The sequence below is a fragment of the Pararhizobium sp. O133 genome (assembly GCF_051669845.1).
In the GTDB taxonomy this organism is placed as follows: domain Bacteria; phylum Pseudomonadota; class Alphaproteobacteria; order Rhizobiales; family Rhizobiaceae; genus Pararhizobium.
Window position 1 is genome coordinate 2,913,233 of record NZ_CP196426.1, and the last position, 115,343, is coordinate 3,028,575.

At 60.3% G+C, this 115,343-nt stretch carries 97 protein-coding genes and 6 tRNA genes (2 of these 103 running past the window's edge); 32 read left to right on the top strand and 71 right to left on the bottom strand.

The genetic code is table 11. From position 1 onward, the window contains the following. Positions 1–200 carry the 5' end (the start) of a hypothetical protein gene (locus tag ACST81_RS13935; RefSeq protein WP_438748563.1) on the bottom strand. It extends 850 nt beyond the left edge of the window, so the window shows 200 of its 1,050 coding nt (coding positions 1–200); its start codon is at positions 198–200; its stop codon lies off the left edge, out of view. 174 nt (positions 201–374) lie between these two features. Here ACST81_RS13935 and hspQ point away from each other — a divergent pair, with 174 nt between their 5' ends. Further along, complete coding sequence (gene hspQ / locus ACST81_RS13940) at positions 375–704, top strand: heat shock protein HspQ (RefSeq protein WP_438753561.1); 330 nt, start codon at positions 375–377, stop codon at positions 702–704. A 175-nt stretch (positions 705–879) separates the two neighbouring features. Here the strand turns inward: hspQ and ACST81_RS13945 are convergent, their stop codons facing one another. Beyond that, positions 880–1,509, bottom strand: a complete 630-nt coding sequence (locus tag ACST81_RS13945) for an invasion associated locus B family protein (RefSeq protein ID WP_438748566.1) — start codon at positions 1,507–1,509, stop codon at positions 880–882. Between the two features lie 282 nt (positions 1,510–1,791). Between ACST81_RS13945 and ACST81_RS13950 the strand changes: the two genes are divergently transcribed. Both ACST81_RS13950 and ACST81_RS13955 read left to right on the top strand, forming a co-directional pair. Then, positions 1,792–3,597 carry an extracellular solute-binding protein gene (locus tag ACST81_RS13950; protein ID WP_438753563.1) on the top strand — a complete coding sequence of 602 codons (1,806 nt, stop codon included), beginning with the start codon at positions 1,792–1,794 and terminating at the stop codon, positions 3,595–3,597. Positions 3,598–3,697: 100 nt separating this feature from the next. Then, positions 3,698–4,363: a DsbA family oxidoreductase gene (locus ACST81_RS13955; RefSeq protein WP_438748568.1), complete on the top strand. Its 666-nt coding sequence runs from the start codon at positions 3,698–3,700 to the stop codon at positions 4,361–4,363. 55 nt (positions 4,364–4,418) lie between these two features. Here the strand turns inward: ACST81_RS13955 and mfd are convergent, their stop codons facing one another. Then, on the bottom strand, positions 4,419–7,925 hold the full coding sequence (gene mfd / locus ACST81_RS13960; protein ID WP_438748570.1) for a transcription-repair coupling factor: 3,507 nt from the start codon (positions 7,923–7,925) through the stop codon (positions 4,419–4,421). Next, positions 7,922–8,239 (bottom strand): succinate dehydrogenase assembly factor 2, encoded by a 318-nt coding sequence (locus ACST81_RS13965; RefSeq protein WP_438748572.1) that lies wholly within the window; start codon positions 8,237–8,239, stop codon positions 7,922–7,924. The genes mfd and ACST81_RS13965 overlap by 4 nt, the downstream gene beginning before the upstream one ends. 118 nt (positions 8,240–8,357) lie before the next feature. On the opposite strand from ACST81_RS13965, the gene recG reads away from it, so the two are divergent. Beyond that, on the top strand, positions 8,358–10,499 hold the full coding sequence (gene recG, locus ACST81_RS13970) for an ATP-dependent DNA helicase RecG (protein WP_438748575.1): 2,142 nt from the start codon (positions 8,358–8,360) through the stop codon (positions 10,497–10,499). Here recG and ACST81_RS13975 read toward each other — a convergent pair. The 4 genes from ACST81_RS13975 to glmU all read right to left on the bottom strand — a co-directional run bounded on the left by ACST81_RS13975 (position 10,486) and on the right by glmU (position 15,063). Then, positions 10,486–11,199: a DUF502 domain-containing protein gene (locus tag ACST81_RS13975; protein WP_438748577.1), complete on the bottom strand. Its 714-nt coding sequence runs from the start codon at positions 11,197–11,199 to the stop codon at positions 10,486–10,488. The genes recG and ACST81_RS13975 overlap by 14 nt on opposite strands. 12 nt (positions 11,200–11,211) lie before the next feature. Further along, positions 11,212–11,715 (bottom strand): GNAT family N-acetyltransferase, encoded by a 504-nt coding sequence (locus tag ACST81_RS13980; RefSeq protein WP_438748580.1) that lies wholly within the window; start codon positions 11,713–11,715, stop codon positions 11,212–11,214. Continuing rightward, positions 11,712–13,538 (bottom strand): glutamine--fructose-6-phosphate transaminase (isomerizing), encoded by a 1,827-nt coding sequence (gene glmS / locus ACST81_RS13985; protein WP_438748583.1) that lies wholly within the window; start codon positions 13,536–13,538, stop codon positions 11,712–11,714. Before glmS ends, ACST81_RS13980 begins: the two co-directional genes overlap by 4 nt. Before the next feature lie 166 nt (positions 13,539–13,704). Continuing rightward, on the bottom strand, positions 13,705–15,063 hold the full coding sequence (glmU, locus tag ACST81_RS13990; protein WP_438748586.1) for a bifunctional UDP-N-acetylglucosamine diphosphorylase/glucosamine-1-phosphate N-acetyltransferase GlmU: 1,359 nt from the start codon (positions 15,061–15,063) through the stop codon (positions 13,705–13,707). A 192-nt stretch (positions 15,064–15,255) separates the two neighbouring features. On the opposite strand from glmU, the gene ACST81_RS13995 reads away from it, so the two are divergent. Further along, positions 15,256–17,001 carry a hypothetical protein gene (locus ACST81_RS13995; RefSeq protein WP_438748589.1) on the top strand — a complete coding sequence of 582 codons (1,746 nt, stop codon included), beginning with the start codon at positions 15,256–15,258 and terminating at the stop codon, positions 16,999–17,001. Between the two features lies 1 nt (position 17,002). Here ACST81_RS13995 and ACST81_RS14000 read toward each other — a convergent pair whose 3' ends face one another. Next, positions 17,003–18,649: a Na/Pi cotransporter family protein gene (locus ACST81_RS14000; RefSeq protein WP_438748592.1), complete on the bottom strand. Its 1,647-nt coding sequence runs from the start codon at positions 18,647–18,649 to the stop codon at positions 17,003–17,005. A gap of 377 nt (positions 18,650–19,026) precedes the next feature. Here ACST81_RS14000 and ACST81_RS14005 point away from each other — a divergent pair, with 377 nt between their 5' ends. The 6 genes from ACST81_RS14005 (at position 19,027) to ACST81_RS14030 (ending at position 24,734) form a co-directional block, all read left to right on the top strand. Then, positions 19,027–20,922: a SurA N-terminal domain-containing protein gene (locus ACST81_RS14005; RefSeq protein WP_438748594.1), complete on the top strand. Its 1,896-nt coding sequence runs from the start codon at positions 19,027–19,029 to the stop codon at positions 20,920–20,922. Positions 20,923–20,941: 19 nt separating this feature from the next. Then, the gene (gene trpD / locus ACST81_RS14010) at positions 20,942–21,955 is read left to right on the top strand and encodes an anthranilate phosphoribosyltransferase (protein WP_438748597.1); all 1,014 of its coding nucleotides are present in this window, start codon (positions 20,942–20,944) and stop codon (positions 21,953–21,955) included. Positions 21,956–21,966: 11 nt separating this feature from the next. Then, positions 21,967–22,782: an indole-3-glycerol phosphate synthase TrpC gene (gene trpC / locus ACST81_RS14015; RefSeq protein ID WP_438748599.1), complete on the top strand. Its 816-nt coding sequence runs from the start codon at positions 21,967–21,969 to the stop codon at positions 22,780–22,782. Further along, positions 22,782–23,279, top strand: a complete 498-nt coding sequence (gene moaC, locus ACST81_RS14020; RefSeq protein WP_438748602.1) for a cyclic pyranopterin monophosphate synthase MoaC — start codon at positions 22,782–22,784, stop codon at positions 23,277–23,279. Before trpC ends, moaC begins: the two co-directional genes overlap by 1 nt. Continuing rightward, positions 23,279–24,502: a molybdopterin molybdotransferase MoeA gene (locus ACST81_RS14025; RefSeq protein ID WP_438748604.1), complete on the top strand. Its 1,224-nt coding sequence runs from the start codon at positions 23,279–23,281 to the stop codon at positions 24,500–24,502. The genes moaC and ACST81_RS14025 overlap by 1 nt, the downstream gene beginning before the upstream one ends. Before the next feature lie 85 nt (positions 24,503–24,587). Continuing rightward, positions 24,588–24,734 carry a hypothetical protein gene (locus tag ACST81_RS14030; RefSeq protein WP_438748606.1) on the top strand — a complete coding sequence of 49 codons (147 nt, stop codon included), beginning with the start codon at positions 24,588–24,590 and terminating at the stop codon, positions 24,732–24,734. A 168-nt stretch (positions 24,735–24,902) separates the two neighbouring features. On the opposite strand, the gene ACST81_RS14035 is transcribed toward ACST81_RS14030, so the two are convergent. The 12 genes from ACST81_RS14035 to pcsA all read right to left on the bottom strand — a co-directional run bounded on the left by ACST81_RS14035 (position 24,903) and on the right by pcsA (position 38,481). After that, the gene (locus ACST81_RS14035) at positions 24,903–26,180 is read right to left on the bottom strand and encodes a hemolysin family protein (protein WP_438748607.1); all 1,278 of its coding nucleotides are present in this window, start codon (positions 26,178–26,180) and stop codon (positions 24,903–24,905) included. Between the two features lie 187 nt (positions 26,181–26,367). Further along, entirely contained in the window at positions 26,368–27,120 is a 753-nt protein-coding gene (locus tag ACST81_RS14040; protein WP_438753565.1) for a FadR/GntR family transcriptional regulator, read from the bottom strand. 24 nt (positions 27,121–27,144) lie between these two features. Then, positions 27,145–28,113: a galactofuranose ABC transporter, permease protein YjfF gene (yjfF, locus tag ACST81_RS14045; protein ID WP_438748609.1), complete on the bottom strand. Its 969-nt coding sequence runs from the start codon at positions 28,111–28,113 to the stop codon at positions 27,145–27,147. Next, complete coding sequence (locus tag ACST81_RS14050) at positions 28,110–29,135, bottom strand: ABC transporter permease (protein ID WP_438748612.1); 1,026 nt, start codon at positions 29,133–29,135, stop codon at positions 28,110–28,112. Before ACST81_RS14050 ends, yjfF begins: the two co-directional genes overlap by 4 nt. Beyond that, positions 29,132–30,655: a galactofuranose ABC transporter, ATP-binding protein YtfR gene (ytfR, locus tag ACST81_RS14055; RefSeq protein WP_438748615.1), complete on the bottom strand. Its 1,524-nt coding sequence runs from the start codon at positions 30,653–30,655 to the stop codon at positions 29,132–29,134. Before ytfR ends, ACST81_RS14050 begins: the two co-directional genes overlap by 4 nt. A 238-nt stretch (positions 30,656–30,893) precedes the next feature. After that, positions 30,894–31,856: a galactofuranose ABC transporter, galactofuranose-binding protein YtfQ gene (gene ytfQ / locus ACST81_RS14060; RefSeq protein WP_325463150.1), complete on the bottom strand. Its 963-nt coding sequence runs from the start codon at positions 31,854–31,856 to the stop codon at positions 30,894–30,896. 169 nt (positions 31,857–32,025) lie between these two features. Continuing rightward, positions 32,026–33,096 (bottom strand): BMP family ABC transporter substrate-binding protein, encoded by a 1,071-nt coding sequence (locus ACST81_RS14065; protein WP_438748618.1) that lies wholly within the window; start codon positions 33,094–33,096, stop codon positions 32,026–32,028. Positions 33,097–33,137: 41 nt separating this feature from the next. Continuing rightward, the gene (locus ACST81_RS14070; protein WP_438748620.1) at positions 33,138–34,058 is read right to left on the bottom strand and encodes an ABC transporter permease; all 921 of its coding nucleotides are present in this window, start codon (positions 34,056–34,058) and stop codon (positions 33,138–33,140) included. Beyond that, complete coding sequence (locus ACST81_RS14075; protein WP_438748623.1) at positions 34,058–35,152, bottom strand: ABC transporter permease; 1,095 nt, start codon at positions 35,150–35,152, stop codon at positions 34,058–34,060. The genes ACST81_RS14070 and ACST81_RS14075 overlap by 1 nt, the downstream gene beginning before the upstream one ends. Further along, positions 35,142–36,716 carry an ABC transporter ATP-binding protein gene (locus tag ACST81_RS14080; RefSeq protein ID WP_438748625.1) on the bottom strand — a complete coding sequence of 525 codons (1,575 nt, stop codon included), beginning with the start codon at positions 36,714–36,716 and terminating at the stop codon, positions 35,142–35,144. The genes ACST81_RS14075 and ACST81_RS14080 overlap by 11 nt, the downstream gene beginning before the upstream one ends. Before the next feature lie 52 nt (positions 36,717–36,768). After that, on the bottom strand, positions 36,769–37,746 hold the full coding sequence (locus ACST81_RS14085) for a quinone oxidoreductase family protein (protein ID WP_438748627.1): 978 nt from the start codon (positions 37,744–37,746) through the stop codon (positions 36,769–36,771). A 9-nt stretch (positions 37,747–37,755) separates the two neighbouring features. Beyond that, a complete protein-coding gene (gene pcsA / locus ACST81_RS14090; RefSeq protein WP_438748630.1) occupies positions 37,756–38,481 on the bottom strand; it encodes a phosphatidylcholine synthase in 726 nt (241 codons plus the stop codon). A 282-nt stretch (positions 38,482–38,763) separates the two neighbouring features. Between pcsA and ACST81_RS14095 the strand changes: the two genes are divergently transcribed. After that, entirely contained in the window at positions 38,764–39,966 is a 1,203-nt protein-coding gene (locus ACST81_RS14095) for a UbiH/UbiF family hydroxylase (protein WP_438748632.1), read from the top strand. On the opposite strand, the gene ACST81_RS14100 is transcribed toward ACST81_RS14095, so the two are convergent. Then, positions 39,934–40,911, bottom strand: coding sequence for an AEC family transporter (locus tag ACST81_RS14100; RefSeq protein WP_438748634.1), 978 nt, complete (start codon positions 40,909–40,911; stop codon positions 39,934–39,936). The genes ACST81_RS14095 and ACST81_RS14100 overlap by 33 nt on opposite strands. Before the next feature lie 31 nt (positions 40,912–40,942). Then, on the bottom strand, positions 40,943–41,692 hold the full coding sequence (locus ACST81_RS14105; RefSeq protein WP_438748636.1) for a cytochrome c biogenesis CcdA family protein: 750 nt from the start codon (positions 41,690–41,692) through the stop codon (positions 40,943–40,945). Positions 41,693–41,883: 191 nt separating this feature from the next. Between ACST81_RS14105 and ACST81_RS14110 the strand changes: the two genes are divergently transcribed. From ACST81_RS14110 to ACST81_RS14120, 3 genes are all read left to right on the top strand, one after another. After that, a tRNA-Lys gene (locus tag ACST81_RS14110) sits at positions 41,884–41,959 on the top strand. Positions 41,960–42,261: 302 nt separating this feature from the next. Further along, positions 42,262–43,278, top strand: coding sequence for a GSCFA domain-containing protein (locus tag ACST81_RS14115; protein ID WP_438748638.1), 1,017 nt, complete (start codon positions 42,262–42,264; stop codon positions 43,276–43,278). Positions 43,279–43,301: 23 nt separating this feature from the next. Beyond that, positions 43,302–44,507: a phytanoyl-CoA dioxygenase family protein gene (locus ACST81_RS14120; protein WP_438748639.1), complete on the top strand. Its 1,206-nt coding sequence runs from the start codon at positions 43,302–43,304 to the stop codon at positions 44,505–44,507. A gap of 100 nt (positions 44,508–44,607) precedes the next feature. Here ACST81_RS14120 and ACST81_RS14125 read toward each other — a convergent pair whose 3' ends face one another. The 3 genes from ACST81_RS14125 to ACST81_RS14135 all read right to left on the bottom strand — a co-directional run bounded on the left by ACST81_RS14125 (position 44,608) and on the right by ACST81_RS14135 (position 47,266). Further along, complete coding sequence (locus tag ACST81_RS14125) at positions 44,608–45,381, bottom strand: ABC transporter permease (RefSeq protein WP_438748640.1); 774 nt, start codon at positions 45,379–45,381, stop codon at positions 44,608–44,610. Positions 45,382–45,573: 192 nt separating this feature from the next. Then, positions 45,574–46,551, bottom strand: a complete 978-nt coding sequence (locus tag ACST81_RS14130) for a GlxA family transcriptional regulator (protein ID WP_438748642.1) — start codon at positions 46,549–46,551, stop codon at positions 45,574–45,576. 178 nt (positions 46,552–46,729) lie between these two features. Then, positions 46,730–47,266 carry an MgtC/SapB family protein gene (locus ACST81_RS14135; RefSeq protein WP_438748644.1) on the bottom strand — a complete coding sequence of 179 codons (537 nt, stop codon included), beginning with the start codon at positions 47,264–47,266 and terminating at the stop codon, positions 46,730–46,732. Positions 47,267–47,485: 219 nt separating this feature from the next. Here ACST81_RS14135 and ACST81_RS14140 point away from each other — a divergent pair, with 219 nt between their 5' ends. After that, positions 47,486–47,632 (top strand): hypothetical protein, encoded by a 147-nt coding sequence (locus ACST81_RS14140; RefSeq protein ID WP_438748645.1) that lies wholly within the window; start codon positions 47,486–47,488, stop codon positions 47,630–47,632. A 25-nt stretch (positions 47,633–47,657) separates the two neighbouring features. Here ACST81_RS14140 and ACST81_RS14145 read toward each other — a convergent pair. The 5 genes from ACST81_RS14145 to ACST81_RS14165 all read right to left on the bottom strand — a co-directional run bounded on the left by ACST81_RS14145 (position 47,658) and on the right by ACST81_RS14165 (position 49,536). Further along, a tRNA-Arg gene (locus ACST81_RS14145) sits at positions 47,658–47,734 on the bottom strand. Between the two features lie 41 nt (positions 47,735–47,775). Further along, positions 47,776–48,081, bottom strand: a complete 306-nt coding sequence (locus ACST81_RS14150) for an ETC complex I subunit (RefSeq protein WP_325463163.1) — start codon at positions 48,079–48,081, stop codon at positions 47,776–47,778. Positions 48,082–48,301: 220 nt separating this feature from the next. Continuing rightward, positions 48,302–48,378 (bottom strand) — tRNA-Pro (locus ACST81_RS14155). A gap of 85 nt (positions 48,379–48,463) precedes the next feature. Beyond that, positions 48,464–48,958, bottom strand: a complete 495-nt coding sequence (locus ACST81_RS14160) for a DUF192 domain-containing protein (RefSeq protein WP_438748646.1) — start codon at positions 48,956–48,958, stop codon at positions 48,464–48,466. After that, the gene (locus ACST81_RS14165) at positions 48,958–49,536 is read right to left on the bottom strand and encodes a cold-shock protein (protein ID WP_325463133.1); all 579 of its coding nucleotides are present in this window, start codon (positions 49,534–49,536) and stop codon (positions 48,958–48,960) included. The genes ACST81_RS14160 and ACST81_RS14165 overlap by 1 nt, the downstream gene beginning before the upstream one ends. 196 nt (positions 49,537–49,732) lie before the next feature. On the opposite strand from ACST81_RS14165, the gene ACST81_RS14170 reads away from it, so the two are divergent. The 4 genes from ACST81_RS14170 (at position 49,733) to ACST81_RS14185 (ending at position 52,424) form a co-directional block, all read left to right on the top strand. Continuing rightward, positions 49,733–50,173 (top strand): VOC family protein, encoded by a 441-nt coding sequence (locus tag ACST81_RS14170; RefSeq protein ID WP_438748648.1) that lies wholly within the window; start codon positions 49,733–49,735, stop codon positions 50,171–50,173. A 473-nt stretch (positions 50,174–50,646) separates the two neighbouring features. Then, positions 50,647–51,948 (top strand): D-Ala-D-Ala carboxypeptidase family metallohydrolase, encoded by a 1,302-nt coding sequence (locus tag ACST81_RS14175; RefSeq protein ID WP_438748649.1) that lies wholly within the window; start codon positions 50,647–50,649, stop codon positions 51,946–51,948. 138 nt (positions 51,949–52,086) lie between these two features. After that, positions 52,087–52,161: transfer RNA gene (locus ACST81_RS14180), tRNA-Glu, on the top strand. 188 nt (positions 52,162–52,349) lie between these two features. Beyond that, positions 52,350–52,424, top strand: a tRNA-Glu gene (locus ACST81_RS14185). Between the two features lie 57 nt (positions 52,425–52,481). On the opposite strand, the gene recJ is transcribed toward ACST81_RS14185, so the two are convergent. From recJ to ACST81_RS14205, 4 genes are all read right to left on the bottom strand, one after another. Then, positions 52,482–54,284: a single-stranded-DNA-specific exonuclease RecJ gene (gene recJ, locus ACST81_RS14190; protein WP_438748651.1), complete on the bottom strand. Its 1,803-nt coding sequence runs from the start codon at positions 54,282–54,284 to the stop codon at positions 52,482–52,484. A 126-nt stretch (positions 54,285–54,410) separates the two neighbouring features. Beyond that, a complete protein-coding gene (locus tag ACST81_RS14195; RefSeq protein ID WP_438748653.1) occupies positions 54,411–55,733 on the bottom strand; it encodes a homoserine dehydrogenase in 1,323 nt (440 codons plus the stop codon). A 79-nt stretch (positions 55,734–55,812) separates the two neighbouring features. Further along, complete coding sequence (locus ACST81_RS14200; RefSeq protein WP_438748654.1) at positions 55,813–57,030, bottom strand: LL-diaminopimelate aminotransferase; 1,218 nt, start codon at positions 57,028–57,030, stop codon at positions 55,813–55,815. A gap of 125 nt (positions 57,031–57,155) precedes the next feature. Further along, complete coding sequence (locus ACST81_RS14205; protein WP_438748655.1) at positions 57,156–57,494, bottom strand: SHOCT domain-containing protein; 339 nt, start codon at positions 57,492–57,494, stop codon at positions 57,156–57,158. Between the two features lie 173 nt (positions 57,495–57,667). Here ACST81_RS14205 and phaC point away from each other — a divergent pair, with 173 nt between their 5' ends. Genes phaC through radC form a run of 4 tightly spaced genes read left to right on the top strand, consistent with a single transcriptional unit; the run spans position 57,668 to position 61,921 of the window. Next, on the top strand, positions 57,668–59,521 hold the full coding sequence (phaC, locus tag ACST81_RS14210; protein WP_438748656.1) for a poly(3-hydroxyalkanoate) polymerase subunit PhaC: 1,854 nt from the start codon (positions 57,668–57,670) through the stop codon (positions 59,519–59,521). 24 nt (positions 59,522–59,545) lie between these two features. Beyond that, positions 59,546–60,265 carry a DNA/RNA nuclease SfsA gene (sfsA, locus tag ACST81_RS14215; RefSeq protein WP_438748658.1) on the top strand — a complete coding sequence of 240 codons (720 nt, stop codon included), beginning with the start codon at positions 59,546–59,548 and terminating at the stop codon, positions 60,263–60,265. A gap of 28 nt (positions 60,266–60,293) precedes the next feature. Beyond that, positions 60,294–61,121 (top strand): type I methionyl aminopeptidase, encoded by an 828-nt coding sequence (gene map, locus ACST81_RS14220; protein WP_438748659.1) that lies wholly within the window; start codon positions 60,294–60,296, stop codon positions 61,119–61,121. An 8-nt stretch (positions 61,122–61,129) separates the two neighbouring features. Beyond that, a complete protein-coding gene (radC, locus tag ACST81_RS14225; RefSeq protein ID WP_438748661.1) occupies positions 61,130–61,921 on the top strand; it encodes a RadC family protein in 792 nt (263 codons plus the stop codon). Between the two features lie 12 nt (positions 61,922–61,933). Here the strand turns inward: radC and ACST81_RS14230 are convergent, their stop codons facing one another. Then, positions 61,934–62,998: a magnesium and cobalt transport protein CorA gene (locus tag ACST81_RS14230; RefSeq protein WP_438748662.1), complete on the bottom strand. Its 1,065-nt coding sequence runs from the start codon at positions 62,996–62,998 to the stop codon at positions 61,934–61,936. A gap of 242 nt (positions 62,999–63,240) precedes the next feature. Here ACST81_RS14230 and sthA point away from each other — a divergent pair, with 242 nt between their 5' ends. Beyond that, on the top strand, positions 63,241–64,647 hold the full coding sequence (gene sthA, locus ACST81_RS14235) for a Si-specific NAD(P)(+) transhydrogenase (protein WP_438748663.1): 1,407 nt from the start codon (positions 63,241–63,243) through the stop codon (positions 64,645–64,647). 169 nt (positions 64,648–64,816) lie between these two features. On the opposite strand, the gene ACST81_RS14240 is transcribed toward sthA, so the two are convergent. Next, positions 64,817–64,981, bottom strand: coding sequence for a hypothetical protein (locus ACST81_RS14240; protein ID WP_438748665.1), 165 nt, complete (start codon positions 64,979–64,981; stop codon positions 64,817–64,819). A 627-nt stretch (positions 64,982–65,608) separates the two neighbouring features. Between ACST81_RS14240 and ACST81_RS14245 the strand changes: the two genes are divergently transcribed. Next, a complete protein-coding gene (locus ACST81_RS14245) occupies positions 65,609–68,692 on the top strand; it encodes a M10 family metallopeptidase C-terminal domain-containing protein (RefSeq protein ID WP_438748667.1) in 3,084 nt (1,027 codons plus the stop codon). Between the two features lie 117 nt (positions 68,693–68,809). On the opposite strand, the gene tig is transcribed toward ACST81_RS14245, so the two are convergent. From tig to ACST81_RS14265, 4 genes are all read right to left on the bottom strand, one after another. After that, positions 68,810–70,282, bottom strand: coding sequence for a trigger factor (gene tig, locus ACST81_RS14250; RefSeq protein WP_438748668.1), 1,473 nt, complete (start codon positions 70,280–70,282; stop codon positions 68,810–68,812). Positions 70,283–70,455: 173 nt separating this feature from the next. Then, positions 70,456–70,540: transfer RNA gene (locus ACST81_RS14255), tRNA-Leu, on the bottom strand. Between the two features lie 189 nt (positions 70,541–70,729). Next, positions 70,730–71,311 (bottom strand): GDYXXLXY domain-containing protein, encoded by a 582-nt coding sequence (locus tag ACST81_RS14260; protein WP_438748670.1) that lies wholly within the window; start codon positions 71,309–71,311, stop codon positions 70,730–70,732. A gap of 1 nt (position 71,312) precedes the next feature. Then, on the bottom strand, positions 71,313–72,419 hold the full coding sequence (locus ACST81_RS14265) for a DUF2157 domain-containing protein (protein ID WP_438748671.1): 1,107 nt from the start codon (positions 72,417–72,419) through the stop codon (positions 71,313–71,315). A gap of 1,018 nt (positions 72,420–73,437) precedes the next feature. Between ACST81_RS14265 and ACST81_RS14270 the strand changes: the two genes are divergently transcribed. The 3 genes from ACST81_RS14270 to trmFO all read left to right on the top strand — a co-directional run bounded on the left by ACST81_RS14270 (position 73,438) and on the right by trmFO (position 75,771). After that, positions 73,438–73,581, top strand: a complete 144-nt coding sequence (locus tag ACST81_RS14270; protein ID WP_325465865.1) for a DUF1127 domain-containing protein — start codon at positions 73,438–73,440, stop codon at positions 73,579–73,581. Between the two features lie 485 nt (positions 73,582–74,066). Further along, positions 74,067–74,210, top strand: a complete 144-nt coding sequence (locus ACST81_RS14275; protein ID WP_068955543.1) for a DUF1127 domain-containing protein — start codon at positions 74,067–74,069, stop codon at positions 74,208–74,210. A 148-nt stretch (positions 74,211–74,358) separates the two neighbouring features. Continuing rightward, positions 74,359–75,771, top strand: coding sequence for a methylenetetrahydrofolate--tRNA-(uracil(54)-C(5))-methyltransferase (FADH(2)-oxidizing) TrmFO (gene trmFO, locus ACST81_RS14280; RefSeq protein WP_438748673.1), 1,413 nt, complete (start codon positions 74,359–74,361; stop codon positions 75,769–75,771). 7 nt (positions 75,772–75,778) lie between these two features. On the opposite strand, the gene ACST81_RS14285 is transcribed toward trmFO, so the two are convergent. From ACST81_RS14285 to yajC, 5 genes are all read right to left on the bottom strand, one after another. Next, complete coding sequence (locus ACST81_RS14285) at positions 75,779–76,219, bottom strand: hypothetical protein (RefSeq protein WP_438748675.1); 441 nt, start codon at positions 76,217–76,219, stop codon at positions 75,779–75,781. 129 nt (positions 76,220–76,348) lie between these two features. Beyond that, a complete protein-coding gene (locus ACST81_RS14290) occupies positions 76,349–77,224 on the bottom strand; it encodes a phytoene/squalene synthase family protein (RefSeq protein ID WP_438748677.1) in 876 nt (291 codons plus the stop codon). A gap of 4 nt (positions 77,225–77,228) precedes the next feature. Next, positions 77,229–77,621 carry an Mth938-like domain-containing protein gene (locus tag ACST81_RS14295; RefSeq protein WP_438748678.1) on the bottom strand — a complete coding sequence of 131 codons (393 nt, stop codon included), beginning with the start codon at positions 77,619–77,621 and terminating at the stop codon, positions 77,229–77,231. Then, positions 77,618–80,161 (bottom strand): protein translocase subunit SecDF, encoded by a 2,544-nt coding sequence (gene secDF / locus ACST81_RS14300; RefSeq protein ID WP_438748680.1) that lies wholly within the window; start codon positions 80,159–80,161, stop codon positions 77,618–77,620. Before secDF ends, ACST81_RS14295 begins: the two co-directional genes overlap by 4 nt. Positions 80,162–80,220: 59 nt before the next feature. Further along, entirely contained in the window at positions 80,221–80,559 is a 339-nt protein-coding gene (gene yajC / locus ACST81_RS14305) for a preprotein translocase subunit YajC (protein WP_438748681.1), read from the bottom strand. A gap of 245 nt (positions 80,560–80,804) precedes the next feature. Between yajC and ACST81_RS14310 the strand changes: the two genes are divergently transcribed. After that, positions 80,805–81,677: an ATP-binding protein gene (locus tag ACST81_RS14310; RefSeq protein WP_438748683.1), complete on the top strand. Its 873-nt coding sequence runs from the start codon at positions 80,805–80,807 to the stop codon at positions 81,675–81,677. A 75-nt stretch (positions 81,678–81,752) separates the two neighbouring features. On the opposite strand, the gene ACST81_RS14315 is transcribed toward ACST81_RS14310, so the two are convergent. From ACST81_RS14315 to ACST81_RS14385, 15 genes are all read right to left on the bottom strand, one after another. After that, positions 81,753–83,285 carry a peptidoglycan DD-metalloendopeptidase family protein gene (locus ACST81_RS14315; protein ID WP_438748685.1) on the bottom strand — a complete coding sequence of 511 codons (1,533 nt, stop codon included), beginning with the start codon at positions 83,283–83,285 and terminating at the stop codon, positions 81,753–81,755. A gap of 280 nt (positions 83,286–83,565) precedes the next feature. After that, positions 83,566–84,222: a biotin biosynthesis protein BioC gene (locus ACST81_RS14320; RefSeq protein ID WP_438748687.1), complete on the bottom strand. Its 657-nt coding sequence runs from the start codon at positions 84,220–84,222 to the stop codon at positions 83,566–83,568. A gap of 232 nt (positions 84,223–84,454) precedes the next feature. Beyond that, complete coding sequence (locus ACST81_RS14325; protein WP_438748688.1) at positions 84,455–85,186, bottom strand: class I SAM-dependent methyltransferase; 732 nt, start codon at positions 85,184–85,186, stop codon at positions 84,455–84,457. 5 nt (positions 85,187–85,191) lie between these two features. Beyond that, the gene (locus ACST81_RS14330; protein WP_438753567.1) at positions 85,192–85,803 is read right to left on the bottom strand and encodes a protein-L-isoaspartate(D-aspartate) O-methyltransferase; all 612 of its coding nucleotides are present in this window, start codon (positions 85,801–85,803) and stop codon (positions 85,192–85,194) included. 38 nt (positions 85,804–85,841) lie between these two features. Beyond that, entirely contained in the window at positions 85,842–86,612 is a 771-nt protein-coding gene (surE, locus tag ACST81_RS14335; RefSeq protein ID WP_438748689.1) for a 5'/3'-nucleotidase SurE, read from the bottom strand. A 25-nt stretch (positions 86,613–86,637) separates the two neighbouring features. After that, a complete protein-coding gene (serS, locus tag ACST81_RS14340; protein ID WP_438748691.1) occupies positions 86,638–87,921 on the bottom strand; it encodes a serine--tRNA ligase in 1,284 nt (427 codons plus the stop codon). 65 nt (positions 87,922–87,986) lie between these two features. Further along, positions 87,987–88,805 carry a twin-arginine translocase subunit TatC gene (gene tatC, locus ACST81_RS14345; protein WP_438748692.1) on the bottom strand — a complete coding sequence of 273 codons (819 nt, stop codon included), beginning with the start codon at positions 88,803–88,805 and terminating at the stop codon, positions 87,987–87,989. Further along, complete coding sequence (gene tatB / locus ACST81_RS14350) at positions 88,802–89,461, bottom strand: Sec-independent protein translocase protein TatB (RefSeq protein ID WP_438748693.1); 660 nt, start codon at positions 89,459–89,461, stop codon at positions 88,802–88,804. The genes tatC and tatB overlap by 4 nt, the downstream gene beginning before the upstream one ends. Positions 89,462–89,532: 71 nt before the next feature. Then, positions 89,533–89,742: a twin-arginine translocase TatA/TatE family subunit gene (locus tag ACST81_RS14355; protein ID WP_438748695.1), complete on the bottom strand. Its 210-nt coding sequence runs from the start codon at positions 89,740–89,742 to the stop codon at positions 89,533–89,535. Positions 89,743–89,966: 224 nt separating this feature from the next. After that, the gene (scpB, locus tag ACST81_RS14360; protein WP_438753569.1) at positions 89,967–90,680 is read right to left on the bottom strand and encodes an SMC-Scp complex subunit ScpB; all 714 of its coding nucleotides are present in this window, start codon (positions 90,678–90,680) and stop codon (positions 89,967–89,969) included. A 13-nt stretch (positions 90,681–90,693) separates the two neighbouring features. Next, on the bottom strand, positions 90,694–91,512 hold the full coding sequence (locus ACST81_RS14365; protein WP_438753572.1) for a segregation and condensation protein A: 819 nt from the start codon (positions 91,510–91,512) through the stop codon (positions 90,694–90,696). 82 nt (positions 91,513–91,594) lie between these two features. Next, on the bottom strand, positions 91,595–92,611 hold the full coding sequence (gene nagZ / locus ACST81_RS14370; protein ID WP_438753573.1) for a beta-N-acetylhexosaminidase: 1,017 nt from the start codon (positions 92,609–92,611) through the stop codon (positions 91,595–91,597). Between the two features lie 149 nt (positions 92,612–92,760). Continuing rightward, a complete protein-coding gene (locus tag ACST81_RS14375; protein WP_438748697.1) occupies positions 92,761–95,679 on the bottom strand; it encodes an SPOR domain-containing protein in 2,919 nt (972 codons plus the stop codon). Between the two features lie 63 nt (positions 95,680–95,742). After that, on the bottom strand, positions 95,743–97,503 hold the full coding sequence (gene argS / locus ACST81_RS14380) for an arginine--tRNA ligase (RefSeq protein ID WP_438748699.1): 1,761 nt from the start codon (positions 97,501–97,503) through the stop codon (positions 95,743–95,745). Between the two features lie 104 nt (positions 97,504–97,607). Beyond that, on the bottom strand, positions 97,608–98,825 hold the full coding sequence (locus ACST81_RS14385) for a deoxyguanosinetriphosphate triphosphohydrolase (RefSeq protein ID WP_438748700.1): 1,218 nt from the start codon (positions 98,823–98,825) through the stop codon (positions 97,608–97,610). A gap of 209 nt (positions 98,826–99,034) precedes the next feature. Here ACST81_RS14385 and erpA point away from each other — a divergent pair, with 209 nt between their 5' ends. Further along, positions 99,035–99,367: an iron-sulfur cluster insertion protein ErpA gene (gene erpA / locus ACST81_RS14390; protein WP_438748702.1), complete on the top strand. Its 333-nt coding sequence runs from the start codon at positions 99,035–99,037 to the stop codon at positions 99,365–99,367. 22 nt (positions 99,368–99,389) lie between these two features. Here the strand turns inward: erpA and ACST81_RS14395 are convergent, their stop codons facing one another. Further along, entirely contained in the window at positions 99,390–100,847 is a 1,458-nt protein-coding gene (locus ACST81_RS14395) for a phospholipase D-like domain-containing protein (protein WP_438748703.1), read from the bottom strand. Between the two features lie 141 nt (positions 100,848–100,988). On the opposite strand from ACST81_RS14395, the gene xth reads away from it, so the two are divergent. After that, positions 100,989–101,789 carry an exodeoxyribonuclease III gene (xth, locus tag ACST81_RS14400; RefSeq protein ID WP_438748705.1) on the top strand — a complete coding sequence of 267 codons (801 nt, stop codon included), beginning with the start codon at positions 100,989–100,991 and terminating at the stop codon, positions 101,787–101,789. A 6-nt stretch (positions 101,790–101,795) separates the two neighbouring features. Here the strand turns inward: xth and exoR are convergent, their stop codons facing one another. The 9 genes from exoR to ACST81_RS14445 form a co-directional block, all read right to left on the bottom strand. Continuing rightward, positions 101,796–102,593, bottom strand: coding sequence for an exopolysaccharide production regulator ExoR (gene exoR / locus ACST81_RS14405; RefSeq protein ID WP_438748706.1), 798 nt, complete (start codon positions 102,591–102,593; stop codon positions 101,796–101,798). Positions 102,594–103,176: 583 nt separating this feature from the next. Further along, on the bottom strand, positions 103,177–104,445 hold the full coding sequence (locus ACST81_RS14410; protein ID WP_438748707.1) for an OmpP1/FadL family transporter: 1,269 nt from the start codon (positions 104,443–104,445) through the stop codon (positions 103,177–103,179). A gap of 488 nt (positions 104,446–104,933) precedes the next feature. Next, on the bottom strand, positions 104,934–107,774 hold the full coding sequence (locus ACST81_RS14415; RefSeq protein ID WP_438748708.1) for a valine--tRNA ligase: 2,841 nt from the start codon (positions 107,772–107,774) through the stop codon (positions 104,934–104,936). Between the two features lie 128 nt (positions 107,775–107,902). Beyond that, the gene (locus tag ACST81_RS14420) at positions 107,903–108,769 is read right to left on the bottom strand and encodes a PopZ family protein (protein ID WP_438748710.1); all 867 of its coding nucleotides are present in this window, start codon (positions 108,767–108,769) and stop codon (positions 107,903–107,905) included. 224 nt (positions 108,770–108,993) lie between these two features. Next, positions 108,994–110,400: a TolC family outer membrane protein gene (locus ACST81_RS14425; protein WP_438753575.1), complete on the bottom strand. Its 1,407-nt coding sequence runs from the start codon at positions 110,398–110,400 to the stop codon at positions 108,994–108,996. A 297-nt stretch (positions 110,401–110,697) separates the two neighbouring features. Next, positions 110,698–111,360: a protein-L-isoaspartate O-methyltransferase family protein gene (locus ACST81_RS14430; protein ID WP_438748711.1), complete on the bottom strand. Its 663-nt coding sequence runs from the start codon at positions 111,358–111,360 to the stop codon at positions 110,698–110,700. 280 nt (positions 111,361–111,640) lie between these two features. Next, positions 111,641–112,066: a TonB system transport protein ExbD gene (gene exbD, locus ACST81_RS14435; RefSeq protein ID WP_438748713.1), complete on the bottom strand. Its 426-nt coding sequence runs from the start codon at positions 112,064–112,066 to the stop codon at positions 111,641–111,643. Positions 112,067–112,070: 4 nt separating this feature from the next. Beyond that, positions 112,071–113,096 carry a tonB-system energizer ExbB gene (gene exbB, locus ACST81_RS14440; protein ID WP_438748715.1) on the bottom strand — a complete coding sequence of 342 codons (1,026 nt, stop codon included), beginning with the start codon at positions 113,094–113,096 and terminating at the stop codon, positions 112,071–112,073. A 215-nt stretch (positions 113,097–113,311) separates the two neighbouring features. Next, positions 113,312–115,343, bottom strand: the 3' portion of a protein-coding gene (locus tag ACST81_RS14445; RefSeq protein ID WP_438753577.1) for a ComEC/Rec2 family competence protein. It continues 314 nt past the right edge of the window; only the last 2,032 of its 2,346 coding nucleotides appear in the window; its start codon lies beyond the right edge, outside the window; it ends in the stop codon at positions 113,312–113,314.

Below are 115,343 nucleotides of genomic sequence, written 5' to 3' on the forward strand. Positions count from 1 at the left end.
ATGTTCGTCACCTCGCTGGCCAACGCCGTCGCTTGTGTCTTCAATTCGGTGATCTCGGCCTGCATCGACTGTCGGGCGAACCAGAAATAGGTGCCGCCGCCTGCCACGGCCAGGCACAACAGCGCCGCCAGAAGCAAGACGGACGACGAACCGCCGCTGCCGCGCGTCACCTGATTGTTCCGGCCCCATTGGTTGTTCATTCATGGCCCGCCATGGAAAAATCCTCTGCACAGGAGGTACGACGAATTCTCAAGCGAGGCAAGCAACAGCATTCGGACGCCGTCGCGGCGTTTGCACCATGTACACGCAGTCACGCAAGACCTTGATGTTTCGTAAAAAACCACCACATATTATGGTGAAAGGAACCTAACATGATGAAACAGAGAGACGCAAAATTTCAGATTGGACAGGTTGTTCGCCATCGCGTGTTTCCGTTCCGCGGCGTGATCTTCGACGTCGATCCGGAATATGCCAACACGGACGAATGGTGGAATGCCATTCCAGCCGAGGTCCGTCCGACGAAGGACCAGCCGTTCTATCACCTGCTCGCGGAAAACGATGATACAGAATACGTCGCCTATGTGTCCGAGCAGAACCTGATTTCGGATAACAGCGGAATGCCGATGCGACACTCCCAGGTGACAGCATTCTTCGACCCTGAAACGGTCGGCCAGTACAAGCCGAAGGCCGTCGTCCAGCACTGAGCCGCTGCTGCATAATTCCTTACATCGGAATCGATCTAAGGATAAAATTATGCAGCATCTTTAAAAGTGTTACAGCGACCTTTGCGCGGCATATTTGACGCGCGGCGCTGTAGAGGCTTCAAAACGGAAAGGCCCGGAGAGAAATCCGGGCCTTCGTGTCTCAATCGTCAGACGATCAGTTCGCCTTGGCAGCCTTCTGGGCGTCTTCCAGCTTCTTGCGAGCGTCGTCCGCCTTCTTCTGCATTTCTTCCTGCAGAAGACGCTGGCGCTCCTGCAGCTTCGACTGTTCGATCGGCTCGCCGTCGAACACGCCGGTAAAGCCGTTGAGCGAGATCTTGATCGGGTTCGGCGCGCGCTGGAAGTTGACGGAGGTGAAAACCACCTCGCCACCCTTCTTCAGACTTGCCAGAACCGCGTCGGAAAGCGGAACTTCGGCAACGCACTTGTCCGGCATGCAGATGGCGTAATCGAGCTTGGCGCCCTTGCCGCCGTCGATCTGCATCTGGATGCCCGGAGGAACCAGGCGGGCGGACGGAACCGACACCTGCAGAACCTTGCGGTTGACCTTGCCCTGAACGCTGATAAGGCCCACGGCCGTGATCAACTGGCCGTTGCTGGCGGTCAAAAGGTTCTGCACGATGCAGACGTCATTGTCTTCCTGCTTGGTGCAGACCTTGAACCAGCCCTGCGGCGGGCGACCGGCCGCATCCTGCGCGAAGGAAGCAATCGGCATTGCGGTGGCGGCGAAAGTGCCGGCAAACGCCGCGAGGGCAGCCTTCTTGGTAAAGTTCGACTTGAAGATCATAACGATATCCGTCTCCTGAATTCCGGTGTCTGAACGGGCTCGCGCCACGTGTCATCTATGGTCAGCTGCCCGCTCTCCTGTTGGGCAAATAAGGCAATTGCATGACCCTCGTCTCCGGGAACACCTGTTACAGTGCGCGCGCGTGGATATCCAGTCTTTCCTTGATTATTTGTCTTCGCTCATGTGGGTTTTTTGCAGTGCCTGCCGGTTGGAAATGCCGGTCAACGTGATAATTTGCCGTGATTCACATGGTCAGGGAAGCGGGAGGCGAGCTTGCGCTCATTGTTTTTAGGTCTGATTTCGCTGCTCGGCACGCTCAGCACGGGAGCTGTCGCACAGGCCGAACCGGTCCACGGCATCGCCATGCACGGCCAGCCTGCCCTCGCCGCCGATTTCAAGAACTTCCCTTACGTGAACCCGAATGTAAAAAAGGGTGGCAAAATCGCCTATGGCGTCGTCGGCACGTTCGACAACCTCAACCCGTTCATCCTGAAAAGCATGCGCACCACGGCGCGCGGCATGCTCGACCCGGAATACGGCAATCTCATCTATGATGCGCTGATGCAGCGTTCGCGCGACGAGGCTTTCGCGCTCTATCCGCTGCTCGCCGAAACGGTCGAATGGGATGATGACCGCACCTTTATCCAGTTCAACCTGAATCCCAAGGCCAAATGGGCAGACGGCCAACCGGTGACGCCGGAAGACGTGATCTTCACCTTCGAACTCTTCCGCGACAAAGGCCGCGTCCCCTTCAGTACGCGCATGGCAAAAGTGGCAAAGCTGGAAAAGGTCGGTGATCGCAGCGTACGATTTACCTTCAACGAGGAAGCCGATCGCGAATTTCCGTTGCTGATTGCGATGACGCCCATCCTGCCGAAGCATGCGACGGATGTGGCGACCTTCGACCAGACGTCGTTGAAGTTTCCGCTCGGATCCGGTCCCTATCAAGTGGCCGAGGTCAAGGCAGGCGAGCGCATCGTCTACAAGCGCAATCCCGACTATTGGGCAAAGGACCTCCCGACAAAAATCGGGTTCGACAATTACGACCAGATCTCGGTCGAATATTTCCTGCAGGACAATTCGCTATTCGAGGCCTTCAAGAAGGGCGAAATCGATGTCTATCCGGAAGGCAGCCCGACCAAGTGGGCACGCAGCTATAACTTCCCGGCCGTTCAGTCCGGCGCAGTGATCAAGGACCAGTTCACGCCCAAGACGCCATCGGGCATGCTCGGCTTCGTTTTCAACACCCGCAGGGCGATCTTTGCCGACGCCAAGCTCCGTCAAGGTCTCGCCATGGTCTTCGATTTCGAATGGGCCAACAAGAACCTGTTCGACAATTCCTATACCCGCACCCAGAGCTTCTGGCAGAATTCCAACCTCTCCTATCTCGACACGCCTGCCGATGATCGCGAACTGAGCCTGCTCGGCGATATCAGGAACCGCATCAATCCGAAGGTGCTTGACGGCAGCTACCGCCTGCCGGTGACGGATGCGACGGGTCGCGACCGCAATGTCCTGCGCGAGGCCGTCACACTGCTGCGCGAAGCCGGCTATTCCATCAAGGACGGCAAGATGCTGGATGGGAAGGGCACGGCGCTGTCGTTCGAGATCATGACGCAGAACGAAGGTCAGGAAAAACTCGCGCTTGCCTATCAGCGATCCCTCGCTGCTCTTGGCATCGCCGTATCGGTGCGGACAGTGGACGATTCGCAGTACCAGCAGCGCAGCCAATCCTTTGATTACGATGTGATCGTCAAATCCTTCCCGTCCTCCCTGTCGCCCGGCATCGAGCAGGTCGGCCGCTGGACCTCGACAGCCCGAGAACGCCAGGGCAGCGACAATTTCGCCGGTGTTGCCGACAAGGATGTCGATACACTCGTCAACAACATCCTGCAGGCCCGCACGATCGAGGATTTTACCGCCGCGGTTCGCGCCCACGACCGGATGCTGGTCTCCAACTTCTATCTCGTGCCGCTTTATCATATCTCGGCACAATGGGTTGCCCGGCAGAAACATATTGGCCGTCCCGACATCGTGCCGCTCTACGGTTACCAATTGCCCGCATGGTGGGATGAATCCGTGCAGTAATGCCGATTAGAGGCCGGTATACTTTTGGTAACGCATTGAAACCGGAATCGGCCGCGCTTATGTCGCTGGGCAACCAACCCTCAGCGCAAGGAGCAAGCGCATGGACCATGTGAATATTGACGTCGTTTCGGACGTCGTCTGCCCCTGGTGCTATCTCGGCAAGGCACGGCTCGACCAGGCAATCGCCAATGTCGCCGGCGATATCCATGTGACGGTGAACTGGCGGCCCTACCAGCTCAATCCCGACCTGCCGCCGGAAGGCGTCGATCACAAGGCGCATCTCGCCGCCAAGCTCGGCGGTCAGGCCGCCGTCGATCGCGCGCATGACATGCTGACCGGCCTTGGCAGAGAGGATGGCATCACCTTCGATTTCGCAGCGGTCAAGATCAGTCCGAATACGCTTGATGCGCACCGGCTGGTGCGCTGGGCGCTGACCGAAGGTTCGGAAGCGCAGAGCAAGGTTGCGACATTGCTGTTCAAGGCGAATTTCGAGGAAGGCCGCAATGTCGGCGATCACGCCGTCCTCCTGGATATCGCCCAGAAAGCCGGCCTTGACCGCGCCGTCATCGCGGCTCTGCTGACTTCCGATGCCGACAAGGATGCTGTTTCGGAGGAAATCGAGATGGCCCGCGGCATGGGCGTCACCGGCGTTCCTTGCTTCATCATCGACAGCAAATATGCCGTCATGGGCGCTCAGTCCGTCGAGGTCCTCACCGACGCCTTGCGTGACATCGCCAAGATGAAGGATTCGGCGCAGATCAATTGATTGCCTGATATTTCGCTTGAGGAGCCGCGCCTGAACAGCGCGGCTTTTTCACGTCTCAGCTCTTCGCCAGACCAGCAAGTTGGGTCATAACCACGGCAGACCCGGCCAGGCGTTTTTCCGGAGTCGGAAAATCCCGCTGGAAGAAGATGCTGTGATCCGGCCGGATCTTCGCCATGATGCCCTGCTTGGCGATGAAGCCGACGAGCGCGCCCGGATTGGGGAATTCGCGGTTGCGGAACTGCACTACGACGCCCTTCGGGCCGGCATCGAGCTTTTCGACATTGGCCGTGCGGCAGAGCGATTTGATGTAGACGATCTTCAACAGGTGCTGGACTTCAAGCGGCAGCGGGCCGAACCGATCGATCAATTCGGCACCGAAAGCATCGATATCGCCAAGCTCGGTGATTTCCCCCAGCCGGCGGTAGAGGCCGAGGCGCAGGTGCAGATCCGGAACATAATCGTCAGGGATCATCACCGGCGTGCCGACAGAGATTTGCGGCGACCAGCCGCTGTCGGTGATTTCCTCGTCGCCCTTGAGCTCGGCGACAGCCTCTTCCAGCATCTGCTGGTAAAGCTCGAAACCGACTTCCTTGATGTGTCCCGATTGCTCGTCGCCGAGCAGGTTGCCGGCACCGCGGATATCGAGATCGTGGCTGGCGAGTTGGAAACCGGCGCCCAGCGTATCGAGCGATTGCAGCACCTTCAGCCGGCGCTCGGCCATGCCCGTCAGCGTCCGGTTGACCGGCAGCGTGAACAGCGCGAAGGCGCGGACCTTCGAGCGGCCGACACGGCCGCGCAACTGGTAAAGCTGGGCCAAGCCGAACATGTCGGCGCGGTGAACGATCAGCGTGTTGGCGGTCGGCACGTCGAGGCCGGATTCAACAATGGTCGTCGAAAGCAGCACATCATAGCGACCCTCATAGAAGGCATTCATGATGTCTTCGAGCTCGGTCGCGGGCATCTGGCCGTGCGCCACGGCGACCTTCAGCTCCGGAACATCCGATTTCAGGAAATCATGAATTTCCGAGAGATCGGCAAGACGTGGGCAGACGTAAAAGCTCTGGCCGCCGCGATAATGTTCGCGCATCAGCGTCTCGCGGATGACCAGCGCATCGAAGGGCGAAATGAAGGTGCGCACTGCCATGCGATCGACCGGCGCCGTGGTGATCAACGACAGTTCGCGCACGCCGGTCAGTGCCAGTTGCAGTGTACGCGGGATCGGCGTTGCCGACAGCGTCAGCACGTGCACGTCGGATTTCAGCTCCTTCAGCCGCTCCTTGTGCTTGACGCCGAAATGCTGCTCCTCGTCGATGATCAGGAGCCCGAGATTGGCGAAGCTGATTGAGCTGCCGAGAAGCGCATGCGTGCCGACGACGATGTCGGTCTTGCCGTCGGCCACTTCCTTCTTGGTCAGCGCCAGCTCCTTGGAGCCGACGAGGCGCGACGCCTGGGCGATGCGGATCGGCAGGCCACGAAAACGCTCGGTGAAGGACTTGAAATGCTGGCGGGCGAGCAGTGTCGTCGGCACCACGACGGCCACCTGGACGCCGTTCATGGCCGCGATGAAAGCTGCGCGCAGCGCCACTTCCGTCTTGCCGAAACCGACGTCACCGCAAACGAGCCGATCCATCGGCCGGCCGGCACCGAGATCATCCCGTACGGATTCGATCGAGGTCAGTTGGTCCTCGGTCTCGTCATAGGGGAAACGCGCCGCGAATTCATCGTAAAGGCCTTCCGGTGTCGTCAGCACCGGCGCATGGCGGGTCAGGCGCTCGGCCGCGATGCGGATCAGGCCGCCGGCCATATCCAGCAGGCGTTTCTTCAGCTTTGCCTTGCGCGCCTGCCAGGCAACGCCGCCGAGCTTGTCGAGAACCGCGTCGCTGCCCTCGGACCCGTAGCGCGACAGGAGTTCAATATTTTCGACCGGCAGGAACAGCTTGGCTTCATCCGCATAGACCAGTTCGAGGCAGGCGTGCGGTGCGCCGGCCGCCTCGATCGTGCGCAGGCCGATAAACCGGCCGATGCCATGCTCCGCATGAACGACGATGCTGCCCTCGTCGAGACCGGCAACCTCGGCGATGAAATCGGCGCCGCGCTTGCGACGCTTGGCGCGGCGCACCATGCGGTCGCCGAGAATGTCCTGTTCGCCGATGACGACGAGATTGCCCGTCTCGAAGCCGCTTTCGAGGCTGAGAACACCGGAGGCCGCCTCTCCGGCTTTCAGGTTCTGGACTTCGGCAAGATTTTTCACCGGCTTGATATTGCCAAGTCCATGCTCTGTCAGCACTTGGAGCAGGCGGTCGAGCGAGCCTTCCGACCAGGCCGAAATCAGCACCTTGGCACCTTTGGAGCGCCGGTCGGTGATATATTTGACGGCCAGATCGAAGACGTTGACCCGTTCGGCATCGCTGGTCGCATCCGTCGTATTCTTCGCCCAGCGCACGCCGAGCCGCGCGTCGATGGAGATGACTTGGCGGGCCTCGCCCTCGTGCTCGCTGAACGGTGACAGGCGTACCGCATGGCGCGCCGCAAGAGCAGCGCTGAAACCTTCAGCGCTCAAATAGAGTCTGTCCGGCGGCACCGGCTTATATGGCGTCCCCTGCGATATCTGCGACTTTCCGGGCGAGGCGGAGGATTGGCGGGCCTCGTAATAGTCCTCAACCAACTTGGCACGCTCGGCCGCTGCCTCGCGAGCGACATGGTCCGTGACAATATGGAAGCCGGCGAGATAATCGAAGATCGTGTCGAGCCGGTCGTAGAACAGCGGCAGCCAGTGTTCCATGCCGGCATAGCGCCGTCCTTCGGACACCGCATGATAGAGCGCGTCGTCACGGGTCGCAGCACCGAACATCGACAGATATTGCGTGCGGAAATGGCTGATCGTTTCCGGCGTCAGCGACACCTCGCTCATCGGATTGAGATCGAGCGAGCGAGCCTGCCCCGTCGTACGCTGGCTGGCCGGATCGAACGAGCGGATGCTTTCGAGCGTGTCGCCGAAGAAATCCAGGCGAACCGGCTCATCGCTGCCGGGCACGAAAACGTCGAGGATGCCGCCGCGCACCGCATATTCGCCGACCTCGCGGACGGTCGCCACGCGCTCGAAGCCGTTGCGTCCCAGGCGCGCCGCGACATCGTCCATACGGATGACTGCCCCCGGACGCGCCGAAAAGGCAAGGCTTTCGATGACCTCCTGCGGCGCGATCTTCTGAAGTGCCGCATTGACGGTGACCAGCACGATCGCCGGATGCGGCTTTTTCGCATGCGCGATCAGGCCGCTCAGGGTAGAGAGACGCCGCGCCGATGTATCGGCGCTCGGCGATACGCGGTCATAGGGAAGGCAATCCCAGCCCGGCAGGGTCAGGACTGGAATATCCGGCGCGACGAAACCCAGCATCTGCTCGACATCAGCGATGCGCTGGCCATCGGACAGAATATAGGCGACCGGGCCGTTGGCGCGCGCGAGTTCGGCGAGAATCAGCGGCTCGACACCGGCCGGAACCGGTCCGATCGTCAGTTCACGGATGACGCCGGCGACTATCTTGGGATCAAAGCCTGATATCATCGGACACTCTTGTCCTTGTCGGCAAACAAAACATCGAAATCCGGGCGATAGGATATAAGGCGTTCGAACAGCGGTGTGCGATAGCGCTCGGGCGCGGGCTGCGACCCCAAAATCCATTTCAACAGGTCGGTGTCTTCCTCGCTCATAATGGTTTCGAGTTCATCGAGATCGGCCTCCGGCAGGTCTGCAAGCTCATTGTCGGCGAACTGGCCGAACACCAGGTCCATCTCCCGGACGCCACGGTGCCAGGCGCGAAACAGAATCCGCCGGCGGCGCGGGTCGAGATCGGCGCTCGTGCGTGAGATGCCCGTCATCTGAAGTCCTTCCTGCCGCCGCATCAGTGAAGGCGGCGCGTTGCCATGGCTCTATAAACGCTGAAAAGAGCATTGTCAGCCTTGCCAAAGACCTAATCCTCGTTTCAGTCTGCGCGCCATGCGCCCCGCCCTCCTCGATCCGCTTTTTGCTCCGCTCAACTCGCTTCCCGGCATCGGCCCGAAAGCGGGCGAACTCTATGCACGACTGCTCGGCCGCAAAAGCATCGACGATTGCCGGGTGATCGACCTCGTCTTTCACGCACCGCATTCCATTGTCGATCGCCGCCACCAGCCGGGAATCGCCCGTGCTCCGCAGGGCGTCATCGTCACGATCACCGGCCGGGTCGACCGGCACCAGCCACCGCCGCCGCGCACAAACCAGCCTTACCGCGTCTTCCTGCATGACGACACCGGAGAACTGGCGCTGACCTTTTTCCGCGTGAAGGGCAACTGGCTGGAAAAGGCGCTGCCAGTCGATGAGACCGTGACCGTGAGCGGCAAGGTCGACTGGTTCAATGGCCGCCCGTCGATGGTTCATCCGGACTACATGGTGCGTGCGGCCGAGGGCGACAACCTGCCGCTGGTCGAGCCCGTTTATCCGCTGACGGCGGGGCTGTCGGCACGTATCCTGCGCAAGGCGGTCGAGGCCGCGCTGACGCGGGTTCCAGAGTTTCCCGAATGGATCGATGAAGCGCTTATGCTCAAGCAGGGCTTTGCATCCGTCCATGACTGCTTTCTTGCGCTCCACGATCCGCGCGACGAGACCGATATCGATCCGCAGGCGCCGGCGCGGCGACGGCTTGCCTATGACGAGTTCCTGGCGGGGCAGCTTTCCCTCTCGCTGGTTCGCCAGCGCCTGCGCAAAGTGGCGGGAACGCCGGTGCATCCGACAGGCGAACTGAGCGGACCGGTCCTCGCCGCCCTGCCCTTTTCGCTCACCGGCAGCCAGACGATGGCGATCGCCGACGTCCTAAAGGATATGGCTGGGACCGAGCGCATGCTGCGGTTGCTACAGGGTGACGTCGGTTCGGGCAAGACGGCGGTGGCGCTGATGTCGATGCTTGCGGCCGTCGAGGCCGGCGGCCAGGCCGTGTTGATGGCGCCAACCGAAATCCTCGCCCGGCAGCATTTTGCCACGCTGTCGAAGATGGCAGCACCGGCCGGCATCGAGATCGACGTCCTGACCGGGCGCACGAAGGGCCGCGAGCGCATCGACGTCCTGACCGGGCGCACGAAGGGCCGCGAGCGCGAGGCGATCCTCGAACGCATCGCCTCGGGTGAAACCCGGATCGTCATCGGCACGCATGCGCTGTTCCAGGATACGGTCGTCTACAACAATCTCCTCTTGGCCGTGGTCGACGAACAGCATCGGTTCGGCGTTCACCAGCGCCTGCGGCTGACCGCGAAGGGCATTTCTCCCCACATGCTGGTGATGACCGCGACGCCGATCCCGCGCACGCTGGTGCTCGCGGCCTTCGGCGACATGGACGTGTCGAAGCTCACCGAGAAGCCGGCTGGCCGCAAGCCGATCCAGACCGTGACGGTCTCGACCGAGCGCACCGGTGAAATCGTCGCGCGGCTGCGCACGGCGCTTGCCGATGGCAAGAAAGCCTACTGGATCTGCCCGCTAGTAGAGGAATCGGAAGCCTCGGACCTCATGTCGGTGGACGAACGTTTCCGGGTCCTCGTCAAGGAATTCGGACCAATTGTCGGGCTCGTTCACGGGCGCATGAATGGTGCGGAAAAGGACGCCGTGATGCTCGCTTTCAAGAACGGTGAAATCCGCCTTCTGGTCGCCACCACCGTCGTCGAGGTCGGCGTCGATGTGCCCGATGCGACGATCATGGTCATCGAGCATGCGGAGCGGTTTGGGCTGGCGCAGCTTCACCAGTTGCGCGGTCGCGTAGGGCGTGGTGACGAGGCATCGACCTGCATCCTGCTCTACAAGGGACCGCTCAGCGAAAACGGACGCGCGCGCTTGTCTATCCTTCGGGATACGGAGGACGGCTTCCTGATCGCCGAGGAGGATCTGAAACTGCGCGGCGAAGGTGAACTGCTGGGAACGCGGCAATCCGGCACGCCCGGCTTTCGCATCGCCTCGCTTGAGGCGCATGGCGATCTCCTGGAAATCGCCCGCAAGGATGCGGCCTATGTCATCGACCGCGATCCGGACCTGACATCGCCGCGTGGCGAGGCGCTGAGAACGTTACTTTACCTTCATCGCCGGGATGAGGCGATCCGGTTTCTCAGGGCTGGCTGACGGCTGGTTGTTCAGTTGCGTTGGAGATCGGAGTCTCCGGCCCGTCGATCTGTTTTGGCTTGTAATCAGGCGAGATCAGGCCACCGGAGATCAAGAGTTTGGCGCCTTCCTCCGGCGTCATGTCGAGCGAAACGATCTTGCTACGCGGCACGAACATCAGGAATCCGGCTGTCGGCACCGGCGTCGGCGGCAGGAAGACGGCAACCATTTCTTCGCCGTCCTTGTTCAGTTTCGCGGCAATCTCGCCCTGCGCGTCGCCGGCGATGAAGACCAGAGCCCAAGTTCCCGGGCTCGGAAATTCGATCAGCCCGCATTTCTTGAACGATGTGGATTGTTCGCGCAGCACGGTTTCGAAGATTTGCTTCAGGCTCTTGTAGATCGTCCGCACCAGCGGCATGCGTTGCAGGATCGATTCGCCGAAACTGACGACGGAACGTCCGATCAGGTTCCGTCCAAGGAATCCCACCAGCGTGATGAACACGACAGCGATCAGGAGGCCGGTGCCCGGAATGGCAATGTTGAAATAATACTCCGGATTGTAGCGCTGGGGAACATAGGGCGTCACCCAGCTATCCGCCCAATCGATAAAGGTGAAGGTCAGCCAGATCGTGATGGCGAGCGGCGCGCAAATGATGAGGCCGGTGAGGAAGTTGTTTCGAACGCGCCCGGCGAACGATATCTTTTCTGGGCTGTCGTTCATTCGGCCGTCCGCTTATGCTGCAGCGCCGTAAAACGCCTTGTGGTACTGCACAATGCCGGATGCCATGGAGCCATGCAAGGCCAATGCCAGGAAATACTCCGGCGGCGGACCGGGAAAACGCAAAGCTTCGTGATGACGAAAGCCGAAGCGCTCGTAGTATCCAGGGTCGCCAAGAAGCACGCAGCCCGCCGCGCCGATCTCGCGCAACCGATCGAGCCCGTCATTGATCAGCGCGGTTCCGATCCCAGCTTTCTGCCGTCCAGGCTCGACGGAAACCGGCCCGAGTCCGAACCATTCCTGCGCGCCGTCCGTAATCTCGACAGGCGAGAATGCAACATGGCCGGCGACCACACCGTCGATTTCGGCCACGAGAGAGAGCGTCAATGCGCCATCGGCACGAAGCCGGTCGATAATCGCCGCTTCCGTGCCGTCACTATAGGGCATTCCGGCGAAGGCAACGGTGGTCAGGGCGCCGATCGAGACGATATCGCCCGCCGTCTCCGGACGGATGATCACTCCACGGTCACCGATTTTGCCAGATTGCGCGGCTGGTCGACATCGGTGCCCATGAAGACGGCGGTGTGGTAGGCGAGCAGTTGGATCGGCAGCGAGAAGATCATCGGCGCAATGATCTCATCGACATTCGGCAGGATGATGGTGCTCATCGTTTCCAGCTTGGAGGCGCTCGCACCCTTCTCGTCGGTGATGAAGATGATGCGTCCGCCGCGTGCCGCGACTTCCTGCATGTTGGAAACGGTCTTTTCGAAGAAACGGTCATGCGGGGCGATGACGATGACCGGCATGTTCTCGTCAATCAGCGCGATGGGACCGTGCTTCAGTTCGCCTGCTGCATAGCCTTCGGCATGGATATAGGAGATTTCCTTCAGCTTCAGCGCGCCTTCCATGGCCAGCGGATAGCTGGTGCCACGGCCGAGATAGAGCACGTCCTTGCATTTCGACAGTTCGCGCGACAGGCTTTCGATCGCCGGCTGGATACTGTTCAGCACCTTGCCCATGATGCGCGGCATTTCGACGAGATGGCCGACGAGTTCCTTTTCCTCGGCCTCCGATACCGTACCGCGCGCGCGGCCGGCGCCGATGGCGAGCGACGCCAGCACCGAGAGCTGGCAGGTGAAGGCCTTGGTCGAGGCAACGCCGATTTCCGGGCCGGCCAGAATCGGGAAGATCGCATCCGATTCCCGCGCGATCGTCGATTCCTTGACATTGACGACGGCGCCGATGTTCAGGCCGTTTTCCTTGCAATAGCGCAGCGATGCCAGCGTATCGGCGGTTTCGCCGGACTGCGAAATGAACAGGGCCGCCGACTGCGAGGACAGCGGAATATCGCGATAACGGAACTCCGACGCCACATCGATCTCTACCGGCAGGCGGGCATAACGCTCGAACCAGTATTTGCCGACGAGGCCGGCGAGATAGGCTGTGCCGCAGGCAGAAATCGCCAGGCTCGGCACCTTGGCGAAATCGATCGCCGTGGCGATCGGATTGACGCGTTTGCCGATGAAATCGATATAGTGAGCAAGCGCATGCGAAATGACTTCCGGCTGCTCGTAGATTTCCTTTTCCATGAAATGGCGATGGTTGCCCTTGTCGACCATATAGGCGGCGGCCACCGAAACCTGGCGCGGACGGTGGACGTGCTTGCCGTCATGATCGAGAATCTCGATACTGTCGGCGGTCAGGACAGCCCAGTCGCCGTCGATCAGGTAGGTGATTTCGTTGGTGAACGGCGACAGCGCGATCGCGTCGGAGCCGAGGAACATTTCACCCTTGCCGAAGCCGACGGCGAGCGGCGGGCCGCTGCGGGCCGCCATGATCGTATCGGGCGCATCCTGGAAGATGACGGCCAGCGCATAGGCGCCGGTCACGCGGCGCAGCATGGCCTGCATGGCATCGCGCTGACTGAAACCCTCGCGGATCAGCTTGGCAAGAAGCTGGGCCACAACTTCCGTATCGGTTTGCGTCTTGAAGACGGCCCCTTGCGCACTCAGTTCGTCCTTGATCTGGGAAAAATTCTCGATGATCCCGTTGTGGACGACGGCGACGCCATCGGCGAAATGCGGATGCGCATTGTTTTCAGTCGGCGCGCCATGGGTTGCCCAGCGCGTATGGGCAATGCCTGTCGTGCCGGCGAGCGGTTCGCCGCGCAGCTTGGCTTCAAGATTGACCAGCTTGCCCTCGGCGCGGCGGCGTTCCAGTATGCCATCGCGGATCGTCGCGACACCGGCGGAATCGTAGCCGCGATATTCCAGCCGCTTCAGCGCATCGACAAGACGCTCCGAGACAGGCTGATTTCCAACGATACCAACGATGCCGCACATATCTGTTCTTCTCCGCAATTCGTTATTGAAACAGGGCATCGCGGTGAGGCGAATGCCGCTCAAATTTGATTTTTCAGATGCCGCTTTGGTAGCGAATTCCGCAAAATGCGCAATCAGCCGAAACTCACTTTCGGTTTCAGCTTTTAACCTGAGCGCGATTACAGTCTTATTTCTTCTGTTTCGCAGCCTTTTCCGCCTGGTAGCGCTCACGCAGTGTTTTTGCACGTCCGGGCTTCAATTCCTGACGAGCCCGGCCGAAAGCGAGGGCATCGTCAGGCACGTCCCGCGTGATGACGCTGCCGGATGCCACCAACGCGCCATTGCCCACCGAAACAGGCGCCACCAGCGAGGAGTTGGAGCCGATGAAGGCGTTCGCGCCGATGCGGGTGACGTGCTTGTTGACGCCATCGTAGTTGCAGGTGATCGTTCCCGCGCCGATATTGGTCTTTTCACCGACAAAGGCATCGCCGATATAGGTGAGATGGTTGACCTTGGCGCCGGCGCCGATCTCCGCCTTCTTGACCTCGCAGAAATTGCCGACCTTCGAATCCGGACCGAGATTGGCGCCTGGCCGAAGCCGCGCATAGGGTCCGACGGTCGCGCCGGCGCTGACATGGGCGCCTTCCAAGTGCGAAAATGCGTGGATGGTCGCGCCGCTTTCGACTGTCACGCCCGGACCGAACACGACATTCGGCTCGATCAACACGTCCTGACCGAGCTCGGTATCGAAGGACAGGAAGACGGTTTCCGGCGCAATCATCGAGACGCCCGAGACCATCAGTTCGTGGCGGCGGCGCTTCTGCCAGATCGCCTCGATCGCAGCGAGTTCGGCGCGGTTGTTGCAGCCGGTCAGCTCGGATTCCGGCGCTTCGACGGCGATCGCCCTGCCGCCCAAGGCACGCACGATCTCGACGATATCCGTCAGATAATATTCACCCTTCACATTGGCATTGCCGATCCTGCCGAGCAGGTCGAGCGCCTTGGCGCCGTTGATCGCCATCAGTCCGCCATTGCAATAGGTGATCTTCTGTTCCTCTTCGGAGGCATCCTTCTGCTCGCGGATCGCAAGAAGTTCGTCGTTCTCCACGATCAGGCGGCCATAACCCATCGGGTCGGCCGTCTGGAAGCCGATGACGACGACGTCATTTCCTTCCGCCAGCCCTTGCCGCGCCGCCATCAGGGGAGCCGCGGTGATCAACGGCGTGTCACCGAACACGACGAGGATATCGTCGTAGCCCCTGGCGATTGCCTCCTTTGCGGCGAGCACGGCATGGCCGGTGCCGAGCCGTTCGGTCTGGATGACGGCCGATAGGTCGATATCGACGCGCGCAGCCGCCGATTTCACCAGATCCGCATCACGTCCGAGCACCAGAGCGGCAGAGGAGATCGACGCTTTGACCAGCGATTCCACCACATGGGCGATCATCGGGCGGCCCGCGACGGGATGCAGAACCTTCGACATGGATGACTTCATCCGTGTGCTTTCTCCTGCTGCCAGGATGATCGCAAGACATGTGCGCTGCATTCGGATTCTCCGTCAAAATGGCCTTGCCGGACGAGGCCCCAGCACGATTCTGCCCGATACATAGCAGGAAGATATGGCAAGGAACATAATCCGGCCATTTGCAGATAAAATGTTAACCCGGATAAAACCCGATCCTGTCATAAGCGGACCATCACCGTTTTGACGGCTGTTATGGCCAGAAATGATACCGAGATGCAGGCTTCGACAGAAACAGTGCTTTCCGGCAAACAAAATGGCATAGGCATGACGCTCCTGCGCCAGCCGATCATCCCGTTCGCCCTTGTGCTGGCCTGCCTGCCACTGGCGCTGATTGTCACGCTGGTCTTGCCCATCGGGCCGATGTACTGGGATCACTATATCTATCTCGACGCGGCCAATCGTATTTTTGACGGGCAGGTTCCCTCCGTCGATTTCTTCGCGCCGGTTGGCGGTCTCGGCTATTACCTCTTTGCTTTGTGGCTGAAGACTTTCCCGAATGGGCACCCGTTGCTTTTGGCAAGCTGGTCGCTATTGACGCTCACCGCACCGCTGATGGCGCTGGTGATTGCCGACGTGCAGAAGCGTTCGATACCGCTGGCCTATGCGCTGCTCGTGCCGTTCCTGCTCTTCTCGATCCTGCCGTTCAACACCGGCGAGTTTTATCCCTATCCGGGTTCGGACGGGTTCGGTGTCTATAATCGCCAGATCTGCCAGTTGCTCTATGTGTTGGCGGCAGGCCTCGTCTTCGTCCGCGGATGGAATACACTGGCGGCGGTGACGGCGTTCTGCATGCTCGGCCTGTTCTTCATCAAGATCACCGGCATCGCGTCCGGCGTCGTGCTCTGTCTGATGGCCTTTGCGGCCGGCCGTCTGACGCTTCGGGCCGCCATAACCTCCGGTCTGGTCTTTGTCGCCGTGATCGGCCTTGCGGAGCTCTCCTGCGGCATCGTCTCCGCCTACACCAACGACATACTGTCGCTGGTGCTGCTGAACGATACCAGCCTCGCTCCGCGCCTGCTGCAGGCCGCTTCGATCAATTTCGGCGTTGTCCTGGCTTGTGCATTTCTTTGCCTGGCCCTGTTTCTCACCGAGACGGAATTCTTCGAGAAGGCCAAGGCCTTTGCCGCCAGACCTGGTTTCGCCGCGTTTGGCAGGTTTGCCGACCAATCGCTTTTTTGGCTCGCCGCCTTCATCCTCGCAGGCCTGCTGTTCGAGAGCCAGAATACCGGCAGCCAGGCTTTCATCTTCCTTTGGCCGCTGCTGCTCGCCATCATACTGGAGACATGGGAGCGCAGAGGCCCCTCGCCGGTTTTTGCAGCCGTTGCGCTGCTTGCGCTGAGCGCTGCGCTTCCACCTGCCGTCATCATCCTGCAGAAATCGGCACGGGCCTGGATCGGCTCGGCCAACAACACACCTCTTCAATCCCACAATTTGAAAGGCCTGGGCGCCGTCAGTGTCCGCGATCTTCTCAGCGTGCGTGCCGAGCGCATGCGCCGCAGCTATATCGACGATCGTTCTGCCTATGAGGCGATTGCCGTATCCGGTGAACTGCCGTCCTTCCTGCTCTACAGCGATTTCGAGTTCCAGTCGCTCTGGCTGCAGAGCACCGACGAGGCCGTTTCCGCTTTGAAAGCCTTCGAGACAGACCACGAAATGCGGTTCGAGACGATCATGACGATCGATTTCACCAATCCCTTCCCCTGGTTGATGGACCGTCATGCGCCAAAATATATTGCCATCGGCGCCGATCCGTACCGGGCGGTGCCTCCTGTGAATGACGAGATGAACGCAGCTGTGGCGGCCGTGGATGTGGCGCTTTACCCGACCTGCCCGCCAACCACGGCGCGGTTGAAGCTGCTCGACCTCTACGAACCGGCTCTTGCCGCAACCCATAGCCGGATCAAGCTGTCGCCATGTTACGACGCATTCGTGCGCAATGAGTTGCTGCCCAAGCCGTAGATCACTGCGGAAGCCGGAGCCGGCTTTCGGTGAGCAGACCGCTTTCATCGAGAATCGGGTGCGCGACAGACACGATATGCGCATTGATCCGTTTCAAATCCCGCAGGATATCGAGATGGAGGGAACTGGTCTGCAGGCTGTCGGCGCGCCCGTCGCGAAGACGCTCCAGGTGCCGTTCTGACGAACGTTTCTCCATGTGCCGGACATCGACCTTCACCTCCATCAGATGGCGCGCGAGATCAGCGTTGCGGGTGACGAAGATCGTCTGGGCGATGCGCAGATTGTCGATGGTCAGGTTGAACAGCGTCTGCAGTTCCTGATAGCCGTCCTCGGAGAATTTCAGGCCGTTGTCGATCTTTTTCTTGACCTGCTCCGTCAGCCCTTTCTCGATGATATCGCCGATATGCTCGAGGTTGATCGCGTAATCGATGATGACGATGGACCGGCGGCCATTCTCGTCGCTGAGGCCGTTGCGCCCGAGTCGCGATAGATAAAGCTTGACCTCCTGCTGGAGGAGATCGACCTGCTTTTCCTGCTTGGCAACCGCTTTCAGCGACGCGGCGTCATTGCGGTTGAAGGCGTTCATGGTGGCGATGAGCATGCTCTCGATCAGGTCGCCGACGCGCAGCACTTCGCGGGTCGCCCCCGACAACGCGATGACCGGCGTCGTCAGCGCCCGGTCGTCCAGATAAAGCGGCCCGCGCTCCGTCTTTGGCTCGTTGGGGATGAGCCGGAGCATGATGGCCGACACTGCCGACGAGAACGGCCAGGCGAGAACGGCGAGCGCGATATTGAACAGGAGATGGATATCGACGGGCAGCTTTTCCGGCGGCAGCGACAGCGTCTGCAGGACATTGGCGACGAAACCGGCCGCCGGCAGCGCGATCAGACATCCGATCGTGCGCACCAGCAGATTTCCGGCCGTGACACGACGGGCCGATGCGGACGCTGACAGCGTGGCGATGACCGGCGGAATGGCGCCGCCCAGATTGGCGCCGAGCACGAGCGCGATCGTCAGCCCTGACGACAGGATGCCTGACGCGGACAAGGACAGGATCAGCACCACGACAGCGAGACTGGACGAGGAGATGAAGGCCAGCACGGCGGCGAAGATCAGCGCGACCGGCCAGGCGCTGTCGAGCATGGCGAGGAAAGCACCCAGCGACGGCGACTGGCGCATCGGCTCCGTCGCAAGGCCAAGCAGGTGGAGCGACAGCAGCATGAGCCCGATGCCGACCAGAGCCGAGCCTGCACCCTGCTTGGCGCTCGACCGCCCGGCCCGATGCAGGACGACGCCGGAAAGAATGAGCAGCGGCGAAAGCCAGTCCACACCGGCCGCGACGATCCACGCCGTCACCGCCGTGCCGACATTGGCGCCGAGAAGCACGATCTGCGCCATGCGCGAGCGGACGAGGCCCTTTTCAACGAAGGAAGCAATCATCAGCGCCGTCGCGGTCGAACTCTGCAGGGCAACGGTGGCGACGAAACCGGCGAAGAAGGACCGGACCGGACCGCTGGTGCTCTCAGCCAATCCCGTCCGCAACTTGATGCCAAACGCCCGCGTTGCCCCGTCCTTCACCTGCGACAGGCCGAAGAGCAGCAGCGCGACGGCCCCGAACAGATTGACCATGACGATGATGGATTCCATGACGTACTCCGGCTTTCCGCTCAAACAGTTTCCGACTGGACGAGTCGGTATGCCCTGGCGCAACAAGACTAGCATTTTCGGATGCGCAATCACCCATCCCGGGAACACTAGTGACAGATATTTTTCGATTGCCGGCTAACGATTCCGACATCAACCAGCCTTGGAACGTCCGGGTCGGGTGAGGCATCGCGGTGGTTGGCGAAAAGGCCCACGCCAGGTATCCAACCCGGCGGCTAAAGATCTGTTCCACGGCGATCACACGGCGATTTGCGCAATTTTTTGCGTGTTTGAACCCTTCAATTCCGGAACGTATTGCTCTATGCAACGAAACCGGTCGCCATTCGGCGGCGCTGAATTGCGACGAGGTATGCAGTCCCATGCTTGAATTCCTGAGAAGAGGCTCCCAGACCTGGGTTGTCAAAGGGTTGATGGTCCTTCTTGTTCTTTCCTTCGGTGTATGGGGTGTATCCACGTCGCTTGTGCCCGGCACAGCCGATTCCGTCGTGACCGTCGGCGACATCAAGGTTTCGCCGAGCGATTTCCGCCTCGCCTATGAGCGCCAGGTCGCCCAGCTTTCGCGCCAATTCGGCACGCAGTTGACGCGCGAGCAGGCCAAGGCTTTCGGCGTCGAGGCGCAGGTTTATTCGCAGCTTGTCGCCGGCGCGACCCTCGACCAGCTGTCGGAAGACATGAACCTCGGCCTGTCGCAGGACCGGCTCGCCACGCTGATCAGCGAGGATCCCGCTTTCAAGGGTGTCAACGGCCAGTTCGACCGCATGACCTTCTCGAGCGTCCTACGCAACGCCGGCCTGCGTGAAAAGGACTATATCAACAATCGCAGCCAGGTCGCGGTCCGCTCGCAGATCGTCGAGGCGCTTTCGGACGGCTATACGCCGCCCAAGGTTCTGGGTGACGCGCTGCGGCTCTATCGAAACCAGACGCGCACGATCGACTACCTGCTTCTTTCTAACGCCAATGTCGATCCGGTCAAGGCACCTTCGGACGAACTGCTCGAGCCCTGGTTCGAGAGCCACAGGACGGAATATCGTGCGCCGGAATTCCGCAAGATCAGCTATGTCAAGCTGGAGCCGTCCGATATCGCCGATCCGGCCTCCGTCACCGACGACGAGATCCGCGCCGAATACGATCGCCGCAAGGACAGTTTCGGCACGCCGGAAACCCGCACGGTCGAGCAACTCACCTTTGCGACCCGCGCCGAAGCCGACGCGGCCGCTGCCAAACTGGCGGCTGGCACGACCTTCGACGAACTGGTGACCGCATCGGGTAAGACCGCATCCGACGTTCTGCTCGGTGACTTCAACCGCAACCGCATGCCCGATCCGAAGCTTGGCGACGCGGCCTTCGCCATCACGGCCGATGGCCAGACGACGCCGGTTGTCGAAGGCGCCTTCGGCCCCGTGATCCTGCGCGTCACCAATATCAAGCCGGAAACAGTCCGCAGCTTTGACGACGTCAAGGAAGAACTGCGCAAGGAAGTGGCGCTTGCCAATGCCGCCAATGAGATCATGGCGATCCATGACAAGTTCGAGGATGCCCGCCTCTCCGGCTCCACCATGCAGGAAGCGGCCGATCAGACCAACCTGAAACTGGTGACGCTCAACGCCGTCGATGCCGGCGGCAATGACGCCGAAGGCGATGCCATCGAGGGCATTCCGGAAGCAAAAACGCTGTTGCAGGAGGCCTTCAAGGCGGATGTCGGCTCTGAAACCCTGCCGGTCAATCTCGGCCGTGACGGCTACGTCTGGTTCGACGTCCTCGAAGTTACGCCGTCGCGCGACCGCACGCTCGACGAAGCCCGCGAAAAGGCTGTCGCCAACTGGACCGCAGAGCAGCAGCGCAGCGCTCTTGCGGCAAAGGCTGCCGAACTCAAGACACGCGTCGAAAAGGGTGAAACCCTAGCGGCGATCGCCGAGGAACTCGGGATTGCCGTGGAAAACAAGGCAGGCCTCCGCCGCTCGTCGGACGACGCTGCACTCAGCCCGGCTGCCGTTGCCGCCGCCTTCGGTGGCGCAAACGGTCTCGTCGTCAATGCTCCGGGCACAGGTGGCGAAGGCCAGATCCTGCTTAAAGTAACCGAGGTCGATGACGACAATCCCGGCGACGCGCTCGACAATGACGACCGCCAGATCAACGCCATGGCGCAGGCCAGCGGCGACGATATTCTCGACCAGATGGTCAGCGAGTTGCAGAAGGGCTACGGTGTTTCGATCAACCAGCAGCTCGCCGAGCTCGCCCTGTCGCAACAGCGATAACGCAAGAGGATCATGATGCATGCCTGACTTGAAGCCTTTCGTCGCCAAGGCCGCAGCGGGTCAGGCACTCAACCGGGAGGATGCACGCGCCGCCTTCGAGATCATCATGTCCGGCGACGCGACGCCTTCGCAGATCGGTGGCTTCCTGATGGCGCTGCGTGTGCGCGGCGAAACCGTCGATGAAATTGTCGGCGCGGTCGGCGCCATGCGGGCACGCATGCTGACGGTCGAGGCGCCGGTTGACGCTATCGATATCGTCGGAACCGGCGGCGATGGCGCCGGCACCTACAATATCTCAACGCTCGCCGCCCTGATCGTTGCCGGCGCCGGCGTGCCGGTCGCCAAGCACGGCAACCGGGCGCTGAGCTCCAAATCCGGCACGGCGGATGCCCTCTCCTGCCTTGGCGTCAAGCTCGACATCGGTCCGGACGCCATTTCGCGTTGCATTGCCGAGGCCGGCCTCGGCTTCATGTTTGCCCAGCAGCATCATTCGGCGATGCGCCATGTCGGCCCGACGCGGGTGGAACTTGGCACGCGCACAATCTTCAACCTGCTCGGCCCGCTCTCCAACCCGGCCGGCGTGACGCGGCAACTGGTTGGCGTCTTTGCGCCACAATGGGTGGTCCCCGTTGCCGAAGTGCTGCGCGATCTCGGATCGAAAAGCGTCTGGGTCGTGCATGGCGAAGGCCTCGACGAGATCACCACGACGGGCGTGACCCAGGTGGCCGCCCTGGAAAACGGTGAAATCCGCAGCTTCGAACTGACGCCAGCCGATTTCGGCCTGGAAAAGGTTTTGCTGGCGGACTTGAAGGGCGGCGATGGCGCACATAATGCCGTAGCCTTGAAGGGCGTGCTCGAAGGCGATGCTACGCCCTATCGCGATATTTCGCTTGCCAATGCCGCCGCATCGCTGGTGATTGCCGGAAAGGCGGGCGATCTCAAGGAGGGCATGGCGCTGGCGCGCCAGTCGCTCGAAAGCGGCGCCGCCAATGCGACGCTGGAACGGCTGGTTCGCGTTTCGAACGCAACGTAAGGAACAGTTCGATGGCCGATATTCTGCAGAAGATCGAGATCTACAAGCGCGAGGAAATCGCCGCGGCCAAAACCCGTGTCAGCCTTGCCGACCTGAAAGGCATGAGCGCCGGCCAGGAAGCGCCGCGCGGTTTCTTGAAGGCCTTGAAGGCCAAGCAGGTGAAAGGCCATTTCGGCCTGATCGCCGAGATCAAGAAGGCCAGCCCCTCGAAGGGTCTGATCCGCCCGGATTTCGATCCGCCGACGCTGGCCCAGGCCTACGAGGCTGGTGGGGCTGCCTGCCTCTCGGTTCTAACCGATAGGCCGAGCTTCCAGGGTGCGCCCGAGTTCCTGGCCGCTGCCCGCAATGCCTGCGCCCTGCCGGCGTTGCGCAAGGATTTCATGTTCGACACCTACCAGGTGCACGAAGCCCGCGCCTGGGGCGCCGATTGCATCCTGCTGATCATGGCCTCGCTGAATGATAGTGACGCGCAGAGACTGGAGGACGAAGCCTTCTCGCTTGGCATGGACGTGCTGATCGAGGTGCACGATGAAGAAGAGATGGAACGCGGCCTCAAGCTCGCTTCGCCGCTCGTCGGCATCAACAACCGCAATTTAAAAACCTTCGAAGTTGATATCGCGCTGTCCGAGACACTCGGCCCGCTCGTGCCCGCCGACCGGTTGCTGGTAGGCGAAAGCGGCATCTTCACCCATGACGACTGCATCCGTCTGGCAAAGACCGGCATTTCAACCTTCCTCGTTGGCGAAAGCCTGATGCGCAAGGATGATGTCACCGCCGCAACCCGGGCGCTGCTGACCGGGTCCGCCGACATTCTGGCTGCCGAGTGATGTCAAGTCCCACCCTCACCCATATCAATGCCAGCGGCGAAGCCCATATGGTCGATGTGGGCGACAAGAACGAGACCACGCGCATTGCCGTTGCCGAAGGCTATGTCCGCATGCGGCCGGAAACGCTCGATCTGATCCTCAAGGGCAACTCCAAGAAGGGTGACGTGATCGCGACCGCGCGCCTCGCCGGCATCATGGCGGCAAAGCAGACCTCCAATCTCATCCCGCTCTGCCATCCACTGATGCTCTCGAAGGTCTCCGTCGATATTTCCGCCGACGAAAGCCTGCCGGGCCTCCGGGTCCAGACGATGGCCAAGCTGACGGGCCGCACCGGCGTCGAGATGGAGGCTTTGACGGCAGCCAGCATCGCCTGCCTGACGATTTATGACATGGCCAAGGCCGCCGACCGAGAGATGGAAATTGGCGGCATCCGGCTGCTGCGGAAATCCGGTGGCCGTTCCGGCGATTATGTTCACGGACAGGAGCAGCAGGGCTGATGTCGCTTCTTCCGGTTTCCGATGCGCTGGCCCGATTGCTTGCCACCGCCAAGGCGCCGCAGATCGTCGAGACGGTCGGACTGCATGAGGGCATGGGCCGCGTGCTCGCCAGGGACCTCGCGGCAAATCTGACGCATCCTGCCTTCGACAATTCCGCCATGGATGGCTATGCCGGACGTTATGCCGATTTTGCGACCGTCGGAACCGAACTGACCGTGATCGGCCAATCGGCGGCGGGTCACGGATTTTCCGGCATTGTCGGTCCCGGCGAGGTCGTCCGGATTTTCACCGGCGCACCGCTTCCCGTTGGCGCGGATACGGTGCTGATCCAGGAGGATGCGGAAACGCTGGAGAAAGGCCGAATCCGCACGACATTCGCTCCCGCCGAAGGCCGCCATATCCGTCGCAGGGGACAGGATTTCAATGCCGGCGACGTGATCCTGCGGCGCGGCGATGTTCTCGATGCGGGGCGTCTGACGGTTGCCGCAGGCATGAACGTGCCTGAATTGCCCGTCTATGCCCGCCCGAAAGTGGCGATCCTTGCCACCGGCGACGAGCTTCTGCCGCCCGGCTGTATTCCCGGTCCTGACCAGATCATCGCCTCGAACACCTATGGCGTTGCCGCCCTGGCGCGCGACAATGGCGCCGAGGTCATCGATCTTGGCATCGTCAGGGATGATCGCGAGGCTATCGCCGCCGCTGTCGCCAAGGCGCAGGCCGCAGGCGCCGCTGTGCTGGTGACGCTTGGCGGCGCCTCCGTCGGGGATCACGATCTCGTCCAGTCGGCGCTGATTGCCAGCGGCATGGAGCTGGATTTCTGGCGGATCGCCATGCGGCCCGGAAAGCCTCTGATGGTTGGCACGCTTGGCGGCATGCAGGTCCTGGGCCTGCCGGGAAACCCGGTCTCCAGCCTCGTCTGCGCCCTGCTCTTCCTCGAACCACTGGTGCGACAGCTCTCCGGCCTTCCGGCCCGCAACCGCAAAGCCGTCGCGACGACGGTCGATCGGCTTCCGGCCAACGACAAGCGGCAGGATTACGTTCGGGCCCGCCTGACCCGCGACAGTGCCGGCGGCTTGTCCGCGCACGTTTTCGTGCGCCAGGATTCCTCTATGATGCAGGTTTTCGCCCAGTCGGATTGCCTGATCGTGCGCCAACCCTATGCGTCGGAAGTAACCCCCGGCACGCCCTGCGATATCCTGCTGCTGCGCGATCCTGCGATCTGATTTTACGTCCAATCCCGCTCTTTCCTTCGGCTTTAAGATTTCTATCTAACGACCTGTTCTCACAGTCCGAATGGAAGGAAACGAAGTGAACCGAAATGCGCTTTACATGATCATCGGCGGTCTCGTCGTTCTCGTGGTGGTTCTTGGCGTCTATGTCTACGACAAGGAATCCAAGCCCGACAGCGTGGAACTGAAGATCGACAATAATGGCATTTCGCTCCAGGAAAACTGAAAGCCGTCGATGTCCAGTCACGAAAACGACGCGTTAACCATTTATTAACCAAAGCAGCGAATAATTCAGTCAGTTGATCCGACTACGGATGTACTAGCGGATCATACGGTGAATTGAAAAAGGTCGGGCTTGCCCGGCCTTTTGTCTTTTCAGCACATCCAAGCGAACTCACAACGTCGCGCGCGAAACCAGAATCTTGTCGATGCGCCGCCCGTCCATGTCGATGACCTCGAAACGATAGCCATAGGCCTCCGTGACGTCGCCCTCTTCCGGGTTTTTGCGCAGTTCCTGCACCAGGAAGCCCGAGATCGTCTCGTAGCTTCCGTCGGAATTGATCTCGTCGATGCCAATTGTCAGATGGATTTCATCGATCGGCGTGCGGCCGTCGACGAGATAGGAACCGTCGTCACGCTGACGGATCAGCGCATGTTCGATATCGTCATAGTTCGATGGTAGGACACCAACGATCGCCTCCAGGATATCGGCGATGGTGATGATGCCTTCGATGCTGCCATATTCATCCACGATCATCGCCATGTTGATATGCGACGCCTTGAAGGCCTCCAGCGCTTTCAGGCAGGATGCCGTTTCCGGCAGGGTATGGATATCCTTGATGAAACCGCGAAGCTGGAAGCTTGATTTTTCCGGCGCATTGAGGATCTCCTTGACCTGGACGGCACCGAGCACCTCGCCCGCCGCATCCATCACCGGATAGCGGGAATGCGCGGATTGCCCAACCTTGGCGCGGATCGTCTCCAGCGAATCGTTGATGTCGATGAAGCTCACCTCCGTGCGGTGCGTCATGATCGATTTGACGTTGCGGTCGCCCAGCCGGATGATCCGTCGCAGCATTTCGTGCTCTGACTTCTCGATCGCGCCACTTTCAACGCCCTCGGCCATGATTGCCTGGACTTCTTCTTCCGTTACCTGATCGCTGTCGCTGGCGACCCCGAAGAGGCGCATGAAAAGAGATGCCGATGCCTCAAACAGATAGACGACCGGTGCGGCGAGCTTGGAAAGGAATGACATCGGTGTGGCGACGAACATCGCCACGCCTTCGGAATTCTTCAGGGCCAACTGCTTGGGGATGAGTTCGCCGATGACCACGGACAGATAGGTGATGAACGTCACGACGACGGCGACGGCGACCGTGCTGCCATAGGGATCGATCCAGCTGACCGTGTTGAGCGTCGGCGCCAGCTTGTCGGCGATGGTAGCGCCGCCATAGGCGCCCGCCAGCGTGCCAACCAGCGTGATGCCGACCTGGACCGTCGAGAGAAACTTGCCGGGATCCTCGGCCAGCCGCAACGCAAGTTCCGCGCGATTGTTGCCCTGTTTTGCCATTTGCCGCAGCAGAGGCCGGCTTGCCGATACAATTGCCATTTCCGAAAGCGCGAAAAACGCATTGATCAATAAGAGCACGAAAATGACGATCAGTTCGGACATAACCCTCGGACACCGTTGATAGAGATTAGCGCATCGAAGCCGGTGCGCGTCAAAGTCGATCTATCAAATAGGCGGAAGACGCAGTTGCAGCAAGGCGGCGGCGGCAGAATTGCGGCTCATTTACCGAAACACCTGTATTATCAGGCCGACATGGTGAGGATTATGACGGCACCAAAGCCGAACCGGGTTATTCGCCCGGTGCATTTTCGCCGGCTTGCTCACCGAGGGCCACGCGCACACGCTCGCGGCCGACGCGAATGACGTTCTCCATCGCCGCCCGCGCGCCCGCCTCGTCACGCCGGCTGATCTGCTCGACGATCTTGATATGCGAGCGGGCGACATCGTCGATCTGATCCTTGCCCGATGCGGGCGAACTCAGCTTGAAGATGCCGACGAGCGCAGCCTCGATCAGGCTGCCGACCGTGCGCATGAATGGGTTTCCCGAGGCTTCGACGACGGCCAGATGAAACTTGAGGTCTGCAATCGCCAGGGTTTCGGCGGTATGCTCCGGATTGCCCATGGCGACGGCGAGCCGCATCATGCCGCTGATTTCCGCTTCCGTCGCATGAACGGCGGCAAGGGCCGCGCCATGCGGTTCGAAGGCAAGGCGGATTTCGCTGAGGTGATGGAGGAACTCCTCATCGACGCCGCCATGAAAATGCCAGGTCAGGACGTCGCTGTCGAACAGGTTCCAGTGATTCTTCGGGGTAACCCGCGTACCGATGCGGGCCCGCGGCACGATCAGGCCCTTGGCGGCAAGCGTCTTCATCGCCTCGCGCAGGACAGTGCGCGACACCTTGAAGCGCATGGCAAGCTCCGGATCCCCCGGCAGGATCGAGCCGACTGGAAACTCCCCGGCAATGATGGCCTTGCCCAGTTCATCGACCACCTGTGCATGACTTGTGCGCGTATTCACACCGGTGATGACGGTTTCGAGCATACCTTTACGCAAGCAACTCCCCCCTCAGGAATACTTTTTGTTCCGCCGCGAAACAAACAGGATGCCCTTTTGCATGAGAATGAACGCAAAGAGCAAAGCACCGATCAGAATTTTCGTCCACCAACTCGAAAGCGAACCATCGAAGGTGATGTAGGTCTGGATCAGTCCCTGTATCAAGACGCCGACGAGTGTTCCTCCCACAAACCCGGCGCCCCCTGTCAGAAGCGTTCCGCCAATGACCACGGCGGCGATGGCATCCAGCTCGACCCCAACCGTGGCGAGCGAATAACCTGCTGATGTGTATAGCGAATAAACGATTCCCGAAAGCCCGGCGAGAAAGCCCGACAGTCCGTAGATCATGATCGTCGTTCGACCAACCGGAACCCCCATCAGCGCCGAGGTCTGCGGGCCGCCGCCAAGCGCATAGACATTGGTGCCGAAACGGGTCCGCTGCGCGATCAGGATGCCCAAGGCAAAGACCAGGAGCATGACACCGCCGATCAGCGTGATACGGCCACCGCCAGGCAGCTTGTAGTAAAACGTCTTCATCGTCGCATAGAACGGATGCTTGATCGGAATCGAGTCGATCGACAAAACGAACGCCATGCCGCGCGCCAGGAACATGCCGGCGAGCGTGACGATGAAGGCCGGCATTTCCAGGTAATGGATGATCGCTCCCATGACAGCGCCGAACAGCGAGGTGATGACGAGAACCAGTGCGAAGGCGGCCAACGGGTGGATGCTGGTGCTCTCTAGCATCACCGCCAGGAAAATGCCGGTGAAGGCTATGACCGAGCCGATCGACAGATCGATGCCGCCCGACAGGATGACAAAGGTCATTCCGACCGCGGCAATGCCGAGAAAGGCGTTGTCGGTCAGGAGATTGCCGATCACCCGGGTGGACAGGATATTCGGATATTGCGCCGCGCATGCCGCATAGGAGACGACGAAGATGACGATCGTGGCGATCAGGGGAAGATATTTCTGGTTCATCGGACGGACTGCTCTGCGATGTCCCTGCGGACCGTTTTTCGGCTGAGGAACGTCAGCCCGGCCTGCACGCGCGGCGACTGGATGACGAGGATGATGACGATGATCGCGGCCTTGATGATCAGGTTGAATTCCGGCGGGAAGCCGGACGACAGGATGCCGGTATTGACGGCCTGAATGATCATGGCGCCGATCAGCGACGCGACGATGCTGAAACGGCCGCCGAGCAGCGATGTACCGCCGACAACGACGGCGAGGATGGCGTCGAGTTCGAGCCAGAGCCCGGCATTATTGGCGTCAGCGCCGCGAATGTCGGCGGCGACGATCACGCCTGCCAGCGCCGCGCAGAGACCGGACAGCATATAGGCGGCCATCAGCAGCAGCGGGGTGCGAATGCCCGACAGCGTCGAGGCACGGCGGTTGATGCCGACGGCCTCGATCAGCATGCCGAGCGCCGTGCGCCGGACCAGCAGCGCCACGACAGTGCCGAACACCAGCCAGATGACCACCGGCATGGGCAGGCCCAGAAACGCGCCACTGCCGATGAAGATCAGGCCGGGATCGTTGAACGTCAGGATCGCGCCTTCGGTCACCAGCTGCGCGATGCCGCGCCCGGCAACCATCAGCACCAGCGTCGCGATGATCGGCTGGATGTTGAGGACCGAGACGAGGAAGCCGTTCCAGACGCCGCAGATGAGGCCAGTACCGATCGCCAGTACCAGCGTCATCACCAACGGGTCGCCGCGCACGCTGGAGGCGGCCGCGACCGCGCCGCAGATCGCCATCACCGCGCCGACGGACAGATCAATGCCCTTCGTCGCGATGACGACGGTCATGCCGACGGCGAGAAGAGCCACCGGTGCACCGCGATTGAGAATGTCGATGAGACTGCCGTAAAGCCGGCCATTCTGGATTTCAAGCGAGAAGAAATCCGGAAAGACCAGCCGGATCAACACCAGGATGATCGCCAGGGCTATGAATTGCGGCATCAGCCGCCGGCCCAGACGTTTTGCGCTATCGATCATCGCGCTTCTCCTGCGTGGTTCGCCGCAGCAATGGCATTGACGATATGTTCGGTGGTGATTTCGCTGCCGGTCAGTTCGGCCACATGGGCCCTGTCGCGCAGCACGATGATGCGGGAACTGTAAGCGACGAGTTCCTCAAGTTCCGAGGAGATGACGATGAGCGACATGCCTTGCGCGCAGAGATCCTCGATCAGGCGAATGATTTCGGCATGGGCGCCGACATCGATGCCCCGCGTCGGTTCGTCGAGAATCAGAAATTCCGGATTGGTCGCCAGCCAGCGCGCCAGAATGGCTTTCTGCTGATTGCCACCCGACAGGAGCCGGATCGGCTTTTCACGGTCGGTGGTGCGAATGTCGAGCGCCTTGATATAGCGGTCTGCCAGTGCATTTTGCTCGGACATGGACAGCGGCCGCGCCCAGCCGCGCCGGGCCTGCAGGGCGAGCGCGATATTTTCGCGGACGGAGAGTTCGCCGATGATGCCGTCCATCTTTCGGTCCTCCGGACAGAATCCGAACCCTTCCGCGATGGCTGCGCGGGGCGACGACAGGGTAACAGACCTGCCGCCGATCTCCGCTGTGCCACTGTCAGCGCTGTGCACGCCGAACAGCAACTCCGCCGTCTCGGTGCGGCCGGAGCCGAGAAGGCCGGCGATCCCGACAACTTCGCCCTTGCGGACGTTCAGATCGAACGGTTTGATCTTGCCGTTTTTTCCATAGTTCGAGAACCGGAATTGCACCGGCCCGCTGGCGGTTTCCGTGTCGGCGACCGCCTTCTCGACGGATTGCAATTCATGGCCGAGCATCATCGTCACCAGGTCGCGGCGCGGCAGGGACGCAGTTTCGCGTGTACCCACCAGTTGACCATTGCGCAGAACGGTGATGCGGTCGGTGAGGTCATAGACCTGTTCGAGGAAGTGGGTGATGAAGACGATGCCCAGGCCCCTCGCCTTCAGGTCGCGGACGATGCGGAACAGCATCTCGACTTCCTGCGCGTCGAGGCTTGCCGTCGGCTCGTCGAGGATCAGGACCTTGCCGGAGAGATCGACGGCACGGGCGATCGCCACGACTTGCTGGATGGCGACGGAATAGCTTTCGAGCGCCACCGAGACATTGATATCGACCCCGTACTGGGCAAGCAGCGCCTCCGCGCGCCGGCGCATTTCGCCGGTGTTGATGAGCCCGAAACGGCGCGGCTGGCGGCCGAGAAAGAGGTTTTCGGCAACGCTCAGGTTTCCAAGAAGGTTGACCTCCTGGTAGACCGTGCCGATCCCGAGCTTCTGGGCGTCGAGCGTATCGCGCGGATCGATCTCCTCGCCATCGAGGGTCAGCGTTCCCGCGTCGCGGCGGTAGGCGCCGGTCATGCATTTGATGAGCGTGGACTTGCCTGCGCCATTTTCGCCAAGGAGCGCATGGACCTCGCCGCGGCGCAGCGAGAAATTCACCTTGTTCAGCGCGATCGCACCCGGGAAGGTCTTCACGATCCCTGAGGCGACGAGAATATCGTTTGTGGTGTTCTGCATGAAACCGGCTTCTCGAGAAACGCAAGGTCACCCGGACTTTACGGATTGCCGCGGAATATGCCACCGACCATCGCGCCGGACGAAACACGGCGGGGCGGGTCGCAGCGAATTTCGCGCCTTAGAGCGCACATTGACATGCGGCGGCGGGATACTGGCGAAGGGAACATGCCGGCATCCCGCCGAATCCGCCCGCAAACTCAGGATTGCGGGCGAAAACCAGTGCGATGCCGGCAGTCTCTTAGTAGCCGAGGCCCTTCTTTTCTTCGTAGACCTTCTGCGGATCGTCAGCCTGCGTGTAGAGCTTCGATTCCGTCTGGATCCACTTGGCCGGCTTGGTGCCGTCCTTCAGGAAGGCGTCGAGCGCGTCGAGCGCCGGGCCAGCCATGTTCGGGGTCAGTTCGACGGTGGCGTTGGCCTCGCCCGCAGCCATGGCCTGGAAGATATCCGGAACAGCGTCGATCGAAACGACGAGGATGTCCGTGCCCGGCTTCAGGCCAGCTTCCTTGATGGCCTGGATCGCGCCGACAGCCATGTCGTCGTTATGAGCATAGAGGGCGCAGATGTTCTTGCCGCCGTCTTCCGCCTTCAGGAAGCTTTCCATGACTTCCTTGCCCTTGGTGCGGGTAAAGTCGCCGGTCTGGCTGCGGATGATCTTCAGGTTGTCGTGCCCCTTCAGCGCTTCCTCGAAGCCCTTCTTGCGATCGATGGCCGGCGACGAGCCCGTCGTGCCCTGCAATTCGACGACGTTACAGGCCTTGTCGCCAACGGTATCGACCAGATACTTGCCGGCAACATTGCCTTCGTGAACGAGGTCGGAGGTGACGGCGGTCAGGTAAAGATCGTCGGACGAGTCGACAGTACGGTCGAGCAGGATGACCGGGATTTCGGCGTCCTTGGCTTCGGTCAGGACTTCATCCCAGCCGGTCGCCACAACCGGAGCAATCAGAATGGCATCGACGCCCTGGGCGATGAACGAACGCAGAGCCTTGATCTGGTTTTCCTGCTTCTGCTGCGCATCGGCGAACTTCAGGTCGATGCCGCGCTTTTCAGCCTGCTGCTTGGTCAGCGTCGTTTCTGCCGCGCGCCAGCCGGATTCAGAGCCAATCTGCGAAAAACCGATCGTCAAATCGGCAGCCGATGCCGAGCCGAACATGCAGGCAGCCAGAATCGTGGCACTCGCGAGTGCTGTCTTCAATTTCATGATTTCCTCCCAAAGAAAGCTGCGCTTCGCAGCACCGGTAAAAAATCATACTATATGATTTATGTAAACCGGGTTTTTGCGAAATCTGCGCAAATTTTCTCAAGCCGGAATCAAAAGAGGGCAGCCGATGGCCACCCTCCCTGATTGCACTCTCATGAAGCCGAAAAGCTTATTGCGGCAACTTGTCGTCCACGCCCTCGACGTAGAAATTCATGCCGAGCAGCGTGCCGTCATCCGACGACGCGCCGGCTGCCAGCCATTCCGAACCGTCCTGCTTCTTCAGCGGGCCGGTGAAGGGCTTCAGTTCGCCCGACTCGATCTTTGCCTGGGTGGCCTCGGCCATGGCCTTCACGTCGTCGGGCATGTTGGTGTAGGGCGCCATTGTCAGAATACCGTCCTTCAGGCCGTCCCAGCTCGACGTGGTTTCCCACTTGCCGTCGATAAAGGCCTGCGTGCGCTTGATGTAATAGGCACCCCAGGTATCGACGATCGCCGTCAACTGGGTTTCCGGACCGGCCTTGATCATGTCGGAGGCCTGACCGAAAGCCTTGATGCCACGTTCTGCGGCAACCTGCATCGGCGCGGTCGTGTCGGTGTGCTGCGTCAGAACATCGACGCCCTGGTCGATCAGCGCCTTGGCTGCATCGGCTTCCTTGCCCGGGTCGAACCAGGTGTTGGCCCAGACGACCTTGATCTTGAAGTCCGGATTGATCGAGCGCGCACCGGTGACGAAGGCGTTGATGCCCATCACGACTTCCGGGATCGGGAAGGAGGCGATGTAGCCGGCGACGCCCTTCTGCGAGATCTTGGCGGCGATCTGACCCTGGATATAACGGCCTTCATAGAAGCGGCTGTTGTAGGTCGCAAGGTTCGGCGCGGTCTTGTAGCCCGTCGCATGCTCGAACTTCACGTCCGGAAATTTCGCGGCGATCTTGACGGTCGCGTCCATGAAGCCGAACGAAGTGGTGAAGATCAGGCCGCAGCCGGAACGGGCGAAACGCTCGATGGCACGCTCGGCATCCGGGCCTTCCGGAACGTTTTCGAGAAACTGGGTCTCGATCTTGTCGCCGAGCGACTTTTCAAGTTCCTGGCGGCCGATATCATGGGCCTGCGTCCAGCCGCCATCTGTCTTCGAACCGACATAGATGAAGCAGATCTTGGCCTTGTCGGCGGCGCTGGCCGGGACGGAAAAACCGATGACGGCCGCCGTGGTTGCGAGTGCGAGGAGAAGTTTTTTCATTTTGACCCCTGTCGGTTTGAGTATTCTGTCAGTGTTTTTGATCACCGGTCGGGCACGAAGGGTTTTCCCAGCGCTGCCGGCGTGTTGATCAGCGTCATGCGCCGATTGTGCGAGATGAGGATAAGTACGACAATTGTCGCCAGATAGGGAAGAGCAGAAAGGAACTGCGATGGAATTGCGACGCCGTAGGCCTGTGCATAAAGCTGGCTGATCGACACGGCGCCAAACAGATAACCGCCCGCCACGATCCGCCAGGGCCGCCAGGAGGCGAAGACCGCCAGCGCCAGGGCGATCCAGCCGCGGCCCGCCGACATGTTTTCCACCCATTGCGGCGTATAGACCAGCGACAACTGTGCGCCCGCCAGACCGGCGCAGGCGCCGCCGAACATGACGGCCAGATACCGCGTGCGGATGACATTGATACCGAGCGCATGGGCGGACGAATGGCTGTCGCCGACCGAGCGGAGTTTTAGACCCGCACGGCTTTTGAACAGGAACCAGTTGACGCCTGCGACCAGCGCGATCGAGAGGTAGAAAATCAGATCCTGCTTGAACAGCACGGCGCCTAGAAACGGGATATCCGACAAGACCGGACAGACGATCTGTGGCAGCTTGATTCCGGATTGGCCGAGATAGGGTTCAGCGATCATGCTGGAAACGCCAAGCCCTAGAATGGTCAGCGCCAATCCTGTGGCAACCTGATTGGTAACCAGCGTCAGCGTCAGGAAGCCGAACAACAGGGAGAACAGCGCACCGAATGCGATGCCGGCCAAAATGCCGATATAGGGGGATCCTGTCGCTTGCGTGACGATGAAGGCGCCTGCGGCACCTATCACCATCATGCCCTCGACACCGAGGTTGAGCACACCGGAGCGTTCGGTCACCAGTTCCCCGATCGCCGCCAGGACAAGCGGCGTTGCCGCCGTGATCACCGTCAACAGAATGGCTTCGACGATACCCATCAGCGCGCCCCCTTACCCGCTGTCTCGTTCAAATCGTACCACATCATCCGGATCTTGTAGTGGATCAGCGTATCGCAGGAGAGCACGAAGAACAGCAGAAGCCCCTGGAAGACCCTGATCGGCTTGTCGGAAACCTGCAGGGACACCTGCACTGCCTCCCCGCCGAGATAAGTCAGCGCCAGGACAAGGCCGGCAACGACGATTCCCAGCGGATTGAGCCGACCGAGGAAGGCGACGATGATGGCGGTGAAGCCGTAGCCGGGCGAAATCACCGGCCGTAATTGCTGGATCGCGCCACTGACCTCGGCAATGCCGGCAAGGCCGGCGAGCGCGCCGGAAAGCAGCATGGAAAACCAGATCATCTTGCGCGAGGAAAACCCGGCAAAGCGCCCTGCCCGCGCGGACTGTCCAAGCACGGTGATCTCGAAGCCCTTCAGCGTGTAGCGCATCATGAACCAGACCAGGATGGCGGCGATCAGCGCGAAACCGAAACCCCAATGGGCGCGTCCGGACGCGATCATTTCCGGCAGGACGGCGGTTGCATCAAAGGTGCGGGTCTCGGGAAAGTTCATGCCACCCGGATTGCGCCAGGGGCCGCGCACCAGCCAGTCAAGAAAAAGCTGAGCCACATAGACCAGCATCAGGCTGGTCAGGATTTCATTGGTGTTGAGATGTGCCTTGAGAAAGGCCGGAATGGCGGCAAACAGCGCACCGCCGAGCATGCCGAGGATCATCATCAGCGGCAGCACCAGCGGCGACTGCCAGTCGTAGAACACGACCGGCAAGATCGAGCCGGCGATTGCCCCCATGATAAACTGGCCTTCGGCGCCGATATTCCAGTTGTTGGAGCGGTAACAGACCGAAAGGCCGACCGCGATCAAAATCAAAGGGGCGGCCTTGATCGCCAGTTCATGCAGCGACCAGACTTCCATCAGAGGTTCGATGAAGAAGCTGTAGAGCGCCGCCAGCGGGTCCTTGCCGAGCAGCATGAACATGATGCCGCCGAAGAAGATCGTCAGCGCCAGTGCAATCAACGGCGACAGGAAGGAAAACAGCCGGGAGACGTCGGGCCGCCGTTCAAGTTCAATGCGCATGCGCCATCTCCGCAGTCTCGGCCTTGCCATGCATCCCGCCCATCAACAGCCCGATCTTTTCGCGCGACAGTTCGCCGGCCGGATAGATGTCGGAGAGTCGGCCTTCGCTGATCACGGCGATCTCGGTCGCGACCTCGAAAATCTCATCGAGATCCTGGCTGATCACCAGAACGGCCGAGCCGGACTTGGCGAGATCGACGAGTGCCTGGCGGATGCGGCTGGCCGCCCCCGCATCCACGCCCCAGGTCGGCTGATTGACGATCAGCACCGTCGGCTGCCGGTCGAGCTCGCGCCCGACGATGAACTTCTGCAGGTTGCCGCCCGACAGCGATCCTGCAGGCGGATTTTCGCCGCTCTTGCGCACATCCATGGTCTCGGAAATACGCGTTGCCGCCATCCTGACGGCGTCCTGACGAATGAGCCCGAGAAAGCCGCCGCCCAAAAAGGCGCGGCGGTCGGACCGGTGGCGCGCCAGAACGAGGTTGTCGGAGAGCGACAGGGCGGAAACCGCCGCATGGCCGTGGCGTTCTTCGGGCACGAAACCGGCGCCCATCAACCGGCGCGCATTGATGCCGCGTATCCCGACCGGCTTGTCGGAAATCCGGATGGCATCATCGCGATCGGCGGGATATTCGCCTGACAGGGCATCGAAAAGCTCGCCCTGTCCATTTCCGGCGACGCCTGCAATCGCCAGCACCTCGCCGGCATGCACCTTCAGACAGATGTCCTTCAGCGCGACCGCAAAGGGCGTGCGGGCGACGGCCGACAGGTTGCGAGCCTCGAGCTTGATCGTCCCCTTGGCGTTGGTTCCTTGCGGCGTCACATGCGCGACATCACTGCCGACCATCATGCGGGCGAGCGAGGCCGGCGTTTCCTGGCGCGGATCGCAGGCGCCGGTCACCTTGCCGTGGCGCAGAACGGTGGCGCGATCGCAGATGCGCTGCACTTCTTCCAGCCGGTGGCTGATATAGAGAACGGAGCGTCCCTCGGCCTTCAGCTTGTTCAGCGTTTCGAACAGCCGGTCGGCCTCCTGCGGCGTCAGCACCGAGGTCGGCTCGTCGAGGATGATCAGCTTGGGGTTCTGCAGGAGTGCTCGGACGATCTCGATCCGCTGGCGTTCCCCGACGGAGAGATCGGCGACATGGGCGTTGGGATCGAGCGGCAGCCCGTAGGCGCGCGATAGGTCGGAGGCTTCCCTGGCGATCCTCGACAGCGATACGCCGGGATCCATCGACAGCGCGATATTTTCGGCGACCGTCAGCGCCTCGAACAGCGAAAAATGCTGAAAGACCATGCCGATGCCGAGTTTTCGTGCCGCACTCGGGCTGGTGATCCTGACCGGCTGTCCTTGCCAGACGATCTCGCCGCTGGTCGGGGCAAGCACGCCGAACAGCATCTTGACGAGGGTCGACTTGCCGGCGCCGTTTTCGCCGAGCAGTGCATGAATTTCACCGGGCCTGATATCGAGATCGATTCCGTTGCAGGCTGCAAATGTGCCGAACAGTTTCGTCAGTTGGCCAACGGCCAGCAATGGCCCGTTCACGGATTGTCCCTCAACCGACACGCCGCCCCTCTTTTCTCATGCTCTGCCGCCCTGGCCGCCTCTCCGGCTTGTCTCAGGGAATCAGCAGGGTTGTTCCACTCGTTTTTCTTGCTTCGAGATCCGCATGCGCCTCGCTTGCATCGGCAAGCGCATAGGTCTGGTTTATATTGATACGCACTTTGTTGCTTTGCACAACATCAAACAGGGAGTTTGCACATGCCTCCAGCGCGGCGCGCGTCGAGACATAGCTGAACAGCGTTGGGCGCGTGGCAAACAGCGAGCCCTTCTGGGCGAGGATCCCGATATTCACGCCCTCGACCGGACCGGACGAATTGCCGAAACTCACCCAAAGGCCGCGCGGCTTGATGCAGTCGAGCGAGGCCGGATAGGTATCCTTGCCGACGGAATCATAGACGACGTCGACACCCTTGCCATGGGTGATTTCCTTGACCTGGCTCACGAAATTGTCGGTGCGGTAGTTGATGACATGGTCATAACCATGGGCGAGGGCAAGGTCGATCTTGTCCTGCGATCCTGCGGTACCGATGACGGTGGCGCCGAGCGATTTGGCCCATTGGCCAGCGATCAGACCGACACCACCGGCGGCAGCGTGGAACAGCAGCGTCGTTTCGGGACCGACCTTAAAGGTCTGGTTGAGCAGATATTGCGCCGTCATGCCCTTCAGCATCATCGCCGCCGCCGTTTCCAGCGTGATGTCATCCGGCACCTTCACCAGCTGCGACACCTCGATATTGCGCTCACTGGAATAGGCGCCATCCGACGAGGCATAGGCGACGCGGTCGCCGACTGCGAAAGTGCTGACATTGTCGCCGACGGCGGTGACGATGCCCGCCCCTTCCTTGCCGGGGATGAAGGGAAGACCCTCGGCCGATTTATAGAGGCCGGTGCGGAAATAGACGTCGATGAAATTGACACCGACCGCCACCTGGCGGATCTGCACTTCACCCGGTCCCGGCGCCGACAGGGTGACGCCCTCGATCTTCAAAACCTCCGGTCCGCCGAGCGAACGCACCATGATGGCCTGTGCCATGAAACCTCCTCAACCCCGTCCAAGCCGGGGAAACAACTGCAAGACGAACCCGATGACGTAGAGATAAAGACCGGTGCCGACGACGCCTGTGACCACCCATCCCGGCGTGTCGAAGTGCAACAGCAGCGCATAGCCGCTGAGGACCGACCAGATCGCAAAGACGATGAGATTGAGGGGCCGCAGGCGCTGGACGCGCACCGGATGCAGGAAGTTGATCGGCATGAAGGTCAGCACGACCGAGACGAAAACGACAATCGAAGCAGCCAGTTCGCTGGCATCGATGACGAACAGCGTGAAGACCACCATGTTCCAGACGACGGGAAAACCGGAAAAGAAATATTCGTCCGTCTTCATGCCCATATCGGCATAATAGATAGCGCTCGACATGACGATGGCGCCCGCCGCGACAAAGGACCAAGGCTCGCCGATCATGCCGCTCTGATAGAGCGCGAAGGCCGGCAAGAGCACATAAGTGACGTAGTCGATGACATTGTCGAGCGTATCTCCCGACCAGTTCGGCAGCACTTCCTTGACGCGTACCTTGCGGGCGATCGGCCCGTCGATGCCATCGACCGCCAGCGCCAGACCGAGCCACCAGAACATGTCGACAAACCGGTGTTCGGCTGCGGCTACAACACCGAGGAAGGCCAGGAATGATCCGGATGCTGTGAGAATATGGACGGAAAAGGCGCGAATTTCCGCGTAGGGCACGCGCTTGTAATTGAAAAACTTCATCGGCAGACGCACCCTGTCCTTACTCTGCGCATTCTTCCGAAGCGTGCTGAAAAAGCCGCTGCAACGACGCACGCTTCCTATCCGCCTTTACTGTGCGGTGTCGGCGGTACTATGCACCGTTTCCGGTTGGCTGCCAGCAAAAATCACCGGACGGCTGAAAAGCGGATCAATCATCTGTGGACCCACAACCGACCTCTGCGCCATTTCATCCCATTTCCTTCCTTCGCTGCGAGGGCTATGAATGGGTAACTCATACGTCATGCATCACAGGGACCAGACGTCATGGAACACTATGAAATCGTCGTTGTCGGTGCCGGGCTGGCCGGATCGCTCGCAGCACTTGCACTTGCCGATACCGGACGCAGCGTCGCCCTGGTCGCGCCGGCAGCAGGCCGCGCGGACGGTCGCACGACGGCACTGATGGACCGGTCGCTCGACCTTGTTCGCAAGCTCGGCCTCTGGGACCGGATCGCGCCTTCCGCCGCGCCGCTTGCCAGCATGCGCATCATCGACGCTACCAACCGATTGCTGCGCGCGCCAACCGTGACATTCCACGCCCCGGAAGTCGGCCTCGATGCCTTCGGCTACAATATTCCCAATGCTCCCTTCCTGTCGCTTCTGGAAACGGAGGCGGAAAGCCGACCGTCGCTGACGCGTATCGTCGCCAGCCTCACCGCGATCGACTTTGCCGGCGAGCGGGTAACGCTCGTGCTCGACAATGGCCACAGCATCACGGCGGACCTCGTGGTCGGCGCCGACGGCCGCAAATCCGGTGTGCGCGAAGCCGCCGGGATCGAGGTGCGCAACTGGTCCTATCCGCAGAGCGCCGTCGTGCTGAACTTCGCCCACCAGATGCCGCACCAGAACATTTCGACGGAGTTTCACACGCCGGATGGCCCGTTTACGCAGGTTCCCCTGCCCGGCTCCCGCTCCAGTCTGGTCTGGGTGCGCAAACCGGATGATGCCGCGGCAACAGTGGCGCTGTCCGCCGATGCGCTGTCGGATCTCGTCGAGCGGCGGATGCAGTCGATGCTCGGCAAGGTCACCATAGATTCGGCTGCGCAGTCCTTCCCCCTTTCCGGCATGGCGGCCAAGTCCTTCGGTAAGGGCCGCGCCATCCTGATCGGCGAAGCCGCCCATGCCTTTCCACCGATCGGCGCGCAGGGGCTCAATCTTAGCCTGCGCGACATCATGGCCGCTGTTTCCTTGCTGGGGTCCAGCGCCATTCCCGCCGATTTTGGCCAGCGATACGACCGTAAGCGGCGGGCGGATATCCTGACCCGTACGGTCAGCGTCGATCTGCTCAATCGATCCCTGCTGTCCGATTTCCTGCCGGTGCAGATGCTGCGGGCGGCCGGCATGCAGGCGCTCGCCAGCGTTCCGCCCTTGCGCAATCTGATGATGCATGAGGGGCTCAACCCCGGCAGCGCGATAAAATCGTTCGGCAACAGCTTACGGGAAAAGATCAGCCGGCAACGCGCCTGAGCTGATGAGATAAAGTAGCATCGTCACGGTCGCGACCGACAGGACGGTGGTGATGAGGATGGTTGCCGATGCCCGCTCTTGCCAGACGCCGTATTGCTGACCGATGACGAAGACATTGGTCGCCGTCGGCAGCGAGGCGAGAAGCACCGCCGTCTGCACCCAGACCGGCTCGAAATTTCCGGCAAAACTTAGCACCAGATACATCAGAACCGGATGCAGCACGAGCTTGGCCGGGACGATATAGCCAATCTCGGCCGGAATGCGCTTCAGGGGCCGAAGCGCCAGCGTCACGCCCATGGCAAACAGCGCACACGGTGCGGCGGCCTGAGCCAGATAATCGATCAACCTCTGCACCGGAATGGGCGGCTGGAAGCCGATGGCAGCTGCCGCGACGCCGGCAAGGGTCGACAGAATGAAGGGATGCAGCACAATCCTCTTCGCAATGCTGATGACCAGAGGTCCGGCGGAACTTTTTTCGTCACCTGCCAGCGCCATCATCGCCGGCGCGACCATGAAATGAGCCACGTTTTCGAAACAGAAGATCAGCGCCACCGGCACCGCCGCCGGCTCGCCGAGCGCAAGCAGCGCAAGGCCCGGCCCCATATAGCCGATATTGCCATAGGCGCCCGCCAGCCCCTGCACGGTCGATTCTGCCAGCGAATTGCGGCGGATGACGTAACCGGCGGCGAAGACGAATGCGAAGATCGTGTAAGTCACGCCCATCGACGTGAAGACGAAATCGAACCGGGTCAGCAGCTCGATCGGAGTCTTCGACACCAGCTTGAAGAACAGGGCCGGCAGCGCGATGTAAATGATAAAGGTGTTGAGCCAGCCCATGGCATCGCCGGCACCCTCGCCGGCCGCATGCGGCCGCAACCGGGCCGTCAGGTATCCCACGAAGATCAGGCCGAAGAACGGCAGGACAAGACCAGATATTTCAGCCATTTTACGCGCAAGCCTCTGATGAAGCTCGTGCTTAGCCGATTTGCATCAGGATGGGAAAGGTTTGCTGAAACCAGATGGCCATGGAACTGATGAAGCCGAAGACGAAGGCAAGGCCGGCAAGCACCAGAAACACGCCCATCATTTTCTCGACCAGCCCAAGATGGCGCCGGAACCGCGACAGGAAGGACATGAAGGCGCCGGAAAAGCCGGCGGCAATCCAGAACGGTATGGCAAGCCCGAGCGAATAGACGGCCAGCAGCAACGCCCCGTCCGTCACCGTGTCGCGGGCCGCAGCGACGCCGAGGATCGTGCCGAGCACCGGGCCGATGCAGGGTGTCCAGCCGAAGGCGAAGGCAAGACCCATGATATAGGCGCCCGAAAGCGTCGCCGGCTTGCCACCGCCCTGGAACCGGGCTTCACGGCCGAGAAGGCCGATGCGGAACACGCCGAGGAAATGCAGGCCCATGATGATGATGACGATGCCGCCGACACGCGAGAGGATATCGATATGCTGTCGCAGAACGAGCCCGATGGAGGAGGCTCCGGCGCCGAGTGCCACGAAGACGGTGGCAAAGCCGAGCGTGAAGAAAAACGCGGCGCCGAACACCGCGCGTCGGGTCCCCACTGTTGCGACCTGTGCCTCGCCGCCACGGAACTGATCGACGGAGATGCCAGCCATGTAACAGAGATAGGGCGGCACGAGCGGCAGGACGCAGGGCGAAAGAAAAGACAAGGCACCGGCCAGGACAGCGGTCCAGATGGAAATATCAGCGATCGACACTCGTTCAAAACTCCAGCCTGTACCAAGCCCGCGCCGTCTTAGCGCCGATGCATCCACCGATGCCAATCACCTTTTGGCGATCTCTACGTCAATCGGTGATTTTACATTTTCATCTGATTTTTGGGTTGACCAAAACGAACCCGCTGTGCATATGTCCGCCCACTTCCGCCGGGCAAGCGCCCCGGTCTTGGGAGAGCGTAGCTCAGCCGGTAGAGCAACTGACTTTTAATCAGTAGGTCCAGGGTTCGAATCCCTGCGCTCTCACCACTCGAAGCATTTGATTTCATTATAGAAATAGGAACGCTCCTCCGTTTTTTGAGGTGGTTACCTGCCGAGGCTGCGTGGTTACCAAACAACCGCAAGCACCTGCCACTTTCCCCCCGACCGCCGCTGAAGCGACCGCATTTTGAACGACCGCTCGCGCGACCAAGGCCTCGGCAAGGAAGATTGTGTTCCGAGCCTTACACCTTCCGAGACTTGATTGTGTCATCGGCAACGTATGATTTAATGTTGATGGCGGATTGCGGTGAGGCTATGGTGCGTACGATTGACTTGATTAGGGGCATCTCATGCTGAATGACGATGATAATGCCGCACCGATCGGAAACGATCCGGCGCCCAAGGATGCGCCAATTCAAAAAATTCAGGCGCGTGACGCGCCAAACCCTCGCTGGAGCACGCATCACAACAACAAATTGCTGACGGTTACAAAAAAACCGATTTTTGGTCCGTCAGACAAGATCTTCACCATAGGAAGTTGTTTCGCGGAACGGATTAGAGTGGCATTGACCGCGGAAGGGCTTGATGTCGGTCCGCCCATGCAGAACGTACCTATGGCGCATGACCGATATCGCATTGACCGTCTGCCGGCACGTCCACACAGCGATTATTTCAATACCTTCACGATCCGACAAGAATTTGAACGCCACATCGGGGAGTGGACCAGGGATCCAGAAGATTACTGGCTTGCAAAGGATCAGTATTGGGAAACAGGTCAGCCAGTTTATCAAGACCCCTATCGCAGACTCATACTGGCGCGAACGCCTCAGGATTTGCTGGAAGCCAACGAGCATGTTGACAAGGCCATTGACCAAGGCATTCGGGAAGCTTCCGTTTTCTTCCTGACGATGGGAATGGCAGAAGTATTTCGCAACAAGCGAACTGGCAAAATAGCCTGCCAAAAACCTGGATATTCTGGCGGCTCCGGTGCGGATGAGACCGACTTTTACATGTCGACTTACGAAGAAAACCTCGAAAATATGGCGAGGGTTGTCGACATTATCAATGCAGTCCGGCCAGGCGCACGCATCGTTGTGACGGTTTCTCCCGTCGGTCTTGGCCGCACATTCGGCGACGACGATATTATCGTTGCAAATACAGAAAGCAAAAGCATACTTCGGGTTGCGCTCGGCGCACTCGCGCGAAAATATAGCAACGTGACTTATTTCCCCTCGTATGAAATCGTAATGGCAAATTCGCCCCTTAGCTTTAGAGAAGACGACGGGCGCCATGTAGCAAATTGGGTTGTTTCCAGGATAGTCTCAGCTTTCAAGGCCGCGCATTTTATTCAGGAAGGCAACCCTTGACGCATTAAACTCGGAGGAACTTAATGAATACCTTTCCAGACCGCCTGCTGATCGAAGCCCGCAACGCCAGTATTCAACTCGAACAATTGGCCATTGACGACCTTGACAAGAACATAGACGGTTACCTGCCGCCAAATTGGCGCACACGCAGGATGATTGAATCATGGCGGTCCTACGTCGCCTCAGGCGGACGCTCGACAGAAGCTGATTACGCCAATTTTCGTACCGCTTACACCGAAACCGAAGGCCGCAGCAACAAGGTGTTTTCCGACGTCCTCGCGACACATACCCGGAAGGTGCAATACGACATGTCGCAGACGATGTTCGGCGACTACGTCAAAAAACCCAGCGAAAAGGGCGAAACCACCGTTACAATGCTCAACGGCGAAGATGGTGAAGACCAGAATTCCGATGCTTGGGCAAAGGTCATCAATGGCGCGGCACGGCATCTTGAGTTGCATGGATGGTGGAAATCCAAGGTTTTCCTGCCGGACAGCGTCGTCAAAAGCCTGTCCAGCAAAATCATGAACCAACTCGTCAAGGACAATGGCGACGCGGTCCAGGCTGCGGTGGAGGGCAAGGATGGCGCCCCCATGCAAATCAAACTGAACTCCCGTTTCGCCACGACCTTTGAAGAGATGTACGAAATCGCATCGGATCCACTCCTGATGTCGATCGTGCAAGCCTATATGGGCGTGCCGCCTATCTTCAACACACCGGTCTCGATCCTGAATTCATTCGTAAAACCGAAGAACGCCAAGGAACTGTCCGATACCGCGCAGTTGTTTCATCACGACATGCATCGGCTCGGTTTCGTCAAGATTTTCGTTTACCTGACGGATGTGGAACTGACATCGGGCCCGCATACGCTGGTTCGCGGCACGCACCGCAAGCGGCCACCGCATCTTTGGGCCGACGGTCGCCATACGGACGATTCGATTGCCCAAGCCGGATTGGCGGATGACGTGGTACGCATCACGGGCAAGGCCGGTTCTGTCATGCTGGTCGATACGAGTTGCCTGCACAAAGGCGCTCATCCTGAGTCGGAGTCGCGGCTATTGGCGTCAATCCAGTATACGAACTCTCTTTTCGGCAAACCGATCGCGATGTCCGATCGAAAAGTCGAAGCATCCTTGTCGTCCAAAAACGACAACGTTCAGGAAGTCGCCGCACTCGTTCGGAAGTATGCCGTAAAATCCGGCGCCCGCTTCATGCAGAATTTCATTTGAAGCACGACGGGGCCGCCACGTTTTTGGCGGCCCCATTGCTTTCTTGTCGTTTGCGCGGGACGTATCTGGCCATTCTTTTAGGCCACATGGCCACCGCCCATCAAATCCGGTCTTCCCGCAGCGATTTCGACATGGTGAACAGCGTCAGGCCGAGCATCACCAGAGCGACGGCGAATTCGAAGACATAGGTTTTGTCGAGGCCGTTGGCGGTGTATTCCGGGTAGATGGCGGTGCGGAACCACATGGTGACGTGCGATAGCGGGTTCCACAGCAGAATATCGCTGTAGGGACGCGGCATCATGTCGGGCAGGAACAGAACGCCCGATGTCATGAACATGGGACGATTGAGGAGTGTGAAAATCTTCTCGTAGAGCGGATAGTCGTTGAACAGTGCCACATTGGCCATGCCGACACCGACGCCAAGCATGGATGCGAGCATCACCACCAGCACCGCGGTTCCCGCATCCAACTGGCCCAGGCGTTGCGGCTCGGACGTGCAGATGGCAAAGACGACGATCATGACCACGACCGAGGTCACCAGTTGCAGGACATAGCGACCGACGACCGCGTCGAAGGGCGAGACGACGGGATAGGAGAACAGGTTCCTGTTGGCCCTGATCGCGCTGGCGACGAAGGATGACATCTGCTGATAGACGGAGAATGGCAGATAGCCCGAGGCGAAGAACAGGGCGAAATCGGTGCCGAGCGCCGGTGTCCGCGCCAGCGTCTGGTAGATGGTCGTCATCATCAGGACATGCGCCAGGGGATCGAGAATGGCCCAGATATAACCGCCCGGCTTGCTGCCGTAGCGAGCCGCCGTTTCTCTGATCACAAGTGCTGCGCTGACACGGATATGCTGACCCAACCAATACACTTGAACACTCCTCGCGCCACACCGCGCAAAATCATCCGTCAGCTATTGCCGCCGTCGGCTTTCCGCAGCCTTGCGGGCAAGATTGTGGCATTTTTCGAACGGCGCTTCCCGATCCCGGTCGCGCCGATGGCGAAGGACGCCGCCTGTTGCTTTCCTACACTTTGCCCTGCCCGATATACTGAACTTGTACGCTTATGACATCCGATCGTGATTCCTGCGCAGTTTCAGCGGGCTTTCGCCATACTGGTTCTTGAACGCGCGCGAGAAGGACGACAGGCTGTCGAAGCCGCAGCGGAGTGCGATGTCGCGTATGCTGAGTCTGGTGTCGCTGACCATGCGATGCGCCGCCTGCAACCGCAGTCTTAAATAATAGGTTCCCGGACTGACCCCGAGCGCTTTGGCAAAGCGCATTTCCAGCCGGCGCTGCGACTGTCCGGCGCGCATGGCAAGCGCCGTAATCGACAACGGCCGATCAAGCGTCCGCTCCATCAACCGGATGGCGCGCGTCAGTTCCGGATCAAACGATTCGATCCGGCCGAGCGAGACCAGTGGCTGGGCATCGGTCGCCGCATGCGTTTCGTCATAGACGAAGATGCTGGCGACATCGAGCGCGATGGCCGATCCAAAACGCTGGCGGATCATATGCAGCATCATATCGAAAGTGGGTGATGCTCCGCCTGATGTCCAGAACTTGCCATCGGTGACGAACCGGTCGGCGCGCACGGAAACATCCGGAAAGGCCATGGCAAAATCCTCCAGTTCCTCCCAATGGGCCGTCGCGATGCGACCGTTGACGAGACCGGAACGCGCCAACAGCCAGCAGCCCGATTCTATTCCGGCCACGACGGAGAAATTACGCGCGCCGGCCTGCAGACTGGCGGTAAACATCTTTCCGGCATGACGCTCGATACTGAAGCCGCCGATCACCAGCAGAAAATCGCCCGCCGCCCGCGCCGAGAACAGGCCGTCCACGGCAATCGACACGCCACAGGTCAAAAGCACGGCCTGACCGTCCGGCGACAGGATTGTCCAGCGAAACAGCGTATGCCCGGCCACGCGGTTGGCGGCGCGCAGGGGATCGAGCACCGAGGCCAGCGACATGATCGACGATTCCGGCAGGATGACGATGACGACCTCGACCGGGGCGTCTGAAATCTGTTTTGAGGACATTCGGAATATGTCAAATTTCCTGCGCTTCATGTCAAATCGTTTATCGCCGATCAGGCATGATGAGACTGTACGAGACCTCCCGTTCGCAGGCTGCTCAGACTGCGACCGTCTGGAAATTCCCCTATCCGACTTTTACCGGACGGGCCGATCGGCAGATGATGCCGTCGGCCCGTTTTTTTCAGTTGGCGGATTTCTGGTGCTGGTCGCTGTCTGTCGCCGTCTGCCGGGGCGACGGCGATTGCTTGGCACGCCACACCTCCTGAACCTTGGCCAGGGCGTAAAGCACGGTCAGGCCGGCCGCGAGCGCGAAAGCGGCGATCAGCCAGTGCCCGAAACCGAGCGCAAGTCCGATCGCGCCGGCAAGCCACATGCCCGCCCCCGTGGTCAGCCCGCGCACCTGCCCGGCCGAAAGAACGATGGTCCCGGCCGCGAGAAACGCCACGCCCGCAGTCACGGCCTCGACGACGCGCAACGGATCGATCCGAACCTGCTCGTCCGACAGGCCCGGCATGTGAACACTCTCGATGGAAATGATGGCGAAGACCGCAGCGGCGAGGCTGATCAGAATATGCGTGCGCAGCCCCGCGGCCTTGTCTTGCGCCTCCCGCTCGAAGCCGATCAGTCCGCCGAAGAAAATCGCGCCGCAGAAACGCGCGAAGATCACGGGGTAGGGAATTTGCGTCGTGGGAAACATGTCGGCGAAAATCTGGTCCATGCCGCCAGAACGCGCGACCGGTTCCTTGGTTCCAGCACACAGATTCGCGGCGCTGCCGCTCTCGCCGCCGAATCACGCGGCGCTGGAACGAAAGGGCGCGTGCGGAGTTAGGACACAATTCGAAGGAACGATTATTCACGCGCCGTCCCGTTTCACAGGCGTTTCGCAAATCATCGTCATCCTGACACTGTATATTCCGCTTCTAGCCAGGAGAAGGTCGTGCCTACATCCACAGCCCATGTCGCCAAACCCGGCCTCTCGCCTGCAGATGCGCAATATCGCCAGTTCATGATCCGCGAATTGCTGGTCTGGTTGATCGGCGTCCCCGTGCCGATCGCCGCCGTGATAGGCTTTTTCGTGCTGTGATGCGGAATGTTGAGTTTTTAAAAACTGGCGACCCCTGCTGGATTCGAACCAGCGACAACCTGCTTAGAAGGCAGGTGCTCTATCCAGCTGAGCTAAGGGGCCGCTTTCAGGAGGACAGGCCTCCGGAAATACTGGAGCTTCAATCAATGTGTCCAGGGCTGCGTGCGGCTGAAGCGGAAATTGTCGCTGTAGGATACGCTCTTGCGGGTCGGTTCCTTCGGCGCGATAACACGATACTCGATGCCGTTTCGTACGGCATAGGCCACAGCCTGCTCCGCCGTTTCGAAGGTCAGCTTGACCTGCTGGCGGGTATCGGCCGAACTCGTATAGCCCATCATCGGATCGATCGTGCGCGGCGTTTCCTGATCGAACTCAAGAACCCACAAATGCGTCTTGGCCTTGCCAGACTGCATGGCGGTTTTTGCGGGTCGATAGATTTTCGCGGACATGTCTCGGGTTGGCTCCACAGGTTTTCATTGCGGCGGCGCAGCGCCGTCGATCACTGCGCATTCCATAGCGCAGAATGGATTAAAACGGAATGACTTTCCGGCGCTTTCTCTCGGATTTTGCGGGTCTGCGGCGTTTCGCGGCCGAGGCACAAGCCTCTATCATCCCAGACAAAGCGTCAGTGGGTGCGCAGAAAAGATGGAGATGTGTGAAGAAATTCGATGGTCGGAGTGGAGAGATTCGAACTCCCGACCCTCTGGTCCCAAACCAGATGCGCTACCAGGCTGCGCTACACTCCGTGACCCGTCGATGGCGGGGAGATACACGCTTCCCCCTGCCCCTGCAACAGCAAAATTGCACAATCGTGCTGATGGGTATGTGGGATCAGGGCTTGGCTGCCGGGACCGTGGCGGCAATGCGCGGCGCATCGACACGATCCCCTTCGGCAATCCCGAGGCGCTCGACCACGCCGGCATTGAGCTCGAGCACAAAGGCGACCGGAACGCGGGAATCGATGATTGATTCGGAGTGCGGCACGGCGTTCTCACGCACCGTCATCACCTTGCCGTCGCGCGCGATGAACAGCATATCAAGCGGCAGATAGGTGTTCTTCATCCACATCATCACCTGGCGCGTCGTGCCGAAATCAAACAGCATGCCGGCGTCCTTCGCCATCGTGCGGCGGAACATCAGCCCCTGCGCCCGCTGTTCGTGATCGAGCGCCAGTTCGACGGTGAAGGTATGGACCTTGCCGTCTGCCGTCGTGACCATCAGCGGCGCGCGGTCGAAGACGACGTCGGCCCTGGCGAGAAACGGGACTAGGCACAAAAAAAGCGCCACGAGGGCGCTTCCGGTGTGGCGCAGAATGCGCCCTTTCATCAGTGTGCCCTTCCGGTCGGAGCAGGCACATCGGGATGGATTTCAGCCGCCATCAAGCCCTTGTCCCCGTCGCCGAAACGCACCAGCACGGTCTGGCCTGGCCGAAGCTCCGTCAGGCCGAAGCGGCGCAGGGTTTCCATGTGGATGAAAATGTCCTCGGTGCCATCGCCGCGGGTCAGGAAACCGAAGCCCTTGGTGCGATTGAACCATTTCACCAGGCACCGTTCCAGGCCGCTGGTCGGCGTCACCTGGACGTGCGTCTTGACCGGCGGCAATTGCGAGGGATGAACCGCCGTCGACTGGTCCATGGAAAGGATGCGGAAGGCCTGGTAACCACGATCGCGCTTCTGGATCAGGGCGACGACGCGGGCGCCTTCGAGTACCGTCTGGTAGCCATCGCGGCGCAGACAGGTCACGTGAACGAGAACATCCTGCATGCCGTTATCGGGAACGATGAAACCGAAACCCTTGGCGACGTCGAACCACTTGATCACACCGGTGATTTCAACCAGATCGAGCGCATCGCTGCCGAAATCGTCCTCCGGCGTAACGCCCTTCGTTGAAATCCTGTCCGCCATTGCCTGTCCAGCCCCTCGATTACGCGTCACAATCATTACGGTTAACTGATTCTTGACAGTCAGAATAACATCGTCCCGCCGCAATTGTGCAAGCCCTGCGATGAAATTTGACTTTGACTGAGACTACCCTGCGAGCCTTGCCTCTGGCTGGCTCTCGGCTACATATAACCATCTTCAGCAAAACAGGGATATTACAATGCGTTATCTGCACACGATGGTTCGCGTCAAAGATCTGGACGCCTCGCTTCACTTCTGGAGCAAGCTTTTCGGCCTTGTGGAAATCCGTCGCTACGAGAACGAAAAGGGCCGGTTCACGCTGGTTTTCCTCGCAGCCCCCAGCGATCTCGACCATGCCAAGGCGGAACTGTCGCCTTGCCTGGAACTCACCTACAACTGGGATACGGAAGATTATACCGGCGGGCGCAACTTCGGCCACCTCGCCTATGAGGTCGACGATATCTATGCGACCTGCCAGCATCTTCAGGACAATGGCGTAACCATCAATCGCCCGCCGCGCGACGGCCACATGGCCTTCGTGCGCTCGCCCGACGGCATTTCCATCGAGATTCTGCAGAAGGGCGAAAACCTGCCGGCGCAGGAACCCTGGGCGTCGATGCCGAATACCGGCGCCTGGTAAGCTCCGCACAACGCGGACAGGCGATATCTGCGCCGTCTTCCGGCTCTTGGGGGCCGGGCTCGAGGATATCGCCTGTTCTTCCTGCGGACTACCAGCGGTGGAAAACCCGGAAAACACGGCGAGGAAATGCCGCCTGCGTCAGCGCAGGTTTACAAACAACGGTCCGTTCACTAATGTTTGAACGAAACGTTAAGGGGATCTGGATGCCAGCAACCACTTGAGGTCGCGCGCACCCTGCTTCCGGCTGAACCGGTCAAGCCGCAAGGAACCGCACGAATGGCCCCAAAGGCAGCGTGCGGACCAAGTGGTCTGTGTGACTTCCTGATGAATGGCCATGACGGCAACGAAACGTCGCACGGCCTGCATTGAGTGGGGATCCAACGTTGCGTCATCTTTTGCGAAAAGCAGTGACGGCCCGCAGTTTCGGCTGCGCTCTCGCCCTGACTGTTTCCATGCTTAACCTCTCCGGATGCATGAGCGCCGCGAAAGAAACCGCAGAAGCCGCCTCTGTTGCCGAGCAGGATGTCCCAGAAATTGCAGGTGCCGAAGCGGAACAGCCTGCGGCCGGTCCCTATCAGGATCAGCAGGTCGCGGCCGTCGGCGGCAATTCGCAACAGCAGCAGATGCTGCCGCAGCAACAACAGCTCGGCTATCCCCAGCAGAATGCGATGATGCCGGCCAACAGCGAGCCCGGATCGCTAACGATGCAGAGCACCGGGCTGAAAGCGACCTCGAGCAGTATTTTCTCCGTCCAGACGCCGAATGCGATGCCGGTGCAAGGCCACGCCGCTGCAACGGGCCAAGACGCGGTACCCCTGCCGGCAGGTCAGAACACCGGCGTCAGCCCGGCGAGCAACAGCCTGTTCAACAGCGGCCAGCCCGCCGCCAATCCGACGCCCCTGCCCCTTGAAGGGGCAAGCAATACGCAAGGTGCTGTCGATCCCGGCCAACAGATGGCAAGCGCCGAGATCGATAGCGAAGGCACGCCGCTTCCCGCAAGCGTGCCGGTTCCCTCGAGCGGTGATACCATGCGCGCGTCGGGTGATGCGCAGCCCCCCGTGCAGACGGCCTTCGCGGAAACAGTTCCGGCCCAGACCGCGATTGTTCCCAATTCCAGCCAGCCGCGGGATGAAGACGACATGCCCGACCAGGCGAAGAAGACCCTGACGCTGGCCGGGTTGTTCGCGGCAAAGCGCCGGAACAAGAATCAGTTCGACGGCGATCGGTTCGCCAAGACGCCGGTCAAGAAAACCCAGATCAACAGCATGCAGCAGCCGCAGATCGCCGCACTTGGCTTTACCGCCCTGCCCGGCGTCAGAACCACGTCGATGTTTGCCACGATGGATGATTCCGAGCCCGGCCATGACGACGACAGCCCGTCGATCCAACTGGCATCGCTGCCGGGACTTGCGCGCCTGGCACCAAACGGCCTGTGGCTACAAACGGACAAGGTCGAAACCGGCTGTTTCAAGCCGGATTTGCTGCAGGTGCTGAAGGTGGTCGAAAATCATTATGGCCGCAAGATCATGGTGACCTCCGGCCTACGTGATATCCGGCACAATCGCCGCGCCGGCGGTCGCCCGCACTCGCGGCATACGACCTGCGAAGCCGCCGACATCCAGGTGCCGGGCGTCAGCAAATGGGACCTGGCTCAATATCTGCGCACCATTCCCGGACGTGGCGGGGTCGGCACCTATTGTCATACGGAATCGGTTCATATCGACACCGGCGAGGCCCGTGACTGGAACTGGCGCTGTCGGCGACGCAGGGGCTGATCGGCAACTCACTGTTTTTATTAAATAATCTCTTCTCGACCGGAAGATTTCGCTATAGCAGGACTTTTTTACAGGAAAATGAAATTTGCCGCTTGCGGTATTCAAAAGCCCTGACTATAAGACGCCCACACAACGGCTGCGCCCTTCGTCTATCGGTTAGGACACCAGATTTTCATTCTGGGAAGAGGGGTTCGACTCCCCTAGGGCGTACCATTGTGAACCCTTCCCAAACATTGATATTCGCGGTTGCGTGCGGCAAAACAGGCCTCGAACAAGCGTTCTTGCCCGTCCGGCTTGATCTTTCCGCAACGCTGATTTTATTGCGAAAAATCATCGGAAAAATGCGAATTAGCGCTTGCAGCATTCGATGCCTCTGACTATAAGACGCCCACACAACGGCTGCGCCCTTCGTCTATCGGTTAGGACACCAGATTTTCATTCTGGGAAGAGGGGTTCGACTCCCCTAGGGCGTACCATTGTGGTTCTCAGATCCCCGAAATCGATACATGATGACAACGACGCGTGAGTGTCTGTCAGAGCGCCTTGGCCGCATCGATGACGCGCAATTGCACGCGGCGCGTTCCCTGCCACATGTCGGCCGAAATCGTTGCCGCCACATGGATCGACATGCCACGCTCTGACAGAAGCAGATCGCCTAGCGGTGTTTCCAGCGAGCGGAAAGCAATCCCCTCGACGCGCGATCCATCCTGGCCTTCCAGCGTTACCTTGACGTGGTTGACGCCGACCTGGCGGGAATCGCGAATCCGGTGTGCCGGCAGAGCGAAGATCGGTTGCGGATGCCCTGCCCCGTACGGCCCGGCTTGCTCCAGTTGATCGATCAGCGCGAGATTGGCACCGGCGGCGCCAAGCGCTCCGTCGATCTTCAGGGTTTCGGCAGAGACGAGATCCTTAACCGCCTCACCGGCCTTTTCCTCGAAGAAGTGCCGCAGTTTACCAAGATTCGTCCTGTCGACTGTCAGACCCGCAGCCATCGCATGCCCGCCGCCCTTGACGAGCAGGCCGGAATCCACCGCCGCGCGGACCACTTTGCCGATATCGAAGCCACTGATCGAGCGGCCCGAACCGGTTCCCCGCCCGTTCGGATCGAAGGCGATGGCGAAGGCGGGACGGCGGAACTTCTCCTTCAGGCGCGCGGCCAGCAGCCCGACAATCCCAGGATGCCAGTTTTCATGCGCGGTGACGATGATCGACGCCGCGTCGCCGTTGCCGTATTCCGCCAGCGCTTCTGCCTCGGCCTCGGCCAGCATGGCGATTTCCATGACCTGCCGTTCGCGATTGAGTTCGTCGAGTCGCCCGGCGATCTCATTCGCTGCATTTTCATCGTCTAGCGTAAGCAGGCGACTACCGAGCGCGGCATCGCCAATGCGCCCACCCGCATTGATGCGGGGGCCGATCAGGAAGCCGAAATGATAGGGCGTCACCGGCCCCCCAAGACCGGCCTTGCGAAAAAGCGCCGACAGGCCGGGATTCTGCATGTGCCGCGCCGCAACCAGCCCCTTGACGACATAGGCTCGGTTCAAGCCTTTCAGAGGCACGACATCGCAGACGGTCGCCAGTGCGACAAGATCCAGCAAAGCGAGGAGATCGAACGATCCGACGCGGTGGTCGCCGCTTTCACGCAACTGGCGCATGGCGTTGACAAGGACGAGAAAGACCACGCCGGCGGCACACAGATGCCCCTGCCCCGACAGATCGTCCTCCCGGTTCGGGTTGACCAGCGCCACGCAGGGCGGCAGCTCAGCGCCAACCTGGTGGTGATCGATGACGACGACATCGATGCCGCGCTCCTCGGCGACGGCAAGTGATTCCTGGCTGGTCGATCCGCAATCGACAGTGACGATCAGCCGCGCGCCATTGTCGATCAACTGGTTGATCGCGGCCGGATTGGGACCGTAGCCTTCGAAGATTCGGTCCGGAATGTAGATTTGCGCATCGACGCCAAAATGGCGCAGGAAGCGGAACATCAGCGCCGAGGATGCGGCGCCATCGACGTCGTAGTCGCCGAAGATGGCGACCTTCTCGCGCGCCACGATCGCCTTGACGATCCGGGCGGCGGCCTTGCTGCAATCGGTCAGCGTATCGGGATCTGGCATCAGCGAGCGGATCGTCGGATCGAGAAAGGCGACCGCGTCATCCATCGTGACGCCGCGTCCGGCCAGAACACGGGCGATGAGATCGGAAAACCCGTGAACCTGGCTGATGGCCAGCGCGCGGTTCTGCCCCGCCTGATCGAGCCGCGAGACCCAGCGCTGTCCCGTTGCCGAGCGCTCGACGTTGAGGAAGGCTCGTTGAACGGGGTCTGGCAATTCACTCATGGCACACCTTTGGCTTCACGCGACTGTTCGTACGCGGGTTTTGCGCCCCGCGCAAACCGCAACGAAAACGGCCCCACCCGGATGTGAAACCGGATGGGGCCGCTGAGTAAGAATGACGTCGCGAGGTCAGGCCGTCTTCGGACGTTCGATCCGGATCACCTGCGGTTCGCCGACGAGATAGCCTTCGCCCTTGATCGACGCCACGGCCTTGCGGACGGAATCCTCGGTCGTCGCATGGGTGACGAGAATGATCGTCTGTGGTCCGTCCGTCTCGACGTGCTGCTTGGAATGCTGGACGATCGATTCCAGCGAGATGCGGTTTTCCGCCATGCGGGTGGCGATGCTGGCAAAGACGCCGGTCTTGTCCTGCACTTTCAGCCGTATGAAATATCCGCCCTCGTGGCTCTGGATCTGTGCCTGCTTGTAGGGAAGCAGAGCGGTGACCGGACGGCCGAAGGCCGGAACGTGCTGCGCACCCGGACGACTCTTGGCAATGTCGGCGATATCGCCGAGCACGGCGGAGGCCGTCGCATTACCGCCGGCACCAGGTCCGACCATCAGCAATTCGCCGAGAATGTCGGATTCGATCGCCACCGCATTGGTCACGCCATCGACCTGCGCGATCACCGAATCGAGCGGCACCATGGTCGGATGGACGCGCTGTTCGATGCCGCTCTCGGTGCGCTGGGCGACGCCGAGCAGCTTGATGCGGTAGCCGAGATCAGCGGCCGCATGAATGTCGTCGATGGAGATATTGGTGATACCTTCGAGATAAATGTCATCGGCTGCAATCGCCGTGCCAAAGGCAAGGCTGGTCAGGATCGACAGCTTGTGGGCGGTATCATTGCCCTCAATGTCGAAGGCCGGATCGGCTTCGGCATAACCGAGACGCTGGGCTTCCTTCAGGCAGGCCTCGAAGGACAGACCTTCCTTCTCCATCTTGGTCAGGATGTAATTGCAGGTGCCGTTCATGATGCCGTAGACGCGCGAGATCGTGTTGCCCGTGAGCGACTCGCGCAGAGCCTTGATGACCGGAATGCCGCCGGCGACAGCGGCTTCGTAGTTCAACAGCGCGCCGTGCTCTTCGGCGAGGCCGGCAAGCTTGATGCCGTGGGCGGCCAGCAGCGCCTTGTTGGCGGTGACAACATGCACGCCGCGCGACAAAGCAGCCGTCACAGCGGACAAAGCCGGTTCATCGGCGCCGCCCATTAGTTCGACGAACACGTCGATATCGGCGGTCTTCGCCAGCGATAATGCATCGTCGTGCCATTCGATAGCCGACAGATCGACGCCGCGGTCGCGGGTTCTGTCGCGTGCCGTTACGGCGGTGATCTCGATGGCCCGGCCGCATGTCGTCGCCAGCGCCCCGTGGCGTTCCTGGAGAATACGTACGAGCGAGGCACCAACGGTTCCCAAGCCCGCAATGCCGATTTTAAGGGCATCTGCCATACATGAATCCTAACATGTCGAGAGCGCTCCGCCTGAATGGCGGAGCAGATTTTATAGATAAGCCGGAAAGACCGGCGCCTTAGCGATGTGCGTTCAGCGAGATGACGTTGTGCAACGTATCGTCGGCCGTCGACAGGAACTTCTTGATGCTGCGCGCAGCCTGACGGATGCGGTGCTCGTTCTCGACCAGCGCCAGACGCACATAGTCGTCGCCCATTTCGCCGAAGCCGATGCCCGGAGCCACGGCCACATCCGCCTTTTCGACCAGAAGCTTGGAGAACTCCAGCGAGCCGAGATGGCGGAACTTTTCCGGAATCTTCGCCCAGGCGAACATCGTGGCGGCCGGCGGTGGCACTTCGAAGCCGGCTTTGCCGAAGCTCTCGACCATCACGTCGCGGCGGCGCTTGTAGACGTTGCGCACTTCGGCAATATCGGAACCGTCACCGTTCAAAGCATGGGTCGCGGCAACCTGGATCGGCGTGAAGGCACCGTAATCGAGGTAAGACTTGACGCGCGTCAGGGCGGCGATCAGGCGCTCGTTGCCGACGGCAAAACCCATGCGCCAACCGGGCATGGAAAAGGTCTTCGACATCGAGGTGAATTCGACGGTGTTGTCCATCGCGCCCGGCACTTCGAGCACCGACGGCGGTGGCGCGCCGTCGAAATAGATTTCCGAATAGGCAAGGTCCGACAGGATGACGATGTCATGCTTCTTCGCGAAGGCGACGACTTCCTTGTAGAAATCGAGCGACGCGACCTTGGCGGTCGGGTTCGACGGATAGTTGATGATCAGCGCGATCGGCTTGGGGATCGAGTGACGAACGGCCCGTTCCAGCGGCGGGAAGAACGTATCGTCCGGCTCGACAGAGATCGAGCGGATGACGCCACCTGTCATCAGGAAGCCGAATGCATGGATCGGATAGGTCGGATTGGGGCACAGGATCACATCGCCGGGCGCGGTGATCGCCTGCGCCATGTTGGCGAAGCCTTCCTTGGAGCCAAGGGTCGCCACGACCTGAGTATCGGGATTGAGTTTCACGCCGAACCGTCGGGCATAGTAGGCAGCCTGCGCGCGGCGCAGGCCAGGAATGCCCTTGGAGGACGAATAACGGTGCGTGCGCGGATCCTGGACCGCTTCGCAGAGCTTGTCGACGATGGATTGCGGCGTCGGAAGATCCGGATTGCCCATGCCGAGGTCAATGATATCAGCTCCACCCGCTCGCGCGCTGGCTTTCAAACGGTTGACCTGTTCGAAAACGTAAGGCGGCAGACGCCGGACTTTGTGAAACTCTTCCATCTCTAAACCTCGTCTTGCGCGGTCTCCACGCCTTGGGAATCATGCGTGCAAGGAGACGTGCGCGGTGCAATCAGGCCCACGCGGCCATGAAACGCTTTGCGTCCAAATCAGTCGAAACGCAAGTGCTAATTCTGTATCTCTTTCAGGGTATCGCTGCCGTGATTGGCGGCAAGCAGGCGCAATTCCTGCAGGCGGCGCTGATATTCGGCCTCCGAGATTTTGCCGGAAGAACGCGCGGCGCCAAGTGCCGTCAACCGGGCCTCCTGGCTGGCCGCTTCCTCATTGCTCATCTGGGCGCTCGCCGCCGGCAACTTGCCTTCGATGACCGGATAGACGTCCGTTGAAACGGGCTTGGCCATCGTCGCGGAATAGATCGACGGCTGTTCTTCCCGCGTGACGGAACTGCAGGCGGCCAGCGCCAGCATCAAACCCGCCACTCCAAGAGCCGTTACCGTCCGCGCCATCTCTACTTCCCCGACTTCATCTTCACGCCATATGCGGCGCATACCATTCAATCACTGCCCGAAGCTGGCCAAAGCTCTGCGAGCCCGCGAGTCCAACATGCGCTGGCACTTGTAATCATTTTAAGGCAGAATGTAAAAAGGCAAAACAAACAAACATCTGTGGAGGAAACGGGGTGACAGAAGACAGGAAGACCGAGGGCCAGACCGGCGCCAGCACGGATGGTTTCCCCGGCTTCGACCCGAAATCCGTCGATCCCTATATCGTCAAGGATCCGGAAGCCTTCACGATGAACCTCGCGCGCACCCTTGAACAACTCGGTAAAGCTGCCTCCGCCTGGCTTGCCCCGCGCGAAAGCGGCGAAAAGAACGACATGGTCGCGACACCGGCCGTCGACATGGTCAAGACCCTGTCGAAAGTCTCCGAGTACTGGCTGTCCGATCCGCGCCGGACGCTGGAAGCACAGACCCACCTGATGGGAAGCTTCTTTGCCATGTGGACGCGGACCATGCAGCGGATCAGCGGCGAGACGGTCAGCGATCCCTCCGAAGTGCCGCGCAACGACAAGCGCTTCACTGACGCCGACTGGGTCGCCAATCCGTTCTTCGATTTCCTGCGGCAGGCCTATTTCATCACGTCCAACTGGGCGGACAGGATGGTCAGCGACGCACAGGGCCTCGACGAACATACCAAGCACAAGGCGGCTTTTTACGTGCGCCAGATTTCGAGTGCTTTGTCGCCTACCAATTTCGTCACGACAAATCCGCAGCTTTATCGTGAAACGGTGGCCAGCAGCGGCGCCAATCTGGTCAAGGGCATGCAGATGCTGGCCGAGGACATCGCCGCCGGCAAGGGCGACCTGAAGCTGCGCCAGACCGATACCAGCAAGTTCGCGGTCGGCGAGAACATCGCCATCACCCCCGGCAAGGTGGTCGGCCAAAGCGATGTCTGCCAGGTGCTGCAATATGATGCATCGACGGAGACAGTCCTGAAGCGGCCACTGCTGATCTGCCCGCCCTGGATCAACAAATTCTACGTGCTCGACCTCAACCCGCAGAAATCCTTCATCAAATGGGCTGTCGATCAGGGCCACAGCGTCTTCGTCATCTCCTGGGTCAATCCGGATGAGCGCCACGCGACCAAGGACTGGGAATCCTACGCCCGCGAAGGTATCGGTTACACGCTCGACATCATCAAGCAGGCAACCGGCGAGGAAGAGGTCAATGCGATCGGCTATTGCGTCGGCGGCACACTGCTGGCGGCAACGCTTGCTCTGCATGCGCAGGAAGGCGACCGACGCATCCGCTCGGCGACGCTGTTCACCACGCAGGTGGATTTCACCCATGCCGGCGACCTGAAGGTCTTCGCGGACGAAGACCAGATCGCGCAGATCGAAGCGGGTATGAAGGAGACCGGTTACCTCGACGGCTCGAAGATGGCCATGGCCTTCAACATGCTGCGGGCGTCGGAACTCATCTGGCCCTATTTCGTCAACAACTACCTGAAGGGCCAGGAACCGTCCGCCTTCGACCTGCTCTACTGGAACTCCGATTCCACCCGCATGCCGGCGGCGAACCATTCCTTCTATCTGCGCAACTGTTATCTCGAAAACAACCTGACCAAGGGCAAGATGGTGCTTGCGGGCAGGAAGGTCTCGCTCGGTGACGTTACGATCCCGATCTACAATCTCGCCACCAAGGAAGATCACATCGCGCCCGCGAAGTCGGTCTTCGTCGGCAGCCAGTTCTTCGGTGGCGACGTGACCTATGTCATGGCCGGGTCCGGCCATATCGCCGGCGTCGTCAATCCCCCGGACAAGGGCAAGTATCAGTTCTGGACCGGCGGCCCGGTCAAGGGCGCGTTCGAGGACTGGGTCGAAAGCGCCCAGGAGACGCCCGGCTCCTGGTGGCCGCACTGGCAGACGTGGATCGAGACGCTCGACGCAGAGCGCGTGCCGGTACGCAAGACCGGCGGCAAGCTCAATTCGCTGGAAGAAGCGCCGGGCTCCTATGTCCGTGCGCGGGCCTGATCGTTCGCCGGATAGTCGCCGCCCATGATGTTCGACAGGCCGCTCGTGCCAGCCATTCTCGTCCAGCGTTACAAGCGTTTTCTGTTCGACGCAGTGCTGGGCGACGGCAGTCTGATCACCGGATTCTGCCCAAACACCGGATCGATGCGCGGCCTGACAGCACCGGGTTCGCGCATCTGGCTTTCGGAACATGACAGCGCGACGCGAAAATATCGCCATATGCTGGAAATGGTCGAGGTCGACGGCACGATGGTCGGCGTTAATACAGGCTTGCCCAACCGCCTGGCCGAGGAAGCCATCCGGGCCGGACAGATTGGCGACCTTCATCTCTATGCGACGCTGCAGCGCGAGCAGAAATATGGTCGCAATTCGCGCATCGATATGCTGTTGACCGATCCCGACCGCGGATGCGCCTATGTCGAAGTGAAGAACGTGCATTTCAGCCGGACCGGAGGTCTTGGCGAATTTCCCGACAGCCCCACAGTGCGCGGCGCCAAGCATCTCGAGGAACTCGGTGACATGGTCGAGGCCGGCCATCGCGGCATCATGATCTACCTGATCCAACGCGACGATTGTGCAACATTCCGGATCTGCGGCGATCTCGATCCCGTCTATGCCAAGGCTTTCGAACGGACAAGAGGACGCGGGGTCGAGGCGTTTGCCGTAAAATGCCGGGTTTCGCCGCAGCAAATCGCGCCGGATGGCCTGATCGCGATGGACGAACCCGCCTTTGCTGATCTATGACATCAGAAAGACAACCGAAAGTTATGCAATGGTCACCTATATCGAGGCAGCGTCAGCGCCCTATAAGAATACAGGCGTTATCCGTCTCTATACGCCGGAAGATTTCGCCGGGATCAAGCGCGCCTGCCAGGTCACTGCCCTCTGCCTCGACGAACTTGCAAGCCGCGTCAAGCCGGGTGTGACCACCGACGAGATCGACCGATTTGTATTCGACTTCGGCATGGATCACGACGCCCTTCCCGCGACCTTGAACTATCGCGGCTATACGAAGTCTTCCTGCACCTCGATCAACCATGTCGTCTGCCATGGCATCCCCAACGACAAGCCGCTACGCGAAGGTGATATCGTCAATATCGACGTCACCTATATCATCGACGGCTGGCACGGCGATTCCAGCCGGATGTATCCAGTCGGCGAGATCAAGCGTGCTGCCCAGCGACTGCTGGAAGTCACCCATGAATGCCTGATGCGCGGTATCGCGGCCGTCAAGCCCGGCGCCCGGACCGGCGCGATCGGCGAGGCCATTCAGACCTATGCCGAGGCAGAACGTTGCTCGGTGGTCCGCGATTTCTGCGGCCATGGTGTCGGTCGGCTGTTTCACGATGCGCCGAACATTCTGCATTACGGCCGGGCCAACGAAGGCCCGGAAATGCGCGAGGGCATGATCTTCACCATCGAGCCGATGATCAATCTCGGCCGGCCGCATGTGAAGGTTCTGGCAGACGGCTGGACTGCCGTCACGCGCGACCGGTCGTTGTCGGCGCAATATGAACATGCGGTCGGCGTTACCGCCACAGGCTGCGAGATTTTCACCTTGTCGCCGGGCGGCCTCGACCGTCCGGGGCTGCCTGCATAAGGTTTTCGATGACCAAGCCCCCCTTCTCTACCGACGGCGACATTTCGCAACCGGCTGACGAAAGGGGCTTTTTCGCCGAACAGCAACCCAAGCGCCAGGGCTTGGGCCTCGCGGCCGTGCAACAGGACGACGCGCATTATCACGGTCACCGCGATCGCCTGCGGACACGTTACCGGGAAAACGGCGACACAGCGCTGGCCGATTATGAAATCCTCGAACTGCTGCTGTTCCGCCTTATCCCGAGACGCGACACCAAGCCGATCGCCAAAGCGCTGCTTGAGCGCTTCGGGACGCTCGCCGGCGTCTTTGGCGCGTCACCTGCCCTGTTGCAGGAGGTGAAGGGTATCGGCGAGGCCGTGGCCTTCGACCTGAAGCTGATCTCCACCGTCGCACACCGCACCCTGAAGAGCGGTCTCAAGGGCAAGCAGGTTCTGGCCTCCTGGTCTTCGATAATCGATTATTGCCACGCCGCCATGGCGCATGAAGCGATCGAACAATTTCGGATCCTGTTCCTCGACAAACGCAATGCGCTGATTGCCGACGAGGTGCAGCAGACGGGCACGGTCGATCACACGCCGGTCTATCCTCGTGAAGTCGTCAAGCGCGCGCTGGAACTGTCCGCCACCGCGCTGATCCTCGTGCACAACCATCCTTCCGGCGACCCGACGCCATCGCGCGCGGATATCGAGATGACCAAGATGATCGTCGACACGGCCAAGCCGCTGGGGATCACTGTCCACGACCACATCATCATCGGCAAGGATGGCCATGCCAGCCTCAAGGGACTGAGGCTGATCTGAGCGCGTCTCGCTTCAAAGCCACTTCGCCCGCCGGAACATGCGGTAAAGCATGCTGCAGACGAAGAAGATCAGGGCAAGAACGACGAAATAGCCATATTTGAATTTCAACTCCGGCATGTCGTCAAAGTTCATCCCGTAGATGCCGGCGATCGCCGTCGGCACGGCCAGGATCGCGGCCCAGGATGCGAGCTTGCGGGAAATTTCCGTCTGCTCCGACTGGCCGATCATCAGGCTGGCCTCAAATGTGAAGGCCAACACTTCGCGCAATGTGTCGATATCTTCCTGGACGCGACGCACATGGTCCGTCACGTCACGGAACAAGGCATGCATCGTCGCATCCATTCCAGGCAGTTCGAGATTTTCGTGCCTGCGGCAGACGTCCACCAGCGGCACCACTGCATTGCGCAGCCTGAGCAGGCTGCGACGCAGGAAATACAGCCGCTCGATGTCCTTCTTGTCGAGCCGGTCCCTGAGCACCCGCTCCTCCAGTTCCTCGACCTCGGCATGGATACCCTCGACGACGGGCATGTAATTGTCGACGATAAAATCGAGGATGGAATAGAGAATGTAGTTCTCGCCATGCGCCAGGGCGGCCGGCGAGGCTTCGCAGCGCTGGCGCACGAGATTGTAGGATGTCGACGGTCCATGACGAACCGAAACGACATAGCCCCGACCGACAAAGAGATGGGTCTCGCCAAAGACAATTTCCTCTCCGCCCATATGCGCCGTGCGGGCGACGACAAAGATCGAATCCCCGTAGATTTCCAGCTTCGGCCGCTGATGAGCATGATTGGCGTCCTCGATCGCCAGTTCCGGCAGGTTGAACTCTGCTTGAACCTCGCGCAGCAGCGCTTCATCCGGTTCATGCAAGCCGATCCAGACCACCGCCTTGTCGCGACCGCGCCATTCATGTGCCTGGCCGATTTCGATGTCGTGCGTGCGCTGGCCGTGCTCATAGACGGCCGCCGCGACAACGCCGGGACGACCGCGCGGTTTGCCGCGTGTTGAATTGGCGACTCCGTCTTCAGGAGCCGTGGTTTCGTTCTTGCTTCCCCCGCCCGTCTCCAGCAAAGCCATCGTCTATCTCCCGAATACAGAGCCGCTATTTCCGCGCCGATCACGTCATCAAAATGCGCGCACAGGTACACGACATCCAATCATCTAACATTAGTTATAATCGCTTTTCGTGAAATACGCATCTCTTGGCGCGCCAACGGTTTATCAGGCTTTATGAAACTGTAAGATTGACGTTATAGAGGCTTGCAAGCGACATTTCCCGCAACGCACAATGATTCTCCCTCCAGCATCGGAAACGCGTCATGAACCAGTACGATCTCGTGGTTGTCGGCAGTGGTCCTGCAGGGCGCAGAGCCGCCATTCAGGGCGCCAAACTGGGCAAGAAGGTTCTTGTGGTCGAGCAGGGAAAACGGGTCGGCGGCGTTTCCGTACATACGGGCACCATCCCCTCCAAGACCCTGCGCGAGACCGCCCTGAACCTGACCGGTTGGCGAGAGCGTGGCTTCTATGGCCGGGCCTACCGCGTCAAGCAGGAGATCAGCGCCGAAGACCTGCGCCGCCGTCTGTTGATTACGCTCGATCATGAGGTCGAAGTGCTGGAACACCAGTTCGCACGCAACCGGGTGCAGCACATACGCGGCAAGGCGAGCTTTATCGATCCGCAGACGCTGCAGATCGTCAAGGATGATGGCGAGATCATCCAGGTTTCGGCCACCAGCATTCTGCTCGCCGTCGGCACCAAACCCTTCCGTCCGGATTACATTCCGTTCGACGGCAAGACGGTGCTGGACAGCGACGAGCTTCTTGAGATCGGGGATTTGCCACGTTCGATGGCGGTCATCGGCGCCGGCGTCATCGGCATCGAATATGCGACGATCTTCAGCGCGCTCGATACCCAGGTCACCGTGATCGATCCGAAGGCGACCATGCTCGACTTCATCGACAAGGAGATCGTCGAGGATTTCACCTATCAACTGCGTGATCGCAACATGAAGCTGCATCTCGGCCAGAAGGCCGAGAAGGTGGAGCGCACGCCCGACGGCAAGTGCGCGATTACGCTCGACAGCGGCCGGGTCATCCACTGCGAGATGGTGCTGTTTGCCGCCGGCCGGATGGGCGCAACCGACACGCTGAACCTTGCGGCGGCAGGCCTTCAAGCCGACAGCCGCGGCCGCCTCAGCGTCAATCCAGAGACATTTCAGACAACCGTCCCGAACATCTATGCGGCCGGCGATGTTGTCGGCTTTCCAAGTCTTGCCTCGACCTCGATGGAACAGGGCCGTATCGCCGCCCGCGTCGCCGTCGGCGTCATCGCCAAGGAACCGCCGAAATATTTTCCCTATGGCATCTACGCGGTCCCGGAAATCTCCACCTGCGGCCTGACCGAAGAGGAGGTCAAGGAACGCGGCATTCCCTATGAATGCGGCATTGCCCGTTTTCGCGAGACATCGCGCGGCCACATCATGGGGCTGGATTCCGGGCTTCTGAAAATGATCTTCTCACTGAAGACCCGCCGCCTGCTCGGCGTCCATATCGTCGGCGAAGGCGCGACCGAACTCGTCCATATCGGCCAGGCCGTGCTCAACCTGAAAGGAACCGTCGAGTATTTCGTCGAGAACACTTTCAACTATCCGACGCTCGCCGAGGCCTACAAAATCGCCGGTCTCGACGCCGGAAACCGCATGGGCGAGGTTCCCGCCAAGGCATAGGCCGCGACAGACAGCACGCTGGAGATCCGCAGTGCGGTGGTCGTTCGGGTGTATGTTTCTCGAACAAACGAACGTTATTCCGCTCCGGAAAAAGACGGAATCGCACCGCGTTTGTCGTCTTGTTTACCGTTCCTGCGGAAAACGGGCAGTTAAGAAACCGTCGACGGCCTCACTTCTCCCGCAGCCGGTTCAGGTTCTTGCGGGCATCGTCGGCAAGCGGATGATCCGGATGGCGCGCGATGAACAGTTCGAAGGCCTCGATCGTGCCGCGTGCCTTCAGTTTAGCATATTCGGAGGCCACGGCTTTTTCGGGATCCGGGGGTGTATCCATCATTTCCAGGCCCTTTCCTATTTGATTCGCGAAGGTCGAAGGCGCGGCACACAGACATGCCGTCGTGAGTACGATTGTGATCGTCATCACTCTTTGAAGTCGTTTGTTCACGGCTCTTCGATCCCTTTCGAGGAAACCGCTAAAGCGGTCTCAACCCTTGCTGCAGGCACGATTTTCGACCTTTCCACCCTATCACAAAGCGCTTTGGGCCGACACATGAAGCATATTAGCCTTGTCGGCTTAGGTAATTTAGCGTAGACTAAATACAAGTGGTAGCGGGCTCGAATGAGCGGAACCAACCGTAAATCGTGAAAATCGTCTCCCGTTCTACCCGATATTTAAGTTGATCTTTCGGGGTTGCGTTTTGTCTTTGGCAGAGCCTTGGAGGTAGCTCCACGGGACATCGCCTGTAACCCCCAGTATATTTTGCAAGAAAACGACCGCCAGCCCCCAGTCTGGGCAATGCGGCCACCAAGATGCGGTTTTGACAGTGAATGTTCGACGATCGTGTGAAGCGATCGCCGGTGAGGGCATTTGTGCGCATTGCAGTGCAGTTTCGTAACTAAACCTCAAATCACCGAGCGCGTTGCATCACCCGTATGGCTGGTCATGCAACTAGGGAGGCATTTTATGACCACCAAGGTAAAATACACTTCACTAACGGATTCCACGGCGTGGGATCCCGGCCGCTCCACCGGCTATTCGGGCCTTGATCGGGCCGCCAGCCTGGCGGGGCTTGCGACCGGCAATACGGCCCTGGCCGGCGCGGCCGACATCTGGGCACCGGCGAAATCCGTCGTTCTCCCACTGCTTTCAACCAACGACGCTATTTTTTCTCCCGAGACGACCGCCAAGGACAGCGGGTCCGGCGACGTTCCAGAGGAGAACGGCGACGCGTCCGTAACCGTTGCGGTCGCCGCGACCGGCAACGCACTGATCGATGGCGTGCTCAGCGGCGTGCGTTGGAATGAAACCTTCATCACCTACAGCGACACCGATTCCTCGGCCGACTATCAAGCCGGGTACACGTCGGACCAGAACGGGAACGGTATCAGCGCGCAGAATGAGGCCTTTTCGCAATTTACTGCGGCGCAAATGGTTGCTTTCCATGCGGCGTTGAATCAGGCTGTTTACACCCAGCTCGGCGGTGCAGGCGGCTTTTCCGTCGAGGGCTTCACCAATCTTGGCATCGACTATAACGGCGCTGGCACCAGCAACTCGACAATTCGCGCCGCCAATTCCGGCGACGCCGGAACCGCCTACGCGTTTTATCCAAGCAACGCGATTACCGGCGGCGACACGTTCTTCGGTAACGCCTATGACGGTACCAGCAACAGCCTGAAGAATCCTGTGGCCGGCAATTATGCCTGGCATACGATGATCCATGAACTCGGCCATTCGCTCGGTCTGAAGCATGGTCACCAGACGGGCGGTCCCGCGAACACAGCCGTTCCAGCAGCGTACAATTCTGTCGAATTCACGGTCATGACCTATGCGAGTTACATCGGCGACAGCACCGGAGGCTACGACTACGAACAATGGGGCGCGCCGCAGACCTATATGATGATCGACATCCTCGCCCTTCAGACGATGTATGGGGCGGACTTCACCGTCAACAGCGGCAACACGGTCTATACGTGGGATCCAACCAACGGAAATTCCTATGTCGGCGGCGTCCTGGCCATCGATCCGGGCGGCAACCGCATCTTTTCCACCATCTGGGACGGAGATGGCGTCGATACCTATGATCTGTCGAATTATACGACCAATCTGCGGCTCGACCTTCGCCCCGGCGAAAGCTCGACCTTTTCGTCGACGCAACTCGCCTATCTCGGCGGCGGCCCGAACGGCGGTTATGCCCGAGGCAACGTGTTCAATGCCTTCCAGTTCAATGGCGACTCACGGTCTCTGATCGAAAATGCCAATGGCGGCTCCGGCAATGACAGCATTATCGGCAACTCTGCAGGCAACGTCCTGAACGGCAACGGTGGTAACGACACGATCGATGGCAATGGCGGTGTCGACACAGTCAACGGCCAAGCCGGCAACGACACGTTTCTGATGGATTCCGGCGATGGTATCGACAATTTCAACGGTGGCGCCGACACGGATACCATCAATTTTGCAGGGCTCCTCACGAACTTCGTCGTGGTCGATCTTGTCGCCGATACTTGGGATTTCCTGGGCGGCGGCGGCACACTTGGAACGGCCATCTCAATAGAAAACATCATCGGCACCGCCGGCAACGATACGCTTATCGGCGATACCAGCGCCAATAATCTTTCCGGTCAGGCCGGCGACGACAGTATTTCCGGCGGCGACGGTAACGACGTTCTGAGTGGCAATGGCGGCGCCGATTCCATCCAAGGCGGAACCGGAGCCGATACGCTGGATGGTGGTGATGGCAATGACGTGCTGCAAGGCGGCGATGGCGACGATACGCTGACGGCAGGATCCGGCGTGGATCTCGTTTACGGAAACAGCGGCAACGACAGGTTCTTCATTGTCGCGGGCTGGAACGGCGGCGTCGGCGAAGCGTTCTTCGGTGGTGCGGGTTACGATACATTCGATACTTCGACCGTGATCTTCTCGGGCTTCGACGCATATATCAACCTTCAGGACGGGGAGTTCTACGACATCGACTTCCCTGGCTCCGGCCCGATTTCGCTGGCCAGCGTCGAAAAGGCCATCACCGGCGATGGGAATGACGTCCTCATTGGTTCCGCCGAAGCCAATGCGCTGCTTGCCGGAGCAGGCAACGACACCATTTCCGGCCTTGCCGGAAACGACACCCTTGGGGGCGGTGACGGCAACGACCGTCTCGATGGCGGTGCCGGTGCCGATTATCTGAGCGGCGGTACCGGTTCTGACACAGCCGATTACTCCAGTTCGTCAGTCGGGCTGGGTGTCAGCCTGTTCAATCCGGCGGTGAACACCGGAGATGCTGCAGGAGACACCTACAATTCCATCGAAAATCTGTTCGGTTCCAATTTCAACGATGGCCTGAACGGTAATACGGGTATCAATACGATCAGGGGCCGGGACGGCGGCGATACACTCAAGGGCTATGCAGGAAATGACTCGCTCTATGGCGATGGCGGCAATGACACGCTGATCGGCGGCGAAGGCGCAGACAACCTGCTCGGTGGAGCCGGCTCCGACACGGCATCCTATAGGGACGCCACGGCCGCCGTCATTGCCAGCCTGGCCAATTCCGCCATCAATACGGGAGAGGCTCTCGGCGACGTCTATACCTCGATCGAAAACATCGTCGGCTCCAATTTCAACGATCTGGTATATGGCAACGCAAATGCCAATAGTGTGAGCGGTGGTAGCGGAAACGACATTCTCAAAGGGTACGCCGGAAACGACACGCTGAGTGGCGGGTCCGGCAATGACCAGTTCAACTTCAATACCGCGCTCAATGCCGCAACGAACATGGACATCATTACCGACTTCAACGTGGCGGCTGACACGATCCTGCTCGACAATGCGGTCTTTATCGCGGCCGGTGCGCTCGGCACGCTGGCTGCGGCGGCGTTCAAGGCCAATACGACCGGCCTTGCCACCGATGCGAGTGACCGGATCATCTATGAAACGGATACTGGCGAGCTGTTCTACGACGCCGATGGCAACGGCGGCGGCGCGAGCATTCAATTCGCCAAGCTGGCCGCCAGCCTGGCATTGACGAACGCAGACTTCGTCATCGTCTGATGTCGCAGAGCAAAAACTCCATCGCGGCGCAGGCCGCGGTGGAGCCGATTTCTCCGTAAAGCAAAAAGGCCGCTCACGAAGAGCGGCCTTTTCAATTTCACATCAGTGAACAATGTCTTATTCGGCGCCGTCGTCAGCGGCCTTCTTCTTGGCTGCAGCCTTCTTCTTCGGTGCAGCGGCCTCTTCACCTTCCCCAGCGTCGGCCTTAGAAGCAGCCTTCTTTTTCGGAGCCTTCTTCGTTTCCGAAGCGTCGTCCTCGTCATCGGCCATCAGCTCTTCCTTGCTGACGGTCTTGTCGGTGACCTTCACTTCGGAGAGCAGGTGATCGACGACCTTTTCTTCGAAGATCGGCGCGCGCAGCGAAGCGGCGGCACCCGGGGTCTTCTGGAAATAGTCGATGATCTGCTTTTCCTGGCCTGGGAACTGGCGCAGCTGTGCAAAAAGCGACTGCTGCATCTCTTCGTCGCTCACGGTAACACCGGCCTTTTCGCCGATTTCCGAGAGAACGAGGCCGAGGCGGACGCGGCGTTCAGCCAGCTTGCGGTATTCACCACGGGCGTCTTCTTCCGTCGTGTCTTCGTCGGCGAAAGTCTTGCCAGCCTGTTCCAGGTCGGTGTTGATCTGGCGCCAGATGTTGTCGAACTCGGCATCGACGAGACGCGAAGGCGTGTCGAACTGGTAGAGTTCGTCGAGCTGGTCGAGGATCTGACGCTTGACCTTCTGGCGAGTCATCGAGCCGTACTGGCTTTCGATCTGGCCGCGAACGACTTCCTTCAGCTTGTCAGCCGATTCGAGGCCGAGCTTGGTGGCAAGGTCGTCGTTGATTTCGACTTCCGCGGCAGCGGCAACATCCTTGACGTTGATGTCGAAGGTAGCTTCCTTGCCGGCGAGATTTGCAGCCGGATATTCAGCCGGGAACGTCACGGTAATGACCTTCTCATCGCCGGCCTTCAGGCCGACCAGCTGTTCTTCGAAGCCCGGGATGAAACGGTTGGAGCCGAGAACCAACTCAGCGTCTTCGTCCTTGCCGCCATCGAAGGCAACGCCATCGACCTTGCCGAGGTAATCGATCGTGACGCGGTCGCCGTTTTCAGCCTTGCCCGTCTTGGTTTCGTAGGTGCGGGCATTTTCAGCGATCTTGAGGATCTGCTCGGTGACTTCGGCTTCGTCGATATCGACGACTTCGCGCGTCACCTTAATGCCGCTGACATCCTTGAGCTCGATCGCCGGGATGACTTCGTAAGCCAGCGTGAATTCGAAATCGGCTTCAGCGTTGAGGATCTTGTCGGCTTCGGCCTCGTTCTCGGTCATCGCGATTTCCGGTTGGGTCGCCGACTTTTCGCCGCGCTCCGACAGGATTTCGGTCGGCTTTTCGCGAACCAGTTCGTTGACGAGCTCAGCCATGATCGACTTGCCGTACATCTTCTTGAGATGGGCGAAAGGCACCTTGCCGGGACGGAAGCCGTTGATCTTGACCTTGCCCTTGGCATCTTCAAGACGCTCGTTCATCCGAGCTTCCATGTCCTTGGCCGGGATGACGACCTTGAGTTCGCGCTTCAGCCCTTCAGCGAGCGTTTCGATAACCTGCATGTTCAAACCTTCACTTCACGTTGACAGGGCTCTGTCGCTGTTCTTCTTCACGAGCAGTTGAGCCGATCCATTTGCCGGGAGTGGCTTTACGCAAATCGGTCGCCGTTTTGCAAGCAAAATGGCGCCGTCATTCCGGTCGACGCGAAGGGCCAGCCCTGAGCGTCGCTTCATTCTGGTGCGGGTAGAGAGACTTGAACTCCCACGCCTTGCGGCACCAGAACCTAAATCTGGCGTGTCTACCAATTTCACCATACCCGCGTTCAGAAAACCGCAGCGCCTGATCGCATCGACACAGGACAGTCGCGGCGAAAGCGCCATAAACCAGCCTGCACCGGGTTCAGGGCGTTCCCGAGCGCGGCGTCTCTATATCACCCGTTTGCAATGGATCAAAGGAAAAATACAGCAATCTGCTGGTTCTTCTTAGTTCCAGGGGGCGCTGGGCGACGATCAGTAAAGCGGCTCCTCGTAAAGCGGCTTTCCGTCGATCGCAATCGAGCGAATCTGCATCCGGCCGCCATCATCGACACTCGCCGTCACCGACAAAGCGGAGGCATTGCGCGCCTGCTCAAGCACCAGTCCGTCGCCTTCCGGCACATAATAACGCTCTATACCGTATTCGACATTGACCGATGACGGTGCACTGTCGGTCGCCGGGTAGAAATAGAACGGCGAACTGCGCGCGATGACCGTTCCCTCTTTCGGCGCCAGCGTTCCAAAAGACGCCTCGGAAATCGTCCAGAAACCATCGTGCTGCTTTTCGAGCCGCACGGATACCTGCGCATCCGTCGCCTCGGTCGGAAAACCACCGGTGATCTTGTCAGCGGAAATGTTGGAAATATCATAGGATAGGACCACATAGTCGCCACGCAGCAGATCGCGCGGATCTACAGGAATGGTCTTCAGGACAACGTCTACGCCATTGCGCAGGATGGATGCCCGGCTTTCGATCATGTAGCCCAGCACGGCCGTCTGCAGCAGGGCGACGAGGATGGCGGCGAACAGGGGCCGGATCAACGGGTTGTTGCTCATGTCACGCTCCTTCCACGGCCGGTTTCGCAGACAGCCGCTTTTCCAGCCGGATGACCAGCCAGGCGATCAATCCGACAACGACACCGGAGATCAGGAAGAACTTGGATGTGCCGAGAATGCTGCCGAGCGTCTCGGAGGCGAGATAAAGCGTCTCGGCGGAAAAGACAGTATAGCCGAGGAAGCGCACCGCGCCGTTCAGCCGGCCGGCAATGGCGACGCCGCCGAGCGCGACGGCAAGCGTCACCGCGCCAAGCGCGATCTCCCCGCCCGGCCCGTCGATTTCCGTGTGCAGGGCGGCAAGCCCCAGAACGGCCAGAAGGAAACTGTAGAAGGCCGGGCCAGCGCCGGCGTCACGGGCAAAGCGATAGACGGGAGAGACCGGCAGGCTGACAGCCAGGAAGGCAACGAGGCCAAGACCGAACAAGACACCGGCAAGCCACATTTCGCTGATTTCTATATAAAGCCAGCCGAGCCATGCGAGCGCGAGCATATAGGCAAGATGGCGGGCCATGCCGGCATTGGTATAACGAACCTGTCCGATGACGATGACGACCAGCGCCGGCACTAGGTAGATCAGGCCATTGCCTTCGAAGCTGGCGTCATTGTCCATGACGAGTTGTGCGAAAACGGCCCAGGCGAGAAAACCTGACAGGACGGAAACCGCAGCCGAGCGGAAGGCCACAGCGGCGATGCAGGCGGCAGCGAACCAAACCAGCAATGCATCCACCGCATCGCCGGAAAGATGATACATCTGCCCGACCAGCGCGATAGCGCCGCCGAAGCTCATGGTCGCCATGACGAGAAGAGCCGCACCAAGCCCACGGAAGCCACGTGCGAGGCAGACGGCGGCAGAGAGATAGAAGGCCCAGATCAGGCCGATGATGCCGCAGACGCGGACCAGCCGAGGGATCGCATCCCAATTGGCGGCGACGAGAAGCAGGACGGCCGCCGACAAAAGCACGGAGGCCATGACCAGAAGCACCCTGCCCGCGCTGAACACTGTTTCACGCGCGTCATACTCTGCCAGCATCGCCTTGGCGGCATCCGGCTGAAGCAAACCCTTCGCGATCCAGCTGTTGAAATCTCTTTCGATCCGCCCCCGGTACATCGAACACTCTCCTTGCATGCGCGTGGTGTGCAACACATATCATAGGCACCGGCAATTCCTAGACGAAGCATGCTGGCGCCTAGCGCGTGAACACCTCCCTTGAACGGGTAAATATTCTTAACGAAATGTGAAGGCTTTCGTGGGAATCTGTAAGCAACGGACAGAGACGGATTGGCAGGCAGCGCGTATGCAAAATCCGCATATCATCCATGATGATATTGCACTGCACAAATCGATACGGCCGACATATATTTGAAATCAAGAAGACGGGACGAGATCAGCGAAAGCGATCGGGGCCGTCAGCGGCAAGACCAGCCGCTTCCGCTCAAGAAGTGGAAAAGGTCAGCGAGCCGAAAGGTTCGCATCATAGAATTCGGAGCGGCGCACTCCTCCTCCCAGCGCTGCTTCGATCCGACGGGCAACACTCCTCCTCCCGGTTGCCTGTCACTTAAAATGACGCCCGCTGGATCTCCTCCCCCGGCGGGCGTTATTCGTTTCCAACAATCTCCGGAAAAATTTTTGATTTCAGCGTGTTGCCGCCATGCTTCGGCATGGCAAGCCGCGATCGTCCGGCCTTTCTCACACCCAAAACGGCCAGCCATGCACGGTCTACATGGGTGCCATTCCGGATTGGCTCTACCCAAATTTCGCGACCGGATTTATCTTAAGGACAAGTTCGAGGCAGCGCTCTCCTCCTCCCAACGCGCCTCGACGGGATCGACGACACTCCTCCTCCCAAATCGTCGATCAGAACAAGCAACGCCCGTCGGACCTCCTCCCCCGACGGGCGTTGTTTTTTGCCCGGACACCCCCCTTGATGAATGTGCTGTTCCGCGAGGCGCGTCTCGTCCCGCATACAATTTGGTCAAAACAACACCGGGTCGGGGCAGAGGCTTGCATCAAGCGCATGGGTGCGATGCAGCATTGTCTCTGTAATTTCGGGGGCTGGAGGCGTATATTCCAACCATCAGATGAGGGCCAGCAAAGGGTGCTGGCAAACCTAGAAAGGACCAGCATCATGAACATCACTCGCTCATTCAACAATTGGCGCAAGTATCGTCAGACCTGCAACGAACTCGGCCGCATGAGCGACCGCGAACTGAACGACCTCGGCATCGGCCGTGGTGATATCCAGTACGTTGCCCGCCAGGCAGTCAAGTAATTCCCGCATCCGCCGGATTTTCCGGCACGATTCGCAGTTGCAAAACGCTCTCCGGTTCATCCCGGCGGGCGTTTTTTTTGATCAAAATCCCGGACGCCCAAGCGCTACTTTAACGAGCGGCTCGAGCAATATGGATTGCGTTCCGCAATGCAACATTCCGGGTTGCCTATTTTCGTTGCAAATTCCCATTGAAACTCAAGGGCTTCCAGCAGGGATACGCGCGGCCTCGGCCGCGGCGTTCACCCTCATGAAATTCTTCAAAAAAATAGATGGTTAACAAAAAACGACCATACAGGTCGCGGCGTTAACGCCTGACGTCTTTTTCATCACAAGCCTCGGATGCTTACCGAAACAGCATCGCAATGCACAAATGCATAGCAGATGCATTTTCTTTGCACTCCATCTTTTCCCGCGTGAGGCGTATAAACATCTCAACGAAGCAGGCAAATCACTGCACTGCTCATTTGTTTCCCGAGGAAAAGATCATGAACCCGATTCGTATCGCAAAAAGCTGGATCAACTATCGCCGTACCGTTGCTGAACTTGGCAACCTGTCCAATCACGCCCTGAGCGACATCGGCATCACCCGCTTCGACATCCGCAACATTGCTTCGCGTTCCTTCCGTTAATCGGAGCCGGCCGTTGACCGGACCGGGAATGTCGAGGGACTAAAAGCGGCACCACAGGGTGCCGTTTTTGATTCCGGGGCTTGCCTCATGCAGATATGCCCTGCGGAAGCGGTTTCCTTCCGGCCCGCCTTGCTTTAATAAACGGCGCATGACAGCTAAATCTTCCCTTTCCCCTATTCACGTCATCGGCGGCGGCCTTGCCGGCTCCGAAGCGGCTTGGCAGATCGCCACGGCCGGTATCCCGGTCATCCTGCATGAAATGCGCGGCGTGCGTGGCACAGATGCCCACAAGACCGATGGCCTTGCCGAACTGGTCTGCTCCAACTCCTTCCGCTCCGATGACGCGACCAGCAATGCTGTTGGCGTGCTGCATGCCGAAATGCGGCTTGCCGGCTCGCTGATCATGTCCTGCGCCGACAAAAACCAGGTCCCGGCCGGCGGCGCGCTTGCCGTCGACCGCGATGGCTTCTCCGATGCCGTCACCGCGGCGATCGACAGCCATCCACTGATCACCGTCGTGCGCGAGGAAGTGTCCGGTCTGCCGCCCAAGGATTGGGATCTCGCCATCATCGCCACCGGTCCCCTGACCGCGCCGTCGCTTGCAAGCGCCATCCAGGCCGAAACCGGCGCCGACGCGCTGGCCTTCTTCGACGCCATTGCGCCGATCATCCATACCGAGAGCATCGACATGGATGTCTGCTGGTTTCAGTCGCGCTACGACAAGGTCGGGCCGGGCGGAACGGGCAAGGACTATATCAACTGCCCGATGGACGAGGCGCAGTACAACGCCTTCGTCGATGCCCTGATCGCCGGCGACAAGACAGGCTTCAAGGAATGGGAAGGCACGCCGTATTTCGATGGTTGCCTGCCGATCGAGGTGATGGCCGAGCGTGGACGCGAGACGCTGCGTCACGGTCCGATGAAGCCGATGGGCCTGACCAATGCCCATAATCCGTCCGTCAAGGCCTATGCGGTGGTGCAACTGCGCCAGGACAATGCGCTCGGCACGCTGTACAACATGGTCGGCTTCCAGACGAAACTCAAATATGGCGCTCAGGCCGAGGTCATCCGGATGATCCCGGGGCTGCAGAACGCGGAATTTGCCCGTCTCGGCGGCCTGCACCGCAACACCTATATCAACTCGCCGGTCCTTCTGGATAGCTCGCTGACACTGAAGTCCCGGCCGGGGCTGCGCTTTGCCGGCCAGATCACCGGCTGCGAAGGTTACGTGGAAAGCGCCAGCATCGGTCTGCTCGCCGGGCGCTTCGCCGCCGCCGAGCGCAAGGGCGAGACCTTGCCGCTGCCGCCGGCGACGACGGCGTTCGGTTCACTTCTCAACCACATCACCGGCGGCCATATCGTCTCGGACGACGAGCCGGGGAAACGCTCATTCCAGCCGATGAATATCAATTTCGGCCTGTTTCCACTGCTGGAGCCGGGCGCGATCATCAAGCCGGACGGCGTGAAACGCTTCCGCGGCAAGGACAAGACGGTGATGAAGAAGCAGCTCGTGGCCGCCCGCGCGCTCGAGGATTGCGCCGCCTGGCTGAAGGCGCTCTGATCCGACGTCAGGTCGCCGGCAGCGACTTGAAATCCGATTGCGGATTGAAGCTGCCGAGTAGCCAGAGCGACACTTCCGCTGCGATCTCGGCACTGCGGAACTCGTAGGTTCCATCGAGATAGGCAATGTCGGCAAAATGCACCGTCAGGCCCCGGCCGCTCGGCGCATTGCTGGTATTGACCTTGCCGGCCTCGATCAGGTGGCAGACGAAATGCGTGCCATGCGCAGCCATGAAGCCGGCTTTGCCATCATGCAGCCGCACGAAATAGGCTTTCTCGTCAGCCGTCGCATGAATGTCGCGGATGGCTTCGTCGGGAAAGGCGCGACCGAAATCCATGATCGCCAGCCCGGCATCGGGCTCACGCCGGTCCTTCTCCGCACGCGCCTTCATCCGCATGTAGAAAATCGTTGCAAGCAGCACACCCATGATGACAATTGGCCAGACCATAACGCCCGTTCCCTTTGACGCCGTTCAACAGAATAACATGGACCGGACCCTAAAAGTCCAAGCTTGCGCCAATGTGCCGCCGGTTTTGCGAAATGCGGTTGATGAAGACAGAATCTGCCTTGGCGCCGCTTACCACCGTCCGCTGCGGGCGGCTTTCCACATCCACCACTGCCGGCGCCATTGCGATGGCACGATGGATTGCTCGAACAACCGCGAGCCGGCCCGCTCGGCGCGATCGAAAACCGGCTGCGCCAAGGCAACCGGTGTGAAGGCATGGCGGTTGAGCGGCGAAATCGTGGATGCTTCTACCCTCGCCTTGGCAAGATGGTCGCGTCCCAAGCCGGCAAAGGCACGAATCGCCCGGCTGACGGCATCTTCGTCCTTCCCGGACAGAAAGCTATCCCGGTCCAGTCCCGTCGCCGAAAGCAGCTCCTGCGGGAAATAGACCTGGCCGCGCCGGCGATGCAGCGGCAGGAGGAGCAGCAGGCCGGCGACGGTCTGCGCGACGCCGGCATGGCCGGCCGCGGATGCGGACTGCTGGGCGTTTTCGGCGTCGAGAATGAGGCTGGCAAGCTGGATCAGAGCCGAAGCCGTCTCGCCGGCATAACCTTCCAGCGACGAGCGGTCTTCCATCGGGTCGTCGTAAAGATCGAAGATGCGGGCATCGATCATATTCTGCAGGACCGGGACCGGAAGCTTGTATGTATTGATGCAGGCAAGCAAGGCTTCCGCCAGCGGATGCCCCTTGCCGCTCGCGCCGCTGACATCATCCAGCATGTCCCGCCACCATTGCAGGCGGATTTCCCCTGGCAACGGCTCGCGCACGAGATCGCGGATGCGGGCTATTTCCGCGTGGAAGGCATAGAGCGCCGAGAGCGGGCCGCGCTTGTCGGCCGGTGACAGCAGGCAGGCGAGATAGCGATCCCGATCGCTGTCGCGTAGCGCCGACAGGCTGAAATCATAGATCGTCCCGGTGGGCGCTTTCTGGTCTTTGGAAGTGGTCATGGCCTCAGACGGCGATCAATGCCGCAGCCACGGCGCGGGATTCGGCAAGCATGATATTGTAGGTGCGCACGGCGGCTCCGGTGCTCATCGGATCCGAGGAGATCGCATGTTCCTTGAATTGCGTCTTCAAGACAGCCGGTAGCAGCTTGATGTCCTTGCCGGTCCCAACGAGAATCACCTCGATCTGCGCCGCCTCACGGAAAACGCGCTCGAACTGTTCCGGCGTCAGCGGATCGCCTTCCGCCATGTCCCAGCCATAAATCCCGGACGGCAGCATCAGCAGCGAGCCGCGATGCGACATGTCGGCAAAGCGGAATCCGCCATTGCCATAGCTGTCGATCGGCGCCCGACCGGGAAAATGCGCCTGGCGGATTTCGATGGGCTTGCGCAGGATCATCGTGCGCCCCTTGCCGACAGCGTCGGCCCGCCGGTCTTTTCCGTCCCGTGCCGCAGCTTGAAGAGGATGAGAACCGGACCGGCGACATAGATCGACGAGAACGTGCCAACGGCAACGCCGAACAGCATGACGAAGGCGAAGGGCTGGACAGCCTCGCCGCCGAAGATGCAGAGGGCGGCGAGCGCCAGCATGGTGGTGGCTCCCGTCAGCACGGTGCGCGACAGCGTCTGATTGATCGACGTGTCGATCAGGATCGGCAGCGGCATGCGCGGATAGCGTTTCAGGTTTTCGCGCACGCGGTCGTAGACGACCACCGTATCGTTCAGCGAATAGCCGACGATGGTCAGGAGCGCCGCGATGCTGGTGAGGTTGAACTCCATGCCCGTCACCACGAACAGCCCGATCGTCAAGAGCACGTCATGCAGCGTCGCAACGATCGCGCCCGCGGCGAACTGCCACTCGAACCGGAACCAGATATACACGATGATCGCCAGGAGCGAGGCGAGGACTCCGATCGTCGCAGCCTTCGTCAGATCGCCCGATATGGTCGGCCCGACCACTTCGACGCGGCGGAACTCATAGGTATCCTCGAGTTCGCCGCGGATCAGGATGACCGAGGTCTGCTCGGCATTTTCACCGCCGTCGCGTGAATGGACGCGCACGACCACGTCCTGCGGCGAACCGAATGGCTTCACCGTGACATCGCCAATATTGAGTTCGTAGAGACGGCCAGTGATATCGTCGATATCGGCATTGCCCTCACGCGCCTTGAGTTCAATGACCGAGCCACCGGAAAAATCGATGCCGAGGTTGATGCCAAGTGCGCCGAACAGGAGCATGCTCACGACCGAGAGCAGCGTCGTCAAAGAGAAGACATAATTGCGGATCGCCATGAAGCGGAACGCCGCGCCATCGAAGATGCCGGTGCGGATGCCATCAGGAAGTTCGGTCGGCTGGCGGCGGCGGAGCCAGACTTCGAGCATGACGCGCGTCAGCGTATAAGCAGTAAACAGCGTCGTGACGATGCCGATCGCCAGGGTCACTGCAAAACCGCGGACCGCGCCGGTGCCGAGGAACAGGAGGATGATCGCGGCGATCAGCGTCGTGATATTGGCATCGACGATGGCGGCAAAGGCGCGGGAAAAACCATAGTCCAGCGCCTCCCGCAGCGATCGGCCGTGTTTGACCTCCTCGCGGATGCGCTCGTAGATCAGCACGTTGGAATCGACCGCCATGCCGATCGTCAGCACGATACCGGCAATGCCCGGCAGGGTTAGCGACAGGCCGGTCGCGGAAAGCACAGCGATGATCATGACAACGTTAAGCGCGACCGCAAGGCTCGCGATCGCACCGAACAGGCCGTAGAAAGCCAGCATGAAGAGCACGACCAGAATGGCGCCGATCGCGCCGGCCATCATGATCGAATGAATGGAATCGGCACCGCGTCCCGCACCGATCGAGCGTTCCTCGACAACTGTCAGCGGCGTCGGCAGCGCGCCGGCCCGCAGCAGAAGCGCCAGATCCCCGGCTCCCTCGGTGCTCATGTCGGCAGCAAGCTGAACCGTGCCGTCGGTGATCGCCTTGCGCACAAGCGGTGTGGCGATCACGGCGCCATCGAGAACGATCGCGACCGTCGTTCCCGCGCTATCGGCCGTCGCCTTGGCGAAACGGGCCGTGCCCTCCGGCCCGAGCCGGAGATTGACGACGGGGTTGCCCGATTGCGCATTGATGGCGGCCTGCGCATCGACGATGTCGGCATTGGTGAGGATCGGCTGCCGGCGAACGAGATAGCCGATCGGCGGATCATCGGCCGAATAGAGGATTTCGGAATTGACAGGTGGCTGGCCGTTGACGGCATCCTGGACCGCCATCGACATGTCGATGCTGCGGAAAGACAACGCGCCGGCCTGGCTCAGGATGTATTTGACCTGTTCGGGATCGTAACGACCAGGAATCTGCACGACGATCCGGTCGGCGCCCTGTCGGCGCAGCTTTGGCTGTAGCGCGTCCAGTTCCGTCAGGCGCTGCTGCAGGACCGCAATCGCGCTCTCGATCATCGTCGAAACGCGATAGTCGATGCCTTCGTTGGTCATGTCGAGAGTGATCATGCCATCGGCTGCCGTGCCGATCATGACCTCGCTGACCGGGTTCTTCGTCAAGCCGCCTGCCTTGACCGGGTCGGCCAGAGACTTGAGAGCCGCCAGCGCTGCATTCGCTTGCGCCGGGTCGCGGAGGCGCAGTTGAATCTCCTGCCCCGTTCCAGACAGGCCCGAATAACCGATATCGGCGGCCCGCAGCTTCGCGCCAACCGCATCGATGGTCGCCTGAAGGCGGGTCTTGATCACATCATCCCGCTCGATCTTCAGCGTGATCTGGGATCCGCCCTGAAGATCGAGGCCGAGCATCATCTGCCGCTTCGGCACCCAACTCGGCAAGCTTTCCAGTGTGCTGTTCGATACCGCGTTTGGCAGGGCCACCACGATGCTCAGCAGCACGGCGAGCCAGACGATGATGGTTTTCCAGCGGGAAAAATACGGCATGAAGCTCTCAAAGATATGTCGTTACACGGGGACCGGTGTGCTCCGGCCTCCCTGCAGGGTCACTCCTTGACGGGTTCACCCTTAACACGGACTTCGGTTACACCACTGCGTACCACACGAATCTTGACGCCGTCAGCAATTTCGACTTCCAGTTCGCTGTCGTCGACAACCTTCGTCACCTTGCCGAGAATGCCGCCACCCGTGACGACCTGGTCGCCGCGACGAATGTTCTTCAGCAGTTCCTCGCGACGCTTCATGTTGGCGCGCTGCGGGCGGATGATCAGGAAATACATTACCACGAAGATCAGCAGAAACGGCAGGATCGACATGAGAATATCGGCGCCGCCGGCGGTTGCGCCGGGTGCTGCTGCTTGGGCGAATGCCTCGGTAATGAACATCAATCACTCCTTGAATGCTCTGTGGCGGACAAAGGCCCGCGTTTGGGATCGCCGAAATATAGGAAAGGCTGCCATGAATGCAACAAGACCTTCTCCCGGCTTCGTATCATCTGCCTCATACATGAAATCGGCCACAGGAGAAGCTCTTTCTGCAGGATTTCGCGCCTTTTACCGTTACGGCTGCCGTGCTACCGGACAGTCGGCCTTCACAGCCAAAACAGTGACATCATTCGGGACGTTCTTTGATGCAGGATACGAAAATCGACCTTCTGATCGCTGAAATGCGCAAGCTGTCCGCAGCCATCGAACGGATCGCCGGCCCGGCGCCCGCGCTCAACGACTGGGACGCGGCGGAATGCTTCGTCTGGTCGCCGCAACGCCTGCATCTGCAGCCGGTCACGAAGCCGAACCGGGTCGATCTCAAGCTGATCCGCAGCGTCGATCATGTCCGCGACATCCTGTTCGACAATACGCTGCGGTTTACCCAAGGCTTTCCGGCCAACAATGTGCTTCTGTGGGGCGCGCGCGGCATGGGCAAATCCTCACTGGTCAAGGCTGTTCATGCGACGGTCGCCGAGCAGGCCGGTATCCGCTTGAAACTGGTCGAGGTACATCGCGAGGATATCGCGACGCTACCGATACTGATGGAAATCCTGAAGGCAGCGCCGGTGCCGGTCATCGTCTTCTGCGACGATCTCTCCTTCGACCATGACGACACCTCCTACAAGTCGCTGAAGGCGGTTCTGGACGGCGGCATAGAGGGGCGACCGGGCAATGTTCTACTGTACGCCACGTCCAACCGCAGACACCTGCTGCCGCGTCACATGATGGAAAACGAGCAGTCGACCGCCATCAATCCGTCGGAAGCCGTCGAGGAAAAGGTGTCACTTTCCGATCGCTTCGGTCTATGGCTCGGCTTCTACAAGTGCAGCCAGGACGACTATCTCGCCATGATCGACGGTTATGCCGATTATTTCGGGCTGGATACCGACCGGTCGAACTTGCATGCCGATGCGCTGGAATGGAGCACGACGCGTGGCGCGCGCTCCGGCCGCGTCGCTTGGCAGTTCATCCAGGATCTGGCCGGACGGTCACAGAAAAAGATCGACATGGCCTGAAAGACAGGGGCCTGAAACCGGAAAAGCCCCTCACGGGGCTTTTCGACGTTTGATAACGGTGATCTTCTGCGGCGACTATTCGAGATAGGTCGCGGGGTTGACCGGGCTGGCTTTCTTGCGAACCTCGAAGTGCACCTGCGGCTGCGTCGCCGTGCCGCTCATTCCTGACGCCGCGAGCGTCTGGCCGCGCTGAATCTTCTGGCCACGCTGAACCTTCAGTTCCGAGGCGTTGCCGTAGACGGTAACGGTGCCATCGTCATGGCGAACCAGAACGGCGTTGCCGAGTTCCTTCAGGCTGCTGCCGGAATAGATGACGACACCGTTTTCGGCTGCCTTGATCGGCGTGCCCTCGGGAACCGAGATGTTGATGCCTTCGTTGCGGCTGCCTTCGACATTGGCACCATATCCGGCGATGACGGCACCGCGAACCGGCCAGCGATACTTGCTGATGCCCGTTGCCTTCGGCGAATCTTCGGAAACCTCTTCCTTCGAGGCGACCTCGACCGACTTGTTGGCAACCGGCGGCTTGTACTCGGCCGGTTTTTCGGCAACCACCTTGGCAACCTTCACCTCGGCCTTCTTGTCCGGAACGGAGGCGGTGACAACCTGATCCGGTTGAGATGCGCCGGCACCCGGAACCTTCAGCGTCTGACCGACGCGGATGGCAGCGGTGCTCAGGCCGTTTTCCTTGCGCAGCGCTTCGACAGAGACGTTGTTCGCCTTGGCGATCCGGTTGAGGGAATCGCCGGCCTTGACCGTGTAAGTCCCGTTCTGGCCGTTGCCGTCGCCTGAAACCGGCTGCTTGCCAGAAGCGAGATCGGTATTCTTGCCACCCTTTTCGCGCGGCTTGGTCTGGCCGGGCAGGATCGCGACTTCGCGGCTATCCGGCTGCAGCGGCACGTTCTTCTGCTTGTCGACATCGAGGCTCGCGGCCTGATCGGAGGCTGACGCCTTCGCAGCACTGCCGGAAACGGCAAAGGTCGGGATCAGGATGCGCTGGCCAGGCTCGGCGTCGGAGCCGGATTTCATGCCGTTTGCCTTGAGGATTTCCTTTTCCGGAACGCCGAAGCGTTTGGAGAGCGTCGCGACCGTATCGCCCTGGCGCATCAGCACCGCCGGCGCATTGGTCGTCGACCAGCCACCCTTCGTCGTGGCAGTAGTCACCGGGTCGAAATTGATCTTCTTGTCCGCCTTGGCCATTTCGCGCGCCGCCGGCATTGGCTGAGCAAGCGACTTTTCACGTGCCTTCACGGCCGGATCGGCAAGCACGGTGCGCTGGACGTTGATGGGGGTCGAAACCTCCCGAGCACGAGAGACCGGCGTCGATGCCGTGTTGACCGTATCCGGGAACGGCTGGTTCATGGCTTGATCGCGGGCATCGGCCGCCAAGACCGGCGCGGAAGCGATACCGCCATCCTGAACATCATTGCGCGGGATCGGAACATTGCTGCGGGAGATGGAGTTGGTGGTCAGGTCATCCGACCCGGAGAAGAGGCCGCCGAAACGGCTCGCATCGGAGCTGCAACCGGTCGCGGCACTTGCCAGCAATACCGCCGCAGCTAGGCGAACGACGGACTTACTCACACTTGATGAAACTCTAATACGCATGACGCTTTACCCAACTTGAACACAACTCGGTGTAAGATGATTAAAACGCATTAGAGTTACCGCGCGGTTAAAACCGGCTTAGCCACTCGCGATTTGTGATGAATTGATAACCATGATCGCCAGCCAGAGCCAAGCAAATCAGCAACAAGCGATCGAAACGGATGCAACGGCATTCCTGCTCCAATGAGGCCGCGCAGCGCAAGCTTGAACAGCCGGGGCGACAGACCTCGTATAGGGCCAGCCATTTATGGCTTTTAGACGTCCGCCGGGAGCATGCGCGTCAGAAGCTCTCCTGGTAGAACTTCTCGATCTCGGAGAGCGCGCCACGCGTCTGCGTTACATCCTCGTAGCTGATCGTTCCCGTATCCCAGCCGAACATGTCGCCGGTCATCATACCGCCGACGTCCTGGCCTTGGTTCAGGTCCGTCTCGGTCTTTTCGGTATCGAGCAGAACGCTGACGAGCGTCTGGAAACCGACCCCGCTGTCGATACCGCTCTCGTCGTTATATTCGACCGAGCGCGCGCCGGCGATCGCTGCGTCGCGCGTGCCGAAATAGCGAAGGCTGTTCTGGTCCTCGGGACGCAGGTTATCGTAATATTCGATGAAGGCGCGATAATAGGCCTTATGGTCGCCGGTCTCGCTGTATTTCCCGAAAGCCTGATATTCGCGCGCGGCCAGTTGCGGCGAGAGTTTGTTGGCCCATTCGTCCTGCGTCAGCGCTGGCTGCTTGTCCTGAGCCTTCCTGGTGCGGCTGAGGAACAGGAGCGTCTCGGCCGAGAGAGACACACGCGAGGACGGATCGTAGCCGCCGACGAAAGACGGTGTTGCACTGCCAGCCTCGCGGCTTCCCGAGTTCGCCTGCCCCACCGCGCGGCCCGCAAGGTTGCCCATGCCGTCGCCGGTTGCCGTCGAGGTCAATCTGTTCGCGATCTGCATCTGTCGTCTCCTGCGTTTAGACGCCTGGAATAGAACTGACAAACACGCATCAGGTCAGAGGTCAGCTCATAGATATGACTTTTGTGCGCAAATCCCGGTTATGCCCCGAAACTTGCGCGAGGCTGACTATCGTTAACGAAAAATTAACGCTCTGATTTCGCAATGATTAATTGTTATGTTTCGCGACTTCGCACTCGACTGCATTGTTGCTGTGCAACAAAAATGTTCGGAATCAATGTGCAATGACGATGATTTCCGGGCTTTCAGTTCGAAAAGGCTGACTGTCCCACTCACCCAGCCACTCCATTTCGGAGAATCCTGCCTGCCGCAGCATGAACTCGATTTCCGTCTGATCGCGGAAAGAGAGCACGCTGTCGCTGACATCGGCACAACGGCCTGCGTCAAATACGGTATGGGTGCGAAAGGTCACCTGCCCTCCGCAGACTTGCGTGACCTCATGCCAGGTTTCGACAATCCCGAGTTCCGGGTGTTCGATCACCCGGCGAGATTTTTCCGGCACCCAGTCTTCCCAGATGCGCGTGAGTGGATTGCGGCTTTCGAATGCAAGGCGGCCACCGGGCTCAAGATGCCGCTTCACTGTCGACAGCATGGCTACTGTCTCGGCCTGTCCGAGAAAGACCTGAAACACATGTCCGGTCATCAGGACAAGATCGAAACGGCCGTTCAGCGGCACGGCGGCGATATCGCCAAGGATCCAGCGGACATGATCACCTCCATCACGACGTCGGGCAATGTCCAGCATGGAGTCCGCGGGATCCACTCCGGTCACCGCATGTCCAAGCCCGGCAAGCCGGACGGAAAGGAGGCCGGTGCCGCAGCCAAGATCGAGAATGCGGGACGGGTGCCCTGCGATCGCGCAATAGAAATCCGTATCCGGCCCGGCAGCATTGAGACTGTCGTAGAGAGCGGCAAGCTCGCGGCTGGTATAGATCGAGTCCGGCATCCGGCCTACAGGAAGGATGCCAGTTGCGGCTGGATCGGCAGGTAAGGCGCCTCGAACAGGTCCTCGCGGTCGAAGCGGCTACCGGTCCGCGTCAGCCGGACGATACGGCATTCCGTTTCACTCATCATGATCGGCACGATGAGAACGCCGCCAGAAACGAGATGATCGGAAAAGACGCGCGGCAGGCTGGGGAAGGCCGCAGTGATCAAAATGCGGTCGAAGGTCCCCTCGCCCGCCGGCCCGATGCTGCCATCGGCGTGACGAACAACGACGTTGCGGACGCCGGCCTTTTCGAGATTGCGCTGCGCGGTGGTGACAAGTGTCTTGTAACGATCGATCGTCAGAACCCGTTCGGCGATCCGGCCCATGACGCCGGCGGTAAAGCCGCTGCCCGTCCCGACCTCGAGGATGCGCTGTCCCGACTTGATATTCAGGCTGTGCAGCAGCCGCACAGCGAAATCGACGCCCTCCATGAAGGCGCCACAATCGAGCGGCACCAGGCGGGAGGAATAGGCATTGTCCTGATATTGCGGCGGCGCGAAGATCGCGCGCGGCGTCTGTTCGACGGCGTTGAGCAAATCCTTGTTGGAAATGCCCTCGCCCCTCAGCCGCAGCATCAGCGCCGCAAACCCTTCCTGCTCGACGATCCTGGGGCTCAATCGGCCTCTCCGTCGAGAAGCGCCCGTGCCACACGGTCCTGGACAGCATAATCGGTCAGGTCGAGTTTCAGCGGCGTCACCGAAATCTTGTGCTCGCGGATTGCATGAATGTCCGTCCCCGCCCGGAAATCGCCGAAACGTTCGCCAAAACGAAGCCAGAAATAGGGATGACCGCGCCCATCGGCCCGCTCATCGATCGTCAGGCCGAAATCGAGTTTGCCCTGTGACGTGACTTCCGTGCCTTGGACGGCATCCTCAGTGCAATTCGGAAAATTCAGATTGAGGAAGGTGCCATCCGGCAGATCGAGGAACATCAGCTTGCGGATGAGCGCCGGCGCATGGGTCTCAACGACACCCCACGGGACAGGTGCGCCGCTGACATGGCTGTAGGCTTGGCTGAGCGCGAAGGAGCGGATACCCTGCAACGTGCCTTCGATCGCCCCCGCAATCGTACCGGAATAGGTGACGTCATCGGCCATGTTGGCGCCAACATTGACGCCGGACAAGATGAGATCCGGCTTGAAATCCAGCACCTTGCGGGCCGCCATGATGACGCAGTCGGTCGGCGTTCCGCGCAGGGCGAAATGCTTTTCCGAAATCTGGCGCAGGCGCAGCGGCTCCGAAAGCGTCAGCGAATGCGCCAGGCCGCTCTGGTCGGTTTCGGGCGCGACCACCCAGACATCGTCCGAAAGGGTGCGCGCGATCCGTTCGAGAACGGCAAGGCCTTCGGCATGAATGCCATCGTCATTGGTCAGCAGAATCCGCATCTCTACCCCTGCCGCAGGACGCGGCTTAGCTGGCCCGTTCGATCGTGGTCCGGCCGCCCATATAGGGCAACAATACGTCCGGGATGGTTACCGATCCATCTTCATTCAGATAATTTTCGATGACGGCAATCAGCGCACGCCCAACAGCAGTGCCCGATCCGTTCAGCGTGTGGACGAACTTCAGGCTCTTGTCGTCCTTGACGCGGTAACGTGCATTCATCCGCCGTGCCTGGAAGTCACCGCAGACCGAGCAGGACGAAATCTCGCGATAGGTATCCTGCCCCGGCAGCCAAACTTCGAGGTCATAGGTCTTGCGGGCGCCAAAGCCCATGTCGCCGGTGCAGAGCGTCATCACACGGTAATGCAGACCAAGACGCTTCAGCACTTCCTCGGCGCAGGCCGTCATGCGCTCGTGCTCATCGATCGAGCTGTCGACATCGGTGATGGAGACGAGTTCGACCTTGTTGAACTGATGCTGGCGCAGCATGCCGCGCGTATCGCGACCGGCCGAGCCAGCCTCTGAGCGAAAGCATGGCGTCAGGGCCGTCAGGCGCAGCGGCAGCTTGTCCGCTTCGAGAATCTGCTCGCGCACCATGTTGGTCAGCGGAATTTCAGCCGTTGGGATGAGCCAGCGGCCATCCGTGGTCCTGAACAGATCCTCGGAAAACTTCGGCAATTGTCCCGTGCCGTACATCGCCTCTTCGCGTGTCATCAGCGGCGGCTGAACTTCGAGATAGCCATGCTCGCCGGTATGCAGGTCAAGCATGAACTGGCCGAGCGCACGCTCAAGCCGGGCGAGCTGTCCCTTGACGATGGTAAAACGCGAACCGGCGATCTTGGCGGCGCCTTCGAAATCGAGCCAGCCGAGTTCCTCGCCGATCTCGAAATGTTCCTTCGGCTTGTGATTCCAACCCGGCTTCTGGCCATAGCTGTGCTTGACCACGTTGCCGCTTTCGTCGCTGCCGACGGGAACGTTATCGAGCGGGATATTGGGAATGCGCGACAGGGCGTCCGCAAGCTCAGCGTCCGTCTGGCGGCTTTCCTCTTCCAGAGCCGGCATGGTCGTCTTGAGCTCGGCCACCTCAGCCTTCAGCGTCTCGGCAAGTTCGCTGTTCTTCTGCGCCATCGCAGCGCCGATTTCCTTGGAGGCGGCATTACGGCGCGACTGCATGTCCTGCAGCGCCTGAACTAGGGAGCGACGCTTTTCATCAAGCGAAATCAATGCTGCCGACAAGGGCTCCGCACCGCGCTTTGCGAGCGCCGCGTCCAGGGCTTCTGCATTGTCCCTAATCCATTTGATATCTAGCATGGTCGTTCAGGTCCTGATCGGTCGTATCGAAAATCGGAGCCCGAACGCACTGACGCGGGTTTGCGTCAGCTGGCGTTTTCTTCCGCCTCGGCAACCGCGCGTGCCGCCGCATCGCGTTCCCGTTGCCGCTCGATGAGTCGGGCCGTATAGATTGAAACCTCGTAGAGAAGGATGGCCGGCAGGGCAAGACCGATCTGGGAAACCGGGTCCGGCGGTGTCAGGATCGCAGCCGCAATGAACGCAATGACGATCGCATATTTGCGTTTGTCCTTCAGCCCTTGCGATGTAACGAAGCCAACGCGGGCCAGCAGCGTGGTGATCACCGGCAGCTGAAACACGAGCCCGAAGGCAAAGATCAGCGACATGATCAGGCTGAGATATTCCGAAACCTTAGGCAGGAGTTGGATCGATACCTGCCCCTCGCCGCCATCCTGTTGCATGGCCAGGAAGAACCACATGACCATAGGCGTAAAGAAGAAATAGACCAGGCACCCGCCCATGATAAACAGGATCGGCGACGCGACCAGGAATGGGAGAAAGGCCGCCCGCTCGTTCTTGTAGAGACCGGGGGCAACAAATTTGTAGACTTGCGACGCAATCACCGGGAATGCGATGACCAGCGCGCTGAACATGGCGACCTTCACCTGGGTGAAGAAGAATTCCTGCGGCGCCGTGTAGATCAGTTCAACAGACTTGTGGCTGAGCCCTGCCCATTCCACAGCCCATTTGAACGGCTGGACAAGGACATTGAAGATGCCCTTGGCGAAGTAGAAGCAGACAATGAACGCGACGAAGAAGGCGCCGACCGCCCACATCAGGCGTGCGCGCAGTTCGATCAGATGCGCCATCAACGGCTGAGGCTTGTCTTCGATATCGCCGCTCATGCATCACCCGTTTTCTTGGTCGCCTTGGCGGCAACCTTGCGGGCCTCCGGCTTCACGCCAGCCGGGACCGAATTTTTTGGTTTCTTGATTGAAGCCTTGGCGGCCACCGTCGCGACCGGCGCAGCGATTGCGGCGTCCGAAACGGTCATTTTCGGCTTGGAAGCGCGCTTGGCCTTCGGCTTTTCGGCATCAACGGCTGCAGCGCGATCCAGCTGTTTGGCGGCGGATGCGATTGCCGCGGCGGCGACCGGATCGGGCTTGGCCAGGTCAGCTTTTGGTTCTTCCTGCGCAACGACGGTTTCGGCGGGAGTATCAGTGGAAGCGGGTGTGAACGGCTCCTTTGACTTCTCGACGGTCGTCGCCTTCTGCAGGTCGGCCTTGATCTCGTTGCCCATCTGCCGAAGCGGGTTCATGGCCTCGCGGATACTGTGCGCTGGATTGAGCTTCTGCGCATCCGCAAGCGTCTTGCGCACGTCGTCGAGATCGGCCTCCTTGAGCGCTTCATCAAACTGCTGGCGAAAGTCACCCGCCATTCCGCGCATTTTCGTCATCATCTTGCCAAACGTCCTGAGCATCGGCGGCAGGTCCTTGGGGCCGACCACGATGATCAGAACGATGGCGATAACGACGAGCTCGGTCCAGCCGACATCAAGCATTCTCAGAACTCCACGAAACCGAAAGCGTCAGGACCTGCCACACGGGACAGGTCCTGTTACCCAATGCATGATTAGCGGACTTCGTCGGATTTGTGTTCGACCGTCTTGCCGTCGAGACCCTTCTCGGTCGTCGGTGTCGCGTCGTCGTCGGTCATGCCCTTCTTGAAGCTCTTGATGCCCTTGGCAACGTCGCCCATCAGTTCCGGGATCTTGCCACGGCCGAACAGCAGCAGAACCACGACCAGAACGATCAGCCAATGCCAGATACTAAAGGAACCCATATCCTTACTCCCTTGAAGACTTGAACCCCGATTTAAGATGTTCGATCATCTTTTTCAAACGGCAATCTATCCCGCTCGTTAACGGAAAGCCGCACGTCGCGCAATCCTTACACGGAGAGTTGGGTGGAGATACAGTCAACAGTATGATTTTTCGGACTTTCCAGCCAAATCTCGCGCGCGGTCACGCAAGCGTGACGAATAGGCGCAGCCATGAGACCTGAAAACTATTCCTCGTCACCGCCGGTCGGTACGAGCAGGCCCAATTCTTCCAGATCGAGCTGCGTGATCGGGTCCTCGTCATCGCCCAGACCATCATCGCCAAGCGGAACCGGGATCTGGAAATTCGACGGAATGCGGCCGGACAGCAGCCCCGCCCCCTTCAGTTCCTCCAATCCCGGCAGGTCCCGCAGGTCCTCGAGCCCGAAATGATCGAGGAAATCGCGCGTCGTACCGAAGGTGACCGGACGACCGGGCGTGCGTCGTCGGCCACGAAACCGAATCCAGCCAGCCTCCATCAGGACGTCGAGCGTCCCCTTCGATGTCTGGACACCACGAATGTCCTCGATCTCGGCACGGGTTACCGGCTGGTGATAGCCGATGATCGCCAACACCTCGAGCGCCGCGCGCGACAGCTTGCGCACCTCGTTTTCGTCGGTCTGCACAACGAAGGAGAGATCGGCGGCGGTACGGAACGCCCAGTGTTCGGCGACCTGAACGAGATTGACGCCGCGTTCCGCATAGATGGATTTGAGCCGCGCCATGATGCGCGGAACATCGGCGCCGCGCGGCAGTCGGGAGGCGATATAGCCTTCGGATACCGGCTGGGCGGAAGCGAAGACAAGCGCCTCGGCGATCCGCTCGGCCTCCAGCTCCAGTTTCGGATCCAGCACGGCCTGTGCACCGTCCGCCTCCTCATCCCGCTCGATGACGCCTGGCAGCTGCTCTTGCGGATCAGTCACGCCCCGCCTCCATATCCGCCAGCGCCTGCGGCGTCAGCGGGTTTGGTCCCTGGCGCAGGTAGATCGGCGAGAACGCGCCATCCTGGCGTATTTCGAGCCGGCCCTCGCGCACCATTTCGAGCGAAGCCGCAAAGGAACTGGCAATGGCCGTCGCCCGCTCCTTCGGGCTGGTCATGTAGCGCAGCAAGAAATGGTCCAGCGCCGTCCATTTTATCATATCCCCGATTAGCCGGGCGAGAATCAGCCGGGCGTCGGACAATGACCAGACCTGCCGCTTCTCGATCGTCACCTGCATGATGGCTTCGCGCTGGCGCAGCGACGCGTAAGCATGCAGGAGATCGTAGAGCGAAGCTTCGAAGGCCGATTTCTTTTCGACCGGAATATGCTCCGGCGCGCCGCGCGCGAAGACATCGCGGCCGAGCCGATTGCGGTTGATGAGACGGGTCGCCGCCTCCCGCATCGCTTCCAGCCGCTTGAGGCGGAAAGCCAGCGCCGAGGCCATTTCCTCGCCGGAGGGGCCTTCGTCCTTGGCTTGCTGCGGGATCAGCAGCCGCGATTTGAGGAAGGCGAGCCAAGCCGCCATCACGAGATAGTCGGCCGCCAGCTCAAGCCGGATGCTGCGGGCGCGTTCGATGAAAGCGATATACTGTTCAGCGAGCGCCAGCACGGAAATGCGCGCGAGATCGACACGCTGGTTGCGGGCAAGATGCAGGAGAAGGTCGAGCGGCCCTTCGAAGCCGGCAATATCGACGACGAGTTCTTCCTCGTGCAGTCCGCGATCGGCGGGTTCGTCCTGCCACAGCGGATCCATCGGCGCGCGTGCTGCCGACTTCCTCTGTGTATCGGCGGCATTGCTCACGATTGGTTTACCCCTGAAATCAGCCTGTGCCCCTTCAAGAGATGGCGAACATGCCGTTGAATTCTTCACGCAGCGCAGCTTCATCCGCACCATCGGGCTTGCTGAAACCGGCCTCGACGGCCTTGACGCGGCGCAAGGCGTCGCCGGCCAGAACCGGAACCACGCGCGCCACCTGCAGCATTTCATCCATGATGCCATGGCAATGCAACACCATATCGAGCCCGGCGGCGACAATACCGCGTGCGCGCTGCTCTATATCTCCGGCAAGCGCGTTCATCGACACGTCGTCCGACATCAGCAGGCCATCAAAGCCGATATGACCGCGGATGATCTCGCGAACGACCTTGGCCGAGGTCGTGGCCGGATTTTCCGGATCGATCGCCGTGAAGACGATATGCGCCGACATGGCCATCAACTCGTTCCTCATGGAAACGAAGGGCACGAAGTCGCTTTTCGCCAGTTCATCGAAGGTCACATCGACCACCGGCAGCTTGTGGTGCGAATCGACGAAGGCGCGGCCATGACCCGGCATGTGCTTCATCACCGGCAGCATGCCGCCAGCTTTGAGGCCTTCTGCCGCCGCCGCACCAATCTCGGCCACGGCTTTGGGATCGTATCCGTAGGCACGATTGCCGATGACCTCACTGCTGCCTTCGATCGGCACATCGAGCACCGGCAGGCAATCGACGGTGACACCCAGCCGCATGAGATCAAAGGCATGCAGGCGCGACATCAGCCATGCGGCGCGCAGCCCTTGCTCCCGGTCACGCCGGTAAATTTCGCCGATGGAAGCACCGTTCGGATATTGCTGGACGATCGGCGGCTTGATGCGCTGGACGCGCCCGCCTTCCTGGTCGATCAGCACCGGCGCATCGGGATTGCCGATACTGTCGCGCAGCGATGCCACCAGATCCAATATCTGGGCCGGTTCACCGATATTGCGCCCGAACAGGATGAAGCCCCAGGGACGTTCACCGGCAAAGAAAGCGTTTTCCTCGGCGGTGATGGTCAGGCCCTTGCAGCCCGAAATGAATGCTTTTGATTCGCTCATATCGAGATGATAGTCGTTGCAACGCGCCGGGCGAATGCCCGTTTCCAGCAGAACACAGTCATTCACAGCTATTGCAAGCATAAATAGGCCTACAAAACGAAAAAGGCGCGACTGTCGCCGCGCCTTCCTTCGTCCGATTGTCTGGACGGCTATCTCGTCACAAGGCAGCTGCCGCCGGCGCTCTTGTACTGGGCGCAGAGCGCGTTGGCCGCGTCGCGGCTGCCGGCCGGGATACGGACACGGTAGTAGGTGCCCTTGCCGGCGATTTCGGCGCGCTTGATATCGACGCCCTTGCCGCCGATGACACTCGCGAATTTGCCGGAGAGCGTCTTGTAGGACTTCTGCGCTTCGGCTTCGGACGGCAGCGATGCGATCTGCATCACGTAGCTTCCAGGCGCGATCGACGCCGTCTCGATCGGCTTGTCTTCGGCAACTGGCGTCGTCTCCTTGAAGGTATCGACAACCTTCGTCGGCTCTTCGACCGGCTGTGCCTGCTGAACCGGTGCGGCATCGGCTACCGTCGTCGTCTTGACGGCACGAACCGGCGCGGTTTCCTCGACCGTCACATCGGCGGCTTCCGCCAGCGCGCTCTTTTCTTGCGACAACGATTTTGCTGTTTCGGCCTGCGGCGTCACTATTGTGGTCTTCACCGTCTTGACCTGCGGGTCGCCCTCGCTTGGCTGCGCCTGGTTGGAGGCCACCTGCGTCTCTGGCTGGGCGACGGTTTCCTCGCGAGCGACCAGTGTGCCGTCCGGCTTGACGATCATCGTGCGCACTTTGCGCGGTGATACGGCAGGGGTTGCGTCCACCTGTGCATTGTCGGCGGACTGATCGTCTGGAAGAAGGCGGTCGCCCCCCTCGTCATTGATCGGCGTCAGGCCGGCGACCTCGTCTGCACGGCCCTCGAGCGGCAGATCTTCCGGCGTCAGGGTCCGCTGAACCACATCGATGGGCTCTTCGGTCGAAGACACGAGAGCGTCCTGCTGCGGCGTCGTATTCTGAGCACCGGAAACGCGATCATAGACGGCCTTGTCCTGGTTTGGAACGGTCTTGCCACCCTTCTCGGCCGGCACCATCTTGACGGGCGACTTGTCGGCGAGAATGATTTTCGGATCGCCGCTGGACAGACCCGGCGCATTTCCGCCCATGAAGGCGTAGACGCCCGCGCCGCCGAAGATCGCAACAACCGCGACGGCAGCCGCCAGCATCATCAGGCGACGCTTCACCGGGCCGCGCTCGTCGTCGTAGTCATCGTTGGGCGCGGAATAACCGGAACCGACCGCAAGGCGGTCCGACGATGGGTCCGTGTTCTGGCGCTGGCTCAGCGACAGGCGGAAATCCTCTTCCATGGCCTTTTCGAATTCATCGAAATCGTCCTCGACGCGGGCGCCGTTGCCGACAGGCTGGGCGGCAGCGGACTGCGGCATGGCGCCAAAGCCATGATCGTCCTGGGCGCCCTGAGCCGGGTTGCGCGCGCCACGGTTCGGCGTGCCAAACAGCTGAGCCATTTCAGCGTCGATATCGAGATCGTAATCCGGCTGCTGAACGACCGGCCGTTCCTGTTCGACGACAGGCAACTGCGGCACGTGCAGTTCGGCCATGGCCGTAAGGTTTTCTTCCGTCTCGGAAATCATCGAGGGGTCGAACGGCAGGACGCCTTCCGGCTCCTGGCTCACCGGCTCTTCGAATTCCGGCAGGTCGACAAAAGGTGCCCGCGCTGGGCTTTGGGCCTGCATTTCGGCAATAGACGCGACCGGCGTGATAGCTTCGGTGACCGGCGCCGCGGCGACGGTCTCGACCGGGGCAAACGCCGTTTGCTGTGCCGCCATCTCGAATTCGGAGGGGTCGATATCGAGATCGATACCGGCAAGATCGAGTTCGAAAGTGTCGAGATCGAAATCCGGCTCATCGTCGACGGGCAGCTTCAGAGCTTCGGCCGATTCGACTATCACGGGTTCGACCGGCGTTTCAGCCGGCTGATAAGCCGTTTCCGTCGCGACAGCCACCGGAGCGGCGACGACTGCGGCCGGCAGCGGCGTTGCGAATGCCCTCTGGGACGACACGCCACCATTGGAGGCAACCGGTGTCGCCCGGCTGAAGGTCGGCGTGAAGGGATAATTTACCTTGCGGGACGCTTCCTGCGCCAGCGGAACCTTTACGTCAGCCTGAGCGGGCACAGGAAACCGCTCGATATCGGCCAGCAGGGCATCAATGCCACGCGGGTCCATCTGAGAAACAACCGTTTCGGCGGCAGGTGCGGGCTGCGCTTGCGGCACGTCCACAACGGCGGCCTGAACAGGCTCGAACACAGCCGGCTCTTCGACGACCGGACCCAAATCCAGTTCCGGTTCGAGGCGGTGTGGCAGGGCGGCAGATGCCCTGGGTCCCGGCGCTTCAACCTGCGAATCGTCATACCCGATCGACAGTTCGAGTTCGCGCCCGAGATCGGCGCCGTCGAACACCAGGTCATCCTGCTGGTCAACCGGCCAGTCGATAATGGCTTCGGTGGAGACGATTTCCGGCGGATGCGTGAAGGACTCAGCTACTGCTTCATCAATCACCTGGATTTCGGGCACCTGGATTTCGGGCACGTGGATTTCGGGAACATCGACCGGCGCGAAAACCGGCTCCTGAGCGACAGGCAGGACGATTTCGTCGACAGGCGCTACCGCATCAAAATCCGTGGACGGCAGGAACGCTTCGTCCTCATATTGCCCCCAGGCAGGCTCAACGGCGTCCTCGATTGCGAATTCTGGCTCGACGGCATACGGCTCGGCGACGTCAGGTAATTCGACGACACGCGACGCAGGCTCCACGGCCGGCGCGTCATAGACGTCGAACTCGCGCATGAGTTCGCTTTCCAGATCGAGCATCGGCTCGGCATGGGAAGGAACCTCCGGCACCGGTTCACGGCTCACCAGTTCGCGATGCCTCGCCAATTCCTGAAGCTGCTGGACCGCAGGCCGATTGTCATACCCGACGATGCGTGCGAGTTCGGCCAACGGATCATCATCCGCCAAAATGTCGAATTCCGCAGTCTCGCCACGTGCCAATTGTTTCTCTGCCATACGCTCCACTCACAACTTACTAGCCAGTCCCTGCCAGTTCATTGTGGGGAAATGTTGACAATACTATCGCATCTCATCCGGTGCTGCGGTGCCTGTAATAGACAGGCCCGATTTCAGCACCGAGGCGACAGCATGCACAAGTCCTAACCTGGCGATGGTCAATTCTCTATTTTTATCGTTAACAAAACGTAATTCAGGAGCCTCTTTACCTTTATTCCAGTGCGCATGGAAGGCGCTGGCAAGATCATAGAGGTAAAACGCGATGCGATGGGGCTCCTGGGACTGTGCCGCCGCCTCGATGATACGCGGATATTCCGCCAGCTTGGCGACCAGCTGCAGCTCGTTCGAATCAGAGATGTTGCCGGCAATCGCGCCCGCCAGATCGATCGTTGCGAAATCCACGCCCGGAAATGCTTCGCTGGCCTGCCGGAACACAGACATGCAACGCGCATGCGCATACTGCACGTAAAAGACCGGGTTATCCTTCGACTGTTCTGTCACCTTGGCGAAATCGAAGTCGAGCGGCTCGGAATTCTTGCGGTAGATCATCATGAAGCGGACGGAATCGCGGCCGACTTCCTCGACCACATCCCGCAGGGTAACGAAGTCGCCGGAACGCTTCGACATCTTCACCGGCTCGGCATCACGATAAAGCTTGACCAGCTGGCAGAGCAGCACCGTCAGTTTCGACGCGCCGCCTGACACGGCGCGCGCGACCGCCTCCAGACGCTTGACGTAGCCGCCATGGTCGGCGCCGAGCACATAGATCATTTCGTCGAAGCCGCGATCGAACTTGTCCTTGAAATAGGCAACGTCGGCGGCGAAATAGGTATAGGAGCCATCCGACTTGATCAGCGGTCGGTCGATATCGTCACCGACCTCGGTCGAGCGGAACAACGTCTGTTCACGATCTTCCCAGTCCTCCGGCAGTTGCCCCTTCGGCGGCGGCAAAGCGCCCTTGTAGACATGGCCCTTGAAGGTCAGGTCGTTGATGGCGTTGCGGATCCGCCCGGCGCCATCGGCATGCAGCGCGCGTTCGGAGAAGAACACATCGTGGTGGACGTTGAGGGCTGCCAGATCCTCGCGGATCATCGCCATCATCGCATCGATCGTACGATCCTTGACGAGTGGCATCCACTTGTCTTCCGGCATGATCCGCAGGCTCGTGCCGAATTCGTCGGCAAGCGCTTGCCCGACCGGAACGAGATAGTCACCGGGATAGAGCCCCGAGGGGATGTCACCGATCTTTTCGCCAAGCGCCTCGCGGTAGCGCAGGAAGGCGGACCGCGCGAGCGTGTCGATCTGCGAGCCTGCGTCGTTGATGTAATATTCCTTCGTCACCTCATAACCGGCAAAGGCCAGAAGGTTCGCCAGCGTGTCGCCGACGACGGCGCCACGGCAATGGCCGACATGCATCGGGCCGGTCGGATTGGCCGAGACATATTCGACATTGACCTTGCGGCCGGCGCCAACGGCACTCTTGCCGTAATTGGTACCATCGGCGACCATCACCGCCAGAAGCTTCTGCCAATAGGCGACCGAGAGCTTGACGTTGATGAAGCCGGGACCGGCCACCGAGACGGCGGCGACTTCCGGATCCTGCTGCAATTTCTCGACAATCTGGTCGGCGAGCGCCCGCGGATTTGTGCCCAGCGGCTTGGCCAGTACCATGGCGGCATTGGTTGCAACGTCACCATGGCTTGCATCGCGCGGCGGCTCCACACTGATCCTGCCGAAGTCCATGGAGGAGCGATTTTCACGCACGATATCAAGCGTTTCGAGGACGTTTTTAATTCTTGATTCGAAGTCAGTGAAAATGTTCATCGCATCCATCCGGCCTGCTCGGCCCGAAGGGGCGCGAGACCGCGTTAATTTCGTTCAGATCGGCGGCCCAACATGCGCGTGACCGCCCTCAATCGGCGCGGTGACTACCGCAAATCAGGGGTATGGTCAAACAAGCGCCTGTGCACGGCGATCGCGTAGGTATCGGTCATGCCCGCCAGATAGTCGCCGACATGGCGGGCCTTGGCGGGTTCGGCCATGCCGGCAATCTGGTCGATCCAGTAATGCTTCTGCATCTCGCGCGGATCAGCCATGAAGGCGTTGTAGAGATCGGTGACGATCAGCGCGGCATTGGCACGCACGCGCATTACCTCGGGGTGGCGATAGATGCGGGTCATCAGCATTTTCTTAATCTGCTGATCCGTTTGAAACATTGCTTCCGAAAAGCCGGCCATCACTCTGTCCGCCGCCCGCACATCGGCAGCGCTCTGCGGGTTAACCTCACGCAGATTCTTCTGGGCGACGGTGATCACATCCTCGACCATCGCCGTGATCTGGCGGCGCATGATTTCATGGGTGAAGCGGTTGGCCTCCAGCCCCGGATATTTGTCGCGGACCTCGCGCATCAGCGCGGCCAAGAACGGAATTTCCTCCAGCATCTCGAAGTTCAGGTAACCCGAGCGCAGGCCGTCGTCGATATCATGGGTGTTGTAGGCAATGTCATCCGCGATCGCTGCAACCTGAGCTTCCAGGCTGGCGAAACTCGCCAGTTCGAGATCATGCAGCGCGCAATAGTCAAGGATGGGCTGCGGGACCGGACCACGGATGCCCTCGCCGTTTGCCGCCACCAGCGGCCCATTGTGCTTGACCAGACCTTCCAGACTTTCCCATGTCAGGTTGAGCCCGTCGAACTCGGCATAACGGCGTTCCAGCTTGGTGACGATGCGCAACGACTGCGCATTGTGATCGAAGCCGCCATAGGGCTTCAGCATTTCGTGCAGCGCGTCTTCGCCGGTATGACCGAAGGGCGTGTGGCCGAAATCATGGACCAGCGCCACGCCTTCTGCGAGATCCTCGTCCAGCCGCAGGGCGCGTGCCAGCGCACGGGCGATCTGCGCCACCTCGATCGTATGGGTCAGGCGCGTGCGATAGTGATCGCCATCGGCGGCGATGAAGACCTGGGTCTTATGCTTCAGGCGGCGGAAGGCGGTGGTGTGGACGATGCGGTCGCGGTCGCGCTGGAAATCGGATCGCGTCGGGCTCACGGTCTCAGAATACAGCCGCCCCCGGCTCGCCCACGGATCGGAGGCGAAAATCGCGCGTTCACCGGAACCGAAACCAAGCGCATGTCTGTCCAATGTCATTTCCCACTTTGCATCCCATTGACGCGGTCTTAAAGCCTTCATACCTATAGTGTGCGCTGCAGGAAAGCACCGAGTGGATACCGCTCGTATCCTTGAACAAAAACAAGGATTTGCCGCGCAACCGGCCCACTTCGTGTGCGATCTTCACGACGCAGCGGACGATGGAAACAGCGAATCTCTCCGGATCTTGACCCCGGCAGGAGGTAAACATGACGACGGAAACTGTAACTCTCTCGGACTCGGCGGCAAAACGCATCGCCGTCATCCTGAAATCCGACGCGGAGAAAAAGGCCATGCGCGTCTCCGTCGAAGGCGGCGGCTGTTCGGGCTTCTCCTACAAGTTCGATCTGGTCGGGGATGCCGACGACGATGACCTCGTCCTGGAGAAGGGTGACGCGAAAGTGCTGATCGACAGCATGTCGCTGGTCTATATGAGCGGCTCGGAAATCGACTTCGTCGACAACCTGCTCGGCCAGTCCTTCCAGATCAAAAACCCGAATGCCGTCGCAAGCTGTGGCTGCGGTACGAGTTTCTCGATCTGAGACAACGGCGACAGCATTACCCCTAAAGATACGGCGATCCCAGCCAGAATATCTTATTGAGCAGGCGTGTGGCGAAAGGCTTGGCATGCAGGTCCGGCAGCGTGACCGGATGCGCCTCGTTCAAGACAGCCTGGATTCGATGTCCGATGCTGCCGGCAAAGCTCGTGTCCAGCACTTCCAGATCAATCTCGAAATTGAGCCGCAAAGACCGGGGATCGAGGTTCGACGAGCCGACATAGGCCCAGCGGTCATCGACGGTCATCAGCTTGGAATGATTGAACGCGCCGGTCGATCGCCAGATCCGGCAACCGCCTTTGAGAATCTGGTCGAATTGCGCCGTCATCGCCCGATCGACCAGAACCAGGTTGTTGACGGCCGGCACGATGATATCCACGTCCACGCCCCGCAGTGAAGCCGTCACCAGCGCGCTGATCAGTTCCCTGTCCGGCAGGAAGTACGGCGACATGATGCGGATATTATGTCTGGCAACGGAAAAGGCTCCCATCATCATCTTGTGATTGGATTCGTTGGCCCGGTCCGGCCCCGACGGCACTGCGCGCACCAGCATGGCGGGCTTTGCCTGTGGCGCCGACGCAATCTGCCAGGCGGCGCCCTCCAGCACTTCCCGGCAGGCAAACTGCCAGTCTTCTGAAGCCACCTGGAAAAGATCGGCGACGACCGGGCCGGCGACGCGGAAATGCGTGTCACGCGCCTGAACATCACCGGCGAACTCCAGGGTGAAGCCCGAGCGGATATTCATGCCGCCCGTAAAAGCGACAACGCCGTCGATCACGAGGATTTTCCGGTGCGTGCGCAGATTGGCATAGGGTAGACGCAGCCCCATGATGATATTGCCGTTGAACACCTTGACCGTGACGCCGCCCGCCTCGAGATGACCGACAATGCTGGGAACCGAATAGCGCGCGCCGACCGCATCGATGAGGATACGCACCTCGACGCCGCGCTTCACCGCCCCGATCAGGGCATCGGCAAACCGCAGGCCGATCGCGTCGCGATCGAAGATATAGGTTTCGAGCAGAATGGCGCGGGTGGCGGTGGCGATCTGCTGCAGCATTGCCGCATAGGCGGCGTCCCCGCCTTCCAGCATGGTGATCTGGTTGCCCGCGCACATGCGGTGACGGCTGACGCGATCTCCCAAAAGCTTCATCGCGCCGAATCGCTGCCCGAATCGCTCGGCGACCGCCGCGATCGTAACGTCGAACTTGCTTAAGGCGTCCGTTCCCCGCTCCCGCACCAGCGAACGCTGCTGCTCGATAGAGGAGCGGCGGATGCGATTGATGCCGGCAATCGCATAGAGAAGCGCGCCGAGAACCGGGGACAGAACGATGATGCCTACCCAACCCAGCGCAGAGCGGACCTCTTGCTTGGTCATCGTGGCATGAATGGCGGCTGGCACGCCGAGAATGACGGAGAGGACCGCCAGGATATGCGGCCAATAGGTCGTCAGCAAAGCAATCATGCGCCGACTATAAAGAGCCGGCTCCAAGAAGCAATTCTGTACGGGATGAACGGTCGCTTTGCAAAGCTTGCGGTTTGTCAAAGAAATCCGGCGGGGCTACAACAGGAAAAGCCCGCGCCGCATTTCGAAGGATTGCCCATCATGAAAATCGTCACCTGGAATATCAACGGCATCAGGGCCCGCATCGACGTTCTCGTGGCATGGCTGAAGGAATCACAGCCCGACATCGTCTGCCTGCAGGAAATCAAGACCGTCGACGAAGGCTTTCCCCGCGGCGAGATCGAGGCACTCGGCTACCACGTCGAGACGCACGGCCAGAAAGGCTTCAACGGCGTCGCCATCCTGTCGAAGATCAAGCCGGACGAAATCAATCGCGGCCTGCCCGGCGCCGATACCGACGAACAATCCCGGTTCATTGAAGGCGTGTTTTCCGTTGACGGCGGCGTCATCCGCGTCTGCTCGCTCTACCTGCCAAACGGCAATCCGGTCGAGACGGAAAAATTTCCCTACAAGCTCTCGTGGATGGACCGGCTGAGCGCCTTCGCAGCCGAGCGGCTGGCGCTGGAAGAACCCTTGATTCTCGCGGGCGATTACAACGTGATCGCGGAGCCGCATGACTGCTGGGACGTCAAGGTCTGGCAGAACGACGCGCTCTATCAGCCGCGCACGCGCCAATCCTTCCGGCGGCTCGAAAATCTCGGTTTCACCGATGCGGTGCGCGCGACGAGCGATGCAGCGCCGCTCTATACGTTCTGGGATTATCAGGCGGGTTGCTGGCCAAAGAACTTCGGCATCCGTATCGATCACCTGATGCTGTCGCCGGAGGCGGCTGACCGGCTGGTTTCAACCGATGTCGAAAAGCATGTTCGCGCCTGGGAAAAGCCGTCCGATCACGTGCCGGTAGCGGGCAAGTTCAGCTTCGCAGCACGGGCTGCAGCCTGAGCGATATCAGTCGCTGTCGAGATGGATGGTCTGGGACATGGCGACGGCCGCCCGGCGATCATCTTCACTGGCAAGCGAGAAAGCCTGTTCCTGCAGTGACTGCAGCCAAGGCTTGTCCTTGGGGGTACACTGGTCGAGCGCGGCGGTCATATAGGCAAGGCCGCGTGCCGTCTGGCCTTCCTGGAAAATCACATTGCCGAACACGCCCATGGCGCCGGCATGGCCGTTCTTGCGGGCGCGGTTCAGCCACTTCTTCGCCTGCTGGACATTGACGCTGCCGCCATCGCCCGACAGCAGCATCCTTGCCAGCTGGAATTGGGCTTCAGAAACGCCGAAGGTGGAAGCCGCCTGGAAATAGAGCTGGCGCGCCTGGCTCATGTCGCTCTTCACCGGACTGTCGGGAATGCCGCGACGGTAGTAGCCGGCGAGCGAGATCAGTGCATTGACGAAATAGCCGGTATCTTCGGAGCCCGGTTCGACGCCTTTCTCGGCGATCTCGCTGTAAATCTTGAACGCTTCGAGGTCGTTTTCGGCGACGCCGTCACCGTAAGCGTACATATTGGCCAGCGCCCAGCGGGAGCCCGTATGGCCTTTTTCCGCTGCATAACGGTAGGCTTCGACGGCTTCGTCCTTGCGACCATTCTTGTAGGCGGAAAAGCCGAACTTGAAGAGGGCGAATGGTCCGGATTCCTTCGTGACACCGGCGCCGGGATCGAACGCGAAGGCCGTGCGCTGCTGCGCGGAAAGCGCGAGTGCCAAACTCAAAACAAGAAACGTCAACGACCGGTAACCGCGTATCAGCATGATAGTCTATATCTTCCGTTCAACCCCAAGAGCCGGTCGGTGCCAGTGCCAATCGATACTCTGCCTCGCGCATTCGTCATGCCGGCAGTTTCCCGACCGTAGTCGGCTTTTCCGGCAAGAGTGCGGCTCGCCCTGGGCCACACGATCCAATCCGCGCAAAAACGACCTGCCGAACAGTCCCAAAACTGCTCCGAAGCCGCGTAACATCACGGGAGACATGGATTTTTTCGAAAACGCGAATACTCATCTCACTCCAAACACCGCATGCTCAAAACTTCTTTGCAGGTTTGTCAAGCTCATCGGTGCTCCCAGTTTGTGGCGGGAAATAGACACAATCCCCCGCCGCGCTGCCGTTGCGGACTATAGAAAGAATGTGTTGCTGAATCGTCACAAAACGTGACACCCGCCGACTCCCGAAAATCTGGCCGGAGAGCCCCCCGGTTTCGAGATGATATATGGGAGAGACAACCGCTAGACACGCCCAAACGCGTAAGCCCGCACGCACATTTGCATGGTTCACCGAACGCAAGCTACAAAAAAGGCCCGATGCGAACACCGGGCCCTTCCTTGAATGCTGGGTCGATCAGAACTTGACCTTCAGCGACGTGGAAATGGCACTGACGAGGTCGGTGCCGAAATCATAGCTTACGTCTTCGCCGACCGAGCTGCCGCTCGTCAGGACGCCGATGGCGCCGGCAAGACGCAATTCGACATTTTCGGTCGGGGTGTAGGATACGCCGGTGCCGAGCGTCCAGGTGTCGGTCTGGTTGCCGTAGCCATGGCTTGTGCCGCGGTCCCAGGTCAGGCTTGCAGCACCGCTCCACTGGTCGTTGAACTTGTGACCGACGCCGCCCGAAACGGTCCAGCCGTCGCGATAGAGAAGCGTCAGGCTGGTCGGCAGGTTACGCGGATCCGCAGTGCTGTTCGGATTGACCTGAATGACCTGCAACTGGCTCCAGTCCGTCCACTTGACCGAACCGAAAACAAGCCAACCGGGCGCAATGCCGGTCTGCAACTTGAGTTCGATCGAATCCGGCATCGAGGCGAAGCTCGATACGTCGTATTTCGTACCATCGACCGTGACCGGTCTTCCGGTAACGGGGTCGATCACGGGCGCACCGGTGAGGGGATTGCGCACCGGGAGCTTTACATGAGTAAGATCGACGGTGCCACCCAGATCATCGAGATTCACGGCACTGTTATAGACGAGGCTTGCACGAAACGCGTATTCGGGGATTTCATAGGCAGCACCGGCGCGCCAGCCCCAACCGCTCCCGTCGAGATCAAGGCGACCAACACCGTCAAATCCGGGTGCGACCAGAGGGCTGACAAAACGCTCCTTGAAGCCACCGACTTCCTGATAGAAGCCACCGCCGATGATACGGAACTGGCCCTTGCCGGCATCCCACTTGTACGAGCATGTTCCCGCGTAGTTGTCGCTCTCGATCTTGGTTTCGATATTGTCGTTCGCACCCATCCAGTTCGCACCCGGATTGGTGTGCGCGCCCCAGGGCTGCGAATAATCGACCATGCAGTCGACGCTGTCGCCGATGCCGGCCTTGAAGCCGATCCGCGGAACCCAGTAACCTTCGGTATCTTCCACGCCGCTGGTCTGGCCGCCACCAGCACCATTCGAACCAATGCCGTTCAGCGGATTGGTATCCACGACATTGTTGAGTTCGCGCTGCGGATTGACATAAGTCGCCGCGGCTTCACCCGCATATGTGGACGGATCGAACAACAGATCGATATTGTAACCGCCACGTTCCAGACCGCCCGCATTGGCCACAGTCGTGGTCAATGCAACGGTCAGCGCCGCCATCATGGCAGTCCCGATTTTCTTGTGAACCATCCGTTCCTCCCCTGAACACAGTCGGTCGCCGACGTTGAAATCGGCCACTGATGGAAAATTATCGACGGGATGGCGCAGAAGGCAAATACCTAGAATTAGCGATAGAGCTTCTTCGATCACGGAAAATTTACGTAAGAAAATGAAAGAAAGAGCGAAATCGCCAGATATCGGACTTTAATTTCGCCGTCCAACAAATTTCAGAAACAATTTAGAAGAAAATTCCACGAAATCACCAAAGTGTCACATTGACACAACAATGTCGCTTTTTGCGAGACTTGCCTCTTCAAATAAGAAAATGTGTATGCAAGCGCATAGATGCGTGGATTTCGGGCAGAAACCGGGATTCCGCAAGAGAATCAGAAATAAACTCTGCATTGCATTGCATTGCGACCGTCATCAATCCGAGATCGCATGTATTTTCAAACAAAAAGCGACCGGCCGCCTTTTGGCCGATCGCTTGTCTTCTTCACGACAATGTCGAGCTGACGTCAGCCCGCTTCCGAAATTCGTGCAAGCGCCACGCCAAGCGAGACCTTCTGGCCGTCGAGCTCGGCCAGCCGTTCCCGCTCCGCCTCGACTACGTCGGGCCGGGCATTGGCGACGAATTTTTCGTTCGAGAGCTTGCCGAGAATGCGCTCGCGCTCCTGGTCGACCTTGGCCAGCGCCTTTTCCAAGCGCGTCTTTTCAACCGACAGATCGATCAGGCTGCCGAGCGGCAGGCAGATGGTCGCCTCGCCGACGACGATCTGGGCGCTGCCCTTCGGCGCGGTCGCGGCGAGATCGATGGCATCGACACGCGCCAGCCGGCGAATGGCGGCGGCGTGACGCTCCAGCCGTTCCTTGGTCACCGTGCTTGCCTCGACAACGACGAGCGGCGCAATTGCCGCCGGCGGCACGTTCATTTCCGAACGGACCGAACGGATACCGGAGACCAGATCGATCAGCCAGTTGGTTTCGTCTGCCGCCGCATCGTCGGCATAGGACGACGACGGCCATTCCGCGTGGCACAGCAGGCCGTCGCGTGTCTGCCCCTCAGCCGCCGTCTGCGCCCACAACTCTTCCGTCATGAACGGCATGAAGGGATGCAGCAGCTTGTAGGTCTCGTCAAGAATATAGGCGACGCAGGCACGTGATTCGGCCTTGGCTGCCTCGTCCGCGCCGCCGAACACCGGCTTCAGCAGTTCCAGATACCAGTCGCAAACCTGATTCCAGACGAAACGATAAAGACTGCCGGCCGCTTCGTTGAAACGGTAGCCCTCAATCGCTTCCGTCACATCGCGGATCGTGCGCGACAGTTCCGTCAGAATCCAGCGGTTGATCGTCAACGAGCAGGCTTCCGGAACGAATTTCGGATCGGTCGCGACGCCGTTCATGCCGGCAAATCGCGTTGCGTTCCAAAGCTTGGTGCCGAAATTCCGATAGCCGGCGATACGCGCCGGATCGAGTTTCACGTCCCTGCCCTGCGCCGCCATGATCGCCAGCGTGAACCGCAGCGAATCGGCGCCATACTCGTCGATCAGGTCGAGCGGATCGATGACGTTGCCCTTGGACTTCGACATCTTGGCGCCGTTCTTGTCGCGAACCAGCGCGTGAACGTAGACGGTATGAAACGGCTCGACGGCAGTCCCGTCGGTATCCTTCATGAAATGCAGGCCCATCATCATCATCCGCGCAACCCAGAAGAAGATGATGTCGAAGCCGGTGACCAGAACATCGGTCTGGTAATATTTGTCGAGTTCGGGCGTCTTGTCCGGCCAGCCGAGCGTCGAGAACGGCCAGAGCGCCGAGGAGAACCACGTGTCGAGCACGTCCTCGTCACGGGTCAGAATATCGCCCGGCGCGAAGTTTTCGAGCTTCTCCTCGACCCAGGCTTTCCAGGGGCCTTCATGCGCGATGTAGTGCTGAATCGCCGCGTGCAACGCCTCTTCCTCGGTCTTTTCAACGAAGACCTGTCCGTCCGGACCGTACCAGGCCGGAATCTGGTGTCCCCACCAGAGCTGGCGCGAGACGCACCAGGGCTGGATGTTTTCCATCCATTCGAAATAGGTCTTTTCCCAGTTCTTCGGGACGAAGTTGGTGCGGCCTTCGCGAACGGAAGCGATCGCGGGCTTCGCCAGCGTCGCGGCATCGACATACCACTGTTCGGTGAGCCGCGGCTCGATCGGGACGCCGCCACGGTCGCCATGCGGAACCGTGTGCTTGTGTGGCTCGATCTTGTCGAGCAGACCACGTTCCTCGAACATGGCCACGATCGCCTTGCGGGCGGCGAAACGCTCGAGATTGTCGAGTGTCGAAATCACGGATTCAAGCTCGTCGGTCGCCGGCAGGCCTTCGAGGAAGTCCTCGTTGCCGGCAAGCGTCACATGGCCATCGATGGTCAGGATGTTGACTTGGCGCAGATTGCGCCGCTTGCCGACGTCGAAATCGTTGAAATCGTGCGCAGGCGTCATCTTGACCGCGCCGGTGCCGGCGGTCGGATCCGGATATTCGTCGGCGACGATCGGAATGCGACGGCCGACCAGCGGCAGCACGACATGCTTGCCGACGATCCCCTTGTAGCGCTCGTCATCGGGATGGACGGCAACACCGGTATCGCCGAGCATGGTTTCAGGACGAGTGGTCGCGACGACGAGATAGTCACGCGTCTCCCACTCGGTCGCCTTGCCGTCCTCGTCGAAGGCGATCGGATGCTGGTAGGTCGCTCCGTCTTCCAGCGGATAACGCAGGTGCCACAGATTGCCGGCCATCTCGACCTGTTCAACTTCCAGGTCGGAAATCGCGGTCAGCAGCTTCGGATCCCAGTTGACCAGACGCATGTCTTTGTAGATCAGGCCTTCCTTGTAGAGCGAGACGAACACTTCCAGCACAGCCTTCGACAGACCTTCATCCATGGTGAAGCGTTCGCGCGACCAGTCACAGGAAGCGCCGAGGCGCTTCAACTGGTTGAAGATAAGGCCACCGGATTCGGCCTTCCACTCCCAGACCTTGTCGATGAAGGCCTCGCGCCCCATCTCGCGGCGGTGCTGCTGGCGTTCCATCAGCTTGCGCTCGACGACCATCTGCGTTGCGATGCCGGCGTGGTCCATGCCCGGCTGCCAGAGCACGTCCTTGCCGCGCATGCGCTCGAAGCGGACCATGATGTCCTGCAATGTGTTGTTCAGCGCATGGCCCATGTGCAACGAGCCGGTGACGTTCGGCGGCGGGATGACGATACAGAAGCTGTCGGCGCCAGGTTTTGCCCCCGCACCTGCCCGGAAGGCGTCCTCGTCATCCCAGATCTTGGCGATACGCGGTTCGACTGCGGCGGAATCATAGGTTTTTTCAAGCATTCTGGAGCCAAACTCGCTGATTGATGTCGATGGTTTGTAAATCGGAACGGGGCATTGGTGTCAACAATAACGACAAAAAAGCCGCCAGTGTGGTCGCTGGCGGCTTTGACGGAGAGAAATGCGAAAGCCTACCGCCGGGGTCCACGCGCAACGCGCTCGATCTCCTCACGCACGAGCCGTTCCACCAGCGTCGGCAGATTGTCGTCCAGCCATTCCTGCAACATCGGACGCAGCATATCCTCGGCAATCTCGTCGAAAGAACGGCGCTGACTGCTGTCAAAGGCAAGCGCGAGATCACCAAACGAGCGGGCAACCTGTTCGCCGACTGCAGGCGATACGATCGAGTTCACCTCCTTTTCGGTGATGATCGAAACCGGATGGCTCTCAGCCTCGACGCGTTCGGGAGCGGATTGAGCGGCCGGCGCCTCGATCTTTTCAACGATTGCGGCGGCCGGTTGGGCCAGCGCCGCTGTGACCGGAGCAGCAGCCGGCTCCATCTTGTCCTCGGCCTGTACGGCCGGCTGCTGTGATACCGGCGCGGGTGTCATGCGGGCAGTTACGGTCGGGTTTTCGATCCTGGGACGCTGTGCGACCGCATTGTCCGGCTCGCGCAGTGGCAGCGAATGCCGCTCAGAGGCGGCCCGCACACGGGCGGCGACATCGGCCAGAGACAGCGGCGGGGTCGAGACGGCAGCCGCCGATCGTTCGACCTCCGGCTGTGGCTCGCGGACCGGCACCGGCTGCGCATGCTGCTGAACCTCGGCTTCGAACTCAGCCACGAGCGCATCGTCATCGATGGTCAGATGAATATCGTCGGTATCATAGGCGCGATCGTCCTCGTAGGAACGTTCGCCGCGATAGCCCTCGTCCGGTGCCGGACCGAGATCGTTGGCCGGGAATCCGGGAAGGCCCGGCTCGTTGCTTTCGATGATCTTGCGAATGGAGGCGAGAATCTCGTCCATCGAAGGTTCGCGCGCTGCATTGGGCTGTGCCATGATTATCCCCGTTTCTGCGGTCGAATTGGATCGAAAGATTTGCCACGCAGGTGTCGATGCGGACTGTATGCGAGTTCGGCGTTGAACAAAACGCCGCGAATCATCAAGTTGGATTCTTGCACAGATTTGTTCGATCCGTTACCCGTCGCCGATTCGCACGGAAAATTCGCCGCGAAAGCTGCGGGCCGTTCCCCATTCGAATGCGATGAAATCAGGCAAATGGTTTAGCGCCCGTCCACTGTGCGCAGGCCGAACCACTTGTCCTTGACGGCCTCGTAGTGCTCTTCCGAGCGGTATTCGGCCACCTGGAGACCTTGGCTCTTGATCGTCAGGCGGCCCATGGCCGCCAACAGCGAATAGCTGGCCACCACGGCATTGCGCTGCGAGGCGACGAGGCTCTCTTCCGCGACCAGCACGCTCTGCTGCGCATCAAGCACGTCAAGCGTGGTTCGCTGACCGACCTTGCGCTCCTCGATGACGCCGGCGAGCGCCATGTTGGCGGCGTTCACCTGGGCCTTGTTGGCAATGATTGACGCAAGCGCGCCCTCAAGCTGCGCATTGGCCGTCACGATCGTCTGCTGCACCTCGGCACGGGCGGAATCGACGAGAATACGCTGCTGGCCCAGCCGTTCCTTGGCCTGGCGGATCTGGCCATATTCGGCGCCGCCCTGATAGATCGGAATTTCCAGGCGCGCGGTGATGGCGGCGCTCGCCGTATCCGTGCCGTTGGTGCGGTCCGTGGTATTACGAGACAGGCTACCCTGCACCACCACACCCGGCAGCATCGTGCCCTCGGCCGACTTCACGCGGTAACCGGCGGCATCGACACTGTACTGCGCCGCCGCGATCGTCGGGTTATCCCGCAGGCCGGAGGCAACGGCCTGGTCGAGGCTCTTCGGCATCGCCCTGGAGGCGGGAGCCGGCTGCTTGACGCCCTTCGGCATATCGCCGACGATCTGCACATAGACGGCTTCGCTCTGCTTCAGCTGCGAAATCGCGTTCGCGAGAATGGCCTGCGCGCCGGCAAGCTCGGCCTCCGCCTGGCTGACGTCGGTGCGGGTCCCCTCGCCGACGTCGAGCCGCGACTTCGCCGCATTCAGCTGTTCTTTCAGGAAGGCCATGTTGCGCTTGCGGATCGACACGACGCGCTGGTCACGGGCGATATTGGCATAGGACTGGGCTGCGGCGAGAAGAATGGAAATCTCGTTCGCCTTCAGCGTCTCGCGACTGGAAAACACGTTCGCCTCGGCGGCGCGGACATTGTTCAGCGTCTGGAAGCCGTCGAAAATCTGCTGGGTGATCGTGATTGTCGCGAGCCCGGTGCGCACCTGTTCAGCGACAAGTGGCGTCCCGCGGCGCGGAAATTGGAAGTTCGGGAAAGCCTCCGTGCCAAGGTGTGTCGCCGTTCCCTGCAGCGCCGCCGAAATCTGCGGCCGGTAACCCGACTTGGCGATCGCCACGCCTTCGTCCGTCGCGCGCAGGCCGGCGCGCACTGCGTTCAGATCGGGATTGTTCTGATAGGCCTTGGCCATGGCATCGAAGATCGTTTCTGCCGAAACAGCAAGGGGCGTCAGCCAGACCGTTGAGGAAAGGGCGGCCGACATAGCCATCTTACGCAGAATCGACACAATCTCTACTCCGGTATGGAAGCCGGAATGACCCAGATCTTCCCAGTTCGGCAAAGCCGCGGCATTTCACATCATGTGAGGGAAACCACCTCACGCTGCTTGTCGCTGCTTAAGCGCAAGAGGTCTGACTTCAATCCTCGGCAAGCGTCTTCTTTGAAGCCCGGATTTCAAGCTGCGACAACCGGTTGCACCACCTTCGGCTACCCGTGACCCGGAGAAACGAAAGGCACGTTGCCATTTCGCAACATTGGAATATACACGATAACAATCAAATGCTGAGCGCCCTCAATAAGAGGAGCGTCAAAATACAAATTCACGCGCAATCCGGAAGCCCGGCAATGGCTTGACGGCCGTGTTGAAAGCCAGACGTTCCGAGGTCTTGCCGGCTTCGCGGGTATAGATCCGGGCGCGCGAAGCATTGCCGAAACCAACCACCGCAACCAGACGGCCGCCGTCCTTGAGCTGGTCGAGAAGAGCCTCCGGCACGGTCTCGACCGCGCCGTTGACGAAGATCACATCGTAAGGCGCACCCGACGCATACCCGGCTTCCAAAGTGCCAGTGACCACCTCGACATTGCCGTAGCCCAGACGGCCAAGCGTCGCGGTCGCTTCCGTGGCCAGGGCAGCGTCGCTCTCAACAGCAATCACCGAAGCGGCGAGCGACGAAAGGATCGCCGATGTGTAGCCGGTACCGGCGCCGATCTCGAGAACCTTGTCGCCGCCGGTAATCGTCGCGAGTTGCAGCAGCTTGGCCATCGGCGATGGCTCCATCAGGTAGCGGCGGCCTTCGGTCGCGCCCGACAGTTCGACATCGGTGTCGATATAGGCAAGCGGCTTCATCGCGGCGGGCACGAACTCCTCGCGAGGGACAGACAGGAAAGCCGAAAGAACGGTATGCGACGTCACATCCGTCGTGCGGATCTGGTTGTCGACCATCTTGATGCGTGCTGCTTCGAAATTCATCTTGCCTGACCTCATGATCCGGATCGTCGTCCGGTTTGCGCGCACTTGCCTTGCGCCGGATATGGCCACGCTCATAAATCCGCGCATCAACGGTTTCAAGCTATGGAATGCAGTTCTCGCAAAAAAGCAAGCTTGGCGGCGACATGCGTGTCCGTCGAAGAGGGTTCCCGCAGATATTTCACGGGGTTTATCGTCTGGACCTCGCCGTGGGCAGAGAACATACAGCAGCCAGATCCATCCCGGTCTGGCCGCTGGATACAAATATTACAATGTATTCGTCTCAACCGGCGGGCGCGGCCTCCAGGCCAACAAGCCCGATCTTGGTATAGCCGGCGCGCTGGATGAGGTTCATCACTGTCATCAGTTCACCGTAATCCACCGCCTTGTCGGCGCGCAGCAGGATGCGGGTCTGCGTATTGCCTTCGGTCATCCGGTTGAGCTCGCCGACAAAATTGTCGCGGCTGGTCTCGTCATTGCCGAGAGCCAGTGACAGATCGGCTTTCAGGGTGACGAAAACCGGTTTGTCCTCACGCTTGGCCGGCGTTGCCGCGGACTGGGGCAGATCGACCTTCATATCAACGGTCGCAAGCGGCGCCGCAACCATGAAGATGATCAACAGCACGAGCATCACGTCGATGAAGGGCGTAACGTTGATCTCGCTGTTTTCCTCTAGGTCGCCGGCACCTTCGCTGATTTTGCTGGCCATGGTCTTATCCGATCCGCGCGATGCCGGCGTCCGAATGCGCATGGCTTTCGGCCTTGCGCGGCGCGACCCTGCGGGCCTGGCGGAAATCGAGATCGCGGCTGACGACGCGCTCGACCGCGGCCGAGGCATCGGCCAGGATCAGGCGATAACCGGCAATCGAACGGGCGAAATAGTTGTAGATGACGACGGCCGGGATAGCCGCGACAAGACCGATGGCGGTGGCCAGCAGGGCTTCGGCGATACCGGGAGCAACAATGGCGAGATTGGTGGTCTGCGCCTGGCTGATGCCGATGAACGAATTCATGATCCCCCAAACGGTGCCGAAAAGCCCGACGAACGGTGAAATCGAGCCGATCGTCGCCAGCACGCCGGTGCCGCCGGCAATGCTCTTTCCGGCACGCGCCTCGATGCGCGACACCTGCGAGGCGACGCGCTCCTTCACACCCTGAGTCGAGACAATATCCAGCACGGCCTCCGACTTCGACAGTTCATCCGCCGCGGCGGCAATCATCAGAGCCGCGGGGCCCTTCTTTCCGGCAAAATTTTCGCGCACATCGCGCAGGACGGTGGCGCCGGAAAGCGTACGCACGGCACGGCGGGCGGCCGCCTTGGCGGCGGCCAGTTCGAATGTCTTGACCAGCAGGATCGCCCAGGTGGCGACGGATGCCAGTGCCAGCGCACTCATCACGCCTTTGACGACGATATCGGCGGCCATGAACATGCCGAGCGGCGATAGATCGTGCGGCAGGACCGGATTCGGAGCAGCAACCTGACCTGCATCCTGTGCTTCGCCGGCAATCGGAGCGGCATCCACCGGCGCGTCCTGCGTCGCAGCCTCAGCCGGAACTGCCTGTGTAGTCGCATCGACGGGTGCTGGCTGTGTCGCGCCAGCCGGGGTCTCCTCGGCGGGCTGCTGGATTTCACCGCTGGCAGGCGCCTGCGTTTCCTGCGCGTGAAGCGCGCCCGCGTTCGAGACAGCAAGCAGCACGGCCGCCAGCATCATCCATTTCGGCATAACCCGGTTCGGCATGATCTTATCCTTACCTATCAATCGCCCGACATCCCTTGGGAGAAGAGAGACCGGACGCGCAAACCCTGTAATTCGACAGCCGGCATGAAAGCGAACGGCTTCAACAAACGCCGCTTCATAGGACGAGTATGGCCGAAAGACAAGGATTTGTGGAGTTATTTAATCAAGAATAAACCGACTGCCACCGCAACGCCTGCGGAATCAGGCACCCGCTCTTATTGATCAGTCTCGGCCTCGTCGAACCGGCCCGTCCGCCAGTCGTAAGTCCGGTGCCGGGCCCAGGGCCGATGCAGTTGCTCCAGGGCGAAAACCAGCTGCATTGCGGGCTTGTCATCAATGGAGGATGCGACCGCGTGAATTTCCACGGCGCCCGAACGCCGCAGGCTCTGTCCGCTCAGCAATGTCGCACCGGAACGGCAGGACGGAAAACGCAGCATTGCCGAGGTAACGACGATATCGGCTTCATCGCAGGCAATGCCGACGAAACGGGCATCATCGACCGTGACGATCTTCCATCCCTGTCTTGTCGTTGCCGCGCAAACCTGTTTCGGGATGCAGGCGAAGCGTCCCGATGGGGAATCCGCCAGTAGTTTTCGAACAGCGTTTTGCGCGACCTCCTTGTCGATCGGCGGCCTGTTTCGTTTTCCGGCGGCAGTATCCGCCATTTCCTCCGTCACCGTCTCCGCATCCTTCACGACAAGGTCAGCGCGCTGCTGCGGCTTCTGGTGATCGTCGAGGCGGAGCGCACGCTGCCATTGCGAGAAGATGAAGTCCGGCGGCTGGGTGCGGTTGCTGGCAGCCGCGTCTCCCTCGATCATCGCCACCAGCCGGCCGTCCTCGGCGATGACAAGGGCAGGCTGCGGGACACTACCTGCCCAGGTGACCACGAGCCCGATAGCGATGACGCAAAGTCCGGAAGCGGCCAACCATGTCCGGAACAGGCAGGCCAGAACTCCGCCGGCAGCAATCAACATGAAGGCAATCTCCGGAACCCGGCCAGTCGTCACCTGTCCGCCCCAGGACGAAACCATACCGGCGATTGCGATCATCCATTCCAGTCCCTGCCCCATGACCAGCAGCGGATAATAATCCAGCCCGAACGGCATGAGCAGCATGGCGACGAGCGCGAACGGCATCACAAAAATGCTGATGATCGGCATGGCCAGGATATTGCCGATCAACCCGTAGGCCGCGAGACGATGAAAATGACCGGCGGAATAGATCATCGTCGACATGCCGCCGATGAACGAACTGAGCAGCAGGCCCGCGAAAAAACCGCCGGCGGCTTTCAGCGGCTTCATTTTCGGGTTGGTCGGTAGGAGATCGCGGTCGGGCCGCTCGCGCCAATGCGCGTAGCCGGCCACCAGCGCCAGTGTCGCCGCAAATGACATCTGGAACCCTGGGCCGGTTATGGCGGACGGCGTCACCACCAGGATGATGAGAGCCGACAGCGCGACATTGCGCAGGCTGATCGACGGCCGGTCGAAGAAGACAGCCACGAGCATGATGGAAATCATGATCCACGAGCGCACGGCGGAAACGGCGCCACCCGAAATCAGGATATAGAAGAATACCATGATCAAAGCGCCAGCGGCCGCAAGCTTCTTGATCGGGACGCGGTGCGCGAGCCCCGGGATGAAGCTAAGCACCGTTCGGGCTCCGATCAAGAAGGTGCCGGCCGCCAGCACCATGTTCAGCCCGGAAATCGCCAAAACATGCGCCAGCCCCGCCTCCCGTAGCGCCTCGATCGTCGGCCGGCTGATGGCGCGCTCCTCCGCCGTGACCAGCGCTGCTGCGATCGCGCCGGCATCGCCGCCGATCGTTCCGCGTATACGGACACCGACCGCCTCGCGCCAGCGGGCAATCGTCTCCTTCCCCTGGGCACGCCAACGGGCAATCCTGCCTTTATCGGAGCCTTCCGGAGCAGCGATGGACTTCGGCTTGCCATAGAAATAACCGACGGCGCCGATCCCCTTGAAATAGCTGTCGAAGGCAAAATCATTCAGCCCGACAAGGGCCGCACCCGAGGGTGGCGACAGACGTGCCCTGCCCTCGATACCGCCGCCGATCGCGATCGCTGCTTCGCGGTTGCGCGACAGTAGGGTGATTGTCTCGGAGGCCCGCTTCAGTGTGGGGTCGGATGTCTGCGCGACGGTGACGGTATAGCGCCAATAGCCCTTGTCCGTGGCTTCCCGCCCGGTGACCGTCCCGCGCACCGTTGTCGTAACGGAGGTATCGAGCAGCACC

Coding starts and splice junctions, on each gene's coding strand:
- hspQ (WP_438753561.1), top strand. CDS start 375: ATGAAACAGAGAGACGCAAAATTTCAGATTGGACAGGTTGTTCGCCAT.
- ACST81_RS13945 (WP_438748566.1), bottom strand. CDS start 1,509: ATGATCTTCAAGTCGAACTTTACCAAGAAGGCTGCCCTCGCGGCGTTT.
- ACST81_RS13955 (WP_438748568.1), top strand. CDS start 3,698: ATGGACCATGTGAATATTGACGTCGTTTCGGACGTCGTCTGCCCCTGG.
- mfd (WP_438748570.1), bottom strand. CDS start 7,925: ATGATATCAGGCTTTGATCCCAAGATAGTCGCCGGCGTCATCCGTGAA.
- ACST81_RS13965 (WP_438748572.1), bottom strand. CDS start 8,239: ATGACGGGCATCTCACGCACGAGCGCCGATCTCGACCCGCGCCGCCGG.
- recG (WP_438748575.1), top strand. CDS start 8,358: ATGCGCCCCGCCCTCCTCGATCCGCTTTTTGCTCCGCTCAACTCGCTT.
- ACST81_RS13975 (WP_438748577.1), bottom strand. CDS start 11,199: ATGAACGACAGCCCAGAAAAGATATCGTTCGCCGGGCGCGTTCGAAAC.
- glmS (WP_438748583.1), bottom strand. CDS start 13,538: ATGTGCGGCATCGTTGGTATCGTTGGAAATCAGCCTGTCTCGGAGCGT.
- glmU (WP_438748586.1), bottom strand. CDS start 15,063: ATGCAGCGCACATGTCTTGCGATCATCCTGGCAGCAGGAGAAAGCACA.
- ACST81_RS13995 (WP_438748589.1), top strand. CDS start 15,256: ATGCAGGCTTCGACAGAAACAGTGCTTTCCGGCAAACAAAATGGCATA.
- ACST81_RS14000 (WP_438748592.1), bottom strand. CDS start 18,649: ATGGAATCCATCATCGTCATGGTCAATCTGTTCGGGGCCGTCGCGCTG.
- ACST81_RS14005 (WP_438748594.1), top strand. CDS start 19,027: ATGCTTGAATTCCTGAGAAGAGGCTCCCAGACCTGGGTTGTCAAAGGG.
- trpD (WP_438748597.1), top strand. CDS start 20,942: ATGCCTGACTTGAAGCCTTTCGTCGCCAAGGCCGCAGCGGGTCAGGCA.
- trpC (WP_438748599.1), top strand. CDS start 21,967: ATGGCCGATATTCTGCAGAAGATCGAGATCTACAAGCGCGAGGAAATC.
- moaC (WP_438748602.1), top strand. CDS start 22,782: ATGTCAAGTCCCACCCTCACCCATATCAATGCCAGCGGCGAAGCCCAT.
- ACST81_RS14025 (WP_438748604.1), top strand. CDS start 23,279: ATGTCGCTTCTTCCGGTTTCCGATGCGCTGGCCCGATTGCTTGCCACC.
- ACST81_RS14035 (WP_438748607.1), bottom strand. CDS start 26,180: ATGTCCGAACTGATCGTCATTTTCGTGCTCTTATTGATCAATGCGTTT.
- ACST81_RS14040 (WP_438753565.1), bottom strand. CDS start 27,120: ATGCTCGAAACCGTCATCACCGGTGTGAATACGCGCACAAGTCATGCA.
- yjfF (WP_438748609.1), bottom strand. CDS start 28,113: ATGAACCAGAAATATCTTCCCCTGATCGCCACGATCGTCATCTTCGTC.
- ACST81_RS14050 (WP_438748612.1), bottom strand. CDS start 29,135: ATGATCGATAGCGCAAAACGTCTGGGCCGGCGGCTGATGCCGCAATTC.
- ytfR (WP_438748615.1), bottom strand. CDS start 30,655: ATGCAGAACACCACAAACGATATTCTCGTCGCCTCAGGGATCGTGAAG.
- ytfQ (WP_325463150.1), bottom strand. CDS start 31,856: ATGAAATTGAAGACAGCACTCGCGAGTGCCACGATTCTGGCTGCCTGC.
- ACST81_RS14065 (WP_438748618.1), bottom strand. CDS start 33,096: ATGAAAAAACTTCTCCTCGCACTCGCAACCACGGCGGCCGTCATCGGT.
- ACST81_RS14070 (WP_438748620.1), bottom strand. CDS start 34,058: ATGGGTATCGTCGAAGCCATTCTGTTGACGGTGATCACGGCGGCAACG.
- ACST81_RS14075 (WP_438748623.1), bottom strand. CDS start 35,152: ATGCGCATTGAACTTGAACGGCGGCCCGACGTCTCCCGGCTGTTTTCC.
- ACST81_RS14085 (WP_438748627.1), bottom strand. CDS start 37,746: ATGGCACAGGCCATCATGGTGCGTTCGCTCGGCGGACCGGAGGTTTTG.
- pcsA (WP_438748630.1), bottom strand. CDS start 38,481: ATGAAGTTTTTCAATTACAAGCGCGTGCCCTACGCGGAAATTCGCGCC.
- ACST81_RS14095 (WP_438748632.1), top strand. CDS start 38,764: ATGGAACACTATGAAATCGTCGTTGTCGGTGCCGGGCTGGCCGGATCG.
- ACST81_RS14100 (WP_438748634.1), bottom strand. CDS start 40,911: ATGGCTGAAATATCTGGTCTTGTCCTGCCGTTCTTCGGCCTGATCTTC.
- ACST81_RS14115 (WP_438748638.1), top strand. CDS start 42,262: ATGCTGAATGACGATGATAATGCCGCACCGATCGGAAACGATCCGGCG.
- ACST81_RS14120 (WP_438748639.1), top strand. CDS start 43,302: ATGAATACCTTTCCAGACCGCCTGCTGATCGAAGCCCGCAACGCCAGT.
- ACST81_RS14130 (WP_438748642.1), bottom strand. CDS start 46,551: ATGTCCTCAAAACAGATTTCAGACGCCCCGGTCGAGGTCGTCATCGTC.
- ACST81_RS14135 (WP_438748644.1), bottom strand. CDS start 47,266: ATGGACCAGATTTTCGCCGACATGTTTCCCACGACGCAAATTCCCTAC.
- ACST81_RS14150 (WP_325463163.1), bottom strand. CDS start 48,081: ATGTCCGCGAAAATCTATCGACCCGCAAAAACCGCCATGCAGTCTGGC.
- ACST81_RS14160 (WP_438748646.1), bottom strand. CDS start 48,958: ATGAAAGGGCGCATTCTGCGCCACACCGGAAGCGCCCTCGTGGCGCTT.
- ACST81_RS14165 (WP_325463133.1), bottom strand. CDS start 49,536: ATGGCGGACAGGATTTCAACGAAGGGCGTTACGCCGGAGGACGATTTC.
- ACST81_RS14170 (WP_438748648.1), top strand. CDS start 49,733: ATGCGTTATCTGCACACGATGGTTCGCGTCAAAGATCTGGACGCCTCG.
- ACST81_RS14175 (WP_438748649.1), top strand. CDS start 50,647: ATGAGCGCCGCGAAAGAAACCGCAGAAGCCGCCTCTGTTGCCGAGCAG.
- recJ (WP_438748651.1), bottom strand. CDS start 54,284: ATGAGTGAATTGCCAGACCCCGTTCAACGAGCCTTCCTCAACGTCGAG.
- ACST81_RS14195 (WP_438748653.1), bottom strand. CDS start 55,733: ATGGCAGATGCCCTTAAAATCGGCATTGCGGGCTTGGGAACCGTTGGT.
- ACST81_RS14200 (WP_438748654.1), bottom strand. CDS start 57,030: ATGGAAGAGTTTCACAAAGTCCGGCGTCTGCCGCCTTACGTTTTCGAA.
- ACST81_RS14205 (WP_438748655.1), bottom strand. CDS start 57,494: ATGGCGCGGACGGTAACGGCTCTTGGAGTGGCGGGTTTGATGCTGGCG.
- sfsA (WP_438748658.1), top strand. CDS start 59,546: ATGATGTTCGACAGGCCGCTCGTGCCAGCCATTCTCGTCCAGCGTTAC.
- map (WP_438748659.1), top strand. CDS start 60,294: ATGGTCACCTATATCGAGGCAGCGTCAGCGCCCTATAAGAATACAGGC.
- radC (WP_438748661.1), top strand. CDS start 61,130: ATGACCAAGCCCCCCTTCTCTACCGACGGCGACATTTCGCAACCGGCT.
- ACST81_RS14230 (WP_438748662.1), bottom strand. CDS start 62,998: ATGGCTTTGCTGGAGACGGGCGGGGGAAGCAAGAACGAAACCACGGCT.
- sthA (WP_438748663.1), top strand. CDS start 63,241: ATGAACCAGTACGATCTCGTGGTTGTCGGCAGTGGTCCTGCAGGGCGC.
- ACST81_RS14240 (WP_438748665.1), bottom strand. CDS start 64,981: ATGATGGATACACCCCCGGATCCCGAAAAAGCCGTGGCCTCCGAATAT.
- ACST81_RS14245 (WP_438748667.1), top strand. CDS start 65,609: ATGACCACCAAGGTAAAATACACTTCACTAACGGATTCCACGGCGTGG.
- tig (WP_438748668.1), bottom strand. CDS start 70,282: ATGCAGGTTATCGAAACGCTCGCTGAAGGGCTGAAGCGCGAACTCAAG.
- ACST81_RS14260 (WP_438748670.1), bottom strand. CDS start 71,311: ATGAGCAACAACCCGTTGATCCGGCCCCTGTTCGCCGCCATCCTCGTC.
- ACST81_RS14265 (WP_438748671.1), bottom strand. CDS start 72,419: ATGTACCGGGGGCGGATCGAAAGAGATTTCAACAGCTGGATCGCGAAG.
- ACST81_RS14270 (WP_325465865.1), top strand. CDS start 73,438: ATGAACATCACTCGCTCATTCAACAATTGGCGCAAGTATCGTCAGACC.
- ACST81_RS14275 (WP_068955543.1), top strand. CDS start 74,067: ATGAACCCGATTCGTATCGCAAAAAGCTGGATCAACTATCGCCGTACC.
- trmFO (WP_438748673.1), top strand. CDS start 74,359: ATGACAGCTAAATCTTCCCTTTCCCCTATTCACGTCATCGGCGGCGGC.
- ACST81_RS14285 (WP_438748675.1), bottom strand. CDS start 76,219: ATGGTCTGGCCAATTGTCATCATGGGTGTGCTGCTTGCAACGATTTTC.
- ACST81_RS14290 (WP_438748677.1), bottom strand. CDS start 77,224: ATGACCACTTCCAAAGACCAGAAAGCGCCCACCGGGACGATCTATGAT.
- ACST81_RS14295 (WP_438748678.1), bottom strand. CDS start 77,621: ATGATCCTGCGCAAGCCCATCGAAATCCGCCAGGCGCATTTTCCCGGT.
- secDF (WP_438748680.1), bottom strand. CDS start 80,161: ATGCCGTATTTTTCCCGCTGGAAAACCATCATCGTCTGGCTCGCCGTG.
- yajC (WP_438748681.1), bottom strand. CDS start 80,559: ATGTTCATTACCGAGGCATTCGCCCAAGCAGCAGCACCCGGCGCAACC.
- ACST81_RS14310 (WP_438748683.1), top strand. CDS start 80,805: ATGCAGGATACGAAAATCGACCTTCTGATCGCTGAAATGCGCAAGCTG.
- ACST81_RS14315 (WP_438748685.1), bottom strand. CDS start 83,285: ATGCGTATTAGAGTTTCATCAAGTGTGAGTAAGTCCGTCGTTCGCCTA.
- ACST81_RS14320 (WP_438748687.1), bottom strand. CDS start 84,222: ATGCAGATCGCGAACAGATTGACCTCGACGGCAACCGGCGACGGCATG.
- ACST81_RS14325 (WP_438748688.1), bottom strand. CDS start 85,186: ATGCCGGACTCGATCTATACCAGCCGCGAGCTTGCCGCTCTCTACGAC.
- ACST81_RS14330 (WP_438753567.1), bottom strand. CDS start 85,803: ATGCTGCGGCTGAGGGGCGAGGGCATTTCCAACAAGGATTTGCTCAAC.
- surE (WP_438748689.1), bottom strand. CDS start 86,612: ATGCGGATTCTGCTGACCAATGACGATGGCATTCATGCCGAAGGCCTT.
- serS (WP_438748691.1), bottom strand. CDS start 87,921: ATGCTAGATATCAAATGGATTAGGGACAATGCAGAAGCCCTGGACGCG.
- tatC (WP_438748692.1), bottom strand. CDS start 88,805: ATGAGCGGCGATATCGAAGACAAGCCTCAGCCGTTGATGGCGCATCTG.
- tatB (WP_438748693.1), bottom strand. CDS start 89,461: ATGCTTGATGTCGGCTGGACCGAGCTCGTCGTTATCGCCATCGTTCTG.
- ACST81_RS14355 (WP_438748695.1), bottom strand. CDS start 89,742: ATGGGTTCCTTTAGTATCTGGCATTGGCTGATCGTTCTGGTCGTGGTT.
- ACST81_RS14365 (WP_438753572.1), bottom strand. CDS start 91,512: ATGGATCCGCTGTGGCAGGACGAACCCGCCGATCGCGGACTGCACGAG.
- nagZ (WP_438753573.1), bottom strand. CDS start 92,611: ATGAGCGAATCAAAAGCATTCATTTCGGGCTGCAAGGGCCTGACCATC.
- ACST81_RS14375 (WP_438748697.1), bottom strand. CDS start 95,679: ATGGCAGAGAAACAATTGGCACGTGGCGAGACTGCGGAATTCGACATT.
- argS (WP_438748699.1), bottom strand. CDS start 97,503: ATGAACATTTTCACTGACTTCGAATCAAGAATTAAAAACGTCCTCGAA.
- ACST81_RS14385 (WP_438748700.1), bottom strand. CDS start 98,825: ATGACATTGGACAGACATGCGCTTGGTTTCGGTTCCGGTGAACGCGCG.
- erpA (WP_438748702.1), top strand. CDS start 99,035: ATGACGACGGAAACTGTAACTCTCTCGGACTCGGCGGCAAAACGCATC.
- ACST81_RS14395 (WP_438748703.1), bottom strand. CDS start 100,847: ATGATTGCTTTGCTGACGACCTATTGGCCGCATATCCTGGCGGTCCTC.
- xth (WP_438748705.1), top strand. CDS start 100,989: ATGAAAATCGTCACCTGGAATATCAACGGCATCAGGGCCCGCATCGAC.
- exoR (WP_438748706.1), bottom strand. CDS start 102,593: ATGCTGATACGCGGTTACCGGTCGTTGACGTTTCTTGTTTTGAGTTTG.
- ACST81_RS14410 (WP_438748707.1), bottom strand. CDS start 104,445: ATGGTTCACAAGAAAATCGGGACTGCCATGATGGCGGCGCTGACCGTT.
- ACST81_RS14415 (WP_438748708.1), bottom strand. CDS start 107,774: ATGCTTGAAAAAACCTATGATTCCGCCGCAGTCGAACCGCGTATCGCC.
- ACST81_RS14420 (WP_438748710.1), bottom strand. CDS start 108,769: ATGGCACAGCCCAATGCAGCGCGCGAACCTTCGATGGACGAGATTCTC.
- ACST81_RS14430 (WP_438748711.1), bottom strand. CDS start 111,360: ATGAATTTCGAAGCAGCACGCATCAAGATGGTCGACAACCAGATCCGC.
- exbD (WP_438748713.1), bottom strand. CDS start 112,066: ATGGCCAGCAAAATCAGCGAAGGTGCCGGCGACCTAGAGGAAAACAGC.
- exbB (WP_438748715.1), bottom strand. CDS start 113,096: ATGCCGAACCGGGTTATGCCGAAATGGATGATGCTGGCGGCCGTGCTG.